This window comes from Metasolibacillus sp. FSL K6-0083 (assembly GCF_038630865.1).
GTDB lineage: Bacteria > Bacillota > Bacilli > Bacillales_A > Planococcaceae > Metasolibacillus > Metasolibacillus fluoroglycofenilyticus.
This window is the reverse complement of record NZ_CP152046.1, coordinates 3,352,501-3,467,843: the sequence shown is the minus strand read 5'-3', so window position 1 is coordinate 3,467,843 and position 115,343 is coordinate 3,352,501. Positions and strand designations below refer to the sequence as shown.

Genomic DNA, 115,343 nt, shown 5'->3' with positions numbered 1-115,343 from the left:
GCGAGAAATTGTTGCATAATCTTGACCTGTTTTCTCAGCCATAATTGTGTTTAATTTTTCACGTAAGTGTAAAATACGTTTTGCGGCAATTTCAATTTCAGTTGCTTGCCCTTGTGCACCGCCAAGTGGTTGGTGAATCATTACTTCTGCGTTTGGTAATGCCATACGTTTCCCTGGCTCACCAGCAGCTAATAAAAACGCCCCCATCGACGCAGCCATACCGATACAAATTGTTTGTACTTTCGGTTTAATGAAGTTCATTGTATCGTAAATAGCCATACCTGCTGTAATTGAACCACCAGGAGAGTTAATGTATAAAGAAATATCTTTATCTGGGTCTTCTGCCTCTAAAAATAATAACTGCGCTACAATTGAGTTTGCTACATTATCATCAATTGCACTGCCTAATAAAATAATACGGTCTTTTAGTAAGCGTGAATAAATATCGTAAGCTCGCTCACCACGGTTTGTTTGTTCAATAACTGTAGGAATTAAATTCATTGAAAAATCCTCCTTTATAAAAGGTAAATTCATATGCTCATTGTTGAAAAGCTAAGCTCCTTCAACTGTATTCTTATCATACACGCAATAGTCAAGAAAGGTCAAATATAAACTCCGAAAATTTATCTTGAAATATTCAGCTGTCGTTTGTATAATTGAAAAGTCGTTAATTTTTGCATATACGACGATTTTATCACCATTCAGAGCTTTGCACAATTTTTGCACTTGTCCTCGTGGTGTAATGGATAACACTGAAGATTCCGGTTCTTCCGCTGGGGGTTCGATTCCCTCCGAGGGCACCATTTTACTGTTTCAATATAATATTTTGTATAGCAAGACCTGATTTATGAGCCAATTAGTTTAGCAGCCTAATTGACTCATAAGAGGGAGTTGATGGATAAAGGCGATATCACACTGTACCGATTGAGCCTTATCCACCTCTCTTTAAACTACTTATGACAGACTTATTTAATTCATGACAACTATCATTTGAATATAAATTAGCGAGCAATAGAGGTTTATCGGTTTTATGAATAAAGAAAAGGGACGGGGCTGTCCGAAAAGTGCACATCTTTTCGGACAGCCCCATTCTTTCTCGCTAAAAAACGGTCAGTTGGCAAATGCAATCTGACCGCAATAATATTTCCTTATTTTTTTAAAAAGATTTCATAAAGATTTGCATTTGGGTAATAGAGTGACCCAAATTCCTCATAACCATTCTTTTTATAAAATGCAGGTCCTTGAAAATCAAAAGTTTCAAGACGAATGACCTCGCAACCAAAATCATATAAATCCGCTTCAATTGCTTTTAAAAGCACTGTCCCGATTCCTTTATGACGATAATTTTCATCAACCCACAATGTATCAATATAGCCAATTTTATAGTAGGAAGAATAACCAAATACACCACCGATTATTTTGCCATCGTCCTCCACTACATGCTTAAATGAAATGAACTCTTTTTCTTGTAATAGCGGCTTTTTCCGTAAATTATATTTCGTTAATTCCTCCTCAATAAATTGAACTTCTTCATTTGATGCTTCTCTACATTTATACATATTTTTTCTCCTACTTACAGTTGCTTAGTCTTCTTGCTCAATAAACTCCGTCAATGCGGCAACTGCTTTTTCTGCGTCTTCACCAGTAGCTATTAGGGTTACTTGTGTGCCTCTTGCAATTGCCAAACTCATAATTCCCATAATCGATTTGGCATTTACTTTTTTATTGTCCTTTTGTAAAAAGACATCAGATTTATAGCGATTTGCTTGCTGTACAAAAAGCGCTGCCTGCCTAGCCTGCAATCCTGATTTTAATTTGACTTCTACTTGATTTTCAGTCATTCCCTTTTCTCCCTTTCCATTACCGCTCATCTATTATTGTAACCTTATCTTATCGAATTGATAGGAAAAGAACAATGTATACGCATCGTATTTTGTATTCGTTTTCAAAATTTTTCTACTATTAGCTTAAATTTTTTCTCCGCGTCTAATTGCCTCTGCAATTTCATCGATTTTACGTAAACGATGGTTGACACCTGACTTACTTACAACACCGGTCGATACCATTTCGCCTAGCTCCTTCAATGTCACATCTTGATACTCTACACGTAGACGTGCAATTTCACGTAGCTTTTCAGGCAGTTGATCAAGCCCAATGGCATTATCAATATAACGTATATTTTCAACTTGGCGCAATGCAGCACCAATCGTTTTATTCAAATTCGCTGTTTCACAATTCACAATGCGATTTACACTGTTGCGCATATCCCTTAAAATTCGTACATCTTCAAATTTCAACATTGCTTGATGTGCGCCTACTAGGCTTAAGAAATCAGAAATTTTTTCTGCTTCTTTTAAATAAGTTACAAAGCCTTTTTTTCGCTCAATCGTTTTGGCATTTAGCTGGAACGTATTCATTAGCTCCGCCAATGCTTCACCATGCTCTTTATATAGCGAATAAATTTCCAAATGGTAGGAGGATGTTTCAGGGTTATTAACAGAACCCCCTGCTAAAAAAGCGCCACGCAAATACGCTCTCTTATGATTATTTTTTTGAACAAGTGATTCGGCAATTGTATGGTTAAATTGAAATTCATCCGAAATAATTTGCAAATCTGTTAACAATTCACGAGCACCTTCACGCACCCGGCAAATATACACATTATTTTTCTTTAAGCGCATTTTTTTACGAACAAGTAGCTCTACATTATATGGATAAAGCTTTTTAACAATCGTATAAAGTCTTCTGGCAATTGCAGCATTTTCTGTCTGGACATCTAAGCTAAGTTGGCGATTTGTAAATGATAATGAGCCATTCATTCGAATGAGTGCAGAAACTTCCGCCTTTAAGTTCATATCATCCGCCTCTATTTGTGTCAGCTCTTTTTTTGTTTCTGATGCAAACGACATCGATGTCTCCCCCTTTCTTTACAAGGAATAAAGTCCCGCTATTAGCATTTCTTTTTTCGCTGCTTTTGTTCGCTACATTCTTCTAGCCACTTTGCTACATTCAGTGCATGGTGACGTACAGTATTGTTTTTAATGAGCGCAATTTCCTTTTGAATTACTTCAATTCCCATTTTTTCGATACGTTCAATATCTACAGCAACCGGCTTAGCATTTTCAGTTTGATAGCTATCAATAACAGGTTGCGGCATTATAAAATCATTGACTAGCACCTTTTGAATAAATGGTGTTTTCATATGCGCATGAATGGCTTCAATATGGTCTGCTACACTATAGTTTAGCGTTTCACCTTTTTGTGTCATTAAATTGCAAATGTATATTTTCTCAGCTTTGGAACGAATAACAGCAGTCCCTAATTCTTCAACTAATAAATTGGGAATAATGCTCGTATATAGGCTACCTGGGCCAATTAAAATATAGTCTGCGCTATGTATCGCACGAATAGCTGCCGGTAAAGGAGCTACATCGCCCGGGGATAAAAAAACTCGCTTGATTGCTGATTGAGCTTGCGGTATACGCGACTCTCCCTCAATATAGGTTCCGTCAACTAGCTCCGCATGCAGCGTGACTTTTTTATTAGAGGCAGGTAATACTTTGCCATGTACATTCAGCACTTTGCTTATTTCAGCAATGGCGTGGCTAAAATCACCTGTAATATCCGTTAGTGCTGTAAGCATTAAATTTCCTAATGAATGACCACCTAAATCGTCCGAGTTCGAAAAGCGATATTGAAACATCTTCTCAACTAACGGCTCTACATCGGAGAGCGCAGCAATTACATTGCGTATATCGCCTGGCGGTGGAATATCGTAGTCATCACGAAGGCGTCCTGAAGACCCACCATCATCTGCCACAGTTACGATAGCTGTAATATCAAAGGGCTTCTTTTTTAAACCACGTATTACAGTGGAAAGCCCTGTTCCGCCACCGATGACTACGACTTTTTTATTGAGTTTTTCCATCCCATCAAGCCTTTCTACGTTTAATATCTCGGTGCGTCACAATTGTATGCTCCTTTTGACTAAGTAGCTTTCCAAAATATTCTGCTAATGTTACAGAGCGATGCTGACCACCTGTACAGCCAAATGCAATGACTAGCTGCGATTTACCTTCTTTTTTGTAGAGCGGAACCATGAATTGCAATAAATCCGTTAGCTTTACGATAAGTTGCTGTGTTTCTTCTGTCGCCAAAACATAGGAGGAAACCTCCGTTTGCAAACCTGTTTTTTGGCGGAGTTCTTCAACATAATAAGGATTTTTCAAAAATCGCACATCGAATACTAAGTCAGCATCAATCGGCATGCCATGTTTAAAGCCAAAGGACATGACATTTACTGAAAAAATTGGCTTATTAGAATGCGCAAATTTACTCGTAATAATCTCACGTAGCTCCCTTGGCTTTAGCATCGATGTATTAATAACTGTTTTTGCCTGACTTTTAATTTCCTCAAGTAATTGACGCTCTAATTTAATCCCATCTAAAAGTAGACCTGCTGGCGCCAAAGGATGTGAGCGTCGCGTTTCTTTATAGCGTCTTACGAGTGCCTCATCGTCGGCATCTAAGAATAAAATATTGCCCTGAATATCTTCCTGATTGGCTAGCTCATTCAGAACAGCCGATACTGATTCAAAAAACTGATACCCACGCAAATCCATTACAACAGCTATACGTGAAATTTTCCTCTCTGAATCACGCATTAATGCTAAAAATGTCGTCAAAAGTTCTGGTGGGATATTATCGACGCAATAAAAACCTAAATCTTCAAAGCTTTGCACCGCTACCGTCTTTCCAGCCCCAGACATCCCTGAAATAATTACTAGCTCCTGTGCATATGTTTGATTACTCATATCGACAGTTCTCCCTTCGCTTATTTACTCTTGTGAATTTTGTATTGTTTCACTTAATAGCTCAAATTGCTCTGTATACTCAAATGTCCCATATTGCATCCCTTTATTTGATGCAACAAACAACAAATTTGTTCGGTCTCCTTCAGCCATTGGTAAATGGTGCAATTGGTCAATATCGAACCAGCCAAGTATGCCTTCCCTCGTTTCCTCATAAGGTATACCTTCTATACCATGTGCGACAAAAGTGTAAAGCATCCACTCATTAACGATTTCTTGCTCCCGTTTAATCACCATCGTATAAACACCTTTTAAATGGACATTTTGCGGTGTTGCATTCGTTTCTTCTTGGAATTCACGAATAGCCGCTTCATAAATCGACTCACCACTTTCCATCTTGCCACCCGGCGCGACATACCAGCCACGTCTTGGCTTTTGCAGTAACAATACCTTCCCATCTTGTATTGCTAGTAAATTGGCAATTCTTTGCATACATTTCACCCCAAATCAATTGCAATTATTTTATCATTCACCTTTTACTTCATTATACATTATCAATTACACCTTAGCGTAATTGTATCCAGATTTTTTCAAGCTATATGGTGGAAGTTAACCTAAAACCGTCACGTCCTGTGACGACGGTTAACTGACCTGCATCATGCAGGCCTCCCTTCAAAATCTGTGACATTTGCTGAAAGAAGTTTAACAGGGCGCTTAGCTAACAACACGCCTAATAATTTTTTGTGAGTAGTAAAGATGAAAGCACAAAAAGAGGTTGCTTCTGCAAATAAGCAGAAACAACCTAAACAAAAATTTCAAAAAGGGAGATTCACTAATAACCTTAGTATACCCTTTTATTGTTGCAAGAAAGTTACAGCATTATTAAAGTTCAATTAAAGATTATGTTTTTCCTTTAATTCTTCAACAAAATGCTGCGCTGATTGTGCAGCGATACTACCGTCTCCTGTCGCTGTTACGATTTGACGTAGCATTTTATCACGCACATCTCCAGCCGCGAAAATACCTGGCACAGCTGTTTCCATTTTTTCATTCGTTACAACATAGCCTGCTTCATTTAAAATATTTAAGTGTGTAAATGGTGCAGTTAACGGAACCATACCGATATAAACGAATACACCATCTGTTTTTACATCCGTTTCAGTGCCATCTACCGTAGATGTTAATGTAACGCTACCTACTTTACCATTATCCTCATTAATTTCTTTTACGGTTGCATTCCAAATAAAATCTACCTTATCATTAGCAAATGCACGATCCTGTAGAATTTTTTGTGCGCGTAACTTATCACGGCGATGTACAATCGTTACTTTTTCTGCAAAGCGCGTTAAATAAACACCTTCTTCAACAGCAGAGTCTCCCCCACCAACAACGATTAAGTTCTTTTGTTTGAAGAATGCTCCGTCACATACTGCACAGTAGCTCACGCCACGTCCACCAAGCTCTTGCTCCCCCGGTACACCCATTTTTTTATATTCTGCACCCGTTGCAATAATAATAGAACGAGTTTTATATTCCTTCTTACCAGAAACAATCGTTTTATATTGTTCCCCGTCAGTAATTTCTGTAACATCCCCATAAGCATACTCTGCACCAAACTTTTTGGCATGCTCAAACATTTTTGTTGATAATTCTGGCCCTAAAATATGATCAAAACCTGGATAGTTTTCAACTTCCTCTGTGTTGGCCATTTGACCACCTGGAATACCGCGCTCAATCATTAACGTAGATAAGTTAGCACGAGATGCGTAAACCGCTGCTGTCATGCCCGCTGGCCCAGCACCAATAATGACTACATCATAAATTTTTTCCTCTGTCATCAAAAAATCCTCCTCAAAACTTGACTACTAGACTGCATTCATCGTATACAATTCAAAAGCTATATTCAAATAAAATGCCTATTCAAACTCAGTCGGTACAAATGCTAACAATTCATTAACATATTTCGTTAATGTCGCAACACTAATATTATAATTTTCGGCACAATTTTTTTTGGTAATATTGTCCCCCATTGCAGATTGCAGCATATAGTCTACTGCTGCGGCAATGGCGGCAGGATTTTTAAAGGAGTAGCTGGAGCGCAGTGCGAGCTCTCCAATTGAAAACCATAGTTGCAATGCTGAAGTTGCAGTAAAATTCAGCTTGCCGTATACCTCTATTAATTTTTCAGCTACTTCTAAAAAGCGAATAAAGCTTTTTTCAGATTCTGTTGTCATTTGAAAATCATGCCCAAGCGAGTATGCTAAAGTCAGCTTTTCTATTTCATTGTACTTTTCAATATCAATCCATTTTGGGTGCGCAATAATTTCTTGCTTATGTGGCGAATGCTTTAATATAAAAAGCCCAAAAAGGCGGTCTGCTGGATACTTACTATTAATTTTCTCAATAATTAACTCGCGGTTTTTTTCTAATGATTGCTCCTCATCCGCTAATGAGCTCATATGCCATGGCTCAAGCCCTTCCTTTGCAGGATCTAAAACGAGCAAGGATTGCCAAGCAGCTTTCGCTATTTCCTCTTGCTGTGAGAAATAAGCGGATTGTGCTAGCCAATAATAAAAGCCGGGGTCGCCCTCATAGCCTCTTTTATGCATAGAGCGAAGCCATTTATAGGCTGTCTCATACTCACCAATTAAAGCTAAAGTAGCGCCTAGCTTATAACGATTTTCCCAATCATAGGGCTGAATTTTTTTGAGCAATGCTGTTAGCTTTTCAAGCTCAGCTTCAGCTCTTTCATAATAGGCAAAAACAGCCAAATTACATAGAGCGTGTAGATTGCCATGATTTTCACGTAGCACTTGGTTTAATAACGCGTGTGCTTGCTCTGCTTCCCCTACATAAAAATAGGCGAGTGAGAGGTTATTATAAGCCGGCCATGCGTCAGGAAATTTTTCTATGAGCTGCTCTAGCACTTCAATCGCTTTTGGAAATGCACCTTGCTCCATAAAACGTCGAGCTTTTTCCTGCCCAATTAATTTTTCTGCCTCTTGCTCATCAACATCTTCTGTGAGATTTTGCTCAAACTCCACAAAATCCAAAATTTCATATGCATCAAGCGCATACATACCTTCTGGCTCCTGCTCTAGGTATTGCTCTGCATATTTTTTAGCATCATGTATCAAGCCTAAACAGCCTGAAACATCTGCTAATAAAAAAAGGATTTCCGCATTGCTTGGTTCTAAGCTATGTGCTGTATGAATCAATTCGTAAGCATGCTCGTAATTTTGAGCCTCTATTTCTAATAAACCATATTGAGTTAAAACGCGTATATCGTCTGGGCTCAATTCCTCTGCGCGCTTTAAATATTTATATGCTTTTTCAATTTGGTCCCTTTCCAGTGCCTTTATTGCTTTTTCATAATAATAATCACCTGTTGGCACAAAGGAGACGATATTTTCTTTTTTTTGTTCTTTATTTTCCAACAATATTTCCTCCGAAACAAGAAAAATAAGGAACGTAAATTACGTTCCTCATATAATATCTATTATTATAGCACAAACAATTTAATAGTCATTGATTTATCCATATCTGCACATAATTTTTGTTTTAGAAGGAAAATTTACAGCATAAGCTTATTGCTTCTTTTGATGCCTTTCCTCTAGCACCTTTAACACCTCATATATATCTACCTTCTGCTCCTGTAATAAAACGAGTAAGTGGTAAATTAAATCAGCAGCTTCCCACTTTACCTCTGCAGCATCGCGGTTTTTAGCAGCAATAACCACTTCCATCGCCTCTTCGCCAATTTTTTTGCCGATTTTATCAATGCCCTTGTCAAATAAATAGGTTGTATAGGCTCCCTCTGGCAATTCACTCTCTCGCTCTTTAATAAGCTCGCTTAGCTTGGACAGCATACTAACGGAGCCGACCTCTTCGTTTTTCACAATCGCTTCTGTAAAGCAAGAGTTTGTACCAGTGTGACATGCTGGACCTGCTGGTAGTACCTCTACAACTAAAGCATCGCGGTCACAATCTGCCATAATGGAAACGACCTTTTGCGTATTGCCACTTGTCGCCCCTTTATGCCATAGTTCATTGCGCGAGCGTGAAAAGAACCATGTTTCATTTGTTTCAATCGTTTTCGCTAAAGATTCCTCGTTCATGTAAGCAACCGTTAGCACTTCCTTTGTTTTTGCATGCTGAATGACAGCTGTTACTAAGCCTTTTTCATTAAATTTTACATCAATCATCGTACACAAACTCCTTTATTGTACAAATACGCTTTAATGGCAGCTACACTCGTTTCTTTATAGTGGAAAATGGAGGCTGCTAATGCTGCATCCGCATCAGCCTTCTGTAATACTTCCACAAAATGCTCAGCATTGCCAGCACCGCCACTCGCTATAATAGGCACTGTTACAGCATCTCGAATTGCTTTCGTTAACGCTAAATCAAAGCCTGATTTTTCACCATCACGGTCCATGCTTGTCAATAAAATTTCTCCAGCTCCTAAGCGTACTGCCTCCTGTGCCCATTCAACTGCCTGCCACGAGGTTTTATTGCGCCCACCGTGCGTATAAACCATCCATGTATCATCTTCATCACAAAAGCGCGCATCAATTGCCACAACGATGCATTGTGAACCAAAATAAGCTGCACCTTCCTGGATAAGCGCTGGTCGCTCCAATGCTGAAGTATTAATAGACACTTTATCTGCACCTGCTCGCAAAATGCGCTTCATATCATCCAATGTACGAATGCCTCCACCAACCGTAAAAGGAATCGCTAGCTTCGCCGCTGTTTGCCGCACGACATCCTCCATTGTAGCCCGCCCCTCATAGGAGGCTGAAATATCTAAAAAGACAAGCTCATCTGCCCCTTGCTCATCATAAAATGTCGCAAGCTCTACAGGGTCACCTGCATCGCGTAATGACTCGAATTGTACACCTTTCACAACACGCCCATCCTTTACATCTAAGCACGGAATAATTCGTTTTGTTAACATTTTTTTACCCCTTCCAACCATTGCTGCAATAAAAATAAGCCGAACTGTCCTGATTTTTCTGGATGAAATTGCATGCCGGTAAAGTTATTTTTCACTACAATACCCGGTACTTGCACATCGTAGTAATTAGCAAATGCCACAAGCTCCTTCTGCTTCATATCACTTACATAAAAAGAATGCACAAAATAAACGAAGCGTTCTTGTTGTAATGCAGTCAACCAGCTTGGCTTATAAACAAACTGTAAGTCATTCCAGCCCATATGTGGAATGCGCGGTATATTTGTAAACTTTGTAATGCGTCCTGAAAAAACACCGAGCCCTTTTGTCGCTGTTACTTCATCGCTTTCCTCAAATAACAATTGCATGCCTAGGCAAATGCCAAGCAAAGGCTTTGTAGTCGCTTGAATAAAGGAAGTAAGCCCAGCCTGCTGTAGTTTTTTCATCGCATCGGGAAATGCTCCAACCCCCGGTAGAATAAGCGCATCCATCAATTGCAATTGCTCTTTATTAGCGGTAATCACAACCTCTACCTCAAGCCGTTTTAACGCTTGCTCAACGCTAAATAAATTACCCATTCCATAATCGATTATGCCGATTTTCACGTTAGTAGCCCCTTCGTTGACGGCACACCCTTCACGCGCGAGTCAATTTGAATCGCATCGTCTAGCGCTCTTGCCAATGCCTTGAAAATCGCCTCTATAATATGGTGCGTATTATGCCCATAAGGTACGATGACATGGACATTCATGCGCGCCTCTAATGCAAATTTCCATAAAAACTCATGCACAAGCTCCGTATCAAATGTTCCTACTTTTTCGGTTAGTACCGGTGTTACTCGATACTCTAAGTGTGGACGGTTGGAGCAATCAACAATCACTTGTGCAAGCGCATCATCCATCGGTACAAAGGCATTGCCGTAGCGCTTAATCCCTTTTTTATCACCTAACGCCTCGCGTACTACCTGCCCTAAAACAATGCCGATATCCTCTGTTGTATGATGTGCATCGATATACGTATCACCGTCTGCTGTGATTTTGCCATCAAATAAGCCATGTTTTATAAATAAATCAAGCATATGGTCCATAAAAGGTACGCCTGTTGCGATTTTAGCTTGTCCTTCTCCATCTAAGTTTAATTCCACTGCAATTTTCGTTTCATTTGTGTTGCGTTCTATTTTTGCGTACCTCATGCTATACCTCTCCTTTTTTCCAGCCGCGCGCTTCTACCGCTCTGGCATGTCCCTCTAAGCCTTCTAATCTCGCAAGACGTGCAATTTTAGGCGCATTTTGTGCCCATGTCTTTTCACTATAATAAACAACGCTTGTGCGCTTAATAAAATCATCTACATTCAACCCACTTGCAAAACGTGCGGTGCTGTTTGTTGGTAGCACATGGTTTGTCCCTGCAAAATAATCACCAACCGGCTCCGAGCTATAACGCCCGATAAAAATTGCACCCGCATGCGTAACTTTTTGTGCATCTTCCTCTGCATTAGCTGTCATAATTTCTAAATGCTCTGGTGCTAAAGAATTGACAGCAGCAATCGCTTGCTCTATCGTCTCCGCTATATAAATATGACCAAATCGCTCAATCGCTTGGCGCGCAATGCTTTCTCTTGGTAATAGCGCCAGCTGACGCTCGACTTCCTCGGCAACTTTTTCTGCGAGCGATTCACATATCGTAATTAAAATCGCACATGCCAATACATCATGCTCCGCTTGTGATAATAAGTCGGCTGCTATCTCATCCGCATAGGCTGTTTCATCTGCTAATATCGCAATTTCGCTCGGTCCTGCAATCATATCAATGGCTACTTCACCAAACACCTCGCGCTTAGCTAGTGCCACATAAATATTACCAGGGCCTGTAATTTTATCTACTGAGGCAATCGTCTCTGTTCCGTAAGCTAATGCAGCGATTGCTTGTGCACCACCTATTTTATACATTTCCGAAATACCTAAAATCGATGCGGCAACAAGCACTGCATCTGGTAATTTACCATCTTTACTAGCTGGGGAAGTAAGAACGATGCGCTTCACGCCTGCCACCTGTGCAGGAATAACATTCATTAATACCGATGAAGGATATGCTGCTGAGCCCCCTGGCACGTAAAGCCCTACTGCCTCCAATGGAATTATACGCTGTGCTAAATAAGAGTCATTCTCTAAAGGGAGCTTATAGCCTGTGCGGCGCTGCTCTTTATGGTAAAGACGGATATTATCCGCCGCCTCGATTAAATCTGCTAAAAGTGTTTTATCGAAATTTGCTACAGCCTCGTCGATTTCCTGCTGTGAAACGCGAAAATCATTTAGCATTACGCCGTCCCACTTTTCACTATATGCACGAACAGCAGCATCACCTTGTGTCTTCACATTTGCTAACACTTCACGCACTACTGCTAGCTGTTGCTCATTGCCCCCCTCTAATGGGCGCTTTAACGAAATATCATCTGTTAATGTTGTAATTTGCATGATTCAGCCCTTCTTCCTATCCAACACATTTTCTTAAGCGACTTACTAAATCTTGAATGCGTGCACTTTTCAGTCGATAGCTTACAGGATTGGCAATTAGACGTGATGAGATGTCCGCGATACGCTCATATTCAACAAGTCCATTTTCCTTTAGTGTACGACCTGTTGAAACGATATCGACAATTCTATCAGCTAGCCCTATCATCGGTGCAAGTTCAATGGAGCCATTTAATTCAATAATCTCAACTTGCTCGCCAATTTCTTTATAATACTTTGTCGCGATGCGCGGATATTTTGTAGCGATGCGTGGCGCCACTTCATTCATCCTTGTATTGGGCAAACCGGCAGCCGCGATATAGCATGTACTAATTTTCAAATCTAAAAGTTCATGGATTGTGCGCTGCTGTTCAAGTAAAACATCCTTTCCCGCAATGCCTATATCTGCTACACCGTGCTCTACATAAACAGGTACGTCCATTGGCTTCGCTAAAATAAATCGAATATTTTCCTCAGGAATTTCAATCATTAGCTTTCTCGTATCTTCCATATCTTTAGGTAATCGAAAGTTGGCACTTTCTAATATTTTACATGCCTCAGTAAAAATGCGACCCTTCGGCATAGCAATTGTTAACACCGTCATTATTCTTCCTCCTGTACGTATACAACCTCGCTAAATTGCACTTTATATGCAGTTACATTTGTTAAGCTACTAATCGCCTGTAGCGTCACACGGCGACCAACTGCCCGCAATTTTGTCGCATGCTGCAATGCCTCTTTATATAAATGCGGCTCGAATAATAGCAATGTTGTTGCTACTGTAGGTTCATTCGTTTGCACAACTTCTAACAATCGGTCGACACGGAAGCCAAAGCCTGTCGCTCCTACCTCTGACCCAAATTGGGCTAACAATCCATCATAGCGTCCGCCATTTCCAAGGGGGAAGCCACTGCCTACTGCAAATACTTCAAACAGCATTCCCGTATAATAATTCATCGAGCTCGTCAACGTAAAATCAAATGTAATATAGTCCATTACATTTGCTTGCTTTAACAATCGTTCTAGCTCGTATATATATGTCAGCGTGTTTTCATCGACAACATATTTTTCTATATTAAAAATACTTTTAGCATTCGCTGCTTCTTCAATAAATTGCAGTAAAATCTCGCTATTTTCTCTTTGTAAGTCAAATGATTTTACCGTTTCTTCAAAGCCTACATAATTGCGCTCTACTAATAATTGACGCAAACTATTCGCTTGCTCACCGCTCATTGTATATTGCTGCAAAATTGCCTGTAATACATGTGCGTGTCCGATTGTCACCGTAAAGGACTCAACACCCAATTGTTGAAGCAATTGAATCGCGAGTATTATCACTTCTACATCCGCAAAAACAGAAGAATCACCTATAAACTCAATTCCCATTTGCTCAAATTCAGCAGGGCGTCCTCCCTCTGTTTGCTGTGCACGAAACACACTAGCAAAATAAGCAAGGCGCTGCGGAATTTTTTCCTTCAGCAGTTTTGCTGTTGCAATACGTGCGATTGGCGTTGTCATATCAGGACGCAATACGAGCATATTGCCCTGATTATCTACTAGCTTAAAAAGAGAAGCATCCTCAATAGCTGAAGCTTTTCCTACTGTATCGTAATACTCCACTGATGGCGTTTTTATAAAATCATAACCATGCGCGTATAAAAAATGTCGTCCTTTTGCACGAATTGCCTCTAACTTCTCATATGTTTGCGGAAATGTATCACGCATTCCAAGTGGTTTTTCAAATAATTTAATCGTAGACATAGTCATACACCTCAATAAACTTTAGTTCACTAGTGTGATAGTATAATAAAGCGTAAATATTGTCAAGTCTTGAGTTACTTTAGCTTTATTGAAAATTATTTTATTTTTAATTATGCTGCGATTTCGGTCAGTTTTATTGATGTATTTGCGAATTACCTGAATTTATTTTGTTCGCACATTGAAAGGAGATTTTCAATCCTTCTCTTTCGTTTAGGACAAACACCGCTAAATTGAATGTTTCTATCATTTTCAAAGAAAACCCTCGCTATTTTAATGAGCAAACACTTTGCCAAAACACCAATAAAGGCGTCCCAACAGCCGGCAACTGCACGGCTGTTGGGACGCCTTGTCCCTATCATTATTTTTTTCGTGCAGCCATTTCCTCCGCGCTGAAAATAATGCGCATCGGATTGCCACCAACCATGCTTCCCGCTGGCACATCTTTATGAACGAGCGTTGCCGCCGATACAATCGCACCATCGCCAATTTCTACTCCCGGCAAAATCGTTGTATTTGCACCGACCATTACATTGTTTCCTATTTTCACATCACCTAAGCGATACTCATCTATTAAGTATTCGTGTGCTAAAATCGTTGTATTAAAGCCTATTATCGAATTTGCGCCAATTGAAATACGCTCTGGAAACATTGTATCAGGCATCACCATTAAGGCTAATGATGCTTTTTCTCCAATATCCATATGAAGAAAAGTACGATAAAGCCAATTTTTCATCGCCATGGACGGTGTAATGCGCCCGATTTGAATAAAAATAAAGCATTTCATTACCTTCCAAAAGGATACCGTTTTATAAACATGCCAAAGCGAATTCGCACCATCTACTTTATAGCGCTCTGTTCTTCTCATAAACTTTGCCCTTTCACAATCGTTACTAAATCAGTCATATGCTGAAGCATATATGTCGGTGAAAATTGCTGTAAATAGTCCTCTCCTTTAAAAGCCCAAGCTACACCAGCCGTTTTTACACCCGCATTATGTCCAGCCTCAATATCGTGCGAATTATCACCAATCATAATAACATCCTCTTTTGCCAATTGCATTTTCTTCAATGCTAATAAAATCGGCTCTGGATGTGGCTTAACATGCTGAACATGGTCAAATCCAATAATATGCTCAAATAAATGCCTCACACCTAGCACATTTAAGCCTTGCTCTATCATTTCACTGCGCTTTGTTGAGACGATGGCTAACCTTATCTCTTGTGCATATAGCTCCTCCAAAGTAGAAACTACCCCATCATATTGTGTGACAAGCTGGTCATGATGTTGGATATTCCACTGTCGATAACTATCAATCATTTCATCCACAGCATCTGGAGCAATTTCAACAAATGTTTCTCGCAATGAAGGACCGAGAAATTTCATGCAATCTTTTGGCGAATATTGCCCGGGAAATTTGTCTTCCAATACATGCATAAATGATTGAATAATTAATTCATTTGTGTTTAATAAAGTACCATCAAAATCAAATAACAATGCCTTTACCATCATTCATCACTCCTTATTTATCTAAATAACGTACAACTGGCTTCACTGTCATTCGACGATAAATAATGAGTGCTAAGCCTACTACGATACCAATAATCGACACAAGCTGTGCTGAGCGCAAGTCGCCAATTAAATATAAGCTGTCTGTACGCATTGATTCGATAAAGAAGCGCCCTATCGAATACCATATAATGTAAAAGAAAAACATTTCCCCACGACGCCAATTGAATTTACGTGCAATAATTAAAATAATAAAGCCTACTATATTCCATAGTGACTCATATAAAAATGTTGGGTGGACGTAGGAGCCGAGTCTTTCAATATACATTTGCTCAATTAGCCAATCAGGTAAAAATAGCTTTTCTAAAAAGCTGCGCGATACTTCTCCACCATGTGCCTCTTGATTAATGAAATTGCCCCAGCGTCCAATAATTTGTCCTACTAAAATGCTTGGTGCTGCAATATCTGCAATTCGCAAGAAGCTTATATTACGCCTTTTCGTAAATATATAAGCTGTAATAAACGCACCAATTAAAGCACCATGAATGGCAATCCCACCATTCCATATTTGAATCGCTTTTATTGGATTGGTCTTATAAACATCCCATTCCATCCCTACATAATAAATACGTGCACTAATAATAGCGATTGGCACTGCCCAAATAAGCATGTCCGCAATAAACTCTTGATGAATACCAAGTCGAACTGCCTCTCGCTGTGCTAAAAAATAAGCTAGAACAATGCCCAGTGCAATTAAAATTCCATACCATCGAACATCAATTGGTCCAATTGAAAATGCAATTGGATTAATCTTCATTATAAAAAATTCCATCTTTTTACTCCTTCTCTATTTAAAATCGTCCATTTCCCCATTAGACGCAATAACTGCATCTAAACGACGCGAAAATTCCTCCGCTGCGTTAACACCCATTTTTTTCAATCGGTAATTCATTGCAGCTACTTCAATAATAACGGATACATTGCGTCCAGGCTGTACAGGAATCGTTAGCTTCGTTAGCTCTGTATCAATAATTTTCATTTTCTCTTCATCGAGCCCTAAACGGTCATATACTTTTTCAGGGTCCCAGTTTTCCAACTCTACTACAAGCGTAATTCGTTTATACGGTCTAATCGCACTCGCACCAAAAAGCGTCATTATATTAATAATGCCAATTCCTCGAATTTCTAATAAATGCTCTAATAGTGGTGGCGGGCTTCCGATAATCATATTTTCAGATTCTTGACGAATTTCTACAGAATCATCTGCGACTAAGCGATGCCCCTTTTTCACAAGCTCTAACGCTGTTTCACTTTTCCCTACACCGCTCTTCCCAAGAATAAGTACACCAATTCCATAAATATCAACAAGCACGCCGTGAATCGCCGTTGTCGGTGCTAGTTCACTTTCTAAGTAATTCGTTAGCCGACTTGAAAAATGAGTTGTCGTTTGTTTTGAAGTTAACACAGGTACATGATTTTCATTCGATGCCTCAATTAATTCTTGTGGCACTTCCAAATTTCTTGAAATAATAATAGCCGGAGTATTGCGGGCACATAATAAGCGCATCCGCTCTTTTTTCACGCTTTCTGGCAGCATTTCAAAAAAAGAGAGCTCTGTTTTTCCAAGCAACTGCACTCGATTCGCTGGATAATGTGTAAAATAACCAGCCATCTCTAGCCCCGGTCTTGATATATCACTCGTCGTAATAAAACGCCCAATCCCTTCATGACCACTAACAATTTGCAAATTAAATTTTTCGATAACATCCTTTGTCGTAACTTGAACCATTGGCACAACCTCTCGATTCTTTTTAGTCTCCCTTTATTGTAACATGTTCCATTCATTTTACGGAAAATGTATCCTCATCCATTCGAATAAAAAAGAGTGTTTTACAATTTTTATGGCAAATCATTTTTTCAGCTCGCTTTTTTATGATGATAGAAGCACAAACAAGGCTGCCCGAAAAGGTAATATCTTTTCGAACAGCCCTAGCTCTACTATTTGTTAACAAGCCTTCCGGCACATTAGAAATTGCTCCTGCGGTTACTCGTCGCAGTGAAAGATTTGCTCCTGCGGTTACTCGTCGCAGTGAATGAATTGCTCCTGCGGTTACTTGTCGTAAAAGAGCCATTTCTATTCATTATTTTTGCTCTGCAAGCCATGCGGCAGCTTTTTCAGCTTCCTCCCCTTTAAGTAAGCCTGCAGGCATGCCACTTTTTGTACCATTTAAAATAATATCTAAAATTTCTTCCTCTGAATAGCGACCACCAACATCATTTAATGCAGGAGTATTACGCATGCCTTGCAATTGACCACCGTGGCAGTTCGCACAGCTTTTCATCACAATTTTTTCGCCCTCTGGTTGTGGTGTCGCGTTACTTTCCTTCTCATCCCCACCACATGCAGCTAACAGTAAAGCTGAACTGAAAGCAACTGTTAATACTATTTTTTTCATACTGTTCTCCTCCAACAAATTACTCTACTTCAGTATAGCAAACTTAGGCTCGTTTGAAACCTTCGCCAAGTACCTCATAAGCATCTGAGACAACAACGAAGGCTGTTGGGTCAACCATCTTGACAACTTGTTTCAATTTAGTGAATTCAGTCTGATAAACAACGACCATTAGAAACGTTTTTTCTTCCCCCGTATAACCGCCGAAAGCTGGAAGCTTTGTTACGCCACGATTCACTTCTCTGTATATCGCGTCACGCATTTCTTCCTCTCTCGTTGTAATAATATAGGCCATTTTCGATTGACTAAAGCCAAGCTGAATGATATCAATCGTTTTCGTTGTTACATACAAACCAATTATTGCATACAAGCCCTTTTCTAAATCAAACACAAGTGCAGCACTAACAGCAATAACACCATCTATAAGTAACACACTTGTCCCTAAAGTAAGACCTGTGAATTTCGTAATAATTTGTGCTAATAAATCCGTACCACCTGTTGATGCCTTTCCTTTAAAAACAAGACCGAGCCCCGAGCCAACTACAATTCCACCAAAAATTGCACCAAGTAGCGGATTTAATGTCCACGGACCCCAGTCACTTGTGAAGATAACAAGGGCAGGTAAAGTAATCGTTCCAATAAATGACTTAACACCAAATTTCTTTCCTAAAATTAAAACTCCCGCAATAAATAAAGGGATATTAAATGCGTATTGAACAAGCCCTGCATTCCAACCAAATAAACCATTTAAAATTGTACTAATACCACTTACCCCACCTGAAGCAACTTGGTTTGGTAATAAAAAGACATTAAAGCCAATGGCAATTATCGCAGCTCCTACAATGACAAATAGATATTCGCTAATTGTATCTTTCACTGTCAACTGTTCACTATTGTTCACAAGACTTCCTCTTTCTTCATTCAATTTTCATCATTTCTACAAAAGTTGTTAACTAATAACCTCTCGTGCCCACTGCTCCGCTTCATCATAAATTTGGAATACCACATCCTGATTCAAGCCTAATTGCAGTGACAATTCATCTAACCTATCCCAATCTAATTTATAAAGCGCTTCACTAAATTGTAAATAAGGCGTCATTTCTGTTTCCACGCCGTTTATTGTTTCAACAATTTCCTCCGATAATGGCATCTTTCTTAATATCAGATACATTGGACGCTTTAACAAGGCATCAATTAACGACAATAGCCCAATTAAAAAGTATTCCGAGAAGTTCTTTTTATAATTTAACTTCGCAACCTTTTCACATGCTTTTGCACGGAATAACGATGCGGCAACTAATTCATTAAAAGCATCTGTTTTTTCATAATTATTTAATTCGCGCATTGCCAATAAATAAACAAGCTTCCGCAACTCTGTTATGCCCAATAGTACAATTGCTTGTTTAATTGAACGCACCTTAGATTTCGGGCGATTTTTTGAGCTATTAATCAGTTGCAATAGCTTATAAGAAATTGAAATTTCCCTTTCAATATTTGTAGCCAAAATATTTATATCTGGTTCCTCATCTTTTAAAATCGAAATGATTTGAAAATAATTTATAATATTTGCTGGTATATCAATTGCCTTCATTATTTGTGGTTTTTCAAAGAAGTAGCCTTGAAATAACACATAGCCAGAATGCATTGCAATCTCATATTGCTCACGCGTTTCAACTTTCTCAGCCAAAAGCTTGATATGCGGAAACTTTGATTTTACTTTATACTCAATTTCCATACGTTTTGTTAAAGGGGTAATTAAAAAGTCAACCTTTATATAATCTACATAATTGAACAGCTCATTATAAACGGTTACTCCATCTTTTAAAATAAAGTCATCAAGTGCTATTTTAAACCCCTTCCCCTTCAACTCTTTTACACGTTGAATAAGTTTCGGTGTTATAATAACATCCTCCAAAATTTCAATAACGACTTCTTTCGGATTAATATAATCTATCAAGGGACTAAATAATAGCTTCTCCGTAAAATTAATAAATGCTAGTGCACCATCTGTTACTTTATCTATGCCAATTGTTAAAAAGGAATTAATAATAACATCGATTGTCGCAGCATCTGCATCTATTCCGTCTAGAGGAAATGCATTTATATTTTTACTTCGATACAATAATTCGTAAGACACTATTTGTTCCTTTTCATTAAAAATCGGTTGCCTTCCAATAAAAACTTCCACGTTAAACTCCTCACTTTATATTTCTTCATAATTTTTTTCATCATAGCTAAAGCTATCCTAATAACTAGAGGGTGACTACGGAAATATGTATACAGTTCCAGGCATATTTGATTCGCTCTTTTAATTTAATCTTTTTAAACTTTTAAAAAGATTATTTCGTATCCATTACATCATGATGTAATTAAAAATCCGTTCAATTTAACTAAAATACGCGCTAATGTACAAATAATAGCAAATTAACAGTTATTTTTCAGCAAAATTTTTCAAGATATTTCAATGCTATTTCTATTTAACGATAAAGAATTTCTTACTTATAGCATACCTATACTTCGCCTATTGTTCAATTGCTAATTGCCTATATATTTTGAGAGAGGTAATATAATACTATAGCACATTTAAGGGGGAGCTTTTTATTTATGAACATCATTGAATATGAACAACGACAGTCTATTGCCTATGTAAAACTAAATCGACCTGATGTCTTAAATGCTTTTAATTTCGACATGTTATCAGAGCTTCAAGCAATTATAGAATCCATTCGTATACATCCCGATATTCGACTTGTTATTATTACAGGTGCAGGTGATAAAGCCTTTTCAGTTGGTGCTGATTTAAAGGAGCGTCAAACATTGCCTGAACCATTGGTAAAGCGAAATCTAAATAAATTTGCTGAGGTGTTCAATGCGATTGAAGGATTGCCGCAGCCAACTATTTGCGCGCTAAATGGATATGCCTTTGGCGGTGGTCTTGAATTAGCCCTCTCCTGCGATTTCCGCATTGCGACAAAAAATGCGGTAGTTGGACTAACAGAAACAAAGCTAGGGATTATCCCAGGTGCGGGTGGAACACAGCGATTACCGCGCTTAATCGGGGAGGCAAAAGCATTAGAATACATTTTAACAGCAAAAAAAATATCAAGTGAGGAAGCGCTAGCTTGCGGATTATTTACGCAAGTAGCAGAGCAAGAAGATTTAATGCAGGTAGTTGAAAATTTCGCAAATACCATTTTGCAAAATGCACCTATCGCCTTGCAGCAAGCAAAATTTGCTGTAAAGCAAGGGATGAAGGTCGATTTACAAACAGGTTTGCAAATTGAGCGTAAAGCATACGAAATTACATTACCGACAGAAGACCGCCTTGAGGCCCTGAATGCTTTCGTCGAAAAAAGAGCACCACAATTCAAAGGTAAATAATATTAATTGCTAAAATAAAATAAGACTGTTCGAAATATAGGTATTAGCCTATATTCCGAACAGCCTTTTATTGTGCAAAAACTGTTGACCACTCCGCGCGCTTTTCAAGCATTTCACGTGCTAATTGTTGCGCGCCTTCTAAACTATGGTTTGCAGCCCAGCCACATTGAACCTCATTGCAAGCAGGCACTTCTGTCGCGCTTACGACATCCTGTAGCGTTTTCTCTAAAATGTCCAAAATCTCATCATAATTATCATGATTAATTACCGATAAATAGAAGCCTGTTTGGCAACCCATTGGACTAAGGTCAACAACATGTTCGCTATGATTGCGAATATTTTCAGCCATTAAATGCTCAATTGAATGAAGTGCATCCATTTTCATATATGCTTTATTTGGCTGTTTGAAGCGAATATCATACTTATGTACAACATCTCCGTTTTGTCCTTCCTTTAGCCCAGCTAAACGCACATATGGTGCCACTACCTTTGTGTGATCCAAATTAAAGCTTTCTACATTCATTTTTGTCATGTTCATTACCTCACTTATTTTTTTTACGATGTGCATTAATTGCACTAATAATTGCTGGTAATACAGAAATGAAAATAATTAATAATAATACCGTTGAGAAGTTTTCTTTAATAATTGGGATATTGCCGAAGAAATAACCGAGCAATGTACAGATGAATACCCAAGCAAGTGCTCCTACAACATTATAGACGATAAAATACTTGTAATTCATACGGCTAGCCCCCGCCACAAACGGAATAAACGTCCGAATAAATGGCATGAAGCGCGCAATGACAATTGTTTTACCACCATGCTTATTGAAAAATCGCTGTGCTGCTTCCATTCGCTCTTTATTAATCACCTTGCCTAAAAAACTATTAGGAGGAATAGAAAGACCTACAGTCTTCCCAATATGATAGTTAACCGTATCCCCTATAATAGCAGCCGCGATAAAAACTGTCATTAATAACGGTAAGTTAAATGCCCCTAATGCGGCAAGTGTACCCGCTGCAAATAGCAGGGAATCTCCAGGTAAAAACGGCATAATAACTACGCCTGTTTCAACGAACACAATCGAAAATAAAATCCCATAAGACCATGCGCCAAATTGTTGGATTATTTCTACTAAGTGCTCATCAATATGCAAAATAAAATCAATTAAGCCTTGAATAATTGCCATCCTTGTGCTCTCTTTCTAATTAATTTTTACTTTCTCATTTTAGCATACTATCATTTACTATGCGGTTGATAACATTAATTAGAACGAAAAATTTTTTAACATGTTGCGTAAAAAAGGGGTATTTTGATGGATAAATTAAAAGGATACGTGCGTTGATTGGACTTTATTTTAAAGAGAGCGCTTAGTAAAACGCTGATTTCCATCTAGGCTTGCCCAGTCGGAGTAGCGCTCCTCCACTCAACTCACAAGATAGCTTTTCATTTTTTTCTGAATCAAATTTGATTTATACACAAATAGGGGCTACCCTAAAGGCAGCCCTGTCTTGCATCTCCACTTCGCCATTTTATCCGAAGGTAGATTCGCTAAATCAAATGTCATTTTTTCAAAAAGTGCACCCGCTATTCTATCAAGCCCTCACTTTCAAATAACACCAACACTAGCGCCAGCTAAGTCGGCCACTGCACGACTTAGCTGGCGCCACATTAAATATACTTCTCAAACCAGCCAACAATTTGCTCTAGACGCTGGATACGTAGGTTTGGTGTACCTGTGCGCGATAGGTTATGGTCGCAGTCAGGGAATCGAACGAAGCCTACCTCTTTGCCCATAGATTTTAACGTAATGTAAAACTGCTCTGCTTGCTCGATTGGACAGCGGAAATCCTTTTCGCTATGCAAAATGAGTAGAGGTGTTTCAACGTTTTTCGCATATTTTAATGGCGAATGATGCCATAATTTTTCTACGTCTAACATGTCGCTGCCAATTTGCCAGTCTGTGAAATAGTAACCGATATCCGATACGCCGAAGAAGCTAATCCAGTTTGAAATTGAGCGCTGCGTCACTGCTGCTTTAAAGCGGTTTGTATGCCCGACAGCCCAGTTTGTCATAAAACCACCGTAGCTACCGCCTGTTAGACCAAGACGTGTTTCGTCAATCCAATTATATGTTTCTAGCGCATAGTCTGTCGCTTTCATAATATCCTCAAAATCTCCACCGCCATAATCATTGCGAACAGCATCTACAAATGCTTGACTATAGCCATGGCTTCCGCGCGGGTTAATATATAGTACACCATAGCCCTCTGCAGCAAGAAGCTGCATTTCATGGAAAAACGTATTTGCATATAATGTGTGAGGGCCACCATGAACTTCTACAATAAGTGGATATTTTTCCCCTTCTACATAGCTAGCCGGCTTCATAATCCAGCCGTGCACATCCCAGTCCTTCGCCCCTTTAAAAACAATAGACTCTGGTGTTGATAAAGTGACTTCTCGTAGGAATACATCATTGAAATGCGTTAACTGCTTACGCTCCCCTGTCGTAATATTATGTTTAAATAGCTCACCAGGGAATGTAGGATTTGAAACAGCAAGTATTGCCTCATTACCGCTTTTTGCTAGCGCATAGCCATAAACATGCTCATTTTCCGGTGTCGCAGGATAAAGCCCCCCTTCCAATGTTGCATAGTATAGGCGAATATCGCCCATTGTGGATACTTGGAAATAAAGTGCATTGGCTTCTGTCCAAACAACTGCTGGTGCTGGTGCTGCTGCCCCTTGCTGGAAATCAGCAACAGCATAATCGCCAACAGGTGCATCTAAGCCCTCTGTTAAAGTAATCGTGCTTGCTGTTTCTGTATCATACACATAAACTTTCGCATGCGTCGCATTTTTAAATGATGCATCGCTACCAACATAAGCAATATAGCGGTTATCAAACGAATAAGTAGCTCCGCCATAATAGCCATCCTGCTCTACTAAAATCGTTTCTTCCTTCGTCACAACATCTACTATGTATAGTGGCTGACGGAATTCAAAATCTTGATTTTCTGAGCGATTGACACCAATGACAAGCTTTTTACCATCATGAGAAATGTTGTTTAATGTATGGTCATGATTCCCCTCTGTAAACTGTGTAATCGTACCATCAAGCGTTACTTCAGCAACATGAGTACTCATTCCTTGCTTACGTAAGCCATTACCACCTACACCATCCATTTTATGCTTCATTCTATCAACGACATATGCCTCTGGAAGCTTTTTCTCTTCCTTTTCTACGGCATCGGTAAACGCTGTGCCGTTCTTTAAGCTTGCTGTTACCCACAGCTTTTCACCACATGGGCTCCAAATAAATGAGCTAACACCGTATGGGAAATTCGCTACTTTTTTAGCTTCACCACCGCTACGATTTAAAATATAAAGCTGATTTTTCTCTTCACGATTTGACAAAAAAGCAACTTGCTTACCATTTGGCGACCATTTCGGGCTGCTGACACGCTCCTTGCCAAATGTCCATTGCGCTACTTCTTCGTTAGCAAGCTCCACATGGAATAGATGTGCATAATATTTATTATCCTCTTTATCAATTAATGTGCGTACAAATACAGCCTCCTGCTCATTCGGTGCTAGTACTGGGGCTGTTACAGATTGCAATGTGAATAAATGCTCTTTCGTTAAAAATGCTGTCATTCCATAATCCCTACTTCCTTATTGTTATTTCGAACTTCGTAATATTAAGTTTACCACGCCACAAATATGTGTCAATATTCTAATAACTTTTTAGACATGAAATCAGCCGTGTTGCTAGTGGTGCTCATTTTTTTATTTACTTAGGTTAGTGGTAGGTAAAGCACCGCTAATCCATGTGTTTCCTCACCTTTCAAAGCTCATCCTGCATTTTCTCTAGTAAACCCTAAAAAAACATGATTAAAAGCGTTCAAAAGACCAGCTACTGCATGGTCTTTTGAACGCCCCTCTATTTCGTTGCCTGCTCCTTTAATGAGCGACGTAAAATTTTACCTGTTGTATTTTTAGGAAGCTCATCGATAATTTCAATGACTTTTGGTACTTTATATTTCACAATATGCTCTGCACAATATTGCTGTAATTCCTCGGCACTCATGCTCTTATCCTTTAACACGACATATGCATATACCGCTTCTCCAAAATCTAAATCTGGTAAACCGATAACTGCAGCCTCCACAACATTCGGGTGTGCATAAAGCACTTCCTCCACTTCACGCGGATAAACATTATAGCCCCCAACGATAATCATATCTTTTTTGCGATCAACGATATAGAAGTAATCTTCCTCGTCCTTGCGCGCTAAATCGCCTGTGTAAAGCCAGCCATCTTGGATTGTCACAGCCGTTTCTTCAGGCATTTTATAATAGCCTTTCATCACATTTGGTCCACGCACAATGAGTTCGCCAACCTCGCCGACAGGTACTTCATTTCCCTCTGGGTCAACAACTTTATTTTCAACATTGACAATCGACTGACCGATTGAGCCTGGTTTGCGCTCTTTATCTAGTGGATTAAAGCATGTTACTGGCGATGCCTCCGATAATCCGTAGCCTTCTGAAATACGTACATTAAACTTTTGCTCAAAATTATGCAATAGCGATACAGGTAATGATGCACCGCCTGAAATAGCTAACCGCAATGTTTTAAATGCAGCTACATCGCCTTCAGCAAACTGATAAAGGAAATTATACATTGTCGGTACTCCTGCGAAGACCGTTGCCTCTTGCGTCTTAGCCAGCTCAAAAATTTCAGCTGGGCTAAAACGTGGCGCTAGTAGAATTGTAGCTCCTTGTACTAAAGGAGCATTGACGACAACTGTCAATGCAAAAACATGGAATACTGGCAATGTTGCAATCACACGATCCGTAGCAGATATTTTCAAATAAGCGCCAACATCACGCGCATTAGAATATAAATTACCATGCGTTAAAATAGCCCCTTTAGGATAACCAGTTGTACCTGATGTATATAAAATAACTGCATTATCATCCGTTTCCAATGCTACTGGCTCAGCTATTCCTTCTGCCGCTTGCAATAAAGCTGTAAACAGAACTGTTTTTGCTTTTGCACCTTCGCTTAATGCAGCGACCTTCTCCCCTGTGTCTGCTGCTGTTTCGCAAATAATATATTTCTCCACTTTCGTAAATACTTGTACCCCTTTATCTACAAGCGGTAGCAACATGTCCAGCGCAACAACTACTTTAACATCACCATTTTGGATAATATATGAAATCTCATCTGGCGTATAAATTGGATTAATCGGAATTACTGTTGCACCGATACGCATCGCACTATAAAGAGAAATTAAAAAATGAGGTGTGTTGCCAAGCAACAATGCCACATGGTCTCCCTTTTCTACCCCCATATCTTGCAAAGCTTTTGCAAAGCGGCTTACCGTCTGCTCAAACTCGTGATAGCTTGTATTTTTCCCCATAAAATGATAAGCCGTTTTTTCTGGCTGTTCGAGAGCTTGCTGTCTTACCTTTTCAACTAAATTCAATACACCCATCCCCCTTATATCAATTCCGTCAAAAGCGCCTATTGATTCAGCGGAAGCTCAGACATCTACTAAACCAATATAAAATGAATTATCATTCATTTTATATTATTGTAAAATAAAAATCTGAATATGACAATAGCTTTCAAGTGATTGTGCAAAAATTCCGTCGTTCATGTCATTTTATGCTCGTTTTTACAAGCGTACATGCGCGATATAACGCCATCTAATCAAATAAAAATAAACGACCTGAATAAGGACAATAAAGCCAAACGCCAAAACAATTTCTTTCCCTAATGAGACATGCATAACATTTTTTAAAATAGCTTGTAACACAAAGAAAGCAAATACACTATGCACAAGTGCTAGTCCCCAAGGAAGGAAAAATTGTGGAAATAAATAACGCGTAATTAAGTTTTTTTGTTCACTATCTGTTAGACCCATGCGCTTTAATACGTCAAATTGCTTCTTTTCACGCTCCAAGCTTGTATATAGCTTGAAATAAATAAAGCTCCCAGCAGCTAATAAAAATACCGCTACAACGAGCAGACCAACTAACATAAACAAGGAATAGGCAGCTAATATATAAGAATAATTTAACCCTGCATTTTCAAAATAAAATGGTAGTGTATAATTCTCTTTTAAATATTCCTCTGCAACAGCATGATATAAATCCAAGCCGATATTTGCAGCTTCTACCCAATTAGCGATATCAAATGCTAGAAGATGATAGCTTGATTCAACAACATCTGCACGCTCAAACGGTTGTGTGATTTTTTCAAAATCTTCATCACTAACAATAATGGCATTGCGGCTAATAATCGCGTCAGGGAAAATAAGCTCTGGATAAACACTGTTGATAACAAGGTCAACCTCGCTTTCTTTTAGTGTTGTACGTACAGTCATATCTCCAAGCTCTTTTATCGAATCGTCTGAGTAAGCAATAAACATCGCTTCACCCGGCTCAAGCCGCACCATTGAATAGCCATATGAAAATAGCAAATGGTTAATATTTGTTACACTGAACACTTCAACAGGATTGGAAGTATGGGTAGATGTTTGTCTTTTCACAACAAAGCGCGTTAAATTATACGATAGCCCTGCTTCTTCTAGCTCGTAAATTAATGATGAAATATGCGCCACTTCATACTCATTGTCTACATTCCCTTTATAAATAATGCCTAAAGGGTTTAGCTTATCGTATTGAGACGTGTAGGATGATAAAGCAGACAATACACCTACACATAAAAAGGCTAATGTTGAAACAAGTGTTACAACAAAAAACATTTTTCGATTGCTATACATAATATGTCCTTGCTCAGCAAGCGATAGCATACGTGTTTTTCGCCAATAGACCTTTTTGCGCCTCTTTACTCGCTCGATAAAGGCTTGTATCGTATCAGTAAACAAAAAATACGTACCGATTGTCACGATAATTGGGATGATTAATAAAAAAATTGGCAATGTAAAAAATGTTGTAATGATTGCTAATGTATAACCAAGACCAATTAGAAAAACACCTAAAAATGCACCTATTTTTGAGTATGAATTGGAGACATCGATATATTGATGTCCTTTTAATAAATCAATCAGCTTTGTTTCCCGCGTCATTAACACACTGATAAAGGAAATAACAACAAAGGCACTTAAAAATACAGTAAGCGTTAAAACGAATGGCTCCCATGAAAAATACAAAGGTAGCTCATCTAAATATAAAATCTCGCGCACAATCATAAAGAAAAATTTTGAAAACGCGTAGCCGAATGCGATGCCAAAAACACAGGAAATAACACCAATTAACATCGTTTCTAAAAAGACGAGCTTGCTTAATTGCCTTTTTTCCATCCCAAGATGCAGTAAAACGGCAAATTCCTTTGAGCGTGCCTCCAAAAAAGCCTTCATCGAGTAAAAAATAAAAAACCAGGAAAATAGCATTAAAATCACTTCTGCCACAACCATTCCTAACAAGGAAACATTGCCTAAAAAGCCATGCTCACTCGCTGGATGAAACATTAACATTGAGTAAATAAAAAAAACAAAAACAGAGAAAAAGCTTGCCATAAAAAAAGCGGCATAGATGCGAAAATTGCGAAACACATTACGGTAAGCGAATTGTTGAAAGGTCACCCACTTGCCCTCCTAATAAACTTAAAACATTTAAAATACGCTGGAAAAATGTTTGGCGGCGATCATCTCGATAAATTTCGTTAAAAAACTCACCATCTTTAATAAACAGCACACGATCACAATAGCTAGCAGCAATCGGGTCATGTGTTACCATCACAATTGTCGCCTGTCGCTCCTCATTAATTTTGCTTAATAGCTCAAGCACTTCTCGCGATGCATGCGAATCAAGATTTCCTGTTGGCTCATCGGCTAGTATGATAGAGGGCTGATGGATTAATGCCCTAGCAATAGCTGTGCGCTGTGCTTGTCCCCCTGAAATTTCATTCGGGCGCTTTTCCAAAATCGATTCTATGCCTAATTTCTCAGCTAAAACAGCAAGTCGCTTTTCCATTACTTGCAGTGGCTGATTATCCAGCGTTAATGGCAAGACGATATTTTCCTCTACTGTTAGCATCGGTAATAAGTTAAAGTCTTGGAAAACAAAGCCGAGCTGACGACGCCTAAAATAGGCAAGCTCTGTTTTATTTAAGCTTTGTGGCTTTATTTTTTCCAAAGTAATTTCACCGGATGTCGGATAATCGATTGTTGAAATAATATTTAACAACGTCGTTTTGCCGCTACCAGATGGTCCCATAATCGCTAAAAACTCACCTTTTTCCACTTCAAAGCTTAGCTGATTGAGCGCGCGATGTGTTACTTTTCCTTCATATACTTTTGTTACTTCATTAATTTGTAGTATCGCCACGATTATCCCCCGTTTCGCTCGCTTGAAAATGTTATATTGACGGTTGTACCAACACCGACCGTTGATGTAATAATAAGCTGGTGCCCCAGCTTTTCGCATATTTCATTTGCTAAATAAAGTCCCATTCCAGTAGATTCACCTGTTTTTCGTCCGTTTTCTCCTGTGAAGAAAGCCTTTGTTATGCGCGATAAATCTGATTTAGGTATACCGATTCCTTCATCCTTAATCTTCAAAGTAATGCTTCCTTCCCGTTGCTGTGCATAAATTAGTATTTTTTTATTCGGTTCAAATGTATATTTCACAGCATTAGTAATAAATTGCCCAAGGGCAAATTGTAACGATTTCGAATCACTTGCAACGACTAACTCATCATCTATATGAACTTCTGGAAAAACACGATTTGTAATAAATAAGCGCTTATGCTCATTTACTACAGTCGTGACAATGGACTTTAATGGCACTTGCTCCACTTGCATATCATCCTCAAAGCTATCGATACGGGCACTCATTAACACCATATCTAGACCACGCTTTAGACGCTCCACTTCCTCCTGCACACTTTTTTTATCTAACGAGGTTTCCTCCTGTAGCAACAGCTCTAAAACAGCAATCGGCGTTTTCATTTGATGGATCCATTGATTCATAAATTTATATTGACGCGTTTGCTTTGCATACAAAGATTGCACCTCGTTTTGATAAACATAATAAAGCTGTTGCATGTACTTTTCCGTCTGCATATATTCCGTTGTTTTAGCGTTTTTTTGAAGCGCCTCCTCCATCGTAGTCGGCAATTGTGTAATTTTACTTAAATAGCGACGGCGTAGCATATAGCGCACTGCTAAAAAGGATGTAATCAATATTGCGCTAATAATAATGCTATAAAGTGCTGTTTCAAAATTGCGAAAGCCATCTAGAAAGTACAGCAGTAAAACAAATAGCACGAGCAGTAATTGAAAAATAATGTAGGAAATGTGTTCTTGTAAAAAAAGCTTTAACCCCATTACATTTCCTCCGCACTAAGCACGAAACGATACCCCGCGCCACGTACCGTTTCGATTATTGATTTCACATGATAATCCGCCAGCTTCTTACGTACGCGCGTCATATTGACATTCAGCGTATTTTCATCAACAAACGCTTGGTCATCCCATAGTTGCTCAAGCAGCGCATCACGCGAAACCACTTTCGGCGCTTGTCCGAGAAGTAAATCTAAAATGATACATTCCTTTTTTTGCAAAGGAATAACACTATCCTTGACATGCAACTCCATGCTTTCTAAATACAGTGTAAGCACACCTTGCTTTACTGTGCGCTCCTCCTGCCTTACCGCATACTCTCCATATGTACGACGTAAATGACTACGAATTTTTGCCAACACAATTTCATAATTGAATGGCTTCGTAATAAAATCATCTCCGCCATTTTCAAGCGCAAAGATTTGATCCATTTCTCCCGAACGCGCTGAAATAAATAAAATCGGACATGTCGTATGTTGCCTTAGCTGACGACACCAATAATAACCATCGTAAGCAGGCAAATTTATATCAAGTAGCACCATATGCGGTGCAAATGCTAAAAACTCATCAATTAACGCATCAAAATCTTGTACTGTCGCTACTTCATATTGATATTTGCGTAGCGTTTCTGCAAGCAAAGAAGCGATTTTTTTATCGTCTTCTACAATAAAAATCCGATGCTTTTCCATGAAAAAAACCTCCTTTTTCCAGGTGCCAGGCACTCACACAATTCTCACACAATTTACGTAGACGCACCCGCAACCGAGAAGTTTCGTGAACTCCCTCCCTTAAGCTTACATGATTTCATATCAAAATTGAAAGCACAATGAAAGGAAGATGTTTATTGCTTCTCTTTCACTGAGGTGAAATGCTGCCAATCCCTTTGTTTCTCTCGTTTTTAAGGAAATCCTCTCCGTCTTAATAGGCAAGCTTTCTGCAAAAACAACGAAGGCGTCCATACACACCGGCTACTGCACGGCTTTTTGGATGCCCTCTCACTCATTAATAGATTAACTGTAAAAAGTCTTCGATTGTAATACCGCCGAAATATTTTGCAATATCAATTTCCTTTAATGCCTCATTGATTGCTGCACGGTCATATTTACAGCCTTTTAAAAGCTGCTCTACTTCCGCTACATCACCAACACCGAAGAAGTCCCCATAAATTTTTATTTCTTCAATAATGCCGCGATTTACCTCTAAGCGGATATCGATGCCGCCAGATGGGAAACGATGTGTTTTTTGAATATTGAAGCGTGGTGATTTGCCGTAATTCCACTCCCATTTTTGATAGCGCTCCGCCGATAGTTCATGGATTTTTTTCCAATCCTCATCAGTTAACTCATAATAGCGAATATTTTCCTCACCATCGAAGATTGATTTTAAAATTTCCATACGGAACTGCTCTACAGAAATTTTTTCTGTTAAAAACTCTGAGATATTGGCAACACGTGAGCGTACAGATTTAATACCTTTTGACTCAATTTTGTCCTTCTTTACTTTTAGTGCAGATACAACTTGATCAATATCTGTATCAAACATCAATGTACCATGGCTAAACATGCGACCACGTGTAGTATATTGCGCATTGCCCGATACTTTACGACCTTCCGCCAAAATATCATTGCGCCCTGACAACTCTGCATTGACACCTAATTTTGCAAGTGCATCGACTACAGGCTGCGTGAATTTTTTATAGTTGTGGAAGCTATCGCCATCATCCTTCGTTAAGAAGCTAAAATTCAAATTGCCTAAATCATGATAAACAGCACCACCGCCTGATAAACGACGCACAACAATAATATTATTATCCTCTACATAATCTGTATTAATTTCTTCAATTGTATTTTGGTTTTTGCCAATAATAATGGAAGGCTGGTTAATATAGAACAGCAGAAAATCATCTTGCTCAATATCCATATTGCGCAATATGTACTCCTCAATCGCTAAATTAATACGCGGGTCTGTAATGCCTTTATTATCAATAAAATACATGTTGTATCTTCCCTTCATCAAATGTTCATATTTTATTTTAACTTAAATTAGGCATTTTGTGTTGACGAATGCACACTGTTATAATACAATAAATATAAATAAATCAGTATTATAACAGTTAACTCAAGGGAGGGAAAATGCTTATGTTAGAAAACGTAGTGGAATTTTTCAGAAACTTACCAGAGAAAACTTGTATACAATGCGGTAAAAAGATGGAAGAGCAAAGCGAATGCTACAGCCATGCTTGTGAAAACTGCAATAAAATCTAATCACGTGAATCGCATCCCTATGATGATTCTATAAATGAACTGCTTACACATAAAAGGCAACAAGAAGGCAAATATTCATTCGCCCTCTTGCTGCCTTTTGCAATTTTATATTCATGATGAGGATAAAACCGGAAAATAATCATCTTAGACCTATTTTTTATTCAAGTAATTCTCTTTGTTTTTCTTTTTATTCATCACCTCTAGACTAGGGACTGTCCATAGCAGATAGTGACAATTTATTGTCACCACCCGCATATTTACAGCAAATATCTTTTATAAAAGCTATGGTTGAAAAGGTGTACCCTTTCCATTATGCCTCTTGCTTCGAATAGCGACGCGTAAAAATTAATGCGAAGTAGCCAAGCGTAATTGCTAAGCTTACAACTGCAAAGCCCGCTAATACGGCAAAGTTGAAGCCTAAGAAGGCTGTGTCACCTGTGGAGATGGCTACTTTAAATGCTTGCACAGAGTACGTCATTGGGAAGAATGGGTTAAATGCGCGCAATGGCATTGGCACTAATTCTAATGGGAATGTACCCGCACTTGTTGTTAATTGGATGATTAAAATGAGGATAGCTACAAAGCGTCCCGGGTCACCCATAATTGATACAAGCATTTGAATAATCGCTAAAAATGTGAAGCTTGTTAATACTGTTGTTAACATAAACCACGGCAAACTTTCTACCTGTAGCCCTAAAATACCAACGACAATTGCAACTATAATCGCTGATTGGATTATACCAACCACTGCTAGTACAGAAACTTTACTGAAGAACCACGTAACCGCATTTGTCGGGCGAGCTGCGGGTTCTACAAATGGGAACACAATCGAAATTAATAGAGCACCTACGAATAATCCTAGTGAAATAAAGTATGGTGCGAAACCAGTTCCATAGTTAGGTACATGGTTTACTACAGTTTTCTCTACATCTACTGGCTGTGCGACCATTTCATAGTTCGCATCACTAGAGTCAATATTAGCCTCTTCGCTTGCTTCTTGTAATTTAGACGTTAATGTTGTCGCACCTTCAGCAAGTTCCTTCGTACCTTCTGCTAAAGTAGTAGAGCCATCAGCTAATTCACCAGATTTTTCAGCAAGTAGTGATGTGCCATCGTTTAATTTACCTGTACCAGAAACGACCGTATTTAAGCCTGCTGCTAATTCGTTAGCGCCAGTTTTTGCTGCATTAGCACCTTCTGTTAATTCATTTAATTTTTCAGCAATCGCTGCATTACCATCAACAATTGTATGAATTCCGCTACTTAAAGCATCGCTACTTGCTACAAGATTATTTGCACCTTCTGTAATTTGTTGTTGACCTGCAAGTAATTGATTGCTGCTTTCATTTAACTGTGAAACGCCTTGCTGCAATGAGTTGGAACTTACTGTTAAATTGTTTAAGCCATCAACCAATTGTGTACTACCTTCATTTAGTTGTGTTAATGTCGCCTGCAAGCTCTCTGCCTTTTCAGCAGGTAGTGTCGCTAAAATTTGTTGCATTTGCTCTGATAACGAGTCAATTCCTGCATTTAATTTTGTTGCACTATCACTTAATTGATTGGCACCAGCCTGCAAATTGCCTGTGCTTTCTGTTAAAGAGCCTAATCCTTCATTAAATGACTGCTGTTTTTCTACTAATGTTTTTTGGCTGTCCGCAATTTGTGCCGCGCCATCCGTATAATTATTTATCCCTTGTGCGAGTTGCTTTGCGCCAGTCGATAATTCATCTGCACCTGCTGCGAGCTGTGAGCTACCTTGTGCGAGCTTTGCTACACCATCAGCTAAGCTTGTTGCTCCTGTTGCTGCCTTTTGCGCGCCTTGCTTTAACTCACTCGTACCATCAGCAAGCTCAATTGTGCTCGATGCTAACTGCTCTAAATAGCCTTGTAAATCATTAGCGCCATTCATAATTTCCTTAGCGCCCTCATCTAATTTAGATGCACCATCAGCCGCCTCAGCAAAGCCATCGCCTAGTTGCGTAATGGAAGTAAATAATTTTTCAGCATAGGTTTTTGCTACTTGCGAATTGACTTCAATTTTAATCTTTTCCATGGCTGTCTCACCAATTTGAGCACTTAAAAAGTTAAAGCCCTCGTTTGGAATATAGTCAATTACTAATTTTGATGGCTGTTCGTCAAGCAATGTTGTTGCGTGTTGAGAGAAGTTTTCTGGAATGCGGATAAGCATATAGTAATTACGATCCTGAAGTTGCTTCTCCGCATCCTCCGCTGTTATTTCTTCAAACTTAAATTGCTCACTTGAAACAAGCTTATCCGTCAGCTCCTCACCAAGCTGCATCGTTTCCCCTTCAAATGTTGCACCAGTATCCTCGTTTACAATCGCAACAGGTAAATTCGTTAATTGTGCATAAGGATTCCAAAATGCCCATAAAAACATCCCGCTATACAGTACTGGAATGAATAGTACTGCAATGATTGATATGAACATTTTGCGTGTCTTGAAAATTTGCAACCATTCAGATTTAAACACTGTTATCACCTTTCTTTTTACGAAGTGACCGAAATCGTCATACGGTCATTTTAGAGTAATAAAAAATCAAAGTTCTGTCCGAAAAGCTGACTCATCTTTGATACAACAAAAAGTTGATTGTACTTAGCCATTTTAAAGTCAAAGGAAAAGACGTTAGATTCACTGTTTATAACCTTTTAAAACGGTCATTATTTTAATAAAGGATAAATGAATCGTCTGAAAAGCAGTGCTTTGCATGCTTTTCGGACGCCCCCTGATTTTTCGATTACCTCTGTAAGCCTCTGAAAATCGTTTGCTTAAAAATAGCCAAAATTTGGTCTTCACTCATTGGCTCATCATGTATTTGCTGCCAATCTACAACGAATGCTAAATAAGATTTAAACAATAAATACGCGACGAGTGGCGCATTGCAATCATGCACTTCACCTTTGTTAATGCCGATTTCAATGCGACTAGCAATATAAGAAACTCCCTCACTTTCAATATCTTGAAGCATTTGCTTAACTGCTGGTGTACGTAATTCCTTTTCTTCCTCAATCAATTTTGCAAAAAGGACATGGCGCTCTCTAAATTCCAGCATTTTCATTAATACACTATGACCATTTTCAGTAAATGATTTATTTGTATCAATTGTTGCATCCATCGCGATTTTCATTTCTTTAATAAGCGACAAGACAACTTCTTTTAAAATTTCTTCTTTATTAGAGAAAAATGTATAAATCGTTCCTTTTCCGACGTTTGCAATTTTAGCTACTTGCTCCATTGTCGTTCCCTTATAACCGAATAAAGAAAATGACTTAGTAGCTGCTTCTAAAATTTCCTGTCTGCGATTCAATTCATTCCCCCCTTTTTCATAAAGAATATCTTTTAAAATAAAATGACCAGAAAACCACTTTGGTCACCTGGTCATTATTATACACGCCTCAAAAAAATTTGCAAGTATTTATCTTGTTTCAGTAAAAAAAATTTCCTTCCCTATAAGACGATGAGATGAATGCTTTATTAATGGCCACCTTCATCATCTTCTCCATGGTCCTCATCGTCACCATGCTCACCATGGTTCATCGAATTATCGCTATTATCTTCTATTACTTTACTCATATCTGGACTACCAGCAATAATTTGCTGTTTCGGCATAACATGAATGCTTCGTGCTGTTGTATGTGCAAACATATAATAAACACCATCATGCTCAAAATTAAATTTCGCTTTATAAACGCCATCTTTATCTAACTTGCCATCTATCATATGTCCTTCATCTCTTAAGCCCGATTCCCATACCTCGAATTGAACAACTGCATCATCTACATTTTCTTCTCCTTGTGTGACATAAGCGATTAAGTCGATTTCCTCATTCACTGCGACAGCTTCTGGTGTTTGAATTTCTACTACAATTTCCTGGGGCATAACGCCGTTGTCTAAAGTATCTACTTCTGGCTCGTCATTACAGCCTACTAAAAACATTGGTACTGCTAATAAACTTAAAAACCACTTTTTCATTATTTATTCCTCCATTAATGGTATTTTCACATGCACACATGTGCCTATGCTTAATTCACTTTCTATCGTTAACTGTCCTTTGTGCTGCTTAATAAGCTGCTCAACAATTGATAGACCTAGTCCACTGCCGCCATCTGACCGACTTCTTGCCTTATTCACCCGATAAAAGCGCTCTGTTATATGCGGTAAATCCTCTTTTGGAATACCAATACCGGCATCCTTTATCGAAATTAGTGCATAGCGCTCAGCAATAGCTGTTGTAATTTCCACCTTTGAACCTACCGAAGAATAGCGAATTGCATTTTCTAAAATATTGATAAAAATTTGCTTTAACTTTTCCTCATCACCTAAAACAATTAATTCCTCATCAAGTGTTTCACGTAGTTCAATTTGTTTTATCTGTGCGGAAGCGTGTAAAATAGCCGTCACCTCACGCACTGTTTCTGCTAGGGCAATCGGGTAAAGCTCTAGTTCCTCTTGCTCCTGTGTCGTACGCGCTAATTGCAAAAGTTCATTCGTTAAACGCTCCATACGACTAGCCTCGCGCGTAATAAGTTGGATGGCTTCACGCTGTTCTTCCTCAGTCATATAATTTTGACCAATCGCCTCGCTATAGCCTTTAACATAGCTAATAGGCGTTCGGAGCTCATGGGAAACAGTCGCTAAAAAGGTTTTTTGCTGCTCGTCCTCCTGCTGGATAGCATATGCCATTTGATTAAAGGCCTCTGCAAGCTGACCTACCTCATCCTTTGATGCTACATTCACTCTTGTCTCATAATTACCTTCTGTCATTTTTTCCGCTGCCTGTTGCACCTCATGAAGCGGTCGCATAATACGGCGTAGCCCCTGTGCTATAAAGAAAGCTACACATAAGGAAAACAGTGCAGCCCCACCAATTAAGAAGCCAATTTCAGTATTAGCTAACTCGCTAATTTTTGTTAGTGGATAATATAAATAAATAATGCCTTCTAAGCGATTGTACTCAGTAAAAGGCAGTATGACGGAAATAATAGGGCGATCGAAGCGCTTTTCATAGCCTACCTTCGTCACCGTCTGCCCTTGCAGTAATTGCTCGCGCTCACTCGGCCCAATGAGCGTATCATAATCTATGTCAAACGGTACACAAGCACTTAATTCACGTGGATTGCGCACCGCAAATATTTGAAAATGGGAATACGCATTGAAGTCCTCAACGCGTGCTATCAATGCATCGTCCACTTTCCCACCACGATACATCGTTTGCAGCTTTTCTCCTACTTCTATCATCGACTGCTCCATATCAGAAACATAAAGCTCTTCATAAATGAAGTTTGATAAAATATACATAAAAGCAATTGTCGCGATAAGTAAGCTGCACATTAATACCCATATTTTTGTCGTCAGCTTTTTCATAACGGTTCTCCGAATCGATAGCCGATTCCCCAAACCGTTTGGATATACTCACTCGCCTCTTTTAATTGTTTGCCAAGCTTTAAACGCAATGTTTTAATATGCGTGTCGACTGTGCGCGTCCCCCCCGCATAATCCATATTCCAAATGCGCTCTAGCAACTGCTCACGCGAATAAACGATATTAGGATTTTGCATAAACAAATAAAGTATTTCATATTCCTTTAATGTTAATGGCACTGCTACATCTTGAACGAAAACTTTTCTCGACACTTCATCTATTTTAATCACACCATATACGAGCAGCTTTTGTCCTGCTTGTAAATCCACTGTTTCTGAACGTCTCAGGACAGCAAAAATTCTAGCAATAACCTCACTTGCAGTAAAAGGTTTGACAATATAATCATCAGCTCCAATTGTTAAGCCATTTACTTTATCCTCATTCGCATCTTTTGCAGTTAAAAAAATAATTGGCACATTGGAAGTTTGTCGAATTGTTTTGCAGACAGTAAAGCCGTCAAGTTCTGGCATCATAATATCTAGTAAAATGAGGTCAATGGGATGTTTATTTAATTGCTCATATGCCTCGTAGCCGTTTGCCGCTGTAATAGTTTGTATGCTCTCCTTGCGCAAAACGACTTCTAACAAATTTCGCATATCCCGCTCATCATCTACAATTAATACCGTTGTCATTTAGGAATCCCCCCTTACCAGCAGTTGAAACGGCCCTTTATCTGTTGAAATCGTTTCATCTATTTGACCTTGCTTGATAAAATATAATTTATGATCATCGTAGCCTGCAACGATAATATAATTATTAAAATAAGCAACCGCAAATGGATTTGCTCCTACCTCTAATTTCCATTTAATTTCACCTGTTGGTTCTGCCACATAAAGCATATTGCTGCCATGACTGACAATCGCAAGCTCGTCCTCTTTTTGCGCAAAGCCCACAGGCATAATGGACATTGTTCGCCTATAGAGCTCGGTACCTGTCGCTAAATCAAGCGCTTTTATCGCCTCATTTGGACGTATACCTTCACCATGTCCTCCGATGAATAACGTGTTATCAATTATCGCAAAGCCATGTGATGATTTTTCAATCGGCCATTCTGCCTGCAACTCTAAATCTTCCATTGAAACAACAGATAAAACAGTATCTTTGTAATTGACAACATATAACAAGCCTTCATGCGCAATCATCGACATTGGATAGTTGCGTAAAGCAAGCTCTCCATCCGGTTCACCATATAAATTATAGCGCATTAAACTATTCGTCCGGCTATTCGTTAAAAAAATCATTTGCTCGTCTTTCGCGTAATAGGCATTCGTTGTTCCAATACCCGTTTCTATTGTCGCGAGCTTTTTTCCCGAGGATAGCTCATAAATATCAGCCTCTGTCAATTGATGACCATATAATAAAACTCGATCTTGTTGAAGTAATATTGCACCTGTATATGCCTTTTCAAACGTCCAAGTTGTGAGTAGTTCACCATGTTTATCATAAAAAGTAATTGAAGGCTCTAAAATATTCACTGCTGCAACGAACGATTGATGTGGATTAATGCTCGCATAGCGTTCACCTGTACAACCAACTAATAACAATACAAAAGCAATCATGCATGTTAGTTGATATTTCATCTACTCACCCTCCCACTCCATCGTACTGGATAATTGTGAAATAATGATGAAAAACTTACGGTAAATTTATGAACATTATATCTTCTAACAGCTAAGTAAGTGCATAGAATTCTACTTAAGCTCATTTTAAATCAATTACACCGAGGCTAACTCTAGTTGAGAAGCTTGAACTAGTGCTGTCTAATAAGACCTTTTTATTTCGATGACGCATTGAGAGAAAGTTTTCTCTATTTTAATGAGGCAATATTTTACCGAAACACTAAATAAAGCGTCCCAAACGCCGGCTACTACACAGCTTTTTGGACGCCTCAATTTATGAAGTGCTGTAAACATCGATAGGATATAAATAAGGTGTTTCAGGCTCTTGAATTTCTACCCATTGCTCTATTTTAATAATTGGCAAATATGCCCCGTCAAACTCCGTTATATCTAGTGTTCCAATTACCTCAACCCATGTATCCTCAGCAAGAGAAGTTGCTTCAGGGAAATCAGAAAGGAAACCTACTATATTAGCATCTGCAATGCAATGTGTAATAAAAAATCTTGATATGACCATTTGATTTTGAGCGAATTCCTCTTCTTTCAAAATAAAACCATTTAATTGAATTCTTCTTCCTATATATTCCGATACATTATTATTTATTTCGTCATAATAAATAATATAGTCTTCTGCAGCCATATTGATTTTTGCTTTTTTAAAAAGCTCCTTCTTCAAAAGCTCATATTCATTTTCTTGCATTTCCTTTCTACCCTCTATTAATGCTGGGTCAGGCTCATGGTCATATATGTTTTCGACAATCGGTTTATTTGAGCTAACATAATCTCCTATATTGGCTTGCTGCTGTTTTGTCAGCATCATCACCCCTCCTTTTTTATCAGCAATTGTAGAACCTAATATTTGAGCTGGCAAAAGGAAGCCTGTAAGTATCGGTATAATAATAATTGTGTAGGAAAGAGCTTTTCTTGTAGTGAAGGACGTGTTTCCATGGTCATGTGTAGAACAGCAATGCTTGTCATGATGGTGCTTTTTTTCGGCAATTCTAGTTAACTGTACTAAAAATAAAATAAAAAATAAAACTGCCGCTACTATACTTAAATTGCCGTATTTAGGATTGATAAGTTTTTTTATTTCACCAGTCCAATGCAGGCTAAAAAGCATCGCAGAAAATGACAGTAAAATGCAGGCTTTAAAAGCTTGTCGATAGCTAATTTTCACGTTGTCCCCCCTATATATAATTTGCCAATACGAATAAACTAAAATAAACTACTGACGCGATAAAAATGAATAACCAAATAACAAATTTCACTCTAAAAACACCTAACAGCATCATTGTATTTTTTAAATCAATCATTGGGCCGAAAATTAAAAATGATAGGATTGCTGGAGTAGAAAATATTGAACTAAAGGATGCACCTATAAATGCATCTGCCTCAGAACAAAGAGAAAGGATAAATGCTAGTCCCATCATTACTAATAACGAGGAAGATAAGTCATTTCCAATTGAAACTAATGCCTTCGTAGACATATAAGTTTGTACAAAAGCAGCTAAAAATGCACCAATAATTAAATACTTGCCCATATCAAAGAACTCATCTACCGCATGTTTTAGCATGTTGTTTAATTTTTTTAAAAAAGGCTCTTTATCTGTTTTTATAGCGTTGTTGTCATGTAATATCTCTTTTTTAAATTGATTACCTTTAAATAATATACTAATAATTAGCGCGATAACCATCGCTATAGCAAAGCCTAGAATCATTCGTAACCCTGCTATTTTCATATCATTCCCGAAGGCCATGTAAGTTGAAATAATGACAATAGGATTAATAAGAGGCCCTGTCAGCATAAATCCAATAGCTGCGTGTATAGGCACTCCTTTTGTAATAAGTCTCCTCACTATTGGCACTATGCCGCATTCACAAGCAGGAAACAATGCTCCTACAACGCAGCCCATCAAGACTGACAGCCATTTACTTTTCGGAATCCATCTTTGAATATGCTCCTCTGTCAAAAATATTGAAATAAAGCCTGCAATTAATACCCCTATTAATACAAAAGGCAGGGCTTCTATTAAAATACTCAAAAAAATTGTATTTAGATTTAATAACGAAGCAGTTGTTGTGCTAAAGGATGTTAGATGGTTTACTATTGGCGAAATCAGAAACAACAATAATAAAATAAATATTCCCCAAGTAATCAATAACCCCTTTGACATAAAAGCGTTTTTTTCCATAATTACCTCCATGACTCGTGGATGTATATTGCAAAGTAAAGTAATTTATGAAAAATAGCATTTAGATATTCTTATAATTACTGTATACTTTTCTCAACAAAATTTTTGCCACTTGAATATTGGAGGGAGGTTCATTATGAAATTTCATTTTTTTATTATTATAATTGCTGTACTATTTTTATCTGCCTGCATACCAAAAATAGTGACATTTGCAGGAGAAGATGAGAATTGGAAAGTCATTTTCGAGGTGACAAATGATAAAATAAAGAAGGAGCAATGCGCTGAGATTTCAGGGTATATTCGCTATATCGGCAATGAGCCTATACCTGAGAAAATCGAATATACAATTAACCATGGATTCGAAACAACTGACACACCAACATTAGACGACAATGGGATATTTCACTTTACAAAGGGCTGCACATATGCAACAGAGGGTTCTACGGTTGAAATCACGATTCAGTGGGAAGATAAAGTAACTACAATCCATTTAAATAAATAAAGCTGTTTGAAAAGTATTACCCTTTCAAACAGCTTTATAAAAAAACAGATATACTCCTGCTATTACTCAGGAGTTGTCCGAAAAGTCCATTTTGTTTTGACACTGCATTGAAATAAATGTTTTCATCGCTTCCCTTTTACAGAAGGATAACGCTGCTAAAGTCAATGTTCATCCCATTTTTAAAAGAGGCGTTCTCTGTTTATATGAATCAACATTTTGCGAAACATCATCGCTACTGTCCCTCTTTATATTCAAACAACTTTGTAAGCATGCTCTCTGCCGCTTCTTTCCCTTGGGCAACACATTCTGGGACACTAATACCCTCATAGGAGCTTCCAGCCAATTGAACGTACGGAAATTGCTGCATTAATTCCTCTTGCATTGTATGAAGCCGCTTTTCATGTCCAACTGTATATTGCGGCATCCCTTGCTTCCAGCGTGTTACAACAGTTGTTAGAGGCTTATCTTTAATGCCTAATAAGCGACATAAATCTTGTAATACTGTCTTTTCAATTTCTGTATCAGATAGCTCTACGACCGCCTCATCCCCAACACGTCCGATATAAATGCGCAATAAATCATAACCATCTGGCGCTACATTATCCCATTTGCGGTTACTCCACGTACAAGAAGTAATAACAAAATCGCTGTTTCTAGATACGAAAAAGCTCATCGCATCCTTGTATTTTTCAATTTGCTCGCGCTTAAATGCCATCGTTACAGTAGCAATTGTTGCATAATTCATATTCGGCAAATGTTGCATTAAATTATGTGCTTTAAAGGCTTCTTTCGCAACATTAAAGGGTGAAGTCATAATAATGGAATCTGCTTGAATTGGCTCACCATTGTTTACATGTACAGTCATAGTGCCATCTAAAGCTTTATCTATCGATTCTACACGCACACCTTTTAAAATTCTGCACGTTGCTAATTGCTCCTCTAATACTTCTATTAACGTTTCCAAACCATTTTGAAATGATTCATAATAAGCTTCCTCGCCGATTACATGCGGATACAAATGCTTGCCGTTTTTCTTTAACCCAAGTAATAAGCTACGATGCTCCTTTTCCAACTGAAAAAACTGCGGAAACATCGCCTGAATACTTAAATGGTCGATATCTCCTGCAAATGTTCCTGCTAATAATGGCTCTACTAAATTTTCAACTACTTCTTTGCCAAAGCGGCGTCTAAAAAAATCGCCAATTGGCTCATCTTCTTTTTCAGGCGATTTCGGTAATAATAAATCACCAATCGCTCGGATTTTACCTGTAAGCGAAATTAAACCGGATGTTATAAACGAAGATACCTCGGGCGCTCCCCCAAGTAAAATACCACTTGGAATAGGGTATAACTCGCCCCCAACTGCGACATAGGCTTGTCCTGTATTATGGCGAACAATTTCATCCTCAATACCTAAATCAGCAGCCAAATTACGCACGCTACCAGATTGGTCGAAAAACGATTCGGGACCTCGCTCAATTATAAAACCATCTTTACGCAATGTTTGAATTTTTCCCCCAAGGCGCAATGATGCTTCAATTACTATAATTTCTATTGGTAAATTATTTTTTTTCGCTTCTTGCTGCAAATAAAAGGCTGCGGATAATCCAGTGATGCCTCCACCAACAACAACAATCCTCCGTTTTTTTCTATTCGTCACTATCATCACTCTCTTATTATAAGTATCGCATTTTACTATCCTTTATCTTGATTCAGAAGAAGATTTCTAATTCTATAGATGACAAGATGAATGTTCATTAACACTCACTTTCGCAGGCGTGCAAACTCCTGCTGAATCAAGATAAGGCCTCTGGCAAATGCTTCAAATTTTACAAGGTATTAATTGGCTAATAGCTTAATTTAGCTATGCTTGTCGGGAATAACCAAAAATCTTAGCAAAAATTAGCCAAGGCATAATTGATTTCTAAATAGTGACTAGTAGCCACACTAGAATTAAATTACAGACCTTTATCAAGTGCGTAAGCCTTTTTAAATGGCATCTCACCATTCAAAGTGCAAACAACTGTCTGAAAGGTAGGCAGTAACCTACTTTTCAGACAGCCACATTTTTTATGCTAATTTTTTATTAATGGCATCTACCATTGCATCAATAAATAATGTGTGTGTATTTGGCATTGTTGGTCGATAATAGCCTACGCCTAGCTCATCACACACTACTTTACATTCGAAGTCATTGTCATATAGCACCTCTAAATGCTCTGTAACAAATCCAACTGGAGCATAAATGAATGCTTTATAGCCATGCTCTTTAAATAAATCACGTGTTAAATCTTGTACGTCAGGTCCTAACCAAGGTTCTGGGGTTTTTCCTTCTGACTGCCAGCCTACTGCAATATTTTCAATTGCTGACGCCTCTTTAATTAAACGTGCTGTTTCAATTAACTGCTCTTCATACGGATCGCCAGCAAGTTTAATTTTCTCAGGCAGGGAATGGTTTGAAACGATTAAACAGCAGTTTGCTCGCTCTTCCTCAGACATTTTTGTTAGTTCACCATCGACTGCTTGCTGCCAATATTTAATAAATTTCGGCTCATCATACCAAGCTTCCACTGATTTAATTGTTAAAGTACCGCCTAGTTTTTCAGCCGCTTCCTGTGCACGTCCATTATAGGATTTAATAGAAAATGTAGAGAAGTGCGGTGCTAATACGATTGAAACAGCATCCGTAATACCTTCTTTTTCCATCGCTTCTACTGCATCTTCCACGAATGGCTCGATGTGCTTTAAGCCGATAAATACTTTATATTCTACTTCGTCCTGCACTTCGTTCAAGCGTGCACATAATGCATTAGCTTGTGCCTCCGTCATTTTTGCTAATGGCGAAATACCACCAATTGCACGATAGCGCTCTGCTAAATCATCAATATCCTCTTGTGCTGGCTTACGTCCATGGCGGATATGTGTATAATAGCGTTCAATATCTTCTTCCTTATATGGCGTACCGTACGCCATTACTAATAATCCTCGTACTTGTTTCATGCGTGTCACCTCTTCAATAGATTAATTTATCCCGCATTAACGGGCAGTAAGACGCCCACTTCAAGACTTAAGTGAAATCAGCATAAGGATAAGTGGGAAATCAACTGCCCGTAAATGCCTAATTGGTTCAACTAACAATCAGTAGGGGATGAGAAAAACCCCCACTAATTGAAGTTTCACTTTATCCGCGCTTCGCAATTTGCTCGCGGCTATATTCGTGAATAAACGCAGTTAGACGCTTCAAAACTGCTGGCTCAACGTCTGGGAATACGCCATGGCCTAAGTTGAAAATATGGCCAGATGCCTCTAAACCTTGATCGATAATTTCCTTCGCTCTCGCTTCAAGTACATCCCAGCTTGCTACTAGCATTGTCGGGTCTAAATTTCCTTGTACTGGCTTTGTAATACCTTTCGCGCGCGCCTCTTGAATGGATAAGCGCCAATCCAAGCCTACTACGTCAATCGGTAAATCATGCCATTCATTTACTAAATGACTAGCGCCTACACCAAATTGAATAAGTGGTACATTTAATTTGCGTAGCTCACTAAAAATACGCGTCATAACAGGCTTGATAAAGATTCGATAATCAGCTACATTCAATGCGCCTACCCACGAATCAAAAATTTGAATAGCCTTCGCACCCGCTTCGACTTGCGCAGTAATATCAACAATAATCATATCTGCCAACTTGTCCATTAAAGTGAACCAAGCTTGCGGCTCTGATACCATGAAAGATTTTGTTTTTGCGTAATTGCGTGAAGGGCCGCCTTCAATCATATAACTTGCTAATGTAAACGGTGCACCACCGAAACCGATTAACGGTACGCTCAATTGCTCTTGTGTCAGCATTTTAATTGTTTCTAATACGTAAGGTGTGTGCTCCTGTGCATTAAACTCCCCTAGCTTTTCAACATCTTGCACAGAACGAATGGGATTAGAAATGACTGGTCCAACACCCGCTTTAATTTTCACATCCACACCGATTCCTGGTAATGGCGTGACAATATCTTTATAAAGAATAGCAGCATCCACATCATACTGCTCTACAGGTAAACGAGTTACGTAAGCACATAGCTCTGGCTGCATTGTAATTTCTTCAAGCGAATATTTTTCTTTAATTTCTCGGTACTCTGGCTGCGAACGCCCTGCTTGTCGCATATACCATACTGGCGTGTGTTCTGTACGTTCCCCGCGCGCTGCTCTTAGCAATGTATCATTAAATGTTTTCATATTTACTTAATTTCCTTTCCCCTCAATTTTATTACTGTTGACTCAATCCATTGATACCCATTATCAATAGTAAGCTGTCCACAGTCTATTGTATAGTTTTCTTATTAAAATGTCATAAAAATGTTGTTTCTATAAGCATTGTTTTGACAAATATTGTTTCAATAGCTTTAAATGGAGGTAATCATGTAAAACGGAGGCGATTCAATATGTATATTTACTTTACTTCTGGCACAGCAGATTTTATGGAGAAAGTACGAGCGAAGCATGCCGATGAAGCCATTTTCATTATGCACGGTGAAGGCAATACTGTGCTCATTCAAGAAAGTGATAAGAAAAAATCGGTATTTGCAGTACCGCGCAAATATGAGGTGCTTGATGCAGTGGGAGAATTACACCAAAAGGGTTACTTCGTTATGAACAATATCCCTGTCTCCGATGAAGGTCGTCCTGTTTTCGAGCACCGCTTTTTAAATCGCGCTGGCGCAATCGAACAGGAACCCGGCTTTATTGCATTTAGGCTACTACGACCATTAGATTCTGATACGTACATCGTTCTCACACAATGGGCTGGCCCCGCGTCCTTCGAAGCATGGCAATCCTCGCAGGCCTTTAAAAAAGCCCATAGCGAACGCCCAGCCACTTCGCCTGCCCAAAACATCTTTAGCGGCGCAAGCTATGTAACAAAATACGCTGCTCCCCTTGACGAAGAATAAGAATAGCGGGGGCTGTCCAAAAAGCCGTGCATAGCCGGCATTTTGGACAGTAGCGATGATGTTTCACATAAGGTAGATTCCTATAAACAGAAAATGCCTCTTTTAAAAATGGGAGGAACATTGGCTTTAGCAGCGTTATCCCTCTGTAAAAGGAAAGCGATGAAAACATTGATTTCAATGCGGTGGCAAAGCAAAATGGACTTTTCGGGCAACTCCTTGCTCCTTAATTCCGTGAAACTCAGCAACCCGCGCCTACTATTCATTTATTCTGCGTTTTACAAGTTTTATTGTACATTTCCGCAAATTCGCTATTTTTTCGATAATCGTAGCGTTAATTCACTTACGACAATGATAATAATTGGAATCATATAAAAATGCGGTTGAGCGATTGCACAGAGTGTTACAATAATGGACTGTACTACACTCGTTATACGCAATAGCTTTTCGACAGCTTTCAAACGCTGTGTTGGAGCAATTGGGAATAACATATCCATGCGAAACTCGCCATTCGATAGCAGCGCTACCTTTAATTGCAATGTTGTCGCAAAGGCAAGTGCTGCCACAACAATCCATGCCACGATTGCGATATCAACAAAAGCTGTAATTACTGCGGCAATTGCAGTTAGGCGCAGCCATAAATAAAAATGGTCGTCCGTCCGAATAAATGTACGGAATACTAAATAAAGCTGTGTGTTTTTACTCGAAAATACAATCCATTTATAAGCACTATCCAGCCAAGCACGTCGACGAATTGTACCACGTAAATGAGGTACATCTGTAAAGTAGTTAGCAAAACGGTAAAAGCGCAACATCCGATTTTGCTCCAAATGCACAAAATGCTCGTACGGTACAGGCTGCCCTATTACTCTCTTTTGTAGCGACATTTTATATGCAAAAAATATGATTAGATAAATTGCTGCCAAATATACGCTCGATGTGAGTGCTGTTTCAATGGCTAAGATTGATAATAACCCCCTTGCTAAACGATCCACCACAATGGCCTGTCCACGGTTAGCAAAGCGATAATTGAACTCAATCACGACATTCAAATACTTTAAAGCAATGATAAAGGCTAGACCTAGCCAAATTTGCAATGACGATAGTTCCGTCACCGTTTTTAAAAGTGGTATCGTAACAATATACACAACAGCAGGGATAATGAGCTGGGACCAAAACGTCCAATTGACAGCCTTTTTAAAATAGACGGGCATCTGTGTTTCTAGCGGCAATAAATAAACTTGGTCTGGTTCCTTTATAAGCGTTGTCGGGCGGCTAAATGCAAGTAAAATGCCAACAGTGGCAGCTACTAGCCATTCGGCAGGGAAGCTAGCTGGGGCTACCTTCAGCCATTCACTATATTGATAGCCTGCTGCTCCTGCAACGAAAACGAAAACAATTGCAATATGACCCGTCACAATAAAGCGCATATATTTCTGCACTTCATTAACAAAATGCCCGAAGCGCATCTTCCATATATTATGCATGTTGTTCATTGTCTTGCTCCTTTGTCATTGCAATATATAAATCGTCTAGGCTCGCATTTGGCATGTTAAACGCCGCGCGTAAATCATTCATCGTCCCTTGTGCACGCACATGTCCCTCATGTAATAAAATAATTCGGTCACAATACTTTTCTGCCGTTGATAAAATATGTGTTGACATTAAAATGGAAGCACCCTCTCGCTTCTTCGCATCCATTTGCTCTAAAAGAGATTGAATACCGAGCGGGTCTAATCCAACAAATGGCTCATCAACAATATAAAGTGCCGGGTTAATTAAAAAGGCACACATAATCATCACCTTCTGCCGCATCCCCTTTGAAAAATGCGCAGGAAACCAATTTAAACGCTTCTCCATTCTAAATTCCTTCAATAAATAGGCAGAGCGCTCCTTTAATGTTTTTTCATCCAAGCCATAAGCCATCGCAGTAAGCTCTAAATGCTCCTTCAATGTCAGCTCATCATATAAAATTGGCGTTTCAGGAATATAGGAAAAAGCTTTTCGGTACTCATCCATATTTTGCTTTAGCGTCACACCATTCAGGCGAATTTCTCCTGCCTGCGGTAAAAGCGTGCCGATAATATGTTTGATTGTTGTACTTTTGCCCGCGCCATTGAGCCCGATTAAGCCCACTAGCTCTCCTTTTTCAATTGTAAAAGATAAATTTTTAATAACAGGCTTACGCGTATAGCCACCTGTTACGTTCGTCACTTGTAAAATTGTCATGAAATGTCACTCCTATCTCTTCAGTTTAGTTTAACAAAAATAAGCAGAACAAGCAGTTCATATATGCTAAAATATATGTACAATTTGATTATTTTATATGAAGGAGTGCAAAAACAATGAGTGAGTGCCTATTTTGTAAAATTATTGACGGGTCTATCCCAAGTATAAAAGTATATGAGGACGAGCATGTATACGCTTTTATGGACATTATGCCTTTAACAAAAGGTCATACATTATTAATTCCGAAAAAGCATTGCCGTGATTTATTTGAAATGCCTGAAGATGTTGCTAGCTACTTATACGCAGCGGCACCGAAAGTAGCAAAAGCAATTCAATCAGCCTTCAATCCTATCGGTTTAAACACAGTAAACAATAACGGAGCTGCTGCTGGACAAACTGTTTTCCATTATCACCTGCACTTCATTCCACGCTACGATGAGACGGATGGCTTACGCTTAGTTTGGACAACAACACAGCCTTCTAAAGAAGAGCTAGCAGAGGCTGCTGAAGCGATACGTGAATTCATCTAATTCGATTGAGCCGAAGTCCCCCATTTCTCTCTAAGGCGGGATGTGCAAGAAAATAATTAAAAAAGAGAGCCCGGCGGATGTCACAGAATTTAAAGGAAGGCTGCAAGCCGTAGGTTAGTTAACCGTTGGCACAGGACGCGACGTTTTTACAATTAGCTCGAAAAAATCTGGACGAGAGTTAACAGGAGCGTAATTAATTTTCTTTCTTGCTTTTTTATAAAATTATTCGTACAATAAAATGTAAGTTTTCGCTAATAGCAACGAGTGCATATTAGGAAAATGCCAAATTAAATGAGCATAGCTTAGAGGAGAAGAGACAAATGAATACAAAAAATTTAGTATTAATGGCGCTGTTAGTTGGGATTGGTGCCACACTTTATGTGATTATCCCGGGTTTTAATGGTGGCATGAAGCCTGACTTTATGCTAACAATGATGTTTATCGGAATTATACTATTCCCAACATTGAAGGAAACATTTTTATTATCGCTCGCAACTGGCGTTCTATCTGGGCTATTTTCAACTTTCCCGGGTGGCTTCGTACCTAACATTATTGATAAAGCAGTAACAGGCTTTGTCTTTTTAATCATCGTACTGATTTTACGTCATAGCGTTCAAAAAGCAGCCGTATCCATTATCATAGTAGCTACTGGAACAATTATTTCTGGCACAACATTTTTAACAATGGCGCTGCTATTAACAGAAGTACCAATTGATTTTTCAGTGTTATTTGCAACAGTCGTATTACCAGCAACTGCCTTAAACGCAATTGCTTTTGCAATCATTTTCCCGATTGTCAGCAAATTACTAAAGCGTTCAAACTTCAAAACGTCCGTATCACATGCGTAAAATAAAAAAGAAGCATCCGAAAAGCGTGCAAAGCACCGCTTATTGGATGCTTTATTTGTTTTAATGAAAGGAAAAGCCTCCGAATCCCAAGCCTATCATATTCTCGCTGCTTCTTACTTTCAAGAAGCACGATTGAAATGTTGCAAAAGCAGTGGCTCGGCACGCTTTTGGGACGCCCCATCCCCCTATCGTTTGTATAATCAATACACGAAATGGTTTAATATAAATATAAAAGAATTAAGGAGAGATGTTTTATGAAGGCCAAGCCATTTTTAATTGGGTTAACTGCTGGAATCGTCGGTGGTGCGATTGCCACGATTTTATCCGCCCCACAATCAGGCAAACAGCTGCGAACGAATATTACAAGCTTTTCAACAAGTACGAAGGAACGCTTAAACGACGTTAATTTTCAAACAAAAAATGTCAAGCAATCTTTTAGTAATTTATCAAATGAAGTAAAAAACAATATTCCTCAAATAATAAAAGAATTATCGCAATCATTCACAAGCTTCAAACAGCAAATTGAACCAGAAACGGCTCTATTAAAACAAGAAATCGAAGGATTACAGAAATCTATCGGCGAAATCGAGCAAAATCTATCGCAATTCACTGAAAAAGACGAGAAACAAAAACAGGTATAAAGAACCATCCGACCGAAGAAAGATATTCATTTTATTATTATTTTTAATAATTTTAGATGTTTCTCTTGATGAATGTAATTATTTTATTTTTCAAACTTTAAACTTTTTTCTTTTATTGCTATAATATTTTAAAATTGCAACGAAAGAAGAAGGTGAAGATTTTGTCTGAACAATTATATACAACGAAAGAAGCAATGCTTTATAGCCAAAGAACTGCCCAGCTATCTAAAGCTTTATGGAAGGCTGTGGAAAAGGATTGGCAACTTTGGATTAAACCATATGACTTAAATATAAACGAACACCATATTTTATGGATTTCGTTTCATTTACAAGGCGCATCTATTTCAGATGTTGCAAAATTTGGTGTAATGCACGTTTCTACAGCTTTTAATTTTTCAAAAAAATTAGAAGAGCGTGGCTTATTGAAATTTTCAAAGCGCGATGATGATAAGCGCAATACATATGTGGAGTTAACAGAAGCCGGTTCACAGTTAATCATTTCAATGAATGAACACTATCACGACACACCACACTGCATTTTAGATGGCTCTCTACCTTTGCGCGAAATATATGGTAGATTCCCAGAGTTTTTAGATGTTATGGCGGTTATTCGCAATATTTACGGCGAGGATTTTATTAAAATTTTTGAACGCTCTTTTAAAAATTTTAAAGAAAATTTTGACCAAGTACATTCATCTTCCCAGCAATAATAAATAATACGAGGCTGTCTGAAGGGTGGTGCATTTGCACGCTTATCAGACAGTTTTGCAATTTTATCCCGTATTAACAGGCTGTAAGACCCCCACTTCAAAACAACAGATAAAATCAAGATGTTTAAGTGGGGGATCCAACAGCCTGTAAAAACCCGATTGGTGAAACTACCAATCAGTGGGGGATGAAGAAAACCCCCACTGATTGAAGGTTCACTTTATCCCGCATTAACGGGCAATAAGACGCCCACTTCAAGACTTGAATGAAATCTGCTTAAGGATAAGTGGGAAATCAACTGCCCGTAAATGCCCGATTCGTTCAACTAACAATCAGTGGGGGGATGAGGAAAACCCCCGCTGATGGAAGTTTCACTTTATTATTCCTATTTAGCCCTCTCTTAATCAATCGCGCCAAAGCGTAAGCATAATTGATTAAGGAGGGCTAGCTTCATCTATGCTTTAAGCTGAAAAAAATAGCAATTTACTTACTTTTTCTTTACAATAGTAATACTATATTTGCAGGATAATTAAGAAAGAAGGTGTACTATGCATTGTTGGAAAACAATTAATACTGTATCTGAATATGGCATCGTGCGATTAACATTATTAGCTGTCCTAACTTTTGTCTCTGTTTTTTGCACGTCCTATGTGATGACAAGCTTACAATTACGTGCCCCGCATACAGATAAATATTTGCTTTTCTTTTTTATAGCTGTTCTTCTTTTATATCCAGTTCATAAAGCAATTCATTATCTAGCATTATTAAAATATCGAAAAAAAATAAAATTTCGCTGGAAAATCATTTTTCGCATCGTTCCTATCATGCGCTTACGTTTGAAGGAGCCTATTCCTAAAAATCGTTATGTACTCGCGTTGCTGACGCCTTTTCTCTTGCTAAATAGCGCATTTTTAGCAGTTGCGATATTTTTTCCACTATACTCACACTATGCTTGCTTACTACTAGGCTTTCATAGTAGCATATGTTTAATTGATTTATTAAACGTCAAAAATTTGTGGCATGCACCTGCTAATTCATTGATTGAGGAAACGCCGAAAGGCTATGAAATATTAGTGCCTGCTGGCGTGTAGCAATAACTTGTCTTACTAGTTATATATTTGGTATGCTTGACGATGAATCGAAAGAGAGGAGGAATAGGCTTGCTATTAGTAGTAATCATACTATTCTCTGTATTTTACTTATTCCAAATAAACCGCATGACCTATGCTCTTTGTATACGCAAAGAAATTCCAGAAGAAAAGCAACCGAAAATCTTTCGTACGATTAATGTTCTCATAACGATTTTATTAGTTTCTTTTTATATGGAAGTATTGTTTACTGTTTAACAGTGAAGTGACGTCTCGAAAAGCCATTTTGAGACGGCTCCTTTCACTTTGTAGCAAAAATAAAACAGGCTGTAGAAAAAGACATGCAATAGCATACTTTTTCTACAGCCTTTTTTTTAACTAGTAAAGATATGCAGCACCGACAATGATAAGTAAAATGAATAATACAACAATCAGCGCGAAACCTGAACCGTAACCGCCGCCATTGTAGCCTCCACCGCCCATTGTGCTCCCTCCTTTCACCTTTCTATCATCTATCGTATGCACTCTTCAACTTAAATCTTAGGCACTTTTGGTATGCAACCATTTTGTTTTTTTTTCGTTTATGTTATAGTAACTATTGCATTTAAAAGAAAGTTAGGAGCGTAAATTTCACATGAAAAAAACATTTTTAGCAATAACGCTTGCAGCCTCTTTAGGTTTAGCGGCATGCAGTAACCCCGGAAAAGAAGTAATCGTTACTTCAAATGTAGGGGATTTAACACAAGACGAATTTTATAAAGAAGTAAAAAGCTTAGCTGGCGAACAATTATTACAGCAAATTATGGTTGAAAAAATCCTACTTAACAAATACAAAGTAACAAATGAGGAAATTGAAGCAGAATTGACTACAGTAAAAGAATCTGCTGGTGAGCAATTTGAAGCATTACTTCTACAAAATAATTTATCAGAAGAAGCTTTAAAGGAAAATATTCGCTTCAACTTATTAAGTCAAAAAGCTTTGGAAGATATGGAAGTATCGGATGAAGATATTCAAAAGTATTACGACCAAGCTAGCCAAGAATTAAAAGCTCGCCATATTTTAGTGAGTGATGAAGAAACTGCAAAAGAAGCTATTGAGCGTATTAAAGGCGGAGAAGATTTTGCAACTGTTGCTGAAGAAATGTCATCTGATGGCTCGGCAGCAAACGGTGGCGATTTAGGCTGGTTCTCAGTAGGTATGATGGTGAAAGAGTTTAATGACGCAGCATATGCACTTGAATTAAACACAGTTAGTGAGCCTGTAAAATCACAATTTGGTTACCATGTAATTGAAGTAACTGAAAAACGTGATGTTGAAGATTATGGTACATTCGAAGAGAAAAAAGACGAAATTCGTGAAGAACTTCTTGCACAATATAGCATGGATGATGTAATTGCAAAATTATTAAAAGATGCTGAAGTAGAAGTGAAGGATGCTGAGTTAAAAGGCACATTCGACAAATATTCAACAAAATAAAATGAAGAGGTGTATGAAAAGTGATTTGTTAGGTCACCTTTTATACACCTTTTGTTTTTTGGTTCTATAATATTTGTTGGGGTGTACACACAATTTGGATAAAAAAAGACACGTACTCACCGATTTCTTTTATACTTGAATTGTTGAGAAACAAGTAAGAGAAAGGTGAGACGTGTATATGAATTTTATCATGAATATCCCTGGATTAAAAGGAGTTATTATCGAGAAGGTGGAGGAGCTTGGAGAGCGGACTTGCCTTTATGTGTCTCTTCCTAAAAAACCTCATTGCTGCCCGAACTGCGGGGAAACTACACAGAAAATCCATGATTACCGCATGCAGAAAGTCAAGCATTTGAAGTGGTTTGAACGGTTGACTTGCCTGTTTTACAGACGGCGCCGTTATGCGTGTTCTTGCGGAAAAAGGTTCTCTGAACACGCTCCATTTGTGGAAAGGTATCAGCGCTTCACAAAGGAATGGAATCAGGTGGCACAGGTGCGCTCCGTGAAAGCCAAGACGTTTAAAGAAGCCGGTGAGGTTCTCGGTGCCTCTAGTTCCACCATCATCCGCCGCTTTCAGTCAGCCGCAAAAACGCAGATGGCAGAAGGCGTGCGCCTGCCGAAAGCCATTGCGATTGATGAATATAAAGGGGATACAGACGAAGGAAAATTCCAACTGATCATTGCGGATGCAAAAACCCGGGAGCCGCTTGATATCCTACCCAACCGGCGGAAAGAAACGATTCAGGACTATCTGCGCCAATATGGTCAGGACGTGGAGCTGGTGGTGATGGACATGAATCCAAGCTTCAAAGCAGCAGTCAAAAAAGCATTGAGTCGGCCCGTCATCATTGCAGACCGGTTCCACTATTGCCGGTACATCTACTGGGCGTTGGATGAGGTACGGCGAAAAGTGCAGAAGGAATGGCACGCATATGACCGGAAGAAGTGTAAGCGGATGCGTCATGTGCTCTATAAACGGGCATCTAAACTGACCCGAAAAGAACGCTGGTATGTGGACCGTTATTTGGGGATGTCTGAAGAATTACGGCAGGCATACGAACTGAAAGAAGCTTATTGCGAATGGTTTGACTGGGCTAAAACAGCAGAAAATGTAGTAGAAGTAAAAAGGCGGTTAGAAGTATTTTATCAGGAAGTGGAAACGAAGCAGATTCATGCGTTTTTAAAGGCCATTAAAACTTTTAGAAACTGGCAGGTAGAGATTTTGAACAGTTTTAACTTCCCTTATTCCAATGGATTTTTAGAAGGCATTAACAACAGAACAAAAGTGATGAAACGCAACGCATATGGCTTTCGGCGTTTCGATCACTTCAAAGCAAAAATCTTATTAAACATTCGGTATAGAAATATCGGGGTTCATTTGGGGTGACGTGAATTTTACCTCACCCCAACATTTGACGTTGAACCTGTTTTTCAACCCATTTTAGGTTATGTCTTAATGCTCTGGATAGTATGTTTTTTAGTTTTTCTTAACGAATTCCGATTTTAACTTCATCGGACCAAAGCCGTCAATCTTACAATCGATATTATGGTCGCCTTCTACTAAGCGGATGTTTTTTACACGTGTTCCGATTTTTAATGTAGAGGAGCTTCCCTTTACTTTTAAATCTTTCACTACTATGACAGTATCTCCATCGGCTAATAAATTGCCGTTTGCATCGCGAACTACTAAGCCTTCCTCTACAGCGGCTTCCTCTGCTGCCGTCCATTCATGAGCACATTCTGGGCAAATATATAGCGTCCCATCCTCATATGTATACGCCGAGTTACACTGTGGGCAATTTGGTAAATTTTCCATTAAAATTCCTCCTTTACTAATCCCCTCTATACTGGCATATTCACTCAATAAATTCAAGCTAAGCACAAATATTACTAGTGATTAACAATGAAATATTCGTGTTTTACACAAAAAATTCACTCTTTTTTTCATTTTACAGCAGGAATTTTAAGAATTTTGCCATAATATTAAGAGAACAGTATATTATATACTTAAGCTTGAAAAGAAAAAGGAGTGTGTCAACGTGAGTACAACTAATCAACGCGCATTTAATTTTAATGCTGGTCCATCTGCTTTACCATTAGAAGTATTACAAATAGCAGAGAAGCAATTAGTCAATTTCAACAACACAGGTATGTCCGTTATGGAGCTTAGCCACCGCAGTAAAGATTTTGAGCAAGTACATAATGAGGCTATTGCACGTCTTCGTCAGCTTTATGCTGTACCGGATAATTATGAGGTAATTTTTTTACAAGGTGGCGCAAGCTTGCAGTTTTCAATGATTCCAATGAACTTTTTACAGTCAGGTGAACAAGCTGATTATATTTTAACGGGAGTTTGGTCTGAAAAGGCATTAGCTGAAGCAAAGCTATTTGGAGCTCCTGTTGCAGTTGCCTCTACAAAGGATAATCACTATAAAAATATCCCATCTGTACATCAAATAAATTTTAATGATGCGGCTGCTTACGTTCATCTTACATCAAATAACACGATTTACGGTACGCAATGGAAGGACTTTCCGACAACAATTGCTCCATTAATCGCTGATATGTCGAGCGATATTTTATCGAAGCCTATCGATGTGAGTAAATTTGCTCTTATTTATGCTGGAGCACAAAAAAATCTTGGTCCTTCAGGTGTGACAGTTGTAATAATTCGCAAGGATTTACTAGAAAAGGCCCATAATAATATTCCTACAACGCTAAAATACTCAACGTTTACAGAAAATAATTCCCTATACAATACACCCCCAACATTCGGTATTTATATGCTTGGCGAAGTATTGAAATGGGTAGAAAAGCAAGGTGGCTTAGAAAAAATTGCTGCACATAACGAAGCAAAGGCAAAGCTAATTTACGATGCCATTGATGGCTCTAACGGCTTCTATATTGGACATGCTGAAAAAGAAAGTCGCTCACTAATGAACATCACGTTCCGTCTAGCAGACGAGGAGCTAGAAAAGCAATTTTTAGCTGAGGCAAAGGCAGCAGGCTTCGTAGGCTTAAACGGCCATCGCTCAGTTGGCGGCTGCCGCGCATCGACATATAACGCGGTCCCATATGAAGCATGTAAAGCGTTGGCAGACTTTATGCACGCTTTTCAGGCTAAACATTAATCAAAAAAGAGGCGCCCCAAAAGCAATATATTTCCTGCTTTTGGGGCGCTTTCGATGATGTTTCATCATAGAAACCTCTAAATAAAATAAAGAAGAGTTTCTTTGAAAATAGGAGAAACATTGGACTTAGCTGTTTTCTTTTGAATTTCAAATAAGCATAAGCTAATTTTTTTAATATTAACGCTCACATTTGAAGGCGGTTTTTGAATTAAATTGTCGGCTTATAAAATGAGCGGTTATCTAGTGGAAACAGTCTCTCTGTGAATTCGCCCGGCTTTGTTTTATCCAATGCACGCTTCAGCATATTCATTTTCGCATCAATATTATCAATATAATGCAAAATTTCTGCTTCTTGAATCATTGGTTTTTTCGGGCTACCCCACTCCTCTTTCCCATGATGTGATAATACGAGATGTTGGAGCAGCATTACCTCTTCACCCTCAATTCCTAGCTCTACGGCTGCCTGTCCAATTTCGTTTACCATAATTGAAATATGGCCAAGCAAATTGCCCTCTATCGTATAAGCTGTTGCAATTGGCCCTGTTAATTCAGCTACTTTTCCAATATCGTGTAAAATAATTCCTGCATACAGTAAATCAGTATTCAAGGTTGGATATAATTCAGCAATCGCCTTTCCTAAGCGCAACATCGACACAACATGGTCAAGTAAACCCGATACATAGTCATGATGATTTTTCGTTGCCGCAGGGTGCACAAGGAGACTAGGCTGATGCTTTTTAATTAAATGACGTGTAATGCGTGAAATGCTTGGGTTTTTAATTTCAAAGAAAAATTGCGTTAGCTCCTCCATTAACTGTTCTTTTGGAATAGCTGCTGATGGCACTAAGTCGCTAACTTGTATTCCTTCCTCTGGACGTGCTACACGAATTTGTTTTATACGTAGTTGATTTTTACCTCGGTAGTCATGGATTTCTCCACCTACACGGACTATCGTTTCAGCTTTATACATATTTTCATGCTCTTCATTTGTATCCCATAGCTTCGCCTCAATATCACCGCTTTTATCTTGTAAAATAAGTGACATAAAAGGCTTCCCTACTGTCGTTACGCCCTTTGTAGCCTGCTTAATTAATAAAAATTGGTCAACGGGCTCTCCAACTTGAAGTTTAGTAATTCCTTCCACTACGAAATCACTCCTTTTCTTGACATTCATCGTTTACAGTACGATTCACTGCTCTTATTGTACCATGATTCGATTAAATAATATTAATAACTATCCACGGATGAGTAAAATAGAAGAAAACAATAGACAGAAAATGAATGTTCATTCATAATATATTTATGACAATACAAAGGGTGGGAAATTCTATGGAAAATTACCGTTTTACAGCATTTGAAAAAACAGGAGAAACATTATTTGATGAAGTATGGTCATTTGATAATGATGAGGCTGCAAAAATCGAAGGGCAAAAACAAATCGATGAAAAAGGGCTATCCGATAAAACACATCGACTTGTAAATTCGGCAGGCAAACTTATTTTATTCCACGTCTAAATTGCTAAGGGGCAAACGCTAAAACTATTTGTCATTAAAACAAACAGTTGTTTGAAAAGCAGTGTACTACGATAATAGGATATATACACTCTTTAACCGTAAAAACATGCTTTTCAGACATCTCACGTGGTCTCGAGAAGCTTATTTTATTTATTTGCGACTTTTCGAATTTATTTGTTAAAAGCTCTCGCAGTCTTTAAAGAAAGGGCATGCCTCAAAAGCTGAGGTATGCCCCTTCTATTTACTAAATTCTACGTTATGACGCTAATGGCTCGAGTATTTCGTATATTTCTTCGTTTGTTGGTACATGCAAATACATGCGCAATTTAATAATACGTGTTAGCTCACGATGAATTAAGTTATCTGCAAATTGTTGCTGATTGTTTGCTAAATACATTTCTTTCAATGTTTTCGACATATTATGCAATGCTTCAAAATCAAGTAAAGCTTGCTCTAACTCTTCTTTATTTAACAAATATTCCTCAGCTAGTATCGTCAAACGCTCATTAAAAATATCTAACATTTGCAAAGCATCGTCACGTATAAAAAAATCTAACACACGCTTTGTTATTTTACTTGCTAAGCTACTACCAATAATCAGCCCAATAATACCTCCAATTAGGCTAACAATTGCTGTGCTCACATTTGGAATCGTTAGGCCAACCGCGCTACCTATTATAGTTCCCGTAATGCCGCCAGCCACACTTGCGGCTGTTTTCGCAACATTTTTAAATAATTGTTGCGAGGACATTTTTCCTTTTACTGTACGGGCGATATCTTCTGCCGACATCCTCCCCGTTACAAGTGCACCTGTCACAGTATTCGCATTCAATAACATCATGCCTTTTTTTGTTGCAATAGAGCCAATCATCGTCTTTTTAGTAATAGTAGCAGCCATCTTTTTTGAAGCTATTTTCACACCGCCTGTTTTCAGAGCACCGGCTATATCTGGATTCAAGTTAAAATCAGCTGTAACGTCATGATGATTGTATAATTGCGATGCAATTACTTCCTCAGCAAATGTTTCTCCTAAAACGGCTAATCCTGTACGAATCCCATTTCCTATTGCGACTTTACGAGAAGCCCCGTTCCACTTGCTTTGTGCATAAGCTATAACAGCACTTATACTAATTGCATCATTGATGAAATTAATACGTCCCTCTTCATCCATCATTAATCCATGGATGTTTCTCGCAACTGTCATATGTTTTATTTGTGCATAAGTAAATGCACCTTTTCTAATCATCTGTGTTAAATTTTTTGCCCCATTTTCTCGTTGCCTAATCGCTTCAACAATTGCCTCATATTGCTCAAATGGAACTTCTAGCAATAAGCGCTCACTATTTGTTATGTACTGTAGACAAACTTCTACCGTATGTTCCGCTATAGGGCAATACACATTTACGCTCTTAGATGTATTATATTTGGATTCCATATATGTTTCCCCCGATTTTATCCATTCTATAATAATCATCTTTAGCTAAGTTGTACAGTGAATTTTATTTGAATAACAAATTTGTCCTTTTTTATGTAGAATAAGGGTCTGTCCAAAAGCCGTGCATAGCCGGCATTTTGGACAGTAGCGATGATGTTTCGCAAAATGTTGATTCATAATAGCTAAAAAAATAAGTTGTTGAGATTTTACATCACAACAACTTATTTTAAACTTCTAGCTACTCTCCTATAAAATTAGGTTGACGCTTTTCTACAAAAGCTGTAATGCCTTCTTGATGGTCTTTTGTTTGACGCATTTTTGCCTGGGCTATTGCTTCAGCTTGTAGAATGCGCTCAAGCTCGGGGAGTTTTTCTTTGTGTAAAATTTCTTTAGTTGCAAGCATGGAGGCAATTGGTGATGCTAACACTTTACCAACAATTTGATCAACCGTTGCCGCTGCAGCGCCGTCAGGAACAACATAATCAATTAATTGCTGGTCAAATGCCTCCTTTGCTTCCATTACTTTACCTTCCCAAATAAGCTGCTTCGCCTTTGCTACACCTATACGCTCCTTCATAAAGAAATGCCCTCCACCATCAGGTACAAGCCCAATGCTAATAAAATTCATTGCTAGCTTTGCGGAATCCTCTGCAACAATAACATCACTTGCTAGCGCTAGACTAAGGGCTAAGCCAGCTGCTGCACCATGAATTTGGGCAATCGTTAGCATTGGTAGTGTGTAATAGCCTTTTGCAAAGCGCGTAATATACGACATAATCGTTTCGAAATCAATCGCTTCATTTGCTCCAAGCATCATCTTTATATCGCCACCTGCTGAAAATGCACGTCCCTCCCCTTTAACAATTAAAACTTGGACTTCCGGCTGTTGATGTAGCTCCTCCATACAATCAGCTAATTCCTGCATCATTATAATATCCATCGCGTTCATTGCCTGTGGTCGATTCAATGTTAAAATTGCCTTGCGTTCTAATATTTCTAAATTAATTGTCGTATAGCCCATGAAAAATCCCCCTTAAATAATGAATAACCATTCACTTTTATAATTCTACTTTTCTTTTCAAATTCCTTTTTTATTCAACAAATTTTTGAACGAAAATAATTTATCAAAAATCAAACATTTAAAGTAGCGTAACTTAATTATCTTAATATTCCGCAATCTCAGCTATAGCAAGCATTCCAATAAAATGAGAGCGCTTCCAAAACACGAACATTTATAGTTATAAATTATCATTTCATTCGTCTTTCGGTGAATTAATTTCAGTTTATTATGAAATTCTTTTTATTTTTCCGGAAAAAGGCGTTGACAAAGATTTATTCTCGGCTTATGATGTTATCAAATTTAATTATGCAAAATATTTTGATGGAGACATGCTCGTCGTACTTATTCTTAAGAGAGCTGATGGTTGGTGCAAATCAGTGAAGAAGGCGAATGTAGTTCCACTCCTGAATAGATAAGTGGAAAATTATAGTAAACTTATCCGTATCATGCGCGTTACGCATCTTAAAGATTGCAATTATAATTTTCGGAATATTTTTGCAATGAATAAGGGTGGTACCGCGTAACTATGTTCATTATAGCCTTTCGCCCCTTACATTTTAATGTGAGGGACGGAAGGTTTTTTTATTTTGATTCACTCCCTTACGTGGGAGGAGAGTAAAACGCTTGTCCACTCCATAGTTTAGTGAGTACTCAAACATCAACTAAATCAAAATAAAGCCTCCGCTGAATGTCACAAATTATGAAGAAGAGTTTTTCAAGTAGGCTTGGAAAAAGTTTAGACGCAATTACGCCAAGACGTAATTGATTTTTAAAATAAAGGAGAGAATAAACCATGACAACAAAAACATTAGAAAAAGCAACAAAAATAATTACGGTGTTTATCGCTGACCCATTAAGTGAGGATGGTATTTATCCGTTAATCCAAGAAGGTGAATTAGAATTAAATATTATTGTGGATACAGGTTTATCACAGGAGCAATTAATTAACAAAATTACAGATATTGATGTGTTATTAGTTCGCTCTCAAACTACTGTTACACGTGAGGTAATTCAAGCGGCTAAAAATTTAAAGCTAATTGGTCGCGCTGGTGTTGGTGTCGATAATATTGATTTAACAGCGGCTACTGAGCACGGCATTATTGTTGTAAATGCGCCGGATGGTAATACAAATTCTGCGGCTGAGCATACTATTGCTATGATGACGGCTTTAGCACGTTACATTCCACAAGCATTTAATACATTAAAAAATGGTGTATGGGACCGCAAATCATATGTTGGAGTGGAGCTAAAAAATAAAACATTAGGTGTTATTGGTATGGGGCGCATTGGGGCTGAAGTAGCGTATCGCGCAAGAGGACAACGCATGAAAGTTATCGCCTATGATCCATTTTTGACAGAGGAACGCGCAAAGGAGCTAGGCATTACGAAAGGCACTGTCGATGAAGTATGTGCTGTGGCAGACTTTATTACAGTGCATACACCCCTCTTGCCGGAAACGCGTAATCTTATTAATAAAGAGCGTTTCGCCATAATGAAAGATGGGGTACGTATCATTAACTGTGCACGTGGTGGCATTATTAATGAGGATGATTTATACGATGCGATTGTTGCTAAAAAAGTAGCTGGTGCTGCACTCGATGTTTTCATAACAGAGCCTGCAACAGACCATAAGCTATTAACACTACCTGAAGTGATTGCTACACCGCATTTAGGTGCGTCTACTATAGAAGCACAGGAATCTGTTGCTGTCGATGTATCTAATGATATTATTAAGTTTTTCAAAACAGGCACTGTTACAAATCCTGTTAATATGCCATCAATTTCAAAAGAAAAGTTTGCACAAATCGAACCGTTTTTCGAACTTGTTGAAAAGCTCGGAAAATTCCTTATCCAAGTAACTGATGAATCTATAAAAGAATTAAACATTTCATATGCTGGCGACGTAGCAAACTTTGATGTACGCCCTTTAACAGCTAATGCTATTAAAGGACTGCTTTCAACAAATCATGGAACACATGTTAATAATGTCAATGCCCGCTATCTTGCAGAGCGTATAGGTATAAGCATTAATGAACATAAAACAACGACTGCAAAAGGCTTCACAAACTTAATTACAGTTGAAATTAAAACAGCCAATGAAACACATACTGTAGCGGGAACTTTGTTAAATGGCTTAGGCCCACGCATCGTCAAAGTAGAAGGCTTCGTTGTTGACGTTATTCCAACAGGCAATCTATTGTATATTAAAAATACAGATAAACCTGGAGCTATCGGTCGCGTAGCCACAAAATTGGCTGAAAAAGATATTAATATCGCAACAATGCAAGTGGGACGCGATATGGTCGGTGGCTCAGCAGTAATGATGCTAGCAATCGACAATATTGTAACAGCAGAAGACTTAGTCTATGTAGCACAGCTTGAAAACATTGATGAAGTGAAGGCTATTACGCTATAGTGCTTTTTATGACGGGCTACTGAGGTAAGTATCTCCATTTCTCAGTAGCCTTACCACTTTTTCAAACTTCCTCTTTTACTTTTTTGTTATTTGTAGCATATAATTGTATGTATACAATTTCCATGTAGAGAGCTGTTAATGCCTTTTGAAGCGTTAATTATTTAGGCGGGCATGATTTTTTAGACAGTCCCATTAGCTAAAGGAGGAGTTTTTCATGAAAAAATGGGTCTATAGTTTGCTTGCTTTATTATTCATTAGTGTAGCTTTTTTTGATACAGAAATAATGGCTGCACAAGACGAGATTGCGATTCGAACAGTGGTAGAAGAAACATACTTATTGTCAGATGACTACGTTACTCCACTCGCATCGCTAGCACCGAGGGCAATTGTAATTTTACATAATGTCCATGCAGGGTGGGCACATATTGAATATAAGGGACAGCAAGGCTATGTACCTTCTGTTACGTTAAAATCTGCTCAACCAACCTTAATGCTCGCATCGGCAAAAAATCCTCCGATTGTACGAGAAACAACAGAAGGGCAAACGAAGCATTTAGGCAATGTTCCTATAGATAGTATCGTGCAAGCCTATGCAACAAATGAAGAGAATTGGTATTTTGTCCAGTATGGTCATTTAACTGGCTATATCATCGCGACAGCACTTAAAGCACCTACTTCTCAAAAAATGCTCGTACAGAAGCAAGAGGGGCTTGTTGTACGCAATATCGCTAGTAAATCTGGAGCGAATCTCACTAGCATCCCTACAAATACAAAAGTGGACGTATATACAAACATTCAAGGCTGGGCATATGTTGTAACAGAGAAAAATATTCAAGGTTATGTACTGGCAAACGGTTTAAAAGAAATTCCTATTCCTAAACTAGGTAAGTACAGTCAAGGGACTGTCACAAAAACAAAGCGTATTGCCTTAACTTTCGATGACGGACCACACCCTACCGTTACAGCACAAGTATTAAAAACATTGGAAAAATATGATGCTAAAGCAACATTTTTTGTGACAGGACATCGCGTCAATAAAAGCCCGAAAGTATTAAAGGAAATATACGAGGCTGGGCATGAGATTGGCAACCATACATGGAGTCACCCTAAGTTGACGACCGTATCTTTTGAACAGGCAAAGGCACAAATTAATGAAACAAATAAAACGGTCGAGTCAATTATCGGGCAAGAGCCTACTTTATTCAGACCACCATATGGCGCATATAATAAAGAGATTTTAGGCTCACTATCCGTTCCCTTAATTATGTGGTCTGTTGACACGCTCGATTGGCAGCACCGCACTCCATCAAAAACATTAAAGGCTGTACAAACTGGTGCATATAATGGCAGCATTATTTTAATGCATGATATTCACCAAACGACGGCTGACGCTTTAGACAGCATACTGAGCTATTTAACGAAGCAAGGCTATGAGTTTGTTACGGTATCAGAGCTAATTACACCAATTAAATGAAGACTGCATCTCTAAGCAACGATTTTGCTTCCTCAGTAGTGGAGCTTCAATCTATCAAAGAATGCCTATCGTTTTCTAAATAAAAAATGGCTGTCAGAAAGTAAGGCTAATGCGCTACTTTCTGACAGCCATTCTATTTTTATCGATTCAACTCTGCAAAGGTCAAATAGTTCTGAGCTGAAGCTGTTTGTAGTAAGTCTAAATTATCCGCAATGACTATCCCTGATAAACAGGCAATTGCAAATACACCTGTAGCAATAAGAAATGATAAATTGCGATGAACTTTTTGCATTTCACTATTCGAGGTTTGCTTATCTTTGCTGCGTACTAAAGTGAAAAAACGCGCTCGTTGGCTTTCTTGTGCCAACACATAATGACATGCTAAACAAAGCTCTGCCACATGCCCTTCAATCGTTAATTGATTTATTTCTACTATGCCGGCTACACGTCCACAATTTTCACAACAATTCATTTTCATAAGCATTTTCCTCTCCATTCGCTATATTCTATTATATCTAAAAAATTAGAAAATTCAATATTTTGAATGGTAAATACTTAAAAAGTGGCTATAATAATCTGTTTAAACGACTATTATTTTAATAAAGTGAAACTTCAATCTGTGGAGGCTTTTCCCCACGGATTGTTAGTTGAACCAGTCGGGCTTTTACGGGCAGTTGACCTCTCCCTTATCCTTCAGCTACTTTTCACTTAAGTCTGGAAGTGGGCGGCTTACTGCCCGTTAATGCGGGATAAACAAAAAACGTCTGAAAATCGTGCATAGCACTGCTTTTCAGACGCCTCGACCTACAATTTTTTGATAAGCTCTAAAAGTTGCGTTAATGATTCTACTTCATATGTAGGCTTCACATCTGGATGCGGCTCTTTATTTTCCCGATTAATCCAAACATTTTTCATACCAATACGCGATGAACCTAATATATCTGTCATTAAATTATCCCCAACCATGATAGACTTTTCGACAGTTGCACTAGCTTTTTCTAGCACATATTCAAAAATCGATGCATCTGGCTTTCCTTTTCCGAAATCACCTGAAATAATAATATGGTCAAAATATGATACTAGCTCTGGTGTTATTTCAAGTTTTAAATTTTGTAAGCTTGGTGCACCATTTGTTAGCAAAATGAGCTGATATTTTCCCTTTAGCTCGTCCAACACTGCGAATGTATCCTCATATAAAAAAGGACTTTTTTTACGTTCCTCTACAAAGCGCTCCCCAAGCTCTGCGCCAAACGTAGCATCCGCTATCCCAAGCTTTGCCAAACCTCCAGTCCAAGCTTGCGCACGATATGCTGGTACAAGTTCCTTCATTTTTTGAAACATTTCTGTCGGGTCATCGAATGTTCCCCATAATCCCTCAAATGGATTAATGCCAATTAGCACTGTATAATCATATGTTTCATATGACTCGTAAAGTTCCCTCGCACTTTCACGCACCGCTTGCTCCAACTGCTTAGCATCAACCGAGTGACGCTCACTTGCATAAGCGCAAGTATGGTCAAATGCTGTTTGCACAGATTTTTTGTCCCATAATAATGTATCATCCAAATCAAAAATAATCGTCTGAATTGTCATAAGGCACTCCCTAACTTATGTATTATTCTATTATCCTACCATATTTGTAGTCATTATTTCGTGTCGATACATCAAACCTTTCAGAACATTCTTTCATCGAATACACAGGTCTTTTTGAATATATCAGCTCTGCATATTTTTAGGGAGGTATTCTACGTCCACAAAACCTTCTGATATATCATTCAAAGAAAAGTTCGCTTTTAAACATATACGAAACGTCCGAAAAGCATGCTAAAGCACTGCTTTTCGGACGCTCTCTTATTTGCGCTTTTTACGTAATGCTCGCATCATTTGTTCAATTTTTGTTTGTTGTGCGTTCGTTTCTTCAGCCTGTCGCTGTATCGTATAGACGCCATTATCATAGCTAATTGCTACGATATCCCCTTCAGATAACAGCTCGCTATATTCACTGCAATGAATAATTAGCTGTTCTGTCTCCTCTGGTCGCTTTAAAAAAATTGCGTACTCTCCTTCAAAACGATCCAATGTATAGTTATTCAAGTTCACTTACAATCTCTCCCTTTGCATTTATAAGCTGTGCTGCATCTCCACTATTCGCCCATATTTGCTTTGAAGTCCACTTTAGTGTGCCTTTGCTATCCTTTGCATCAGGCCCACTCGTAATTGATAATTTAGCGTTTTGTTGAAGCGTTATATTCGGAAAGTTAAAAACTTGGTTCCCTTCTACCGATACGAGCTTCCAGCCTTGTAAGGAAACAGGCTCATTTCCCGTATTTTGAATGACAACAACCTCATTTACTAAATCTTTACTAATTAATTCAACATTTGCTTTAGATGTACGAATAGAGCTTGTTGCACCAATGCCTGTCCACTCTTCTGCTGTTGTATTATAGCTCGCCCCATCCGTTGTAAAAACAATCGTCCCAGCCTCAGCAGTGCCGTATAGCTTACTTTGAACAGCAAGTGCATTATCAATTACTTCAGCATGTGGATGTCCATATTTATTGTCTTGTCCGTAGCTTAGCACAACAGCCTCTGGGCGCACTGCCTGCATAAACTCTAATGAGCTACTTGTGTTTGAGCCATGATGCCCCGCCTTTAACACAGTTGCTTTAATATTTTCCTTTACTAATTGCTTTTCGATATTGATGCCTGCGTCCCCTGTTAGTAAAAATGATACTTCTCCATATGTAATTTTTAAAACGATGGATGCATCATTATTGTCCGAAGCATCTTCATCGGCATAAATTGCTTCTACGCTTAATTCCTTATCAAAATCGATAACTTCCCCTTTTTCTGGCACGCTATAGGAAATGTTCTTATCGGATATTAATGTGAGCATTTCCTCTAGTGTTTGCGATGTATGTACTTTTCCTGAATCTAGAAAGTGTCCGATGGAAATGGAGTTTAAAACAGCAATTAGCCCCCCGATATGGTCTGCATCAGGATGTGTAGCTACAACATAATCTAATCTTTTTACACCTTGCTCTCGTAAATAGGCGACAACTGTTTTCCCAGCTCCTTTTATTCCTCCGTCTATCAGCATTGTTTTACCATTTGGCGATTGAATCAATATCGAATCGCCCTGTCCTACATCAATAAAATGCACCTTCATTTCATGACCAGAAATCGGCTGCTGTTCGGGTTGTTGAATGTCAAATGTACAACCAATAAGTAAAAAAACAACAGCCAGTAAACTAAAAATTAATTTTTTCATTTATACCTCTTCTTTTCTCCTATTTCGCATAAGTGATTTTAAAGTCATCACGCCCATTGCGTTTCACTGCATATAATTCTTCATCTGCTGTTTTTAAAAGCTCAGTGAAATTTCCAACCTTTGTAGCATTTATTATATAAGCACCTATACTTATGCTAATTTGCAAACGCTCGTCTTTCATTAAAATAGATTGTGTCTTAAAAAACGAATAGAGCGTCTTAATAATTTCTTCAAATTGCTGCACATTTTCGGTGCGCACACAAGCGATAAATTCATCACCACCATAACGTGCAAAAATAGCATCGTATTGTGCAAACAGCTGCGCTGCACTTGTTGCAACGAATTTTATAATTTCATCACCTATTAAATGACCATACCGATCATTTACTTGCTTAAAATAATCGATATCAAAAATAATACAGCCAACATAATGCTTATGGTAGGCAGCGTCTAAAAGATGCTTAGGAGCTTGATGCTCCATATAACCCCGATTGTAAATTTTCGTTAATGGGTCAATGAATGATGCCATTTTATATTTACGCTTCTTTTCATCTAATTGAAATTTCAATAATGCACGATTATAGGCCTCTTGCTCGTGCTTTTCTAGCAATTCAATATATTCCTCTTGGGCGCTAACAAGCTTCTCCGTTTTATTACTCTTTTTATAATAATCGATAAGGGCTCGTTGCACCACTTTTACCATATAAAGATCGCCTTGCCTAATAAAGATTTGCTTCGCTTTTTCAGCAGCTTCAATTGCTCGCTCCATACACCCTTTGGAAAATTCAAGTGCCATTTCCGCATTATACAATAATGCTTTATTGCGATCATCACGGTCCTGCCCATATACATTTTGGATTTCCAGCATTTCCTTATATAGCTCTTTGGCAGCTTCTACATCTCCAACATAAGCAAAGGCAATTATTGAATTTCCTATGATTGGCAATAAGTCAATTTTCTCATAATCAAAGTATGATAATTTCTCAAGTGCCTTCACAGCATACTCCTTTGCCTGCTCATAATCCTTTAAATCATAGTAAAGATTAGATAAATTTGAGTATGTGTGGCAAAGTTGCCGATGCTTCTCTTGCTCGCGGGCGAGCACCTCTGCCTTGAACATCGCTTCTTTCGCCATTTCTGTATGATTTAACACTGTGTATAAAATACCCGCTAGTCCGTAGTACAAGCTATAATGCTCGTTCGATGGATGGTTGCTACAAATTTGCTCTACTTGAAAGAGCGCAGCGAAAGCTTCTTCATAGTTGCCTGTATATACATAGGCAACGATCCTATTTTTCAATATATCGAGTATGTCATCAACTTCATTCAATTTGAATAATGTATTTGCAATTTCATCACTCGCTATAATTATTTCTTCATAGCGTTCTTCCACACGTAGGTGTCTAATTGTTCCCGCAAGCTCTTTTAGTGTACCTTTATTCATCAGTGCACCTCCCAGAATATCCCCCAAAAAGCAGGGGAGTTATATAATGCTATAGTCGCAGTTAATATAAATAATAAAACAGGAAATAACATATAATAAATATGCTACTCCCTGCTATTTTACCTAATTTTTACGTATAAATCATTTAAAATTTCAATTTTTTTCTTAATTGATTCTTCAAAAGTCATGATATACGCTGCCGGGTCTTTAGGATTGTGGAATTGTGTTATTTTCCCTGTTTCAGGATGTACAAATTTTGATGAAGCACCACAGCCGATTCCTAAAATTGTCTGCACTTCCTCCATAATTACGATATTGTAAATAGACTCCTCGCCCGGTTTACAATAACCGACATTTTCTAAATTACCTAAAATATTTTTTTGTCGATATAAATAATATGGGACATAACCATTTTCTTTTGTCCAGTCCGTTGCCATTTGCATCATCTGACTCACTGTATTACGGTCTGCTACACGGTACTTGTCTTTATTGCGTGTCATTTCTGATGCGCGCTTAAAGCTTAACGTATGGACTGTAAGAGATTCAGGCAACATCTTCGCTGATTCATTTAAAGAATGCTCGAATTCAGTAATACCTTCGTTCGGCAACCCGATAATTAAGTCCATATTAATATTATTCATCCCATGCTCGCGTGATAGCCAAAACTTATCAATCGTTTCTTGCACTGTATGATGACGGCCAATCGCTTTTAAAGTTTCTTGCGTATAGGACTGTGGATTGACAGAAATACGGTCGATTCCCCATTTTTTAAGCACTTCTAGTTTTTCCGGAGTAATTGTATCAGGACGCCCAGCCTCTACTGTAATTTCGCGAATCGTTTGTGGGTTTGGGAACGATTCAAACATCGTTTTATAAAGTGCGTCCATTTCATCCGCTTCAATTGAAGTAGGTGTTCCACCGCCCCAATAAATCGATGTTATACGCATATTCTTTTCCGTCAACCATTTACCCATTTCACGCAATTCAATATGCAAGCCGTCAATAAATTTATCTACGCGCCCTTGCTTGCGGTTGCTTTGAATGGCATATGCGGGAAATGTGCAATAAGCACACATCGTCGGACAAAATGGCACGCCAATATAAATTGAAATTTCCTGCCCTAGCTCATCTAAATTAGGAATAATTTGTAGCTGTCTCGCTACGATTTCCTTCATTAAAGATATTTTAGCATCCGATAGACGATAATCCTTTTTTAGCACCGCAAAAATTTCTTCCTCATGCATGCCCGCTTTACGATACTTATGATACAGCTTTGTTGGACGAACTCCTGTTAAAATACCCCATTGCTGCGTCATACCTGTGTATTGTTCAAGCACATCTAGCATTACATGTGATAACGCACGCTTTATACGAATATTTTGCTCCTTTTCCGTTCCTTCCGTTGTATAACGAATGGCATAATCACTTGTATAGTTCTTTCCATCAACTGTAAGCTGTGCTGCTGTATGAATTGTAAAATCAGCCTCGACGCGATGCTGAAAGACAATTTCCATGTCCGCGCCATCTTGTGTAAATTGTATAACAGAATCCTCATAAAAAAGATTAGCAATATGAGTTAATACTCGATTCCAATCTTCTTTAAATTGTTCATTTATTTTTATCGTTTTCATTGTTTTTTCTCTACCTCATTATAAATTGGTGTATAGGGGGCCTCTGAAAAGCGTGCAAAGCATTACTTTTCAGATACTCTATTTGTTTTATTTTAAAAGGCTTTAAACAGGGAATCTAACACTTTTTTCTATAAATAAAAATCATCTTGTCTTTTTTAAAAGTCTCATTCAACTGTTATAAGCATTAAGGCATGCTTTCTACGACGCACCGCCCAAATTAACATACAACTATTATTGTACCAAAAAACAAGGTTGCCTGAAAAGCGTGCGAACGCACTGCTTTTCAGGCAACCTCGTTTATTTTTATAGCCCATCATAAAGCGTTTGAACTGGTTTTGTTAAAATACGGTTCACTTCTTCGATTACACGACTTAAACCCATTTCGGCTTCAAGCATTGCAAGAATTTTTATATTTTGCTGAGCAAGCTGTGCTGCCTTTTGCGCATAAGCAAGCTCATCCTCTAGTAGCTCTTCCCCAGACATTTGCTTTTGTTGTAGCTTCATTTGAATATCGCGGAAATTTGTAAATAAGTTTTTCGCTTCATCATCGTTACGCACAGCTTCAACAGTTTCTTGCAATAACTTAAATTCATCTGTTTTGCGAAATGTCGCTTCTAATCTGTTAATATCCTCATAAATGTTAATCATCGTATTCCTACTTTCCTTTTAATTTGTCATAAAGACAATAATCGCTTGCACAATACCAACGATACCACCAATAATGCCACCTAGCCATGTAATCATACGCAGTTCGCGGCTAATTATGCCTAACACAAGCTCTTCAAGCTTAGCAATCGGGAATGAGTCCACTTGTTGACGCACAACTTCCGCTAAGTTTAGACGTTTTAATACATCTTCAATTTTACCTTCTGCTGCTTGGAATGCTTTATCCATCACTTTTGGTAACAGCTCGTCATTTGTCCAGTTTTGCCCCTGTGGCCAATAATCATTAATTGTTTTGTCTAGACGCGTTTCAATGGCAAGCTGCTCTTTCGCATATGCTTGAATGCTCTGTTCAATCGTATCAAAGTTTATATCTTTCATAAAGTCCATTGCAGGACGTTGTTTAATTTTTTCCCATTCTGCTGAAAAAATGCGATATAAAAGAGCGCTTGTACCTGGCGCTTGTAAAAAGCGGATTAGTTCGCGCTGTACCTTTTCAACGAGCGACATTGAATCACCCATAAACATTGAAATCATGCCACCAAAGGAACCTTTTGAATTTAAAAAGTCATCTAATAAATTTTTAATCGTTTTTGCGCCCTCAGGCGATTGGAAGTAAGCCACTCCCTTATCCAAAATTTGCTCGACAGCATCGCCAATTTTTTTATCTAGTACAGGCTCTAAATCCTCAGGCATTAACTGCTGAATTGTTTTTGTTGCCAGCACATTTTTTACGGATATAAATTGATTGGCAATGATTGCATCAACTTTTTGCTCTAATAGAGCCGGAGTATGCTGCAAATTCGCAAGCTTTAACCAGTCATTAATCGTTCTGTCCTGTGTGAATACCTCTGCTGCTACTTTTTGACGAGCAAACTCAAGTACATTATCCCGCACATCTTGCGATAAAAATTTCTTTTTAATCGTATCTGGTGTTAATAAATAATCAGCTACCGTTTTCCCTAACTGAATTGCTAGCACATCACGTCTTTTCGGAATAAGTCCCGGCGTTAACGGCAGGCGCCAGCGCATAAAATAAATCGGCTTATACGGACGAAACAGCATTTTAATCGCCATATAATTTGTCGCCGCTCCAACAATTGCTCCAACACCCGCAAGTAAAATTAATAGTCCAAATAAACTATCCATTGTATCCTCTCGTTTCTATATCAATTACGCTCATATTGTATAACAGAAATGCCATATTACAAAACAATCGCTATTGCATAAGCTTTCACTTATTTAGTACGATAAATAGGAAGGAGTGGTTTCATGATTCAACATTTTAATTTTAAGCCATTATTTGAAAACAAGCAGCTACCCGGCTGGTTGATTAGTTTTTTTTATAAACAGCAGCGCTATCAAGCAGAGTATCATAAAGATGGTAGCATTCGCTTTATCGGCGCAAAACCAGCCGAGGAGGATTTGGCGATTGTTGAGAAGATGATACATGAGCTGATGTTATTTCATGTGTACGACTAAAGGTGCCTGGCACGCAAACAATTCTGACAATTCACTACAATTTAGGGTACTAACAAAATTTGTTAGTGCCTTATTTTCATTGCTATCCTCCTTCTCATAACAGTAACGATTGTGCATATACTAGACTAGCATCGTGCTAGTAGGGGGGACGCTTTGGAAATTATTCAAGGAATTTTATCTATATATATGCAATTTTTCGACTGGAATATGTGGAAGGACGTTTTAACGGACCCTGTATCATGGGGATTAATATCTACACTCATTATTATTGAAGGTTTACTCTCAGCAGATAATGCGCTTGTCTTGGCGGTGTTAGTGAAGCATTTGCCGAACAAGCAACGGAAGCGAGCATTGATGTATGGGATGATGGGTGCTTATTTTTTTCGATTTTTATTTATAGGCATTGGCGTTTATTTAGTGGAATTTTGGTTTATCAAATTGCTAGGTGCCTTGTATTTGGGGTGGCTGTGTGTTGCTCATTTCGCTCAAATAGGGCAAGAAGACAGTGTCAAAGAGGTTAAAAAATCAGGGTTATTAGTTCGCATTTTCGGAAGCTTTTGGGCGACTGTCATTATGATAGAGTTAATGGATATCGCTTTTTCACTTGATGCCATATTTGCTGCGTTTGCAATATCCAGTGAAGTTTGGATATTAATGATTGGAGGAATGTTAGGCATTTTAATGATGAGAACAATTGCGGGTTTATTTTTAACCGTCATTGAAAAAATACCTGAATTAGAAGAAGCAGCCTTTCTCATTATTGGCATCGTTGCACTAAAAATGCTCGTTAGTATAATTGGCATACATGTTCCACACCATATGTTTTTCCTTGTTTTAATCATTGTCTTTATCATTACCTTCGTAATTCATTTTAAAAAGAAGCTTAGGGTGGCTTAATCTTTCATTTTTATCTTTCCTGAAATTAATCCATGTTTAGCACTGTGTCGAACCAAATAGGATTTTATTCATATAATATGGAGGAAAAATGGATTAGCAGTTTCGAGGAGGATTCGATGCAGTGGATTACTATCATTCTTGTAGGTATAGCAGTAAATTTAGATAACTTGGGGATAAGCCTAGCATATGGAATGAAACGAATAAAAATCCCCCTAGTATCAAACGCTACAATTGCGATATTGTCCATGATTATAACATATGTAGCAGTCACAGTCGGTGTAGCATTGATTGACTATATTTCAGTATATCTTGCCAATTTGTTAGGTAGCCTTTTACTATGTGTTATTGGCGTATGGACATTGTTATCACATCGATTGATTAAAACAAATCGTGTGAAATCATTTGATAAAGATAAAAATTCCATCCTTTCTTTAAAAGAAGCGATTCCCTTAGGGTTTGTGCTCTCTGCCAATTGCTTAGCTACAGGTATCGCAATTGGTGCAAATGACATTTCGACAATATGGATGGTCATTTCCATTGGTGTTTTTTCCTTTATTACAGTAGCTATTGGTAGCCATTTTGGTATTTTATTAACCAAAACATTTATCGGACAGTACTCTACAGCTATTTCAGGCTGGTTACTTATCGCGATTGGTATTTTTGAAATCTTTGCTTAATTGAGTGTGTGCCTGAGTGTGTGCCTGAGTGTGTGCCTGGCACACAAACAATTCTGACAATTCACTACAATTTTAAAAGCGTCCTACAAGCAGTGCCATTACTGGCTTGTAGGATGCGCACCGTAATATTTCTTCGAAATTTCTACTAGCATTACTCCATCGCATCTGCCTTTTTAAAATAGGATTCTACAATCGATATCGGATTTGTATTTGTGTAATCGCCACGCTCTCTTGACGTTAAAGGTGTATAATATTTAAACGAATTTTCCTGCTCATAAAACTCTACTACATACTGAGCATTTTCTTCTTTCTCCTTTTCTTGCGGCATGATTCGTGTACCTTCCATCTTACTAATAAACTCCTCCAACAGCTGCGGATTATCTATAATACGTTTTTCTTTCGTCGGCACATCCATAATAATTATTTTATCTACATTTTCAATCCCAGACTCTAATAAGGCATCTTCTAGTCTCGCTAATTGGTTGGCACAGCCTGTTAACAGTAAGATAAATAACAATATAAAGTGAATTTGTTTTTTCATTTTATCGCCTCCTGTTAATTCCTTATTTCAACATGAGTTTACAGAACATTCAATCGTTTTAATATTTATCAATATCGAATATTTTATTGAAATATAAAATAGTTTATACGATTAATAAATCCTAAATTGACAATATAAGTGTTTTATATTACAATAATACCCATATTTATCTCTATCAGGTAATTCAATACTATAGAAAGGAGCTATAAAAGTCAAATTATACCCTTCATAAAATATAATTTTATGAATTTCTACTTTTATATTTTAATATATGCTTGATAGAGGATAATTATTAACAAGTTATTTTTAAATGGAGGAGTTATTAATGAAAAGAATATTTACATTTCTAACAGTATTAATTTTATTATTAAGTTTATCTCCTAGTAAATCATTAGCTTATAGTTGGGCTACTTATCTCCCTAGCTCTGGACCAGCTTCCTATGTTGCTAGAACATATTCAGTAACGGGGCTATTAGCTGAAAATTGTAACGGCGTTTATGATGCACGTTTACATTTTAGCGCTGGAGCATCCAGTACTAGCTCGTTTAATTTAAATAGCCACACAGTACTTGTTACATCTATTTCCAAAGGTGCTGTACGGGGTGGCATGTCTACATCTTATAATACGGAAAGTTCTGCTACAGTAGTTTATGATAGCTCGCTTTTTGGACGACGACTTGATCAAGGTATTACCCACAATGTTAGTTGGAATCGAAATATACCACTAGGTTCACTAAATCGTTCTGCAGCAGTCGGTGTATCAACGATTTCTGGTCTTGATTCGTCAACATATGCTTGTGGAACAGAAGTATGGCAAACATGGGTTGTCGGAGGCTATCAAGGCTACCAAGTAGAAAATAATTACCAGGCTTCACCTCAATATACTGAGATGGCAGAAAATTTAATTGTTAACTCTTTAAATTTAGAATCTAGTCTACAAGAGGACTTCAAAAAATCTAATTCTAGTATTAAATTAGATAATGTATTAGTAGATCAATATTTACAAACTGAGTCTAATGATGTGTTGTCTATCATCCAACAAAAAACACCTGTTATCTTTAATAGTTTAGATGAGCATCAATTCATAAAAAAACAATATAATGATAAAATATATGAAATAGCTTATCATCAAAATTCTGCAAATGAAGATTTAATTACAATAAAATATCAACAAGATGATATGTATATTGCTATTGTTTCTAGTTTAACTGAAGATGGAGTTTTTTCTTATCTTGTTAATAAATAGTTTATTATACATGAGCATCTAGTATATTTCCCCCCCTAAAAACGGTAGTGAACTGCTCCCCAATTGTTAGACACGTCTAACAATTGGAGGTGCAGTTTTTATATGGCTAAATATACATCAGAAGAAAAATTACAAGCAGTCCTACGCTACTTAGAAGGCAAAGAAAGTTCACATGAAATTGCTAAATCAATGGGAACAGATCACAAAGCAATTCTTAATTGGGCAAAACAATATGAGTATAACGGCGTAGAAACATTTATAAAACGATATACAAATCATTCGGCACAGTTTAAACTAGACGTACTAAACTATATGATTGAAAACGGTACGTCCTTACTTGAAACGGCAGCTATCTTTCATATAGCTACTCCTTCTACACTTCGTGTTTGGAAAAAACAATTTGAAACAAAAGGATTCGATGCCCTTCAATCAAAGAGAAAGGGGCGTCCATCCATGAAAAAAGAAACAAATAAACAGCCAAAACAAGCACCAGTAGAAGGCTCACCAGAAGCACTTCAAGCAGAAATCAATCGTCTACGTATGGAAAACGAGTATTTAAAAAAGTTGAACGCCTTAGTTCAAGCCAAGAAAAAATCACCAAAGAGGGCAAAGTAAAAGTCATCTATGAATTAAGGCATAAATACTCGGTGAAGGCGCTTATAGCGTTCGCAGAAATTCCACGTAGCACGTACTATGATTTAGTAAAGAAGATGAATCGTCCCGATCCAGATGCCGAGTTAAAGGCCAAAATTCAAGAAATCTATAAGGAACATGAAGGCCGTTATGGCTATCGTCGCATTCGTGATGAGCTAGCGTATCGTGGGCAAAAAGTGAATCATAAGAAAGTGCAACGCCTGATGAAAGCGCTAAGCTTAAAGTGCATCGTTCGTATGAAAAAATATAAGTCATATAAAGGGACAGTTGGTAAAATTGCGCCTAACATTTTAGATCGCGATTTTACAGCAAAAGCGCCTAATGAGAAATGGGTAACAGATATTACAGAGTTTAAGTTATTTGGTGAAAAGCTTTATTTATCGCCTGTTTTAGACTTATTTAATGGCGAAATTATTACGTATACAATTGGCTCTAGACCTACATATTCATTAGTTTCAGAGATGGTAGAAAAGGCTTTAGAGGGATTGTGCAGAGTATGTCGCGTAAAGGAAACTGTTACGACAATTCTGTCATGGAGAATTTCTTTGGCATCATGAAGTCGAAATTTCTCTATTTAAAGGAATTTGAAAGTGTCGAGCATTTTAAAAAGGAACTTGAAAACTATATAAACTATTACAACACGAAACGTATGAAGGCAAAATTAAAAATGAGTCCGGTGCAGTACCGAACTCATTTTACCCAAATTGCCTAAACGAAATAACCGTGTCTAACTTTAAGGGGTCACTTCAGTTTTCACCCATTTGTTCTGTTGATAGTGCCAACCTTGATTGGAATGAATCGTTGTTCGATATTCTGCACGTTCTTGAATAATTGGAAGGGCTTGTTTCAAAGAATCTAGCACAAAATCTAGTGTCAGTCGTTTAGACATACTAAATCCAATAATCTCACCGTTGTATAAACCCATAATTGGGCTCAAATACAATTTTTCATCATTTGTACATTTGAATTCTATTACGTCGGTTACCACTTTTTGAAGGGCATAAGGTGTATTGAAACGGCCATTTAAACGATTTTTCGCCACTTTTCCAACTGTGCCTTTATACGATTTATAGCGTGATTTGCGGACGAATTTCTCACATTTCAAATCCAATTCCTGCATGATACGCTGTACTTTTTTATGATTAATTGTGTAGCCTTGCGCTATCAATTCTACATGAATACGACGGTAGCCATATCGACCTTCATGTTTTTTAAACGTCTCTAAAATTAACGTTTTCCAATCTTTATCTGGATCTTTCTGGTGCATTTGCTATACGTAGCCTCTTGAATGTCCACACGTACTAAGACATCTTTTAATCGGAATCCTTCTTCTTTGAGTTCAAAGGCAATCGCTGCTTGTGCTTTTCGAGGAAGGCATCCAAATTCTCTCGAAACGCCTTCAACTTTTTTAGGTACGCAACCTCTAGACGAAGTAGTTCATTTTCGCGCTCTAACTGCTCCTCACGTGATATTTCTTTTTCTTGCCTAGTTGAGAGATTGATTTTGATTTTTTAGACATAGACGGGCGCCCCTTCACTTTTTCTTGCAGGCCCCCTATTCCTTCTTTTAGAAATGTACTGTTCCATTTGGCGATGACAGAAGGATTATTCATCTTACACCGAATCGCTGTATCTAGATAAGAAGCACCTGTTTGTTTCATAAAGTGTAATAAATCTAATTTGAGTTGAATAGAATAAAACTGCTTCTTTTTCTTCACTGTCAAGCCATTTCGACCAAATGCTTTATAAACACGTACCCAGCGTATGACGACTGTTTTATCAAAGATAAAATATTTCCTTGTAATTAAAGTAAAACCTAATGTCCCGTTAAATAATCTTGGACAACTTTCAACTTAAATTCTTCGTTATATTTGACCATAAAAAAATCACCCCAAAAGTTAGTTTTTACTCTAAGTTTTGGGATGCAGCACTTTAGGAGGTTCTTTATTTTATTGCGGTTTCTTCCCTCAACACGTACCTTCGTCCAAATGTAATATAGAAAAATGTAGAGGCGATTAAATAAAGACCTCCTGTAATCGTGAAGGCATAGGCATAGCCCCAGTAAGAGCCATATGTCGTAACAAGCCATGCAGCTGGCAAGCCCATAACCGCCCAGCCTAAATTAAAGACCATTTGATTAACCGAGTTGGCTAAACCTTTATATTTATCATGAACAACTTCCATAGCAATCGCACTTTGAATCGGATTACCTGCATTCATTAACGCCTGACGCATTAAAAAGCCGATAGATGCTAGAAGCAAGGAGTTGGTAAAAGCCGTTAAAAATAAAAACGGAATGGACATGAGCTGGAATAAAACAAGCGCCCTCACTTTTCCAACACGCTTTACTAGCATTGGACCGATTAACATTGCAACAGTTGTCATCGCAGAGCCCAGCGCTAAAATAAATCCAATATAAGAGTTAGAAGCATCAAAGCGATTTGCAAAATATAAATTTAAGTATGGAATGACTAAGCCTGCCCCAAAGCCAACTAGTAAATTTGCTGTACCGAAAAATAAAATCATTTTTAAATTAAATGACCAGCCTGCTTCCTTGCTCATTTCAGATGCCGCCTCTTGTGACTCTTCTTTTGCTTTCTGTGCATTTGTTGCCATAGGCTTTAGCTTGAATAACGGGAATAAACCACAGAAGAAAATAACACAGCCAGTCAGTAGTGAAACTTGAATGCTCTCGACCTCTCCCATTTTTGCCAGCCATTGTAAGCTATCTGCAATAATACCGCCTAATAAATTACCGACAACATTGGATACCGTTACAAGTGCGAAATGAATACTGAACAATTGCATTCGCTCACGCGGGCTCGAATTTTCAGCTAGAAATGGAACACCAGAAACTTGTGCTAGCGCCCAAACAATCCCCATACCGAAAGCAAGCATTAGCATTGGCTGCTCAGCAATCACAACACTGCGTCCTACAAGCAAAATAGCCGTTAAAGTTGAGCCAATAATCAAGAGCCATTTGCGCCCAATTTTATCACTCAATAGTCCAGCAGGTATAAGCATTAGCGCCGTCGCCAGTGAAGTCATAGAAATGACACTACCATTCACTGACTCTGGCAAGCCGAGCTCTCGGATATATAAATTGTACATAACACTAAATACGCCCATCCCTATTTGAATAAGCACATTTGATAAAATAAATAAGCGTATATTTCGATTAAAAGATTTTAAGCTTCTGCCCCACTCATGAAGCCATTTTTTCACTTGTCGCACCTCGTTTTTTAGACAATTAATTCGATAATCTAAATATACGTTCTTCGTAGTAAATAAGCAATATACTTAACAACAAAAATCAAAACAACACCATTGCTCGAAAGACCCATCTTGTCTTCAAGACTACAAAACTCGGTTTATTTTAATTATGGTAAAATGCATTTTAGGAAGTATTTAAATAGATAAAAATAAGGCGCTAACAAAATTTGTTAGCGCCTTAAATTGTAGTGAATTATCAGAATTGTTTGCGTGCCAGGCACCTTATCCATTTAATGAATTTGCCTGTAGCTGATACATTGTTTCGTAGCGACCGCCTAATGCTAATAGCTCCTCATGCGTACCTTGCTCGACAATTTCGCCACGGTCTAATACAAGAATTTTATCAGCATTTTTTATTGTTGATAGACGGTGAGCGATAATAAATGTTGTGCGTCCCTGTTTTAGGACTTCCATCGCATGCTGAATAATTTCCTCTGTTTCTGTATCAATATTCGATGTAGCCTCATCTAAAATTAATATCGCTGGATTAAAGGCAAGTGCGCGGGCGAAGGAAATTAATTGGCGCTGCCCTGAGGACAGCGTGCTTCCTTTTTCGATTACCGGCTCATCCAGTCCTTTTTCTAAATTCGCTAATACGCGTTCACCGCCAACAGCAGCTAGTGCCTTTTCCACTGTTTCGCGTGAAATACGCTCGTCGTTTAAGCTGACATTGGAGGCGATTGTCCCTGTAAATAAATACGGGTCTTGTAGCACAATGCCCATATGGTCGCGTATTGATTGACGAGGCAAGCTTGTAATATCCTGCCCATCAATTGTAATGCACCCTTTTTGTGGGTCGTAGAAGCGGAATAATAGGTTCATAATCGAGCTTTTTCCTGACCCTGTATGCCCAACAAGTGCGACTGTTTCGCCCTTTTTCGCTTCGAAATTTAAATTTTTCAGCACATACTCATCATTTTTATAGGCAAATGAAACATTTTCAAACACAACATTGCCCTCATAACGCTCGATACGGTGTTCACTCACTGGTTCACCCTGTTGATCTAATAGCTCAAATACGCGAGAGCCTGCTACTAATGAGCGCTCAAGCTGTGAGAACTGGTTTACAAAGTTAACAATTGGGTTGAACAGACGTGTCAAATAGTCGACAAGTGCGTATAATGTCCCCGCTGTTATTGCCTCTGGCATCGTCATTGATTGTGTACCAAAGTAATAAATGAAAACCATAAACATTAATAATCGAAAGACGTTTACTAAGTTGAATGATGTAGCTGAATCTAAAAATAACAGCTTGCGATTATATTCATAATGCTCATCATTCATCTCCGCGAACTCCTTTTTCATTTGGTTTTCGCGACGGAATGCCTGAATAATTGTCATTCCGTTAATCGACTCATTAATCATCGCATTAATATCTGCGATTTTTGTTCGGATAACATGATTATACTTTGCGGCAAATTTGCGATAACCAATCATCCAGCCATAAACAAGTGGAATAACAATTAAAGCGATTAGCCCCAATTTCACATCTAAAATAAATAAAGCAATATAAACCCCTGCAATGGAAATAATGCTTGTTGCAAACTGTGAGAGCACTTGCACATATAAATTGCGCACAGCCTCTGTATCATTCGTCACACGTGCCACTACTTTTCCGGCTGGTAAATTGTCAAAGTAATGAATCGGCAATGTTTGAATATGACCAAAAACATCTCGGCGCATTTGTTGCACAACGCGATTCGCCCCGATTTGCAAATAAATATACATAAAATAACGTAAAATCGCTGTCGCTATAGATAGCCCGAAGAACACCGCTAATAGTCCAGTCAATGGTTTAACAGCTATTGTCCCCGGCGTCATATAATTATCAATTATATGTTTTGCGATAAATGGCCCGGCTAGCTCTGCAAAAACAGCTAATGTTAATAAAGTCAAACCGACTAAAATTGGCTTTTTAAATGTTAAAGCGTAATGATACAAACGTTTACTTGTACTCATTCAGATCCCCCCTCTAGCTGCTGGCGGTCAAATTGCTCTTTATACCAGCCATTCTGTGCAAGAAGCTCCTCATGTGTACCTTGCTCTGTAATCATCCCATCATCTAACACGATAATGTGGTCTGCGTGTTGGATGCCTGATAAACGGTGTGTCGTAATAATCGTCGTTTTACCACTGCGTTCATTTTGAATATTGTCAATAATTTTTGCCTCTGTTTTTGCGTCAACTGCTGACAATGAATCGTCCAAAATTAATATTTCAGGATTTTTAATGAGTGCACGCGCAATTGATACACGCTGCTTTTGTCCACCCGATAGTGAAACACCCTTCTCTCCTACGAGCGTTTCAATGCCCATCGGCAAGTTTTTTAAATCTTGCTCAAAATGCGCAAGTCGAATCGCATCTGCAATTTGCGCCTCTGTTGCATCTTCTTTACCAAATAAAATGTTTTCACGAATTGTCCTTGAGAATAAGACATGGTCTTGTGGCACGTAGCCAATCCAATCGAGCACTTGCTCCTTCGTTTGCTGTGCCAAGTCAATGTCAGCAATTGTTAATTGACCATTACCAATTGGATATTCTCGTAATAGCTGCTTAACAAATGTTGTTTTACCCGCGCCTGTTTTTCCGACAATTCCTAAAGTTTGCCCTTGCTTTAAGGCAACTGAAATTTGCTGCAGGTTTTTCACCTGCGATAAAGGATATTGGAATGTAAAATTATTAAAACCAATGGCTGTTGGCGCTTGTAATGCCACAGCTTGTGTTGGATTTTGTACATCTGCCTCGTAATCAAGTGTTTCTTGTACACGGTCAAGCGAGGCATTCCCCTGCTGCATGACGTTAATCAACTCGCCAATGGCGAACATTGGCCATACTGCCAACCCTAGATAAACGTTAAACGTTACAAGCTGACCTACTGTCAATTCGTTGTTCGATACTAAGACAGCCCCGTACCCTAATGCTACAACATAACAAATGGCCGTACCTGCTTTTGTAATTGGTCCAAATAATGCATTAATTTTTGCTACATGCATATTTTTTTGGAATACATCCTCACTTTTATTAGCAAAGTGCTTTTGATCTCTCGTTTCTTGTACGTAAGCGCGAATAACACGTACACCAGCGACTGATTCTAATACATCGTCATTGAGCTCACCAAACGCCTCTTGCGCAGTCATATAACGCTCATGAACGATTTTCCCTAAGTATTGAATTAAAATCGCCATGATTGGCACAGGTAGCATTGCAAAAAATGTTAATTTCCATGAAATGAAAAAGCCCATCGCTAAAATAATTGCACCCATATAAACCGTCGAATCAATCAACGTCATAATACCAAAGCCAGCCGTTAATGACACCGCGTTTAAATCGTTCGTCGCACGAGCCATTAAATCACCTGTACGATTTTTCTCATAAAATGTTGGCGTCATTTTTAAAAATTGGTGCATTAATCGTTTACGTAAAATCCGCTCCAATGTAATCGCACCGCCGAATAATTGATATTGCCACACGAAATTCATTAAATAACTGAGTACAATAATGACAAGCATGCCTATTAAATAAAAGCTAAGCAATTCCTTTGTCATTATACCTTCCGTCATCTCATCAATTGCCTGACCGAGTACCCATGGCGGAAGTACTTCAACGATACTCGCTAAAATCAGCAGCACAATCGCAATTGTGTAACGCCTCCAATATTGCTTAAAAAACCATGTTAATTTTCCTAATACATCAAACATATTCTTTTTTACCTACCTTCACTGTAAAGTTACACTATCCACTATCTAGCGATTCTCTTTTTAAAATTTTCACTTGAAACTGTTTGAACATACGGATGTCCTCCTTCATCTATTTTCGCACGCCTTAGGCACAAAAAAAGACATATATCCCCATTATATTAGGATACATGCCTAAAATAAGAGATACAGGGACGTGCCTGTATCATCTTGTTATTATGCGCGTTCAAGCAAATAATAAAAAGAACATGCTACAGGTCCGGATTAAAATGTTTAGTTATTGTGCTGTTTAATAAAATCATCATAATCCTTACCTCCATTTCCTTAAATTATTTAGTGCCCCTTAAGATTAGCATACAGAAATTTACTAAGTCAATATTTTTTGAAAAATTAAATGTTTTTGTGAATTCTGTCGTTAATAAAATTATGCCACCTCAACATAAATCGTTTCAAAAATTTTATCATCTATATAAACTTCTAGCTTCCACATACCAGCTTTCGGCAACTCCATCAAACTAGGTATATGATAATCTGCACCGTTGTGAGCACTTAAATAGTTAATTTTTTCGTGTAAAACTTCAATTTTTTCGTCTGGCTCGTCTTCAAATATCCCAATTACTTTAATATCGCCTTTTAACTCATCCTCATCACCCCAAAAATGCCACATATATTTATTCGGTTCATTTGCAGTAAATGGTATCGTTTCTTTATCGTAAATAAAGCCAACTTTATCTTTGATTCCAATCATTCGATAACTTCCTGATTCAAAAAATTCGCTTTCCTGCCAAGCTTCTTTCTTATTACCTGTACAAGCTACTAAAAGCAGTAATACGCTAAATACTAGCAACCACATTTTCGCATTCATGCCATGTCCCCTCTCTTTTTATTTATAGTTAATTATATGATAATACAAATTAACGGAATATTCACTCGAATTAAGGTTATCCTTACTATTGCTCGTCACATACCAAGCCTTACTTGCCATTTTAAACAGAGTTGAAAAAAATCGTCAGCAAAAATTGTTTTTTAGTGAGAAATCTTTTATGATAAAAGTATTCAAAAAATTTTTCTATTATAGGAGGTGTACTCTTTATTTGCCACCCTCATCTGGGCCGCAAATAAAGGAATTATTTGGACGGAGATATAGGAGAGCTAACCATAAGGCTTGTAGCATTTGCTCTATTAATTGCTGCTACGGCATTTTTTGTTGCTAGTGAGTTTGCCATAGTAAAAATAAGGGCTACACGTATCGACCAGCTTGTAGCGGAAGGTAACAAAAAGGCGTTGAAGGCGAAAAAAGTAATTTCAAATTTAGATGAATATTTGTCAGCCTGTCAGCTCGGTATTACAATTACCGCACTCGGATTAGGATGGCTAGGTGAGCCGACATTTGCGTTTATTTTACATCCGTTATTTGAGTTATTTGGCTTAGAAGGTCGCATTACATCGCTTCTTTCATTTATTATTGCCTTTTCACTTGTGACATTTTTACACGTTGTCGTAGGGGAATTAGCGCCGAAAACATTAGCTATTCAAAAAGCGGAGGCTGTCACATTAAATTTAGCAGGGCCACTTATTTTATTCCATAACATTATGTATCCTTTCATTCGCGCATTAAACGGCTCAGCTCGTGCGTTAACAGGACTTTTTGGTTTAAAATTGGTTTCTGAATCAGAAGCAGCCCACTCCGAGGAAGAGCTTCGCATGATTTTATCAGATAGCTTAAAGGGTGGAGAAATTAATCACTCTGAATACGAATATGTAAATAGCATTTTCGAGTTTTCTGATCGAATCGCAAAAGAAATTATGGTACCCCGTACTGAAATTATTAGCATTGAAAAAGAACAAACATTACGAGAAGTATTTGAAGTAATGGGCGTTGAACAATATACGCGTTATCCAATTACCGATGGCGACAAAGACCATGTTGTCGGCTTAGTCAACATGAAGCATTTATTAACTGCTTACATTAAAGACCCTGTAAATGGGGAAACAAAAGTAGAAGATTATATGCAACCCGTTATTCGTGTAATTGACACAATTCCGATTAGTGACTTATTATTAAAGTTCCAGCAAGAACGCATCCATTTGGCTATTTTATTGGATGAATACGGTGGTACATCTGGTTTAGTAACAATTGAAGATATTATCGAGGAAATTGTCGGTGATATTCAAGACGAATTCGATGCTGACGAAATACCAGAAATACAGGAAATAAGCGAAAATCATTATATTATTGATGCAAAAATGCTTTTAGAAAATGTCAATGATATTTTAGGAATTGCAATTGAAGATGAAGATATTGATACAATCGGTGGCTGGGTAATGACACAGCATTTTGATGTAGTCGAAGGTGATACATTCGAAGCTTACGGTTATCAATTTACAATTAAGGAATCCGACGGTCATCATATTTTATATCTCGAAATTAAAAAGCTAGAAGAGATTGAAGTAACCGAAAATAATTTAATTGAAGAAGTTTAAGGAGTTACCCGAAAAGTGGTTTAACATAACGCTTTTCGGACAATGATAGCTGTTTTATTAGATTATATCTTATTGAAAACACTTGATTCGATACTTTTGATTTACAATAAGTTTTAACTTTCTAAACATTATTTATTAATACTACGATGGTCACATAAACATATGTCACCATTAGGGCGTGTCTGAAAATAATTTTCAGACACGCCCTTTAGTATGCCTAAAAATCTTTCTAGGAGGAAACATTGTGGAGCTATATACAAATTTACGTGCGGGTGAAAAAGGTGCATGGTTATCAATTGGTACATATATTGCATTAAGCGCGATGAAATTGATTGTCGGCTATCTCGGGAGCTCAGCCGCATTAAAAGCAGATGGCTTAAATAACACAACGGATATTATTGCTTCTATCGCCGTATTAGTTGGTTTGCGTATTTCTCAAAAGCCAGCAGATGATAACCATCAATACGGGCATTTGCGCGCGGAAACAGTAGCTTCACTAATCGCAGCATTTATTATGATTGCAGTAGGTATCCAAGTACTCATATCTTCTGTTAAAAACATTTGGAATCCTACACACACTACACCTTCTATGTTAACAGCAATTATTGCACTAATTAGTGCTGTTATTATGTATGGTGTTTACCGCTACAATATTGCGCTAGCAAATAAAATCAATAGCAGTGCTGTTAGAGCAGCCGCCTACGATAATCGCTCAGATGCCCTCGTTAGTATTGGCACAGCTATCGGTATTGGTGCGGCTATTATCGGCTTTCCAATTATTGATGTCATTACAGCGTTACTTGTCGGCATTATTATTGTCAAAACAGGTATAGAAATATTTTGGGAAGCTGTGCATACATTAACGGATGGTTTTAATACGGAAGATACGGAGGCACTTTGTGAGCTTATTCGGAAAGTGGATGGTGTAAGCGACTTAGTTGATTTTAAAGGGCGCTCCCATGGCAATATGTCATTTGTCGATGTAACCGTAACAGTTAATCCTTATTTGAATGTATGGGAAAGCCATGAAATCACAGAGCAAATAGAAAATACGATTAAAAAATTCAATCCATATTGTGTAGTGCTTGTGCATATTGAACCACATGAAATACCAGCTCCGAAAGAGGATGATTACCATTTTTAAAGGAGAGTGGCGTTAGAGAAACCGTCAGTTGCCGACTTCTCTAACGCTAGCGATGAAATTAGCTTGTTGAACAAAGAGAATGCTTTCTTTGAAAACTCAATAAACATTGATTCGAGTTGTTTTTCGAGCTTACAGTAAGTCGTTAGAACAAATCATGTCACCATAGTTGTAAGTAAACCAACTAAAATGGAAATCTCCCAGATGGCTTTAACGTATCTGTCTATCTGTTTTCACTTTTTGAATAAACGCATGATATGCTAATGGATAAAATGGTCTCAGTATCACAATTGCAATAGCCATGACTATACACAAAACGAGCGAGATATAAAAAGCTGTCACCAATAATTGTACACCGTGCAAATTATCTGGATACACATATAATGCAACAATACTAATCAACAATATAAAAAACCAACCCGGAAGAATTTGTATAAAAAAATCAGTAGTTACCTTTTTCATATACAGTAAAATAAAATTAAAAAGATAATAACAACCCAATATAAATAGAATTAGGATTGCAGAGCTTATAAATATCGACATACCAATCCCCTCCATATCTAAGCTATCTATTAAGGAATATTATTATACGCATCTTGAGCTTTATTATAAAGGCTTACATAGTTGTATATAGTTGCAATAGTTCCTGCAATTGGGACAGCTTTACCTAATTGCCCTGCAACTTTTTTTATCAAAGTCCAAGACAGTAATTCTCCACCTTTAACCGCTGCAATAACGGCATCAACTAAGCCAATCATCCCTAAAGAAACAATATCTTTTTCAGCACTAACAATTGCATTAGCAGCTGATTTAAAATCCCTATATTGCCATGTTGTAGTTGTTGTACTTTTAGACTTAGTACCACCAGCAATTGCATAGGCAGTTCCACTAGAGTATTCAATCCATCGAACATCAGCAATATATGAACCGCCAGATTTTGAATTCGAAAAAATTGAATGCTCAGGCTGTTCGTCTAATATTTTTTGGTCTATTAAATTTTGAGACATATTAGCTGAAACATTTTTTAAAAACTTTGTAATATTCCATTTATTAATCTCAAGTAGTTGTTTTTCTTCCTTAATTGTAATTAAATATTTTTCTTGATACAACATCTCATCACCATTATTTAGGATTGTAACACTTTCAACATATTCATAGACATTTCCATCTGCTTCAATAATCTGATAAATTACTAAGTTCTCACTGTCATAAATTATTTCAAAATTATTATCTCCCCCTAAATTATTATTTTTTGCAAAAGTAATCGAGGGTGTAATAATTGAAAAAGTAAATACTATTACTAGTAAGTAAATTATTTTTTTCACACTTATCCATCTCCTATGGCTACTAAATTTTTTCTAAAAATAAAATTGTAAGTTATGCTATACAGTAGCGTTTATATAAGGGAAACTATTTAGATTTACCATTTTCCCCTCCAATCTCTGTTTTAATTTTAGCCTATAAATGTTTCGACCTTCAAAACTAAATAAGCCGAGCGGTATTTCTTAATAAAAATACAATGAATTCCATATGTCTGTTAACCTTACTAAACTTTAAATTTGTACTTAAAATGGATTTATATTAAAAATTCCATTCCAGATAATAATCTAATCACCAAAATAATAAGCAAAAAAAACATAAATGTAAATATAGGTAAAAAGGACCATTTCGATTCTTAGGTGTTAATTTTATCTTCTTCATTAAATTATTTTGTAATACAACAAAAACTATTATAAAAATACAAAATTAAAAGATCTCAAATAAATAATAAAAGTTTTTTAAAATTCTACAATTAAATCGTTTCAGTATAATAGACCTATTATATCTCACAATAAATAAGCACAGAAGAATCACATTAATTCAGGTGTGCTAATTATGTAAATATTAAAGATGGTTGTGTATTTTTAACCTATTTATATTGCAAAGCTATTTATTAGCTGTCTGAAATAAAGGTAGTGCTATTCCTAAGGAAAAAGTGTAGACGAAAAATCCACTTTATCGTGAAACAAATCAAAGAACTGTGCATACATTAACGGATGGTTTTAATACGGAAGATACGGAGGCACTTTGTGAGCTTATTCGGAAAGTGGATGGTGTAAGCGACTTAGTTGATTTTAAAGGGCGCTCCCATGGCAATATGTCATTTGTCGATGTAACCGTAACAGTTAATCCTTATTTGAATGTATGGGAAAGCCATGAAATCACAGAGCAAATAGAAAATACGATTAAAAAATTCAATCCATATTGTGTAGTGCTTGTGCATATTGAACCACATGAAATACCAGCTCCGAAAGAGGATGATTACCATTTTTAAAGGAGAGTGGCGTCCAAAAAGCCTTGCGTAGCCGGCTTTTTGGACGCTTTCATTTGAATAGTAATTGAGAAATAATTAATGAATACTGTTATTTTATTTTTTGTTGGGCTACTAAAAACTCCTCCAAGTTGGGAGATTGATTATATTTAATTGCTGCTTCCTTGTCTTTTTCGATAATTGCCTTTGTTAAATCAATATTATTTACACTTGCAATAGCTATTGTGTAGTGTATAACATCAACTAATTCTTTTTCTAAAGAAGCATCTAAGCCGATTTTCTTTCGACCTTCTAATTGGTTCAATACCTCTGCAACTTCACCAATTTCTTCTACTAATTTCATAAATAATGCAGAAGAAGTTCGTCCTTCTTTATATTTTAATGCTAAGTAGTTTTGTAGCTCGCTAAATGTTAGTTGCCCCATAATAATCCTCACTTAAATAATATTTTAATAGAATTAAGATTGTCGAACCGATATTGACATACCAATCCCCTCCATATCTAAGCTATCTATTATACGCATCTCGGGCTTTATTATAAAGAGGTACCAGAGAGCATGAATGCTCCCTGATACCTCTTTTCACATTTGCCCGCTACCCTCTGTCAGCCCATGCTTTACTGCATATAGGGCTGCCTGTGTGCGGTCTTGCACTTGTAGTTTGGCAAAAATATTAGAAATATGTGTTTTTACTGTTTTTTCTGTTACGAATAAAGAGGAGGCGATTTCTCGGTTGCTTTTGCCCTTCGTTAGCTCTGCTAGCACGTCCTGTTCGCGTGGTGTTAACGGGTTGGCGATATGAAGCTTTTGCTCCTCCTCACGCAAGCCTTCCTCTAGCTGAGTTGTTGCTTCTGGGTGCAGCATATTTTCTCCGCGCATAATTTGGCGGATTGTATGCACTAAATCATCCGGCTCGATATCCTTTAGCTGATAGCCCGATGCGCCCGCATCAATGGCTGGTAACACATGGTCTCGGTCTGCAAAGCTCGTGAGCATCAGCACTTTAATTGCTGGGTACAACGCTTTAATACGTTTTGTTGCTTGAATACCGTCCATTTCAGGCATGACTAAATCCATTAGGACGATATCTGGCTGTACCTCTTTCACTAATTGAACAGCTTCAGCACCGTTTTTTGCTTCCCCCACAACCTCAATATCCTTTTGTGTTTTTAAAAAAAAGAGCAAACCTCTTCTTACTACATGGTGGTCATCCGCAATTAAGACACGTATCATATTACTCCCCCCTAATACGGCAGACGGATTAATAATTCCGTCCCTTTGCCAATTTCACTCACCCAATCGGCTGTACCGCCAATTGCATGCGCTCTATCTTTAATTGATTGAATACCAAGTGAAGGTATTTTCGCCTTTGGATCGATAACAAAGCCTCTCCCTTCATCTTTCATTACGAGCAAAATATCTGTTGGTGTCACCGTAACATACAACTCGGCAATTTTAACACCAGCATGACGACGTATATTATTTAACCCTTCTTGTGCAATACGGAATAACGTTTCTTCAATGCGTGAAGGAAGTTGAATGACACCTGAAACATTGACAATTAGCTTTAGACCAAGCATCTCAGCGTATACTTTAATCGCCTCAATTAATCCACTTTCAAGTCCTCTAGGGCGCAACTGCCAAATTAGTGCGCGCATTTCCGTTAAAGCTTCCTGTGTTAGCTCTTGAATTTCTTTAAATGTTTCCTTTATTTCAGGTTGGTCACTCATTTCAATACCAGCTCGCGATGTTAATGTCACTGAAAATAACAACTGATTGACAGAATCGTGTAAATCCCGCGCTAGTCGATTACGCTCCTGTACTAATGCAATTTCCTGTTGCTCGTTCGTTAAATGGATTCTTTTTATTGCGGAGCCCATTTGAAAAGCAACTGACTCTAATAGCTCAAGCTCCTCCTCCGTAAAGCTTACCGTATTTTTCGATGCGACATTTAAAATACCGAAGCGCTCCTGTCCAGATTGCAGTGGCACTGTTGCATGATGTGTAATCCCCCCTGTATCATCATCACTATCCCCCATTGCACTTTCAATACGCTGACATTCAATAATATTCGAAGCCTTCATCAGCTCATTATTACGATAGCGCGACACACACCAGCAGCCACCTTTATTTAGATGTTTACAATCATTTTTTGCAAGTGCCTGTGGCAAATTTTCATGTGCAACTAATGTGGATTTCCCTTTAGCATCAATAAAAAAAATCCACCCTGTATCAAACTGCGTACCGTTTAAAAATTTTGATAAAGCTCCTCGCAACATTGGAATCATTTCGGTTTCTTCATTTAACAGTTCTGCAATTTCTTTTAATATTGTAATGTTTGAATGATTTAAGCCCATGATTCACCTCTAATTTCTTTCCATTATCATATCATTGAATAGAGGTCGAGTGCATTCACATGACACTCATACTTTTGGCTGAAATTAATTGTGAAATCCATCTCACAAATTATTCGGAAACTAGACAATTTACTTCTATTAACGCTTTCTCTATAATAAGCAGTACGTATCATTCATTTTGACGTGTAGGAGATTAGCTATGAATAAAAAATTAGAAAACAGCTTACTTGCGATTTGGGTGGTGTCGCTCGTTGCAACACTGGGCTCGCTTTATTTCTCGGAAATTAGGCAATACACGCCTTGTGAAATGTGCTGGTATCAGCGAATTCTTATGTATCCAATTGTAATTATGACAACGATTGCTTACATTCAAAAAAATGCGCGTATCGCATTAACAACTGCTGTATTTGCTTGTATAGGTGGGAGTATTTCCCTGTATCATTATGGCATTCAGAAGCTGGATTTTTTACAGGAATCTGCCCCTGCATGTGGTCTAGTTCCTTGTACAGGGCAATATATTAATTGGCTTGGATTTATTACTATTCCATTTTTAGCATTAACAGCATTTATTATCATTGCAGCAATTAGCTTTTATATGTTACGTGTTTTGAAGGAGGAAAAATAAAATGAAGAAGCTTGCTATTTTTGGTGGAATTATCGTTGTATTATTCGCAGCGATTATTATTTTAACAAATATGTCAAACAGCAGTAAATTAGAAAATAACCCTTACGGTAAAACAAACTTAAGACAATCTACAATTGACCAATTAAGTGATAAAAACTATCAAAACATTATTTTACCAGATGCATTGGAGCAAAAAATCGCTTCAGGTGAGCCTGTTTATGCTTATATATTCAGCCCAGAATGTATATACTGTCAGCAAATGACACCGAAATTAATGCCAGCTGCTGATGATGCAGGTATTCATATTGACCAATTAAATGTGTTAGAATTCCCAGAACAATGGGAAAAATACAAAATAACTCATACACCTACGCTTATTTACTTCAATGAAGGTCAGGAAGTAACACGCATGACTGGTGACCATGATGTAGATACAATCAATAGCTTTTTCAAAAGTGTTAGTGCACAATAAAATCGTCCTGTCCAAAAAGCCGTGCTTAGCCGGCATTTTGGACAGCAGTGATGATGTTTGATAAAAGAGAAGCTCAACTAAATAGAGATGGCATCTTTTAAAAATTGGCTAAACATTCGCTTTAGCAGTGTTGATTTTCAATAAAAGTGGAGCGATGAAAACCTCTTTTTTAATGCGATAGCAAAATAAAATAGACTTGTCAGACAATCTCATTGTTAGTTGAACCAATCGGGCTTTTAATGAGGGATAAAATTTATTTTCAAAGGCGTGTTTGGACTTATCCGACCGCCTCTTATTTTTTAGGAGGATATATATGTTTACCTATACAGTTCAACAGGACGGTCTTACAATTGAGGAGCTTTTGCGTGAGGATTGGCGTCTAGGCAAAAAAATCGTGCATGAATTACGCATGGCAAAGGCAATTACGCTACAGGACGGGACCGCTCCATTATGGAAGGAGCCGCTCGCTGCTGGGACAGCGCTAACATTTAATTTTACGAATCAGCCATCGAGCTATAACACCGTGTCGCAATGTGAATTAAATATTCGCTATGAGGATGCTCATTGTTTAATTGTTTCGAAGCCAAAAGGGATGGCGACACATCCAAATGATGTGAAGGATAATTATACTTGTATGAATCACGTAATGACACATATTCAACAAAATGGCGGTAATTATGCTGAACATGTACATCGCCTTGACCAAGGCACAAAAGGATTGCTCCTTGTTGCTAAACACCCCATTGCGAAATCCGTATTCGACCGTATGATTGAAGAGAAAACGATTATTCGTAAATATGCGGCTGAAGTACAAGGTAATCTTCGCACAGACAGCGGTGTTATTACTGCACCGATTGGCAAAGACCGCCATCATAATACGCGCCGCGTCGTTTCCGCATCTGGTCAGCATGCTGTGACCCACTACGAAGTTGTGCAGCGCTTTAAAAATAGCTGTATTGTACATGTAGTGTTAGAGACAGGTCGCACACATCAAATACGTGTTCATATGGCGCATTTAGGGCACCCAATAATCGGCGATACATTGTATAATGCACGCCAAACAGCATCGAATGACTATGAATTACACGCTATACAGCTTGAATTTCATCATCCATTCACACATGAACATATACTAATAATCGATAAATAGTATTATGAATTTTCAATTATTTCTGCTAAAATATTGAGCAATATCATTTATGAGAAAAGAGGATGTTCATGGAAAATTTTCTGTTCTACATATTTATGTGTATAATGCTCATTATTTTACCAGGGCCTGATACTGCAATTGTTACGAAAAATACATTGCTCACAAGTAAAAAGGCTGGCTTGCAAACAATGGCTGGGACATTATGTGCGTTAATGATTCATACGTCTGCTGCTGTACTTGGTTTATCAGCAATTATTGTGAAATCTGCTGTTGTCTTTTCCATTATTAAATATATCGGCGCTATTTATTTACTTTATCTTGGAATTAAAACATTGGTCGCTATGACGAGGCGAAAGCCACAGCTTGCGGATGCAGTGCCACATAAAAATGACAGCAAATCGAGCTTTATGCAAGGCTTTTTAACAAACTTGCTCAATCCGAAAGTAGCCGTTTTTTTCTTAACTTTTTTACCGCAATTTTTAGCATCGAATACAGAGCCACTATTGCCATTTTTCATTATGGGGGTTACATATACCGCTTTAACTGCTATTTGGTTTGTCGGCTATGTATACTTGCTTCACCAAATTCGAGCATTTATGAACAAACCGTCCACACAAAAATGGATGGAGGGGGCAACAGGAGCTATACTCATTCTTTTTGGCGTCAAACTAGCTTTTGAGAAGGGCTGACAGTAAGGAGCCGGCGTCCTAAAAGTCCATTTTGTTTTGCCATCGCATTGAAATCAATGTTTTCATCGCTTCCCTTTTACTGAAGGAGTACACTGCTAAAGCCAATGTCTATCACATTTTTAAAAGAGGCGTTTTCTGTTTATATGAATCCATATTTTGTGAAACATCATCGCTACTGTCCAAAATGCCGGCTATGCACGGCTTTTTGGGCAGCCCCTTCTTTATTATTTAATGAAAAGCTTTCTTTCAAAATTAATAGGCAGAAAGTGTCGATTTGCTCATAAATCGGCTGAATTCGCTCACAAATTACTCAAAATCGCTCATTAACATGAAAATAGGGCATCTGAAAGTCGAATCAATGAAAACTCGCGTTACAGTTATTTTGCATTTAAAAGTAAATCGCTAAAGTTAGTGCTTCCTCCACTTTCACAGATAACTGACATTTTACAACAACAAAAGCGTTCAAAACGCCGGCAACTGCACGGTTTTTTGAACGCCTTCCCCACTTCTTATAGCTTGTTAATAAGCGCAAAGATTGTTTCTTTTAGTTCATCATCGCTATCAGATAGTTGTACTAGGTTACCTACGCGCTCACGTAAAATTGGACGCTCGATAACTAATTGCTCATCAAGTACTTGTACTAATAATTCAATGATTAAGCGGTCACGTACTGCTAAAGCTTCCTCTAAACGCTCTGGTGTAATCTTTGCATTTGCATGTGATACTGATGCCATCGGAAAATCCTCCCTATTTATATAGATATACATTCATATTTTATCATAGATTGTCGTTCATTTGGCGTCTTTCACAGTTAAAAGTCAAAATTATCAGGGTCAGCACCTGTACGATGGAATGTATTTAATGCAGAAATTGCCGCAACTTCATCAACAGCTAAAGCGAAGTCAAATACCTCTAAATTTTCTTTGACGCGCTGTGGTGTTACAGATTTTGGAATTACGATATTACCTACTTCTAAATGCCAACGTAGCACGATTTGTGCAGGTGTTTTACTATATTTCTCAGCTAAACCTTTTACGATAGGATGTGTGAAGACAATACCTGTCCCTAGTGGAGCCCATGCTGTTACCGCAATATTATGCTGCGCACAAAATGCACGTAAATCATGCTGTGCTAAAGATGGGTGACATTCTACTTGATTCACCATCGGCTTAACATTCGCTACTGCAAATACTTCCTCCAAATGATGTTGATGATGGTTAGAAACGCCTGGCACACGAATTAGCTTTTCCTCGTAAAGGCGCTCTATTGCTTTATATGTTTCTGCCAATGTTGGCTTTGGCCAATGCGTCAAATATAAATCAATATATTCCAAATTTAATTTTTTTAAGGATGTTTCAAAAGCACGTAAAGTATTATCAAAACCTTGATCCGCATTCCAAACCTTCGTCGTAATAAATAATTCCGAACGCTCCACTCCTGATGCTTTAATTGCTTCCCCAACTGCTTCTTCATTTTGATAAATCGCTGCTGTATCAATAGCACGATAGCCTGCATTTAATGCCTCAATCACGCCATTAAATGCGACTTCATGCTCCTTCATTCGGAATACACCGTAGCCAACGCGTGGCATTTCCACACCATTTGCTAATGTTATAGTTTTTGAAATTGTCATGGATGAGTCCCCCTTATATATCAAATGTAAAATTATCTGGATCTTTCCCAAAGCGTTTATTTTGATTTAATGCATCAAGTGTCAGCATATCCTGCGCCGATAATTCAAAATCAAAAATTTGCGCGTTTTCTTCAATTCGATGCGACTTTACTGATTTCGGTATGACGATAATGCCATGCTGTAAATGCCAGCGCAGCACAATTTGCGCTGGTGTTTTGCCATGCTTTACCGCTAGTGCTTGAATCGTGTCATCCGTTAGCACCCCACCGCGCCCTAATGGTGACCATGCTGTTACAGCAATATTGTGCTCCGCGCAAAATGCACGCAAATCTTGTTGCGATAAATACGGATGCATTTCTACTTGATTAACAGCTGGAGCTGTATTTGCCTTAGTAAAAATTTGCTCCAAATGATGTGAATGATGATTCGACACACCCGGCACACGTATTAATTTCTCATCATAGAGGCGTTCAATTGCTCGATATGTATCAACGAATTTATCCGCCACTGGCCAATGTGTTAAATATAAATCAACATATTCCATCTCTAATTTTTTCAATGATGCTTCGAAAGCCCGCAATGTATTGTCATAGCCTTGGTCTGTATTCCAAACCTTTGTCGTAACGAAGATTTCCTCGCGCGGCACATTCGAATGCCGAATCGCTTCACCTACCTCGACCTCGTTGAAATAAAGTGAAGCCGTATCAATCGCGCGGTATCCAACCTGTAATGCTTTCGTAATGGCAGAAATTGTTTCATCACGGTCTGTCATTTTATACACGCCTAAACCAAAAAGTGGCATTTCAACACCATTTTCCAGTCTTTTTGTACTTTGCAAGTGCATTTTCATCCCTCCTTCTGCATTCTAATTTTATTATATACTTAATCAACCATTCTTTCGAGAAACGAATCTTCATACGAAAAATTACGAGGTTGCATCACAAAAAGCGTGTCCAAAAATGGTTTTCAGACACGCCTTTAATTCCAATAGTGAATCTTGCACGTAATCATACTATTTAATCCTATTCTCGAATATTACCATTGATTTGTGACATTCTAGCTCTATTTGCGGCTTGCGATAGTTTATCAGCAAATTCAAAATGATATTAGCGCTTGTTTAATTCTCCTCTGTTTTATCGAATTGTTGTGGGTCTACGATGCGCTCATCCTCCTCCAATTGCTGACCATCTCTCATATTTTCCATTTGCTTACCTAGTTGTTTTAAATCCTCCATATTGTTCACCATATGCCCGCTTGTTGGTTGTTTATTCTCTTTCTCCATTTTAGACCCCTCCTTTTTTATTTTCTATTCCCGATAATGTCTGTTTTTAACCTATTTAGACACAAAATAACCATAGTAAAGTTTATATATATAGGCTATACTTATAAAAGAGTTTATATACATGAGGAGGATACTTCCATGAAATTATTATTAATTCTTGGCGTTTGTGCATCTTTTCTAATTGCAATTTTCACTGGCGGTTACGAAGGAAAGCCATTTGCTAAAAAGGACTAATTTTTAAGCCTTTATTTATTAGGCGACTACAAAACACTCGGATATATTTCGGGTGTTTTTTTCTTGTATTTTTTTCTTTTAACATTTAAACTTACTTAAAGTAACTTAGTTAAGTATCCTAATCATAGAGGAGTTTCCGTATGACAATAAACTTTCACCAAAAACCAAATATGTATGCATCACATATACAATTAAAAGTTTCAAATTTGCAGCAATCACTTGACTATTATACATCACTTATCGGCTTTCAAATTTTACAGCAAGATGAGCAAAATGCCTATTTAACTGTCGATGGCATGACAAGCATCTTATCATTAATTGAAGTTGAGAATGCCCTTCCTTTAGGCAACAAGCTAACAGGGCTGTATCATATAGCCCTATTATTACCTAGCCGCAAAGATTTGGGCAATATTGTGCAGCATTTTGTACAGCGCAATATTCGTATCGGTGCAGCAGACCACTATGTAAGCGAAGCATTGTACTTAAATGACCCAGACGGTAACGGTATCGAAATCTATATTGACCGTCCTGCAAGCAACTGGCAATGGCGTGATAATCAAGTCAAAATGGTTACAGAGCAGCTAAATTTTAACCCTATTCTAGCTGCGGCTGATGGGCAATGGAACGGTTTACCTAAAGGCACAATAATCGGACACATTCATTTATCGGTTGCTGATTTAGAAAAATCTGAGCAATTTTATACAAATGTACTTGATTTCAATGTCGTTTCACGTTATGGCAAACAAGCGCTTTTCATTTCAACAGGCGGCTATCATCACCATATTGGCTTAAATACTTGGCACAGTGAGAACGGTATGAAGCCTTCACCAAATCATGTTGGACTACAATCATTCACAATTGTTTTAGAAAATGATGTGGTAGCACAGCGAGTTCATGAAAAATTAACAGCAGCAGGCTTCACTGTAGAGCATTTTGAAAATGCTCCAACTTATGGCGGCGCTCAATTTTTTTCAGTAGAAGACCCTAATGGCATTCGTCTATTATTTACTATAGATGCTGAGTAACTACATTATCTTTAAAACTGTTCCAAAATTATTGGAGCAGTTATTTATTTTGTTGAGAATAATCCTCCGTTGATTTCGTTGTAATTAGTGAAAAGGCTTTTTCAAATAATAAGGAGTTATGTATATGCAAAAGACTTTTATAAAACGCTTAAAAAAGCAAGAAGAAGATGCACTCGAATACATTATTGATGAATGTATCAATGATGTCTTTTTTGAAGTATGGATAAAGTAAATAAGGGAAAAGCAAATTTTCATTGCATTAAAAGCAGGAACTGTCTGAAAAGTGTACGTCTTTTCAGAAAGTCCCTGCTTCTATATTAAATATTCTCTAAAATATTTGTACCTGTCGCTTCGCTCTCGGTACAAAAACATCTGCTCCTAAAGTAGTCACAATAAATTATCACTACCTTTCAGACACGCACTTTACTATACCTAAACCCTCTACGATTAAATTTAAAAACGAAGACCGTTGCGCCGATTAAAAGTAGTAATGTGATTGTAGCAATAATTTGCATGGAGGTATTCGTTGTTTGAAGATTTGATGGAGTGCCATTTGAAAAATCGGATGCCTGCCTCATTCCATCGGGTACTATTCTTTCCCCATTGCGATTCGGTGGCTGCATCTCACTTCCATTCCAATTCGAAGGTGGCTGACTAAATCCATTTTCTCCAATCGAGGGTGGTTGCATCCCATTTTCATCCCAATCTGCTGGCGGTTGCCCAAGTATATTTTGCTGACTCCCCTCTCCATTTACTGGAATTCGCATCTCGCTTTCAGCCCAATCTGTAGGTTGTTGCCCAGATGCTTCTTCATTTCCGTCTCTATTTCTCGGAGGCATCTGCCCGTTTCCTTGTGTTGTATTTGCCTCTACTACAAGCTCGCCTGATAGCTGCTGAAATATAGATGTTGAGCGCTTTTTGGCAAATTCAGCAAGGCTGCTTTCACCTTCGACAGCTGCTAAAAATTCCGCTGTCGTATAAAATTTTGTTGGGTCTGCTTCAACATATGTCGTTAGTTGAACAGCTAAATTATTTGCGATATTTTGAACATACTCTTCTGTTAAATAATTCGTTGCAATTTCCTCGAGATAGCCCTCATAAATCGCACGATATTCACTATTAGAAAGCAGTGCATTCAACAATGGGCGCTCTTCTAATGTCGTGCCAGACACAGGTGTGGAAATACTGAAATTAATAGATTCATCTGCTAATAAATTGCTTGATTGCCCTCCGAAGCCCATTTCATTTTGCATTTGCATAGCGGAGTTTCGTTGTTCGCTTCTATCTTGCGTTTGTGTGTTAGAATTTTGCTGCTCCGCTCCGTCTTGCATTTGCTCCTGTTCCGCTTCTCGTTGTGAATTCTGCTGAGCCATTCGATTGCCATCGCCGCCCATTCCTACAGAAAAGCCACCGAAGGACATATTGTAATCCCAAGGAATAATAGAAAATACGCCATCTTGCTCATACAAATAATAATTATGCTTCATATTGCCTTGATAGCTATCCAAATTGACTACTGCTGTATTGACTGCAAAATAACGTAGCATTTCATCTATATCCAAATACTGCTCGATATTATCACCTTTATTAATTGCCTCAATCATCTCAATAATTTTGGAATTTTCCACATTGCCTTCGTTCGTTTTTAAACCAATACCTGTATAGTCGGCTATATCATCACCAATATATTGCAAATCACTACCTACACCATCTGGTTTATACAAAAAACCATCATTTGAGCCAAATTTATTCGCTAAAAATGTCGCATCAATTTGCTCAACGCCTAAATACAAGCCTTGTTCCTTGCCATTAACGGTAATATACATATACGAATGTGCTGGGGTTGGTAGCCCCATCGCTTCCATTATTTCATAGGATATATACTCTCTCATTAATGTCGCATCACTATAGTTGTTGTTTAAGTTAAGCTTCGTTAAACCATATAGGCTTTGTTCATTATTATAATAATCAAAGTCAATCTTAAAGCTATAACGTGTTGAATCGCTATTGACGACTTCTCGCAATGATAAATTTCCTTTTGTGCGAATGGCTACATGCTCCATTCTCTTACCGTTAATTGTAATAGTTGCTTCTTTATACTCTTCCGCTGAGGCATTTTCTAGCATATCGAGCCAATCTCCCTCAGCTAGTTCGATGTCAACTGTTGTCACTTTGTTTTGATTAAAGACAAGCTCCTCATAGGAAAAGGCAGCATTCGTTGTTTGAATACCAATATTAGGAATTATTCCTACCGTAATAATAAAGAGCAACAATAAAATAGACATACATAAATAAACAACACGTGCTTTTATCATTGTTTGTCCTCCTTATTATGCAGTGAAATTGCCATCATAGCTCAGCATAATTGCTGACTTCACCCCATTTAGTTGTGCAATAGCCTCCATTAAATTTGCATCATTATTTTTTACACGTACTTCATAGGTTGCCTCTATATCGCTACCTTGCATCATCGATTTTGATTTCAAAGCATATTTTTTCGAAAATTGAGCAATTAGTTTTTCTATTTCCTCATTTGTTGCAGCTTGCTCAAACTTTACTACAAGTAAATAAGGATTTTCTATCGTAATCTTATTAACAAATACTAGCAATACTAAACCAATTAAAATTGCTCCGACAAGTACAAGTGGAATAAAACCAGCACCACATAAAATTCCTGAAACAATTGCCCAGAAAATATACACTAAATCCATCGGGTCTTTAATCGGCGTACGGAAACGAACAATTGATAATGCCCCAACCATACCGAGCGATAACAGTACATTTGAACTAATTCCCATAATAACTAGCGCTGTCGCCATCGTCATAATCAATAATGAAATATTGAAAGAATGGGAGTAAATAATGCCGTTAAATGTTTTTTTGTAAACCGCGTAAATAAATAGCCCAACAAAAAAGGCAACAACTAATCCAATAATCGAATCAGTTAAAGAAAATGAAGTTGTTTTTTCAATAAAGCTTGATTTAAAAATATCATTAAAATTTATCGTATCCAAAGTAAATAACTCCTTTTCATTTCGTTTTTATCCATACATGCGACTTAATTGATATTTAGAATAAGCCTCTGCATGCGTATCTACTGTTTGCAGTAAATATTTAATAATATCTGGCAAGTATTCATCGTATTTTACCTCTAATACAATAATATTTGGTTCGAGTACATCAACCATTGGCAAATTCAGATGAAACATATCGGTATTGTGAATACTCGTTTGTATTTTGCTATCAAATGTCACACGCACATTTCCAAACCGATAAATATACGCCTCTCGTTCATAATCTACTACCGCTACAGGTTTTAACTGTCGATAATACATTTCTTTATATAAATCTCTTAATAAGGGGCGTGAATCGTTTTCCATCCACTGCAACTCACCATAGCGCATTTGTTCATATTCTTTTTTCGTAATGACGCACTTTGTTTTGAACGTCATATTATGGCGTTTACTTTTGCGCTCTAAATGAATAATTGTTGCCGCTTTATTATAAATACGTACACGATATTTATCACGGTGAAGATAACCTTCTTTTTTTTCATTCAAAACTTTATTTGAAAAATTATCGAAGTATGTGCTACGTATTAAATACTTCCCATTTGCCCCCGCATGTGGGTCAAGCTGCATTATATGGGCAAGCTTACTTTTCATCATCATATATTGCGGATATGAAATCGCATGCTTAATTTCCTTGCGTCCCTTTGCTAAATTCCCCATTTTTTCACTTCCTTTTCGTTGAACGTTGTCCTGTACATCTTTTACTATAATCACTTAATGTGTCAGGAAGATGTCAGCCAAAAAGTTTTTTTCAGTAGTATTAAAAAGAGGCTGCCTAATAAGCAGCCCCCATCTTATATGTACAATGATTCATTTGAAAAAACCCGCTAAACTCTATTCTTCTCACGTTTTCAAAGAAAGCTCTATATCAACAATAGCGTCCAAAATGCTGGCAACTGCACAGCTTTTCGAACGCCCCCTCTTAATTATTTCGCAATAATTTAAGCGCAAAGCTTGTTCCCGTTGAGCTGCTATTTATTAATTCTAACTCGCCGCCAATAGACTGCGCCATCATCTTGCTGAGCGGTAGCCCTAATCCTAGACCTCGCTCGCCATATTTTTTATTTTCTCCTCGATAAAAACGCTCGAAAATGAACGGTTTATCCGCCTCTAAAATTCCTTGTCCCGTATCTTCTACAGTTACTACTACATGCTGTTGCTGCACACTCACAGTAATCGTAATCGTGCCTTCCTCCTGTATTGCCTGCTGAGCATTTGTTAATAGATTCGTCAAAATTTGCTGCAAACGCACCATATCTGCTTGAACATAGACATTTTGCGTAAGCAGACGGCACTCGATATTAATTTTTTGACCATCCTGTAGTAGCTCCCATTGCTTTACTGTATTTTCTACGACTTCATTAATATTTGCTGTGACAATGTTGACTGGAAGCGCATCAACAGCAAAGCGATTAAATGCCAGCAAATCGCCAACCATCGTTTTCATTTTTGTTGTTTCTTGCAATGCCATTGCAAGAAATGCTTGTGCCTCTTTGCCTGACACCACTTCGTCACTCACTGCCTGTAGCAAGCCACTAATAGAGGTCACAGGTGTTTTTAATTCGTGTGTCACACCAGCTAATAATTCGGTTCTTGTTTTTTCTAACTGCTCTAGCTTACTTGCCATCTCCTTGAAAGAGGTGACAAGCTCATCTACCTCTTGTTCTTTATTATTTTCAGGTAAATAAACATGATAGTCACCGTCTTGAATTTGCCTTGCTGCGATAGCTACCTGCTTAATTGGTCTTGCTAAACGCTTCGATAAAAAATAAATTGCCCCCCAACCAAGTACTGCTAAAGCACCAATAAGTACAGCGAGTTGCCCATATGCCTGCTCTACCTTTGTTAAATGCTGCTTCTCCTCCATGACAAGCACCCAGCCAAACAATGTGTCCTCTACATATATAGGTCTTTTCACAAGATAGTGCTCACCCTTTGGAGGAATTGACACTTTCGTATATGCTTTATCACTATCTAGCCACTCAGTTACGTTCCTGGCACTATCAGGATGAATTGGACGATTGCTCTTTAAAATATTGCCCTGTGCATCAGCTATATATAAAATAGGGTCAATTTCTCGCATACGGAAGCGTTCGCGATTATCAATAAAGTTTGGCAACATGTTGTCAGGCGCAGCTGTATCAGTCAATCGATAAACTGTTTCCTCCGCTAAAAATTCCATCATTTCAATACGCGTCTCAAATGTCGTATGACGAATCCAGCTAGCAGAAAGAAAAGAAATAATAACTAATCCAATCATTAATGTTGCGACATAACGACTTGTCCAATAGCGAAGCAATGTTGTTTTTTTATTTTTTCGTAACACTTAATTGATACCCCAATCCACGCAATGTTTTAATTTCGCCTTCCCGTATATCCCAATTCATTAATGCCTTTCGCAATCGCTTTATCGCTAAATCTACAGCCCTATCGCTGCCATCATACTCCCAGCCCCATACATGCTCAATTAGCTGCTCTCGTGTAAATGTTTGATTCGGATATTCCGCTAAAAATAATAGCACCGATAAATCCCTTGGTGTTAAAGCAACTTTCTGTCCCTTTAAATAAACAGTATGTGCCCTCGTATCAATTTCAAGCTGCCCAAACTGCTTAATAAATGAAGCCTGCTCATTTCCTTGCGAACGTCTTAACACAGCCTTTACCCTTGCGACCATCTCATCAGCGACAAATGGCTTTGTAATATAATCATCAGCCCCTTTCTCAAATCCAGCTAGGCGGTCATCTACTTCCCCCAAAGCTGTTAGCATAATAACAGGGCAGCTACTTTGCTGCCGTATTTCTTTCAAAATCATCCAACCATTTTTATCTGGCAGCATTATATCTAACAGCACTAAATGTGGCTGATGCTCATGAAACATTGGCAGTGCCTCGCTACCGTTATAACATTGCACAATTTGATAGCCAACCTTCTCTAAGTAAACCTTTAACACTTGGCTAATAGCAAATTCATCCTCGACTATAAGTATCGTAGACATATCTTTTCACCCCGCTGCATTCTTATATCCTCTACATTAACATGCAATTATGTCTATCACATGTCAAGAACAAATGTCTGCTAGCATTGCATGCAGACATTTATGAGAGCAAAAAATATCTTTTAGCTTATGAAGCTACTTTGATGAACTATCTGCGCTTTCCTCACCCCCAGCAACCAAAAAAGTGTTGAAAAATACAATGCGTACTTTTCAACACTAGCTTGCTTCAAAGCCTTCTTACTTTAATCCTGGATAGCCTTGCTGTCTAAGTGCCTCATAAATGACAATTGCTGCTGTGTTCGATAAATTTAATGAACGAATATGGTTACTTTGTGGAATTCGTAAACACATATCTCTACGCTCATAAGCAAAATCCTTTGGTAAGCCTGTCGTTTCCTTGCCAAACATAAAATAAATATCGCGTTCATGATTGCTAAAATCATGTGTTGTAAATGGCTCGTCACTATATGTTTCTATTAAATACACATCGCCATCCTTACTATAAGCAATAAAATCCTCCAAAGAATCATGGTACACAACATGAACATGCTCCCAATAATCAAGGCCTGCGCGCTTTAGCATTTTATCGTCAGTTGAAAAGCCTAAAGGACGGATTAGATGTAAGCTTGTATTCGTTCCTGCACATGTCCGTGCAATATTTCCTGTATTAGCTGGAATTTCTGGTTGATATAAAACGATATGCAATGGCACAATAAACCCTTCTCTCAATCAATTTCTGTTAATAATGCTAGCCCTTTATCGATTTCTGCTAGTACCTCTGCATCCTGCTCTCGCTCTTTTGCAGCTAATAATTCTTCTTGTACGCCTTGTCCTCCGATTTTTCCAAGAGCCCATGCGGCTGTACCGCGAATAACGGGTCGCTCATCCTTTTTCATTACTTGCAATAGCTCAGGTACTGCTTGCTGCTCTTTAAAATGAGCCAAAGCTAAAATCGCATTGCGCTGAATTGGCTTTTTGCCACGCCACGAGCCAGATACATGTCCAAACCTCGCTTTAAACTCCTTATTTGAAATCGTTAGTAGAGGCTCCAATAATGGCTTTGCCAATTCTGGGTCAGGCATAAACTCCTCATGAATCCAATTAGCCTTACCTTTATTTTTCGGACAGACTGTCTGACATGTATCACATCCATATAAACGATTGCCAATTTTCCCACGAAACTCATCAGGTAAAAACCCTTTCGTTTGTGTTAAAAAAGCAATACAACGCTGCGCATTTAACTGTCCGCCTTCTACTATCGCCCCCGTTGGACAAACATCAATACAAAGCCTGCACTCCCCGCACTCATCCTCCATCGGCTGATCTGGTGCAAATGGGATATTGGTAATGAGCTCTCCTAAATAAACGTAAGAGCCAAACTCTGGTGTAATAATTGAGCAATTTTTCCCGCTCCAGCCAATTCCTGCACGCTCTGCAACTGCGCGGTCGACTAGCTCCCCTGTATCTACCATAGATTTTATTTTTACATCTGGCACATGTTTCCTTAGCCACTCCTCAATTAACTGCAAACGCTCACGCACAGCAACATGATAATCAATTCCCCAAGAAGCTCGACAAAAAATTCCCCGTCGCTCACCTTTTTTTCCTAAAGGAGCATCCTTCATTTTTGAAGGATAGGCAAGCGCGATGGCAATAATGCTCTCCGCTTGGTCTAATAAGCGTAAAGGCTCTGTCCTCTTATCAATATCCTGTTCTTCAAAACCTGACTGATAGCCTAGTTGCTGTTGACGACGCAAACGATTTTTTAATTCGAGAAATGGAGAAGCTGTCGTAAACCCTATTTTATCGACACCAATCGATTTAGCATACAGAATTAACTCTGTCTGTAAATCAGTGACATTCATTTTTCTTTTTCTCTCCTTATTGCTACAATATATATATCAAATTTAATATAGCAGGTGATTTTATGAATATTTCATTGCACGATTCGCTTTCTACATATAATTTAAAAATCGGCATTATTTATTATAACAAAATTGTCGTGTCAGATTCTCCTCAAATGATTAAAGGACGCATACAACTTTATCAGGAAAATTTATTTTTAGAAATGCAGGAAATACCTGTAACAGAAAGAGCAGGTATTGCTGAATGGCGAAAGCTTTGGAAAACACTCGGCGCAGACCCAAATCGCTATCGTCATTCAGCGGAAAGCCTAATGCGCCGCATTTCAAAGCAAAATTATTTAACTCCATTCCATTCAGCAGTCGACTTAAATAACTTCTTCTCCTTGCAATATGAAGTACCAATCGGTATTTATGATATAGACAAGCTACAAGGGGATATTGAGGTAGCTCTTGGTAACGAAGAGACTGGCTATGAGGGACTTAATGGCCGCCATAACTCATTAAAAAATATTCTTTATACACATGATAAGCTTGGTCCATTTGGCAGCCCTTTTGTTGACTCTAAGCGCACAGCAGTGACTGAGCAAACAACATCAGCATTACAAATCTTCTATTTGCGCCCTTCGCAATCAGATGAAGATTGCAAGGAGCTTTTAGCTGCTGCTGGCAAAATGTTTACACAAGTAAACGGTGGCGATTTCACAACAGCTTTACTAACGAATACTTTAAAAAAGGTGGATATAAATGATTTCATTAGCTGAAGCAATTAAATTAAAAAGTGTATTAAACAAAAAAATTCGAGAGCTTTCTATGGAAATTTCCTCTGTCTCACATACAATCGTTGAAAAGGGGGAAGAACCAAAAGCACCTATCCGTACATTGCAGCAAGTAGAAACAGAGCTTGCTGTCGTGCGTAAAGATGCGCGTACACTAGACCGTCTTATTTACCGTGCGAATATTGATAATTTCATAGAGTATAATGGTGAAAAGCTTGCTATAGTCGAAGCCATTGAGCTTGCTACCCAGCTACGGGCTGAAGCCGAGCAGGCTAAGGTACTTGGCATGTCTGAAAAGGAAAGCTTTATGCAAAGTATCGGCGAAACAATTTTATACAATGTTGCTCTTTATGATCCAGCTGCATATCGTACACGTGCGAATGAACTAGAAAAACAGGCACACCGTTTATCGAATGCCATTAATGCAAAAAACTATCAAGTAGAAATTGAATTCGATGATTCAGCCTATTTCTAATCTTGGTGCGGTGAGACTCCAAACCAAGTCGTAACGAGCGTTTTCTCCTTTTAGGATTAACTAAACGAAAAACCAATTACACTTCACCTGTCACTAGATTACTAATTACCAATGACCAACTAGAAGTAATAGGACAGACAAACGCAGAATTGATTTCTAAACGCTCGCTACGAAAAGAAGCTGCCCGTAAGCAATTTGCCTACAGAGCAGCTTCTTTATTCTTCTACACCTGGCAATACCCTTAACACTTTTGCATCCGCATCGATTATCGCCTCTACTCCCAATGGAAGACCAATATTCGGTCTGCAATGTCCAATTTTAAAGCCAGCTAATACAGGCTTATTTAATGGCTTTAAATAGTGGGAAACAATCTTTAGTAGCTCAGCCTCGTCAACACCATTAAAATCACCAATAATATAGCCAGCCGCTTGCTCTAGCTTGCGAGCTAAACGCAATTGATTAAACATACCATCAATGCGGTCAAGCGATTCATGAATATCTTCTAGTATGACAATTTTATTAGAGAAATCTATCTCAAATTTCGTCGCAAGTGTGCTCACTAAGCGATTCAAATTACCACCAATCAATTCGCCACGAGCCACGCCTGAGACAACCGTTTCAAGCTTTGAAATCCGTTCATCATAATGAATTTCAATCGGTGCAAATAATTGCTGAAACATTTTCTCTGACAGCTCATCTAAAATGTCGCTACTCTCACTTAACATCGGTCCGTGGAAAGTAACTAAATTAGCATATTGATTAACAGCTAAATGCAAGCTCGTTACATCAGAGAAACCCCAAATAATTTTAGGGTGCTCCTGCAATAGCTGATAATCGATTTTATCTAGCAATCTTCCAATACCATAGCCACCACGCACACAAAATATAGCCTTAATTTCATCATCCGCTATCATTGCATATAAATCCGCAAGACGTTCCTCATCACTGCCAGCCAAAAACCCTTCATACTCCGCAATCGTCTGTCCTAGTTTATACTTCAACCCTAATTTTTCAAGAAATTCAAGCTTAATCGGTAGCTGCTCCATCTTTAATGGACTACTCAGTGCTAAAACACCTACCGTATCGCCTTGTGTTAATTTTTTTGGTCTAATATTCAAATCTTCCACCTCTTTCAATCAATTGTATTATAACATTGCCAAAGGTATGAGGCATATTTCTTATAAGCAAAATAAAAAACTCCAACCGAAGTTGAAGTTTAGATGATACCTGAGGTGGGACTCGAACCCACACGCCATCGCTGGCATCGGATTTTGAGTCCGACGTGTCTGCCATTCCACCACTCAGGCATTATAATATTTTTCCAGTATGATAAATCAATTTTCTCATACTTACAAAAGATTTGGAGCGGAAGACGGGGTTCGAACCCGCGACCCCCACCTTGGCAAGGTGGTGTTCTACCACTGAACTACTTCCGCAAAATATTCATTTAAAAAAGAGGAAAAAAAATCCCCAATTTATACTAAATTGGAGGCGGCAACCGGATTTGAACCGGTGATAAAGGTGTTGCAGACCTGTGCCTTACCACTTGGCTATGCCGCCGTAAAATGGAGCGGAAGACGGGGTTCGAACCCGCGACCCCCACCTTGGCAAGGTGGTGTTCTACCACTGAACTACTTCCGCAAATGGCTGGGGTACTAGGATTCGAACCTAGGCATGACGGAATCAAAATCCGTTGCCTTACCGCTTGGCTATACCCCAACAACTTTTATTATTAAATGGGGCGACTGATGGGAATCGAACCCACGAATGTCGGAACCACAATCCGATGCGTTAACCACTTCGCCACAATCGCCATTATATAAAATTTACTTTAGATTATTAATGGGGCGACTGATGGGAATCGAACCCACGAGTGTCGGAACCACAATCCGATGCGTTAACCACTTCGCCACAATCGCCATTATTTATGTTCTGTTCATAACAAAAAAATCTGGCAGGGGCAGTAGGAATCGAACCCACACCAAAGGTTTTGGAGACCTCTATTCTACCGTTGAACTATGCCCCTATTCAGATAAATGGTGGTGGGGGACGGATTCGAACCGCCGAACCCTAAGGAGCGGATTTACAGTCCGCCGCGTTTAGCCACTTCGCTACCCCACCAAATGGTGCCGGCGATAGGAGTCGAACCCACGACCTACTGATTACAAGTCAGTTGCTCTACCAACTGAGCTACACCGGCATTTAGGAATAAATGGTGGGTCAGGACGGAATCGAACCGCCGACACTTAGAGCTTCAGTCTAATGCTCTACCAACTGAGCTACTGACCCACTTTTTATATTAAAATGGCGGTCCCGACCGGGATCGAACCGGCGATCTCCTGCGTGACAGGCAGGCATGTTAACCGCTACACCACGGGACCTTTTGGTTGCGGGGACAGGATTTGAACCTGTGACCTTCGGGTTATGAGCCCGACGAGCTACCGAACTGCTCCACCCCGCGATAATAATAATGGTGGAGGATGACGGGTTCGAACCGCCGACCCCCTGCTTGTAAGGCAGGTGCTCTCCCAGCTGAGCTAATCCTCCATATTCAATAGTGGTGACCCGTACGGGATTCGAACCCGTGTTACCGCCGTGAAAGGGCGGTGTCTTAACCACTTGACCAACGGGCCAATAAACGTTGTTTAAAGGTTGGCGGAGAGTAAGGGATTTGAACCCTTGAGACAGTGTTAACCGCCTACACGATTTCCAATCGTGCTCCTTCGACCTCTCGGACAACTCTCCAAGAAGATGGCTCCGAAGGCAGGGCTCGAACCTGCGACCAACCGGTTAACAGCCGGTTGCTCTACCACTGAGCTACTTCGGAACGATATCAAGGTTAGCCTAGCGATGTCCTACTCTCACAGGGGGAAGCCCCCAACTACCATCGGCGCTAAAGAGCTTAACTTCCGTGTTCGGTATGGGAACGGGTGTGACCTCTTTGCCATCATCACTAGACTATTTTCAAAGACAAGAATTATTATAACATCTTTTATATTAAAGTCAAGTATGTATCTTCTTGTTCTTTCAAAACTGGATAAACGAACATTGAAACAAGTTTTAATTGTGGTTAAGTCCTCGATCGATTAGTATTCGTCAGCTCCATGTGTCGCCACACTTCCACCTCGAACCTATCTACCTCATCGTCTTTGAGGGATCTTACTTACTTGCGTAATGGGAAATCTCATCTTGAGGGGGGCTTCATGCTTAGATGCTTTCAGCACTTATCCCGTCCATACATAGCTACCCAGCGATGCCGTTGGCACGACAACTGGTACACCAGCGGTATGTCCATCCCGGTCCTCTCGTACTAAGGACAGCTCCTCTCAAATTTCCTACGCCCACGACGGATAGGGACCGAACTGTCTCACGACGTTCTGAACCCAGCTCGCGTACCGCTTTAATGGGCGAACAGCCCAACCCTTGGGACCGACTACAGCCCCAGGATGCGATGAGCCGACATCGAGGTGCCAAACCTCCCCGTCGATGTGGACTCTTGGGGGAGATAAGCCTGTTATCCCCGGGGTAGCTTTTATCCGTTGAGCGATGGCCCTTCCATGCGGAACCACCGGATCACTAAGCCCGTCTTTCGACCCTGCTCGACTTGTAGGTCTCGCAGTCAAGCTCCCTTGTGCCTTTACACTCTACGAATGATTTCCAACCATTCTGAGGGAACCTTTGGGCGCCTCCGTTACCTTTTAGGAGGCGACCGCCCCAGTCAAACTGTCCGCCTGACACTGTCTCCTACCCCGCTAAGGGGCACGGGTTAGAATTTCAATACAACCAGGGTAGTATCCCACCGACGCCTCCTTCGAAGCTGGCGCTCCGAGATCTCTGGCTCCTACCTATCCTGTACAAGTTGTACCAAAATTCAATATCAAGCTACAGTAAAGCTCCACGGGGTCTTTCCGTCCTGTCGCGGGTAACCTGCATCTTCACAGGTACTATAATTTCACCGAGTCTCTCGTTGAGACAGTGCCCAGATCGTTACGCCTTTCGTGCGGGTCGGAACTTACCCGACAAGGAATTTCGCTACCTTAGGACCGTTATAGTTACGGCCGCCGTTTACTGGGGCTTCAATTCATAGCTTCGCTTGCGCTAACCACTCCTCTTAACCTTCCAGCACCGGGCAGGCGTCAGCCCCTATACGTCACCTTACGGTTTTGCAGAGACCTGTGTTTTTGCTAAACAGTCGCCTGGGCCTATTCACTGCGGCTCTCATGCGCTTGCACGCTCAAGAGCACCCCTTCTCCCGAAGTTACGGGGTCATTTTGCCGAGTTCCTTAACGAGAGTTCTCTCGCACACCTTAGGATTCTCTCCTCGACTACCTGTGTCGGTTTGCGGTACGGGTACCTCCCACCTCGCTAGAGGCTTTTCTTGGCAGTGTGAGATCAGGAACTTCGTCCATACGGACTCGTCATCACAGCTTGGCGTTAGAGTGTGCGGATTTGCCTACACACACGCCTTACTGCTTGAACAGAGACAACCAACGCTCTGCTTACCCTACCCTCCTGCGTCCCCCCATTGCTCAAACGGTGGGGAGGTAGTACAGGAATATCAACCTGTTATCCATCGCCTACGCCTATCGGCCTCGGCTTAGGTCCCGACTAACCCTGAGCGGACGAGCCTTCCTCAGGAAACCTTAGTCATACGGTGGACAGGATTCTCACCTGTCTTTCGCTACTCATACCGGCATTCTCACTTCTAAGCGCTCCACCAGTCCTTCCGGTCTGACTTCAACGCACTTAGAACGCTCTCCTACCACTGACATCGTAGATGTCAATCCACAGCTTCGGTGAATCGTTTAGCCCCGATACATTTTCGGCGCAGTGTCACTCGACCAGTGAGCTATTACGCACTCTTTAAATGATGGCTGCTTCTAAGCCAACATCCTGGTTGTCTAAGCAACGCCACATCCTTTTCCACTTAACGATTACTTTGGGACCTTAGCTGGTGGTCTGGGCTGTTTCCCTCTTGACTACGGATCTTATCACTCGCAGTCTGACTCCCGTGTAT

111 protein-coding genes, 18 tRNA genes, 2 rRNA genes, 1 pseudogene and 1 other annotated feature (2 of these 133 only partly in view) are annotated in these 115,343 nt (G+C 38.4%); of the genes and pseudogenes, 32 read left to right on the top strand and 100 right to left on the bottom strand.

Annotated features, from left to right (window positions below; genetic code table 11):
• On the bottom strand, positions 1-501 hold the 5' portion of the coding sequence (gene clpP, locus MHB51_RS16265; protein ID WP_066167087.1) for an ATP-dependent Clp endopeptidase proteolytic subunit ClpP. The gene continues 90 nt to the left of window position 1, outside the view; the window shows 501 of its 591 coding nt (coding positions 1-501); the start codon lies at positions 499-501; its stop codon lies off the left edge, out of view.
• Between the two features lie 227 nt (positions 502-728).
• Here clpP and MHB51_RS16260 point away from each other — a divergent pair.
• Positions 729-803 (top strand) — tRNA-Arg (locus MHB51_RS16260).
• A gap of 345 nt (positions 804-1,148) precedes the next feature.
• On the opposite strand, the gene MHB51_RS16255 is transcribed toward MHB51_RS16260, so the two are convergent.
• The 22 genes from MHB51_RS16255 to MHB51_RS16150 form a co-directional block, all read right to left on the bottom strand.
• Entirely contained in the window at positions 1,149-1,559 is a 411-nt protein-coding gene (locus MHB51_RS16255; RefSeq protein WP_342558585.1) for a GNAT family N-acetyltransferase, read from the bottom strand.
• A 24-nt stretch (positions 1,560-1,583) separates the two neighbouring features.
• Entirely contained in the window at positions 1,584-1,841 is a 258-nt protein-coding gene (locus MHB51_RS16250) for an HPr family phosphocarrier protein (protein ID WP_107943273.1), read from the bottom strand.
• 126 nt (positions 1,842-1,967) lie between these two features.
• Positions 1,968-2,909 (bottom strand): DNA-binding protein WhiA, encoded by a 942-nt coding sequence (gene whiA / locus MHB51_RS16245; RefSeq protein ID WP_066167093.1) that lies wholly within the window; start codon positions 2,907-2,909, stop codon positions 1,968-1,970.
• A 41-nt stretch (positions 2,910-2,950) separates the two neighbouring features.
• The gene (locus MHB51_RS16240; protein WP_342558584.1) at positions 2,951-3,928 is read right to left on the bottom strand and encodes a YvcK family protein; all 978 of its coding nucleotides are present in this window, start codon (positions 3,926-3,928) and stop codon (positions 2,951-2,953) included.
• 4 nt (positions 3,929-3,932) lie between these two features.
• On the bottom strand, positions 3,933-4,814 hold the full coding sequence (gene rapZ, locus MHB51_RS16235; protein ID WP_342558583.1) for an RNase adapter RapZ: 882 nt from the start codon (positions 4,812-4,814) through the stop codon (positions 3,933-3,935).
• Between the two features lie 24 nt (positions 4,815-4,838).
• Positions 4,839-5,303, bottom strand: coding sequence for an 8-oxo-dGTP diphosphatase (locus tag MHB51_RS16230; protein ID WP_066167102.1), 465 nt, complete (start codon positions 5,301-5,303; stop codon positions 4,839-4,841).
• Between the two features lie 401 nt (positions 5,304-5,704).
• Positions 5,705-6,649: a thioredoxin-disulfide reductase gene (gene trxB / locus MHB51_RS16225; RefSeq protein ID WP_066167105.1), complete on the bottom strand. Its 945-nt coding sequence runs from the start codon at positions 6,647-6,649 to the stop codon at positions 5,705-5,707.
• A gap of 78 nt (positions 6,650-6,727) precedes the next feature.
• Positions 6,728-8,248 carry a tetratricopeptide repeat protein gene (locus tag MHB51_RS16220; protein ID WP_342558582.1) on the bottom strand — a complete coding sequence of 507 codons (1,521 nt, stop codon included), beginning with the start codon at positions 8,246-8,248 and terminating at the stop codon, positions 6,728-6,730.
• A 150-nt stretch (positions 8,249-8,398) separates the two neighbouring features.
• On the bottom strand, positions 8,399-9,016 hold the full coding sequence (hisIE, locus tag MHB51_RS16215; RefSeq protein WP_066167111.1) for a bifunctional phosphoribosyl-AMP cyclohydrolase/phosphoribosyl-ATP diphosphatase HisIE: 618 nt from the start codon (positions 9,014-9,016) through the stop codon (positions 8,399-8,401).
• A complete protein-coding gene (gene hisF, locus MHB51_RS16210; protein WP_342558581.1) occupies positions 9,013-9,771 on the bottom strand; it encodes an imidazole glycerol phosphate synthase subunit HisF in 759 nt (252 codons plus the stop codon). The genes hisIE and hisF overlap by 4 nt, the downstream gene beginning before the upstream one ends.
• The gene (hisH, locus tag MHB51_RS16205) at positions 9,765-10,373 is read right to left on the bottom strand and encodes an imidazole glycerol phosphate synthase subunit HisH (protein WP_066167117.1); all 609 of its coding nucleotides are present in this window, start codon (positions 10,371-10,373) and stop codon (positions 9,765-9,767) included. Before hisH ends, hisF begins: the two co-directional genes overlap by 7 nt.
• Positions 10,370-10,960, bottom strand: coding sequence for an imidazoleglycerol-phosphate dehydratase HisB (gene hisB, locus MHB51_RS16200; protein ID WP_342558580.1), 591 nt, complete (start codon positions 10,958-10,960; stop codon positions 10,370-10,372). Before hisB ends, hisH begins: the two co-directional genes overlap by 4 nt.
• 1 nt (position 10,961) lies before the next feature.
• Positions 10,962-12,242 (bottom strand): histidinol dehydrogenase, encoded by a 1,281-nt coding sequence (gene hisD / locus MHB51_RS16195; RefSeq protein ID WP_342558579.1) that lies wholly within the window; start codon positions 12,240-12,242, stop codon positions 10,962-10,964.
• Between the two features lie 16 nt (positions 12,243-12,258).
• Complete coding sequence (gene hisG, locus MHB51_RS16190) at positions 12,259-12,882, bottom strand: ATP phosphoribosyltransferase (RefSeq protein ID WP_342558578.1); 624 nt, start codon at positions 12,880-12,882, stop codon at positions 12,259-12,261.
• Entirely contained in the window at positions 12,882-14,039 is a 1,158-nt protein-coding gene (locus MHB51_RS16185) for an ATP phosphoribosyltransferase regulatory subunit (protein WP_342558577.1), read from the bottom strand. Before MHB51_RS16185 ends, hisG begins: the two co-directional genes overlap by 1 nt.
• A 358-nt stretch (positions 14,040-14,397) precedes the next feature.
• Positions 14,398-14,904 carry an acyltransferase gene (locus tag MHB51_RS16180; RefSeq protein WP_066167135.1) on the bottom strand — a complete coding sequence of 169 codons (507 nt, stop codon included), beginning with the start codon at positions 14,902-14,904 and terminating at the stop codon, positions 14,398-14,400.
• Positions 14,901-15,548, bottom strand: a complete 648-nt coding sequence (gene ppaX, locus MHB51_RS16175) for a pyrophosphatase PpaX (RefSeq protein ID WP_342558576.1) — start codon at positions 15,546-15,548, stop codon at positions 14,901-14,903. Before ppaX ends, MHB51_RS16180 begins: the two co-directional genes overlap by 4 nt.
• Positions 15,549-15,558: 10 nt before the next feature.
• Complete coding sequence (lgt, locus tag MHB51_RS16170) at positions 15,559-16,377, bottom strand: prolipoprotein diacylglyceryl transferase (RefSeq protein WP_066167139.1); 819 nt, start codon at positions 16,375-16,377, stop codon at positions 15,559-15,561.
• A gap of 15 nt (positions 16,378-16,392) precedes the next feature.
• A complete protein-coding gene (gene hprK / locus MHB51_RS16165) occupies positions 16,393-17,334 on the bottom strand; it encodes an HPr(Ser) kinase/phosphatase (protein WP_066167141.1) in 942 nt (313 codons plus the stop codon).
• A 352-nt stretch (positions 17,335-17,686) separates the two neighbouring features.
• Positions 17,687-18,001, bottom strand: a complete 315-nt coding sequence (locus tag MHB51_RS16160) for a cytochrome c (protein WP_066167144.1) — start codon at positions 17,999-18,001, stop codon at positions 17,687-17,689.
• Between the two features lie 43 nt (positions 18,002-18,044).
• Entirely contained in the window at positions 18,045-18,899 is an 855-nt protein-coding gene (locus tag MHB51_RS16155; protein ID WP_066167147.1) for a YitT family protein, read from the bottom strand.
• A gap of 48 nt (positions 18,900-18,947) precedes the next feature.
• Positions 18,948-20,186: an HDOD domain-containing protein gene (locus MHB51_RS16150; protein WP_066167150.1), complete on the bottom strand. Its 1,239-nt coding sequence runs from the start codon at positions 20,184-20,186 to the stop codon at positions 18,948-18,950.
• A gap of 416 nt (positions 20,187-20,602) precedes the next feature.
• Here MHB51_RS16150 and MHB51_RS16145 point away from each other — a divergent pair, with 416 nt between their 5' ends.
• The gene (locus MHB51_RS16145) at positions 20,603-21,379 is read left to right on the top strand and encodes an enoyl-CoA hydratase-related protein (RefSeq protein WP_342558575.1); all 777 of its coding nucleotides are present in this window, start codon (positions 20,603-20,605) and stop codon (positions 21,377-21,379) included.
• A gap of 67 nt (positions 21,380-21,446) precedes the next feature.
• On the opposite strand, the gene MHB51_RS16140 is transcribed toward MHB51_RS16145, so the two are convergent.
• The 9 genes from MHB51_RS16140 to MHB51_RS16100 all read right to left on the bottom strand — a co-directional run bounded on the left by MHB51_RS16140 (position 21,447) and on the right by MHB51_RS16100 (position 32,754).
• A complete protein-coding gene (locus MHB51_RS16140) occupies positions 21,447-21,911 on the bottom strand; it encodes an S-ribosylhomocysteine lyase (protein WP_066167158.1) in 465 nt (154 codons plus the stop codon).
• A gap of 10 nt (positions 21,912-21,921) precedes the next feature.
• Complete coding sequence (locus MHB51_RS16135) at positions 21,922-22,569, bottom strand: DedA family protein (protein ID WP_066167160.1); 648 nt, start codon at positions 22,567-22,569, stop codon at positions 21,922-21,924.
• 482 nt (positions 22,570-23,051) lie between these two features.
• Complete coding sequence (locus MHB51_RS16130; RefSeq protein WP_342558574.1) at positions 23,052-25,037, bottom strand: S9 family peptidase; 1,986 nt, start codon at positions 25,035-25,037, stop codon at positions 23,052-23,054.
• A 286-nt stretch (positions 25,038-25,323) separates the two neighbouring features.
• Positions 25,324-26,874: a fatty acid--CoA ligase family protein gene (locus MHB51_RS16125; protein ID WP_342558573.1), complete on the bottom strand. Its 1,551-nt coding sequence runs from the start codon at positions 26,872-26,874 to the stop codon at positions 25,324-25,326.
• Positions 26,875-27,066: 192 nt separating this feature from the next.
• Entirely contained in the window at positions 27,067-28,998 is a 1,932-nt protein-coding gene (locus MHB51_RS16120) for an ABC transporter permease (protein WP_342558572.1), read from the bottom strand.
• The gene (locus MHB51_RS16115; protein WP_107943286.1) at positions 28,970-29,743 is read right to left on the bottom strand and encodes an ABC transporter ATP-binding protein; all 774 of its coding nucleotides are present in this window, start codon (positions 29,741-29,743) and stop codon (positions 28,970-28,972) included. Before MHB51_RS16115 ends, MHB51_RS16120 begins: the two co-directional genes overlap by 29 nt.
• Positions 29,744-29,745: 2 nt before the next feature.
• A complete protein-coding gene (locus MHB51_RS16110; protein WP_066167175.1) occupies positions 29,746-30,744 on the bottom strand; it encodes a sensor histidine kinase in 999 nt (332 codons plus the stop codon).
• A complete protein-coding gene (locus MHB51_RS16105; protein ID WP_342471937.1) occupies positions 30,744-31,448 on the bottom strand; it encodes a response regulator transcription factor in 705 nt (234 codons plus the stop codon). Before MHB51_RS16105 ends, MHB51_RS16110 begins: the two co-directional genes overlap by 1 nt.
• Positions 31,449-31,761: 313 nt before the next feature.
• Positions 31,762-32,754: a lipoate--protein ligase gene (locus tag MHB51_RS16100; RefSeq protein ID WP_342471936.1), complete on the bottom strand. Its 993-nt coding sequence runs from the start codon at positions 32,752-32,754 to the stop codon at positions 31,762-31,764.
• A gap of 143 nt (positions 32,755-32,897) precedes the next feature.
• On the opposite strand from MHB51_RS16100, the gene yhfH reads away from it, so the two are divergent.
• Positions 32,898-33,023, top strand: a complete 126-nt coding sequence (gene yhfH, locus MHB51_RS16095; RefSeq protein ID WP_082799036.1) for a protein YhfH — start codon at positions 32,898-32,900, stop codon at positions 33,021-33,023.
• 310 nt (positions 33,024-33,333) lie between these two features.
• Here the strand turns inward: yhfH and MHB51_RS16090 are convergent, their stop codons facing one another.
• The 8 genes from MHB51_RS16090 to MHB51_RS16055 form a co-directional block, all read right to left on the bottom strand.
• Positions 33,334-35,514 carry a YhgE/Pip domain-containing protein gene (locus tag MHB51_RS16090; RefSeq protein ID WP_342558571.1) on the bottom strand — a complete coding sequence of 727 codons (2,181 nt, stop codon included), beginning with the start codon at positions 35,512-35,514 and terminating at the stop codon, positions 33,334-33,336.
• A gap of 265 nt (positions 35,515-35,779) precedes the next feature.
• Positions 35,780-36,349: a TetR/AcrR family transcriptional regulator gene (locus tag MHB51_RS16085; RefSeq protein WP_342558570.1), complete on the bottom strand. Its 570-nt coding sequence runs from the start codon at positions 36,347-36,349 to the stop codon at positions 35,780-35,782.
• 167 nt (positions 36,350-36,516) lie between these two features.
• Positions 36,517-37,014, bottom strand: coding sequence for a FixH family protein (locus tag MHB51_RS16080; protein WP_066167191.1), 498 nt, complete (start codon positions 37,012-37,014; stop codon positions 36,517-36,519).
• A gap of 3 nt (positions 37,015-37,017) precedes the next feature.
• Positions 37,018-38,406, bottom strand: coding sequence for a HAMP domain-containing sensor histidine kinase (locus MHB51_RS16075; protein ID WP_066167193.1), 1,389 nt, complete (start codon positions 38,404-38,406; stop codon positions 37,018-37,020).
• Positions 38,403-39,095, bottom strand: coding sequence for a response regulator transcription factor (locus MHB51_RS16070; RefSeq protein WP_342558569.1), 693 nt, complete (start codon positions 39,093-39,095; stop codon positions 38,403-38,405). The genes MHB51_RS16075 and MHB51_RS16070 overlap by 4 nt, the downstream gene beginning before the upstream one ends.
• Complete coding sequence (locus MHB51_RS16065; RefSeq protein ID WP_342558568.1) at positions 39,096-40,043, bottom strand: YncE family protein; 948 nt, start codon at positions 40,041-40,043, stop codon at positions 39,096-39,098. It abuts the gene before it with no gap.
• Between the two features lie 313 nt (positions 40,044-40,356).
• Positions 40,357-41,259: a TIGR03943 family protein gene (locus MHB51_RS16060; RefSeq protein ID WP_342558567.1), complete on the bottom strand. Its 903-nt coding sequence runs from the start codon at positions 41,257-41,259 to the stop codon at positions 40,357-40,359.
• A gap of 10 nt (positions 41,260-41,269) precedes the next feature.
• Complete coding sequence (locus MHB51_RS16055; RefSeq protein ID WP_066167205.1) at positions 41,270-42,274, bottom strand: permease; 1,005 nt, start codon at positions 42,272-42,274, stop codon at positions 41,270-41,272.
• 136 nt (positions 42,275-42,410) lie between these two features.
• Between MHB51_RS16055 and MHB51_RS16050 the strand changes: the two genes are divergently transcribed.
• Positions 42,411-42,776, top strand: a complete 366-nt coding sequence (locus tag MHB51_RS16050) for a hypothetical protein (protein ID WP_066167210.1) — start codon at positions 42,411-42,413, stop codon at positions 42,774-42,776.
• 232 nt (positions 42,777-43,008) lie between these two features.
• Here MHB51_RS16050 and hemY read toward each other — a convergent pair whose 3' ends face one another.
• The 3 genes from hemY to hemE all read right to left on the bottom strand — a co-directional run bounded on the left by hemY (position 43,009) and on the right by hemE (position 47,007).
• Complete coding sequence (gene hemY, locus MHB51_RS16045) at positions 43,009-44,442, bottom strand: protoporphyrinogen oxidase (RefSeq protein ID WP_066167213.1); 1,434 nt, start codon at positions 44,440-44,442, stop codon at positions 43,009-43,011.
• Between the two features lie 404 nt (positions 44,443-44,846).
• On the bottom strand, positions 44,847-45,776 hold the full coding sequence (hemH, locus tag MHB51_RS16040) for a ferrochelatase (RefSeq protein WP_342558566.1): 930 nt from the start codon (positions 45,774-45,776) through the stop codon (positions 44,847-44,849).
• Positions 45,777-45,957: 181 nt separating this feature from the next.
• Positions 45,958-47,007: a uroporphyrinogen decarboxylase gene (gene hemE / locus MHB51_RS16035; protein WP_066167221.1), complete on the bottom strand. Its 1,050-nt coding sequence runs from the start codon at positions 47,005-47,007 to the stop codon at positions 45,958-45,960.
• Positions 47,008-47,213: 206 nt separating this feature from the next.
• Here hemE and MHB51_RS16030 point away from each other — a divergent pair, with 206 nt between their 5' ends.
• Positions 47,214-47,720, top strand: a complete 507-nt coding sequence (locus MHB51_RS16030) for an antibiotic biosynthesis monooxygenase (RefSeq protein WP_066167224.1) — start codon at positions 47,214-47,216, stop codon at positions 47,718-47,720.
• A gap of 308 nt (positions 47,721-48,028) precedes the next feature.
• On the opposite strand, the gene MHB51_RS16025 is transcribed toward MHB51_RS16030, so the two are convergent.
• Together MHB51_RS16025 and MHB51_RS16020 are read right to left on the bottom strand one after the other, a co-directional pair.
• Complete coding sequence (locus MHB51_RS16025; RefSeq protein ID WP_342558565.1) at positions 48,029-49,213, bottom strand: ABC transporter permease; 1,185 nt, start codon at positions 49,211-49,213, stop codon at positions 48,029-48,031.
• Complete coding sequence (locus MHB51_RS16020) at positions 49,197-49,946, bottom strand: ABC transporter ATP-binding protein (RefSeq protein ID WP_342471928.1); 750 nt, start codon at positions 49,944-49,946, stop codon at positions 49,197-49,199. Before MHB51_RS16020 ends, MHB51_RS16025 begins: the two co-directional genes overlap by 17 nt.
• Positions 49,947-50,062: 116 nt before the next feature.
• Here MHB51_RS16020 and MHB51_RS16015 point away from each other — a divergent pair, with 116 nt between their 5' ends.
• The 6 genes from MHB51_RS16015 to MHB51_RS15990 all read left to right on the top strand — a co-directional run bounded on the left by MHB51_RS16015 (position 50,063) and on the right by MHB51_RS15990 (position 54,019).
• On the top strand, positions 50,063-50,476 hold the full coding sequence (locus MHB51_RS16015; RefSeq protein ID WP_342558564.1) for an HIT family protein: 414 nt from the start codon (positions 50,063-50,065) through the stop codon (positions 50,474-50,476).
• A gap of 320 nt (positions 50,477-50,796) precedes the next feature.
• A complete protein-coding gene (locus tag MHB51_RS16010; protein WP_066167236.1) occupies positions 50,797-51,324 on the top strand; it encodes a tryptophan transporter in 528 nt (175 codons plus the stop codon).
• Positions 51,325-51,578: 254 nt separating this feature from the next.
• A complete protein-coding gene (locus MHB51_RS16005; RefSeq protein WP_342558563.1) occupies positions 51,579-51,965 on the top strand; it encodes a YtxH domain-containing protein in 387 nt (128 codons plus the stop codon).
• A 161-nt stretch (positions 51,966-52,126) separates the two neighbouring features.
• The gene (locus MHB51_RS16000; RefSeq protein WP_066167242.1) at positions 52,127-52,675 is read left to right on the top strand and encodes an HTH-type transcriptional regulator Hpr; all 549 of its coding nucleotides are present in this window, start codon (positions 52,127-52,129) and stop codon (positions 52,673-52,675) included.
• A gap of 546 nt (positions 52,676-53,221) precedes the next feature.
• Positions 53,222-53,764: a DUF3267 domain-containing protein gene (locus MHB51_RS15995; protein ID WP_342558562.1), complete on the top strand. Its 543-nt coding sequence runs from the start codon at positions 53,222-53,224 to the stop codon at positions 53,762-53,764.
• A gap of 69 nt (positions 53,765-53,833) precedes the next feature.
• On the top strand, positions 53,834-54,019 hold the full coding sequence (locus MHB51_RS15990) for a hypothetical protein (RefSeq protein WP_066167248.1): 186 nt from the start codon (positions 53,834-53,836) through the stop codon (positions 54,017-54,019).
• Positions 54,020-54,139: 120 nt separating this feature from the next.
• On the opposite strand, the gene MHB51_RS15985 is transcribed toward MHB51_RS15990, so the two are convergent.
• Entirely contained in the window at positions 54,140-54,244 is a 105-nt protein-coding gene (locus MHB51_RS15985) for a YjcZ family sporulation protein (protein ID WP_082799037.1), read from the bottom strand.
• Between the two features lie 151 nt (positions 54,245-54,395).
• Here MHB51_RS15985 and MHB51_RS15980 point away from each other — a divergent pair, with 151 nt between their 5' ends.
• A complete protein-coding gene (locus MHB51_RS15980; RefSeq protein WP_342558561.1) occupies positions 54,396-55,238 on the top strand; it encodes a peptidylprolyl isomerase in 843 nt (280 codons plus the stop codon).
• A gap of 172 nt (positions 55,239-55,410) precedes the next feature.
• Positions 55,411-56,625 (top strand): ISL3 family transposase, encoded by a 1,215-nt coding sequence (locus MHB51_RS15975; RefSeq protein WP_342558560.1) that lies wholly within the window; start codon positions 55,411-55,413, stop codon positions 56,623-56,625.
• A gap of 90 nt (positions 56,626-56,715) precedes the next feature.
• On the opposite strand, the gene MHB51_RS15970 is transcribed toward MHB51_RS15975, so the two are convergent.
• Positions 56,716-57,054 (bottom strand): zinc ribbon domain-containing protein YjdM, encoded by a 339-nt coding sequence (locus tag MHB51_RS15970; protein ID WP_066167254.1) that lies wholly within the window; start codon positions 57,052-57,054, stop codon positions 56,716-56,718.
• Between the two features lie 223 nt (positions 57,055-57,277).
• Here MHB51_RS15970 and serC point away from each other — a divergent pair, with 223 nt between their 5' ends.
• Positions 57,278-58,369: a 3-phosphoserine/phosphohydroxythreonine transaminase gene (gene serC, locus MHB51_RS15965; RefSeq protein ID WP_342558559.1), complete on the top strand. Its 1,092-nt coding sequence runs from the start codon at positions 57,278-57,280 to the stop codon at positions 58,367-58,369.
• 208 nt (positions 58,370-58,577) lie between these two features.
• Here the strand turns inward: serC and yhaM are convergent, their stop codons facing one another.
• Positions 58,578-59,513 (bottom strand): 3'-5' exoribonuclease YhaM, encoded by a 936-nt coding sequence (gene yhaM / locus MHB51_RS15960; RefSeq protein WP_066167263.1) that lies wholly within the window; start codon positions 59,511-59,513, stop codon positions 58,578-58,580.
• A gap of 185 nt (positions 59,514-59,698) precedes the next feature.
• Here yhaM and MHB51_RS15955 point away from each other — a divergent pair, with 185 nt between their 5' ends.
• Positions 59,699-59,884: a YhzD family protein gene (locus MHB51_RS15955; protein WP_066167266.1), complete on the top strand. Its 186-nt coding sequence runs from the start codon at positions 59,699-59,701 to the stop codon at positions 59,882-59,884.
• Positions 59,885-60,140: 256 nt separating this feature from the next.
• On the opposite strand, the gene MHB51_RS15950 is transcribed toward MHB51_RS15955, so the two are convergent.
• Together MHB51_RS15950 and MHB51_RS15945 are read right to left on the bottom strand one after the other, a co-directional pair.
• A complete protein-coding gene (locus MHB51_RS15950) occupies positions 60,141-61,319 on the bottom strand; it encodes a hypothetical protein (RefSeq protein WP_342558558.1) in 1,179 nt (392 codons plus the stop codon).
• Positions 61,320-61,557: 238 nt separating this feature from the next.
• The gene (locus MHB51_RS15945) at positions 61,558-62,340 is read right to left on the bottom strand and encodes an enoyl-CoA hydratase (protein WP_342558557.1); all 783 of its coding nucleotides are present in this window, start codon (positions 62,338-62,340) and stop codon (positions 61,558-61,560) included.
• A 348-nt stretch (positions 62,341-62,688) separates the two neighbouring features.
• Positions 62,689-62,933: a binding site (T-box leader), on the top strand.
• A gap of 239 nt (positions 62,934-63,172) precedes the next feature.
• Between MHB51_RS15945 and serA the strand changes: the two genes are divergently transcribed.
• On the top strand, positions 63,173-64,795 hold the full coding sequence (serA, locus tag MHB51_RS15940) for a phosphoglycerate dehydrogenase (RefSeq protein WP_066167273.1): 1,623 nt from the start codon (positions 63,173-63,175) through the stop codon (positions 64,793-64,795).
• A gap of 214 nt (positions 64,796-65,009) precedes the next feature.
• Positions 65,010-66,269 (top strand): polysaccharide deacetylase family protein, encoded by a 1,260-nt coding sequence (locus MHB51_RS15935; protein ID WP_342558556.1) that lies wholly within the window; start codon positions 65,010-65,012, stop codon positions 66,267-66,269.
• 139 nt (positions 66,270-66,408) lie between these two features.
• On the opposite strand, the gene MHB51_RS15930 is transcribed toward MHB51_RS15935, so the two are convergent.
• The 8 genes from MHB51_RS15930 to MHB51_RS15895 form a co-directional block, all read right to left on the bottom strand.
• Positions 66,409-66,747: a DNA polymerase III subunit delta gene (locus MHB51_RS15930; protein WP_342558555.1), complete on the bottom strand. Its 339-nt coding sequence runs from the start codon at positions 66,745-66,747 to the stop codon at positions 66,409-66,411.
• A 326-nt stretch (positions 66,748-67,073) separates the two neighbouring features.
• On the bottom strand, positions 67,074-67,862 hold the full coding sequence (locus MHB51_RS15925; RefSeq protein WP_107943306.1) for an HAD family hydrolase: 789 nt from the start codon (positions 67,860-67,862) through the stop codon (positions 67,074-67,076).
• A 258-nt stretch (positions 67,863-68,120) separates the two neighbouring features.
• Positions 68,121-68,369, bottom strand: coding sequence for a DUF3006 domain-containing protein (locus MHB51_RS15920; RefSeq protein ID WP_342558554.1), 249 nt, complete (start codon positions 68,367-68,369; stop codon positions 68,121-68,123).
• Positions 68,356-69,540 carry an MBL fold metallo-hydrolase gene (locus tag MHB51_RS15915; RefSeq protein ID WP_342558553.1) on the bottom strand — a complete coding sequence of 395 codons (1,185 nt, stop codon included), beginning with the start codon at positions 69,538-69,540 and terminating at the stop codon, positions 68,356-68,358. The genes MHB51_RS15920 and MHB51_RS15915 overlap by 14 nt, the downstream gene beginning before the upstream one ends.
• 19 nt (positions 69,541-69,559) lie before the next feature.
• Positions 69,560-70,984, bottom strand: coding sequence for a GGDEF domain-containing protein (locus tag MHB51_RS15910; protein ID WP_342471920.1), 1,425 nt, complete (start codon positions 70,982-70,984; stop codon positions 69,560-69,562).
• A gap of 119 nt (positions 70,985-71,103) precedes the next feature.
• Positions 71,104-72,615 (bottom strand): coproporphyrinogen III oxidase, encoded by a 1,512-nt coding sequence (locus tag MHB51_RS15905; protein ID WP_342558552.1) that lies wholly within the window; start codon positions 72,613-72,615, stop codon positions 71,104-71,106.
• A gap of 303 nt (positions 72,616-72,918) precedes the next feature.
• A complete protein-coding gene (locus tag MHB51_RS15900; protein WP_066167297.1) occupies positions 72,919-73,263 on the bottom strand; it encodes a YlbF family regulator in 345 nt (114 codons plus the stop codon).
• Between the two features lie 18 nt (positions 73,264-73,281).
• Entirely contained in the window at positions 73,282-74,427 is a 1,146-nt protein-coding gene (locus MHB51_RS15895) for a DUF445 family protein (RefSeq protein ID WP_066167299.1), read from the bottom strand.
• A 123-nt stretch (positions 74,428-74,550) separates the two neighbouring features.
• Between MHB51_RS15895 and MHB51_RS15890 the strand changes: the two genes are divergently transcribed.
• From MHB51_RS15890 to MHB51_RS15880, 3 genes are all read left to right on the top strand, one after another.
• A complete protein-coding gene (locus tag MHB51_RS15890; RefSeq protein WP_066167301.1) occupies positions 74,551-74,760 on the top strand; it encodes a YheE family protein in 210 nt (69 codons plus the stop codon).
• Between the two features lie 153 nt (positions 74,761-74,913).
• Positions 74,914-75,657, top strand: a complete 744-nt coding sequence (locus MHB51_RS15885; RefSeq protein ID WP_066167304.1) for a DUF475 domain-containing protein — start codon at positions 74,914-74,916, stop codon at positions 75,655-75,657.
• A gap of 116 nt (positions 75,658-75,773) precedes the next feature.
• A complete protein-coding gene (locus MHB51_RS15880; protein ID WP_066167307.1) occupies positions 75,774-76,334 on the top strand; it encodes a manganese efflux pump in 561 nt (186 codons plus the stop codon).
• A gap of 151 nt (positions 76,335-76,485) precedes the next feature.
• On the opposite strand, the gene MHB51_RS15875 is transcribed toward MHB51_RS15880, so the two are convergent.
• On the bottom strand, positions 76,486-76,875 hold the full coding sequence (locus tag MHB51_RS15875; RefSeq protein WP_342558551.1) for a hypothetical protein: 390 nt from the start codon (positions 76,873-76,875) through the stop codon (positions 76,486-76,488).
• A 325-nt stretch (positions 76,876-77,200) separates the two neighbouring features.
• Between MHB51_RS15875 and MHB51_RS15870 the strand changes: the two genes are divergently transcribed.
• Positions 77,201-78,121 (top strand): hypothetical protein, encoded by a 921-nt coding sequence (locus MHB51_RS15870; RefSeq protein WP_342558550.1) that lies wholly within the window; start codon positions 77,201-77,203, stop codon positions 78,119-78,121.
• A 102-nt stretch (positions 78,122-78,223) separates the two neighbouring features.
• Positions 78,224-79,487: pseudogene (locus MHB51_RS15865) on the top strand (IS3 family transposase).
• 21 nt (positions 79,488-79,508) lie between these two features.
• On the opposite strand, the gene MHB51_RS15860 reads toward MHB51_RS15865, so the two are convergent.
• The 6 genes from MHB51_RS15860 to MHB51_RS15835 all read right to left on the bottom strand — a co-directional run bounded on the left by MHB51_RS15860 (position 79,509) and on the right by MHB51_RS15835 (position 86,607).
• On the bottom strand, positions 79,509-80,042 hold the full coding sequence (locus tag MHB51_RS15860) for an IS3 family transposase (protein WP_342558549.1): 534 nt from the start codon (positions 80,040-80,042) through the stop codon (positions 79,509-79,511).
• Between the two features lie 183 nt (positions 80,043-80,225).
• Positions 80,226-80,498, bottom strand: a complete 273-nt coding sequence (locus tag MHB51_RS15855; RefSeq protein ID WP_342558548.1) for a transposase — start codon at positions 80,496-80,498, stop codon at positions 80,226-80,228.
• Positions 80,499-80,718: 220 nt separating this feature from the next.
• Complete coding sequence (locus MHB51_RS15850) at positions 80,719-81,999, bottom strand: MFS transporter (RefSeq protein ID WP_107943817.1); 1,281 nt, start codon at positions 81,997-81,999, stop codon at positions 80,719-80,721.
• A 270-nt stretch (positions 82,000-82,269) separates the two neighbouring features.
• On the bottom strand, positions 82,270-84,006 hold the full coding sequence (locus MHB51_RS15845; protein ID WP_066167315.1) for an ABC transporter ATP-binding protein: 1,737 nt from the start codon (positions 84,004-84,006) through the stop codon (positions 82,270-82,272).
• The gene (locus tag MHB51_RS15840; protein ID WP_066167318.1) at positions 84,003-85,745 is read right to left on the bottom strand and encodes an ABC transporter ATP-binding protein; all 1,743 of its coding nucleotides are present in this window, start codon (positions 85,743-85,745) and stop codon (positions 84,003-84,005) included. The genes MHB51_RS15845 and MHB51_RS15840 overlap by 4 nt, the downstream gene beginning before the upstream one ends.
• A gap of 421 nt (positions 85,746-86,166) precedes the next feature.
• Positions 86,167-86,607, bottom strand: a complete 441-nt coding sequence (locus MHB51_RS15835; RefSeq protein ID WP_066167320.1) for a DUF4871 domain-containing protein — start codon at positions 86,605-86,607, stop codon at positions 86,167-86,169.
• Positions 86,608-86,873: 266 nt separating this feature from the next.
• Here MHB51_RS15835 and MHB51_RS15830 point away from each other — a divergent pair, with 266 nt between their 5' ends.
• On the top strand, positions 86,874-88,226 hold the full coding sequence (locus MHB51_RS15830; protein WP_342558547.1) for a hemolysin family protein: 1,353 nt from the start codon (positions 86,874-86,876) through the stop codon (positions 88,224-88,226).
• A 244-nt stretch (positions 88,227-88,470) separates the two neighbouring features.
• The gene (locus MHB51_RS15825) at positions 88,471-89,370 is read left to right on the top strand and encodes a cation diffusion facilitator family transporter (protein ID WP_066167327.1); all 900 of its coding nucleotides are present in this window, start codon (positions 88,471-88,473) and stop codon (positions 89,368-89,370) included.
• A 569-nt stretch (positions 89,371-89,939) separates the two neighbouring features.
• Here MHB51_RS15825 and MHB51_RS15820 read toward each other — a convergent pair.
• The gene (locus tag MHB51_RS15820) at positions 89,940-90,692 is read right to left on the bottom strand and encodes a hypothetical protein (RefSeq protein WP_342558546.1); all 753 of its coding nucleotides are present in this window, start codon (positions 90,690-90,692) and stop codon (positions 89,940-89,942) included.
• A gap of 695 nt (positions 90,693-91,387) precedes the next feature.
• Between MHB51_RS15820 and MHB51_RS15815 the strand changes: the two genes are divergently transcribed.
• Positions 91,388-91,681 (top strand): cation transporter dimerization domain-containing protein, encoded by a 294-nt coding sequence (locus MHB51_RS15815; protein WP_342558545.1) that lies wholly within the window; start codon positions 91,388-91,390, stop codon positions 91,679-91,681.
• A gap of 88 nt (positions 91,682-91,769) precedes the next feature.
• Here MHB51_RS15815 and MHB51_RS15810 read toward each other — a convergent pair whose 3' ends face one another.
• From MHB51_RS15810 to MHB51_RS15800, 3 genes are all read right to left on the bottom strand, one after another.
• The gene (locus MHB51_RS15810; protein WP_066167330.1) at positions 91,770-92,102 is read right to left on the bottom strand and encodes a MazG nucleotide pyrophosphohydrolase domain-containing protein; all 333 of its coding nucleotides are present in this window, start codon (positions 92,100-92,102) and stop codon (positions 91,770-91,772) included.
• A 156-nt stretch (positions 92,103-92,258) separates the two neighbouring features.
• On the bottom strand, positions 92,259-92,909 hold the full coding sequence (locus MHB51_RS15805) for a response regulator transcription factor (protein WP_107943811.1): 651 nt from the start codon (positions 92,907-92,909) through the stop codon (positions 92,259-92,261).
• Positions 92,910-92,920: 11 nt separating this feature from the next.
• The gene (locus MHB51_RS15800; RefSeq protein ID WP_066167342.1) at positions 92,921-94,033 is read right to left on the bottom strand and encodes a GAF domain-containing sensor histidine kinase; all 1,113 of its coding nucleotides are present in this window, start codon (positions 94,031-94,033) and stop codon (positions 92,921-92,923) included.
• Positions 94,034-94,232: 199 nt separating this feature from the next.
• Here MHB51_RS15800 and MHB51_RS15795 point away from each other — a divergent pair, with 199 nt between their 5' ends.
• From MHB51_RS15795 to MHB51_RS15780, 4 genes are all read left to right on the top strand, one after another.
• On the top strand, positions 94,233-94,658 hold the full coding sequence (locus MHB51_RS15795; RefSeq protein ID WP_066167345.1) for a disulfide oxidoreductase: 426 nt from the start codon (positions 94,233-94,235) through the stop codon (positions 94,656-94,658).
• Between the two features lies 1 nt (position 94,659).
• Positions 94,660-95,130, top strand: a complete 471-nt coding sequence (locus MHB51_RS15790; RefSeq protein ID WP_342558544.1) for a thioredoxin family protein — start codon at positions 94,660-94,662, stop codon at positions 95,128-95,130.
• A gap of 313 nt (positions 95,131-95,443) precedes the next feature.
• Positions 95,444-96,280: an RluA family pseudouridine synthase gene (locus MHB51_RS15785; protein WP_107943808.1), complete on the top strand. Its 837-nt coding sequence runs from the start codon at positions 95,444-95,446 to the stop codon at positions 96,278-96,280.
• 68 nt (positions 96,281-96,348) lie between these two features.
• The gene (locus tag MHB51_RS15780) at positions 96,349-96,969 is read left to right on the top strand and encodes a LysE family translocator (RefSeq protein WP_342471909.1); all 621 of its coding nucleotides are present in this window, start codon (positions 96,349-96,351) and stop codon (positions 96,967-96,969) included.
• Between the two features lie 509 nt (positions 96,970-97,478).
• Here the strand turns inward: MHB51_RS15780 and MHB51_RS15775 are convergent.
• The 4 genes from MHB51_RS15775 to MHB51_RS15760 form a co-directional block, all read right to left on the bottom strand.
• Positions 97,479-97,703: a phosphate-starvation-inducible protein PsiE gene (locus MHB51_RS15775; RefSeq protein ID WP_066167356.1), complete on the bottom strand. Its 225-nt coding sequence runs from the start codon at positions 97,701-97,703 to the stop codon at positions 97,479-97,481.
• A gap of 77 nt (positions 97,704-97,780) precedes the next feature.
• On the bottom strand, positions 97,781-98,602 hold the full coding sequence (locus MHB51_RS15770) for an aldo/keto reductase (protein WP_342558543.1): 822 nt from the start codon (positions 98,600-98,602) through the stop codon (positions 97,781-97,783).
• A 13-nt stretch (positions 98,603-98,615) separates the two neighbouring features.
• A complete protein-coding gene (locus MHB51_RS15765; protein WP_066167362.1) occupies positions 98,616-99,446 on the bottom strand; it encodes an aldo/keto reductase in 831 nt (276 codons plus the stop codon).
• Between the two features lie 273 nt (positions 99,447-99,719).
• On the bottom strand, positions 99,720-99,884 hold the full coding sequence (locus MHB51_RS15760) for a hypothetical protein (protein WP_066167365.1): 165 nt from the start codon (positions 99,882-99,884) through the stop codon (positions 99,720-99,722).
• Positions 99,885-100,258: 374 nt separating this feature from the next.
• Between MHB51_RS15760 and MHB51_RS15755 the strand changes: the two genes are divergently transcribed.
• Positions 100,259-101,143, top strand: coding sequence for a VOC family protein (locus MHB51_RS15755; RefSeq protein WP_342558542.1), 885 nt, complete (start codon positions 100,259-100,261; stop codon positions 101,141-101,143).
• 410 nt (positions 101,144-101,553) lie between these two features.
• Here the strand turns inward: MHB51_RS15755 and MHB51_RS15750 are convergent, their stop codons facing one another.
• From MHB51_RS15750 to queG, 7 genes are all read right to left on the bottom strand, one after another.
• Positions 101,554-103,458, bottom strand: coding sequence for a CotH kinase family protein (locus MHB51_RS15750; protein WP_342558541.1), 1,905 nt, complete (start codon positions 103,456-103,458; stop codon positions 101,554-101,556).
• 15 nt (positions 103,459-103,473) lie between these two features.
• On the bottom strand, positions 103,474-104,157 hold the full coding sequence (locus tag MHB51_RS15745) for a DUF4956 domain-containing protein (RefSeq protein ID WP_066167387.1): 684 nt from the start codon (positions 104,155-104,157) through the stop codon (positions 103,474-103,476).
• 27 nt (positions 104,158-104,184) lie between these two features.
• Positions 104,185-104,874, bottom strand: coding sequence for a polyphosphate polymerase domain-containing protein (locus tag MHB51_RS15740; protein WP_066167390.1), 690 nt, complete (start codon positions 104,872-104,874; stop codon positions 104,185-104,187).
• A 262-nt stretch (positions 104,875-105,136) separates the two neighbouring features.
• Positions 105,137-106,540 (bottom strand): HAMP domain-containing sensor histidine kinase, encoded by a 1,404-nt coding sequence (locus tag MHB51_RS15735; RefSeq protein WP_066167394.1) that lies wholly within the window; start codon positions 106,538-106,540, stop codon positions 105,137-105,139.
• On the bottom strand, positions 106,524-107,210 hold the full coding sequence (locus tag MHB51_RS15730; RefSeq protein WP_066167397.1) for a response regulator transcription factor: 687 nt from the start codon (positions 107,208-107,210) through the stop codon (positions 106,524-106,526). Before MHB51_RS15730 ends, MHB51_RS15735 begins: the two co-directional genes overlap by 17 nt.
• A 237-nt stretch (positions 107,211-107,447) precedes the next feature.
• Positions 107,448-107,921 carry a tRNA (uridine(34)/cytosine(34)/5-carboxymethylaminomethyluridine(34)-2'-O)-methyltransferase TrmL gene (gene trmL / locus MHB51_RS15725; protein ID WP_066167399.1) on the bottom strand — a complete coding sequence of 158 codons (474 nt, stop codon included), beginning with the start codon at positions 107,919-107,921 and terminating at the stop codon, positions 107,448-107,450.
• 14 nt (positions 107,922-107,935) lie between these two features.
• A complete protein-coding gene (gene queG, locus MHB51_RS15720; protein ID WP_107943798.1) occupies positions 107,936-109,075 on the bottom strand; it encodes a tRNA epoxyqueuosine(34) reductase QueG in 1,140 nt (379 codons plus the stop codon).
• A 62-nt stretch (positions 109,076-109,137) separates the two neighbouring features.
• Between queG and MHB51_RS15715 the strand changes: the two genes are divergently transcribed.
• Complete coding sequence (locus MHB51_RS15715; protein WP_342558540.1) at positions 109,138-109,836, top strand: phenylalanine--tRNA ligase beta subunit-related protein; 699 nt, start codon at positions 109,138-109,140, stop codon at positions 109,834-109,836.
• Positions 109,820-110,326 carry a hypothetical protein gene (locus tag MHB51_RS15710; protein ID WP_342471903.1) on the top strand — a complete coding sequence of 169 codons (507 nt, stop codon included), beginning with the start codon at positions 109,820-109,822 and terminating at the stop codon, positions 110,324-110,326. Before MHB51_RS15715 ends, MHB51_RS15710 begins: the two co-directional genes overlap by 17 nt.
• A gap of 215 nt (positions 110,327-110,541) precedes the next feature.
• Here MHB51_RS15710 and MHB51_RS15705 read toward each other — a convergent pair whose 3' ends face one another.
• The 20 genes from MHB51_RS15705 to MHB51_RS15610 form a co-directional block, all read right to left on the bottom strand.
• Positions 110,542-111,444 carry an LD-carboxypeptidase gene (locus MHB51_RS15705; RefSeq protein WP_066167409.1) on the bottom strand — a complete coding sequence of 301 codons (903 nt, stop codon included), beginning with the start codon at positions 111,442-111,444 and terminating at the stop codon, positions 110,542-110,544.
• Positions 111,445-111,550: 106 nt separating this feature from the next.
• Positions 111,551-111,633 (bottom strand) — tRNA-Leu (locus tag MHB51_RS15700).
• 54 nt (positions 111,634-111,687) lie between these two features.
• A tRNA-Gly gene (locus tag MHB51_RS15695) sits at positions 111,688-111,762 on the bottom strand.
• 50 nt (positions 111,763-111,812) lie between these two features.
• Positions 111,813-111,886: transfer RNA gene (locus MHB51_RS15690), tRNA-Cys, on the bottom strand.
• Between the two features lie 6 nt (positions 111,887-111,892).
• Positions 111,893-111,967 (bottom strand) — tRNA-Gly (locus MHB51_RS15685).
• 3 nt (positions 111,968-111,970) lie between these two features.
• A tRNA-Gln gene (locus MHB51_RS15680) sits at positions 111,971-112,045 on the bottom strand.
• 18 nt (positions 112,046-112,063) lie between these two features.
• A tRNA-His gene (locus tag MHB51_RS15675) sits at positions 112,064-112,139 on the bottom strand.
• 30 nt (positions 112,140-112,169) lie between these two features.
• Positions 112,170-112,245, bottom strand: a tRNA-His gene (locus tag MHB51_RS15670).
• A gap of 33 nt (positions 112,246-112,278) precedes the next feature.
• Positions 112,279-112,352 (bottom strand) — tRNA-Trp (locus MHB51_RS15665).
• Positions 112,353-112,363: 11 nt separating this feature from the next.
• Positions 112,364-112,447, bottom strand: a tRNA-Tyr gene (locus MHB51_RS15660).
• A gap of 3 nt (positions 112,448-112,450) precedes the next feature.
• Positions 112,451-112,526: transfer RNA gene (locus tag MHB51_RS15655), tRNA-Thr, on the bottom strand.
• A 13-nt stretch (positions 112,527-112,539) separates the two neighbouring features.
• Positions 112,540-112,615 (bottom strand) — tRNA-Phe (locus MHB51_RS15650).
• A gap of 16 nt (positions 112,616-112,631) precedes the next feature.
• A tRNA-Asp gene (locus MHB51_RS15645) sits at positions 112,632-112,707 on the bottom strand.
• 3 nt (positions 112,708-112,710) lie between these two features.
• A tRNA-Met gene (locus MHB51_RS15640) sits at positions 112,711-112,787 on the bottom strand.
• Positions 112,788-112,797: 10 nt separating this feature from the next.
• Positions 112,798-112,873, bottom strand: a tRNA-Val gene (locus MHB51_RS15635).
• A gap of 11 nt (positions 112,874-112,884) precedes the next feature.
• Positions 112,885-112,959: transfer RNA gene (locus MHB51_RS15630), tRNA-Glu, on the bottom strand.
• Positions 112,960-112,979: 20 nt separating this feature from the next.
• Positions 112,980-113,071 (bottom strand) — tRNA-Ser (locus MHB51_RS15625).
• Between the two features lie 7 nt (positions 113,072-113,078).
• A tRNA-Asn gene (locus MHB51_RS15620) sits at positions 113,079-113,153 on the bottom strand.
• Positions 113,154-113,168: 15 nt separating this feature from the next.
• A 5S ribosomal RNA gene (gene rrf, locus MHB51_RS15615) occupies positions 113,169-113,284 on the bottom strand.
• A gap of 108 nt (positions 113,285-113,392) precedes the next feature.
• A 23S ribosomal RNA gene (locus MHB51_RS15610) occupies positions 113,393-115,343 on the bottom strand; it runs 977 nt beyond the window's last position.

Excerpts from the sequence above, each read along its gene's own strand:
- MHB51_RS16255 (WP_342558585.1), bottom strand. The coding sequence starts at position 1,559 with ATGTATAAATGTAGAGAAGCATCAAATGAAGAAGTTCAATTTATTGAG.
- MHB51_RS16250 (WP_107943273.1), bottom strand. The coding sequence starts at position 1,841 with ATGACTGAAAATCAAGTAGAAGTCAAATTAAAATCAGGATTGCAGGCT.
- whiA (WP_066167093.1), bottom strand. The coding sequence starts at position 2,909 with ATGTCGTTTGCATCAGAAACAAAAAAAGAGCTGACACAAATAGAGGCG.
- MHB51_RS16240 (WP_342558584.1), bottom strand. The coding sequence starts at position 3,928 with ATGGAAAAACTCAATAAAAAAGTCGTAGTCATCGGTGGCGGAACAGGG.
- rapZ (WP_342558583.1), bottom strand. The coding sequence starts at position 4,814 with ATGAGTAATCAAACATATGCACAGGAGCTAGTAATTATTTCAGGGATG.
- MHB51_RS16230 (WP_066167102.1), bottom strand. The coding sequence starts at position 5,303 with ATGCAAAGAATTGCCAATTTACTAGCAATACAAGATGGGAAGGTATTG.
- trxB (WP_066167105.1), bottom strand. The coding sequence starts at position 6,649 with ATGACAGAGGAAAAAATTTATGATGTAGTCATTATTGGTGCTGGGCCA.
- hisIE (WP_066167111.1), bottom strand. The coding sequence starts at position 9,016 with ATGATTGATGTAAAATTTAATGAAAAAGGCTTAGTAACAGCTGTCATT.
- hisF (WP_342558581.1), bottom strand. The coding sequence starts at position 9,771 with ATGTTAACAAAACGAATTATTCCGTGCTTAGATGTAAAGGATGGGCGT.
- hisB (WP_342558580.1), bottom strand. The coding sequence starts at position 10,960 with ATGAGGTACGCAAAAATAGAACGCAACACAAATGAAACGAAAATTGCA.
- hisD (WP_342558579.1), bottom strand. The coding sequence starts at position 12,242 with ATGCAAATTACAACATTAACAGATGATATTTCGTTAAAGCGCCCATTA.
- hisG (WP_342558578.1), bottom strand. The coding sequence starts at position 12,882 with ATGACGGTGTTAACAATTGCTATGCCGAAGGGTCGCATTTTTACTGAG.
- MHB51_RS16185 (WP_342558577.1), bottom strand. The coding sequence starts at position 14,039 with ATGTCTACGATTAAATTATTTGAAAAACCACTTGGAATGCGTGATACA.
- MHB51_RS16180 (WP_066167135.1), bottom strand. The coding sequence starts at position 14,904 with ATGAGAAGAACAGAGCGCTATAAAGTAGATGGTGCGAATTCGCTTTGG.
- ppaX (WP_342558576.1), bottom strand. The coding sequence starts at position 15,548 with ATGATGGTAAAGGCATTGTTATTTGATTTTGATGGTACTTTATTAAAC.
- lgt (WP_066167139.1), bottom strand. The coding sequence starts at position 16,377 with ATGGAATTTTTTATAATGAAGATTAATCCAATTGCATTTTCAATTGGA.
- hprK (WP_066167141.1), bottom strand. The coding sequence starts at position 17,334 with ATGGTTCAAGTTACGACAAAGGATGTTATCGAAAAATTTAATTTGCAA.
- MHB51_RS16160 (WP_066167144.1), bottom strand. The coding sequence starts at position 18,001 with ATGAAAAAAATAGTATTAACAGTTGCTTTCAGTTCAGCTTTACTGTTA.
- MHB51_RS16145 (WP_342558575.1), top strand. The coding sequence starts at position 20,603 with ATGAACATCATTGAATATGAACAACGACAGTCTATTGCCTATGTAAAA.
- MHB51_RS16140 (WP_066167158.1), bottom strand. The coding sequence starts at position 21,911 with ATGACAAAAATGAATGTAGAAAGCTTTAATTTGGATCACACAAAGGTA.
- MHB51_RS16135 (WP_066167160.1), bottom strand. The coding sequence starts at position 22,569 with ATGGCAATTATTCAAGGCTTAATTGATTTTATTTTGCATATTGATGAG.
- MHB51_RS16130 (WP_342558574.1), bottom strand. The coding sequence starts at position 25,037 with ATGACAGCATTTTTAACGAAAGAGCATTTATTCACATTGCAATCTGTA.
- MHB51_RS16110 (WP_066167175.1), bottom strand. The coding sequence starts at position 30,744 with ATGGGGTTAAAGCTTTTTTTACAAGAACACATTTCCTACATTATTTTT.
- MHB51_RS16105 (WP_342471937.1), bottom strand. The coding sequence starts at position 31,448 with ATGGAAAAGCATCGGATTTTTATTGTAGAAGACGATAAAAAAATCGCT.
- MHB51_RS16100 (WP_342471936.1), bottom strand. The coding sequence starts at position 32,754 with ATGTATTTTATTGATAATAAAGGCATTACAGACCCGCGTATTAATTTA.
- yhfH (WP_082799036.1), top strand. The coding sequence starts at position 32,898 with ATGTTAGAAAACGTAGTGGAATTTTTCAGAAACTTACCAGAGAAAACT.
- MHB51_RS16080 (WP_066167191.1), bottom strand. The coding sequence starts at position 37,014 with ATGAAAAAGTGGTTTTTAAGTTTATTAGCAGTACCAATGTTTTTAGTA.
- MHB51_RS16075 (WP_066167193.1), bottom strand. The coding sequence starts at position 38,406 with ATGAAAAAGCTGACGACAAAAATATGGGTATTAATGTGCAGCTTACTT.
- MHB51_RS16070 (WP_342558569.1), bottom strand. The coding sequence starts at position 39,095 with ATGACAACGGTATTAATTGTAGATGATGAGCGGGATATGCGAAATTTG.
- MHB51_RS16065 (WP_342558568.1), bottom strand. The coding sequence starts at position 40,043 with ATGAAATATCAACTAACATGCATGATTGCTTTTGTATTGTTATTAGTT.
- MHB51_RS16055 (WP_066167205.1), bottom strand. The coding sequence starts at position 42,274 with ATGGAAAAAAACGCTTTTATGTCAAAGGGGTTATTGATTACTTGGGGA.
- MHB51_RS16050 (WP_066167210.1), top strand. The coding sequence starts at position 42,411 with ATGAAATTTCATTTTTTTATTATTATAATTGCTGTACTATTTTTATCT.
- hemY (WP_066167213.1), bottom strand. The coding sequence starts at position 44,442 with ATGATAGTGACGAATAGAAAAAAACGGAGGATTGTTGTTGTTGGTGGA.
- hemH (WP_342558566.1), bottom strand. The coding sequence starts at position 45,776 with ATGAAACAAGTACGAGGATTATTAGTAATGGCGTACGGTACGCCATAT.
- hemE (WP_066167221.1), bottom strand. The coding sequence starts at position 47,007 with ATGAAAACATTTAATGATACATTGCTAAGAGCAGCGCGCGGGGAACGT.
- MHB51_RS16030 (WP_066167224.1), top strand. The coding sequence starts at position 47,214 with ATGTATATTTACTTTACTTCTGGCACAGCAGATTTTATGGAGAAAGTA.
- MHB51_RS16025 (WP_342558565.1), bottom strand. The coding sequence starts at position 49,213 with ATGAACAACATGCATAATATATGGAAGATGCGCTTCGGGCATTTTGTT.
- MHB51_RS16020 (WP_342471928.1), bottom strand. The coding sequence starts at position 49,946 with ATGACAATTTTACAAGTGACGAACGTAACAGGTGGCTATACGCGTAAG.
- MHB51_RS16015 (WP_342558564.1), top strand. The coding sequence starts at position 50,063 with ATGAGTGAGTGCCTATTTTGTAAAATTATTGACGGGTCTATCCCAAGT.
- MHB51_RS16010 (WP_066167236.1), top strand. The coding sequence starts at position 50,797 with ATGAATACAAAAAATTTAGTATTAATGGCGCTGTTAGTTGGGATTGGT.
- MHB51_RS16005 (WP_342558563.1), top strand. The coding sequence starts at position 51,579 with ATGAAGGCCAAGCCATTTTTAATTGGGTTAACTGCTGGAATCGTCGGT.
- MHB51_RS15995 (WP_342558562.1), top strand. The coding sequence starts at position 53,222 with ATGCATTGTTGGAAAACAATTAATACTGTATCTGAATATGGCATCGTG.
- MHB51_RS15985 (WP_082799037.1), bottom strand. The coding sequence starts at position 54,244 with ATGGGCGGTGGAGGCTACAATGGCGGCGGTTACGGTTCAGGTTTCGCG.
- MHB51_RS15980 (WP_342558561.1), top strand. The coding sequence starts at position 54,396 with ATGAAAAAAACATTTTTAGCAATAACGCTTGCAGCCTCTTTAGGTTTA.
- MHB51_RS15970 (WP_066167254.1), bottom strand. The coding sequence starts at position 57,054 with ATGGAAAATTTACCAAATTGCCCACAGTGTAACTCGGCGTATACATAT.
- MHB51_RS15955 (WP_066167266.1), top strand. The coding sequence starts at position 59,699 with ATGGAAAATTACCGTTTTACAGCATTTGAAAAAACAGGAGAAACATTA.
- MHB51_RS15950 (WP_342558558.1), bottom strand. The coding sequence starts at position 61,319 with ATGGAATCCAAATATAATACATCTAAGAGCGTAAATGTGTATTGCCCT.
- MHB51_RS15945 (WP_342558557.1), bottom strand. The coding sequence starts at position 62,340 with ATGGGCTATACGACAATTAATTTAGAAATATTAGAACGCAAGGCAATT.
- serA (WP_066167273.1), top strand. The coding sequence starts at position 63,173 with ATGACAACAAAAACATTAGAAAAAGCAACAAAAATAATTACGGTGTTT.
- MHB51_RS15935 (WP_342558556.1), top strand. The coding sequence starts at position 65,010 with ATGAAAAAATGGGTCTATAGTTTGCTTGCTTTATTATTCATTAGTGTA.
- MHB51_RS15930 (WP_342558555.1), bottom strand. The coding sequence starts at position 66,747 with ATGAAAATGAATTGTTGTGAAAATTGTGGACGTGTAGCCGGCATAGTA.
- MHB51_RS15925 (WP_107943306.1), bottom strand. The coding sequence starts at position 67,862 with ATGACAATTCAGACGATTATTTTTGATTTGGATGATACATTATTATGG.
- MHB51_RS15915 (WP_342558553.1), bottom strand. The coding sequence starts at position 69,540 with ATGAAAAAATTAATTTTTAGTTTACTGGCTGTTGTTTTTTTACTTATT.
- MHB51_RS15910 (WP_342471920.1), bottom strand. The coding sequence starts at position 70,984 with ATGAATAAAGGTACACTAAAAGAGCTTGCGGGAACAATTAGACACCTA.
- MHB51_RS15905 (WP_342558552.1), bottom strand. The coding sequence starts at position 72,615 with ATGAAAACGATAAAAATAAATGAACAATTTAAAGAAGATTGGAATCGA.
- MHB51_RS15900 (WP_066167297.1), bottom strand. The coding sequence starts at position 73,263 with ATGATTAACATTTATGAGGATATTAACAGATTAGAAGCGACATTTCGC.
- MHB51_RS15895 (WP_066167299.1), bottom strand. The coding sequence starts at position 74,427 with ATGGATAGTTTATTTGGACTATTAATTTTACTTGCGGGTGTTGGAGCA.
- MHB51_RS15890 (WP_066167301.1), top strand. The coding sequence starts at position 74,551 with ATGATTCAACATTTTAATTTTAAGCCATTATTTGAAAACAAGCAGCTA.
- MHB51_RS15880 (WP_066167307.1), top strand. The coding sequence starts at position 75,774 with ATGCAGTGGATTACTATCATTCTTGTAGGTATAGCAGTAAATTTAGAT.
- MHB51_RS15875 (WP_342558551.1), bottom strand. The coding sequence starts at position 76,875 with ATGAAAAAACAAATTCACTTTATATTGTTATTTATCTTACTGTTAACA.
- MHB51_RS15870 (WP_342558550.1), top strand. The coding sequence starts at position 77,201 with ATGAAAAGAATATTTACATTTCTAACAGTATTAATTTTATTATTAAGT.
- MHB51_RS15860 (WP_342558549.1), bottom strand. The coding sequence starts at position 80,042 with ATGCACCAGAAAGATCCAGATAAAGATTGGAAAACGTTAATTTTAGAG.
- MHB51_RS15845 (WP_066167315.1), bottom strand. The coding sequence starts at position 84,006 with ATGAGTACAAGTAAACGTTTGTATCATTACGCTTTAACATTTAAAAAG.
- MHB51_RS15840 (WP_066167318.1), bottom strand. The coding sequence starts at position 85,745 with ATGTTTGATGTATTAGGAAAATTAACATGGTTTTTTAAGCAATATTGG.
- MHB51_RS15835 (WP_066167320.1), bottom strand. The coding sequence starts at position 86,607 with ATGAATGCGAAAATGTGGTTGCTAGTATTTAGCGTATTACTGCTTTTA.
- MHB51_RS15810 (WP_066167330.1), bottom strand. The coding sequence starts at position 92,102 with ATGGGGCAACTAACATTTAGCGAGCTACAAAACTACTTAGCATTAAAA.
- MHB51_RS15805 (WP_107943811.1), bottom strand. The coding sequence starts at position 92,909 with ATGATACGTGTCTTAATTGCGGATGACCACCATGTAGTAAGAAGAGGT.
- MHB51_RS15800 (WP_066167342.1), bottom strand. The coding sequence starts at position 94,033 with ATGGGCTTAAATCATTCAAACATTACAATATTAAAAGAAATTGCAGAA.
- MHB51_RS15795 (WP_066167345.1), top strand. The coding sequence starts at position 94,233 with ATGAATAAAAAATTAGAAAACAGCTTACTTGCGATTTGGGTGGTGTCG.
- MHB51_RS15790 (WP_342558544.1), top strand. The coding sequence starts at position 94,660 with ATGAAGAAGCTTGCTATTTTTGGTGGAATTATCGTTGTATTATTCGCA.
- MHB51_RS15785 (WP_107943808.1), top strand. The coding sequence starts at position 95,444 with ATGTTTACCTATACAGTTCAACAGGACGGTCTTACAATTGAGGAGCTT.
- MHB51_RS15780 (WP_342471909.1), top strand. The coding sequence starts at position 96,349 with ATGGAAAATTTTCTGTTCTACATATTTATGTGTATAATGCTCATTATT.
- MHB51_RS15775 (WP_066167356.1), bottom strand. The coding sequence starts at position 97,703 with ATGGCATCAGTATCACATGCAAATGCAAAGATTACACCAGAGCGTTTA.
- MHB51_RS15770 (WP_342558543.1), bottom strand. The coding sequence starts at position 98,602 with ATGACAATTTCAAAAACTATAACATTAGCAAATGGTGTGGAAATGCCA.
- MHB51_RS15765 (WP_066167362.1), bottom strand. The coding sequence starts at position 99,446 with ATGCACTTGCAAAGTACAAAAAGACTGGAAAATGGTGTTGAAATGCCA.
- MHB51_RS15760 (WP_066167365.1), bottom strand. The coding sequence starts at position 99,884 with ATGGAGAAAGAGAATAAACAACCAACAAGCGGGCATATGGTGAACAAT.
- MHB51_RS15755 (WP_342558542.1), top strand. The coding sequence starts at position 100,259 with ATGACAATAAACTTTCACCAAAAACCAAATATGTATGCATCACATATA.
- MHB51_RS15750 (WP_342558541.1), bottom strand. The coding sequence starts at position 103,458 with ATGATAAAAGCACGTGTTGTTTATTTATGTATGTCTATTTTATTGTTG.
- MHB51_RS15740 (WP_066167390.1), bottom strand. The coding sequence starts at position 104,874 with ATGGGGAATTTAGCAAAGGGACGCAAGGAAATTAAGCATGCGATTTCA.
- MHB51_RS15730 (WP_066167397.1), bottom strand. The coding sequence starts at position 107,210 with ATGTCTACGATACTTATAGTCGAGGATGAATTTGCTATTAGCCAAGTG.
- queG (WP_107943798.1), bottom strand. The coding sequence starts at position 109,075 with ATGAATGTCACTGATTTACAGACAGAGTTAATTCTGTATGCTAAATCG.
- MHB51_RS15715 (WP_342558540.1), top strand. The coding sequence starts at position 109,138 with ATGAATATTTCATTGCACGATTCGCTTTCTACATATAATTTAAAAATC.
- MHB51_RS15710 (WP_342471903.1), top strand. The coding sequence starts at position 109,820 with ATGATTTCATTAGCTGAAGCAATTAAATTAAAAAGTGTATTAAACAAA.